Raw genomic sequence first — 115,343 nt, 5'->3', positions numbered from 1 at the left:
AGCTCGCGCACCGCCCAGGTGACGCTCGTGACCAGGTCACTGACGTACATCTGGATGGTCTCGAAGGACGGCCGCCCGCCGGTGTTGGTGAGGGTGACCGTCGCCCGCACCCGGTCCTGTTCGGTCCAGACCAGCAGGTCGTCGTAGGTGACCGGGCTGTAGGACAGGCCCTCGCCGAAGACGAACAGCGGGTCCTGGGTGAGGTCGGCGTAGCGGGTGCCGTGCTGGCCGCGGATCTGGTTGTAGTAGACCGGCTGCTGGCCGACGTGCCGCGGCACCGACAGCGGCATCCGGCCGGTCGGCTCGATCTCGCCCAGGATCAGCTCGGCGATCGCCCGGCCGCCGCGCATGCCCGGGTTGAAGGCCTGGATGACCGCGGCCGCGTTCAACGCCGACTCGGGCAGCACGCACGGCTTCGAGTTCATCAGCACGACGATCATCGGGGTCTTGGTGGCCGCGATCGCGTTGAGCAGGGCGATCTGGCCGCCCTGCAGCTCCAGGGTGGCGGTCGACTTGTGCTCGCCGGTCAGGTTCACCGTGTCGCCGACCACCACGACCGCGTAGTCGGCGCGGATCGCCTCGGCCCGGGCCAGGTCGATCAGATGGTCGTCGACCGGCGCGCCCTGCGAGATCGGCGGCCGCGGCTGGCCGTCCGGGTAGGTGTCGCCCTCCGGGTCGGGCACGAGCCGCTCGATGTCGGCGCCGCGGGCGTGCGTGATGTCCCAGCGGTCCGGGGCGACCGCGCGGAAACCGTCGAGGACCGTCTCGGTCAGCTCGCGGGGGTGGCCGTCGGGCATCCAGTCGACCTGCCCGGAGTTGCCCGCCCAGTCGCCGAGCTGCGCGGAGACGTCGTCGGCGTTCGGGCCGATGATCGCGATGCGCTTGAAGTTCGCCTCGGTCGCCAGCGGCAGCACGTTGTTGCGCAGGAGCACCAGCGACCGCCGGGCCACCTCGAGGTTGAGGCGCTGGTGCTCGTCACTGCCGATTACGGCTTGTTTCTCCTGGTCGGGCCCTCGCGGGTCCTCGAAGAGGCCCATCTGGAACTTGAGCCGCAGGATCCGGCGGACCGCCTCGTCGATGTCCTGTTCGGCGAGCAGCCCGCGCTCGACCGCTTCCTGGGCACCCTCGAAGAAGCCCGGCGTCGTCATGATCAGGTCATTTCCTGCCTTGACCGCCAGCGCCGCCGCCTCCGCGTAGTCCGCGCAGACCTTCTGCTCCCACACCATTCGCCCGACGTTGTCCCAATCGGTGATGAGGGTGCCGGAAAAACCCCATTCCTTTTTCAGTACGTCGTTGAGCAGCCATTTGTTAGCGGTGATCGGCACGCCGTCCATCGACTGGTAGCCCAGCATGAACACCTCACACCCCTCCTTCGCCACCCGCTCGAACGGCGGAAGGAACCAGGAGCGCAGCTTGCGGGGGCTGATGTCGGCCTCGCTCGCGTCCCGGCCACCCTGCGTCTCCGAGTAGCCGGCGAAGTGCTTGGCCGTGGCCAGGATGCCGGTCGGGTCGGCCAGGCCGTCGCCCTGGTAGCCGCGGACCATCGCCGCACCCAGCTCGCCGATCAGGAACGGGTCCTCGCCGAACGTCTCGTCGGTGCGGCCCCAGCGCAGGTCGCGGGCGATGCACAGGACGGGGGAGAAGGTCTGGTGGATGCCGGTCGCGGCCACCTCGACGGCGGTGACCCGGGCAACCCTCTCGACGAGAGAAGCGTCCCAGGTCGCCGCCATCGCGAGCTGCGTCGGGAAGATCGTGGCGCCCGGCCAGAACGAGTGCCCGTGAATGCAGTCCTCCGCCGTGAGCAGCGGAATCTGCAACCGGGTCTTGGCGACCAGGTCGATCGCCTCCAGCATCTTGGCCGGCGACGTGTGCAGGATCGAGCCGGCCAGCTTCTCGCTGACGATCTCCTTCACATCGCCGCGAGCATCCAGCTGGAGCATCTGCCCGACCTTCTCCGGCAAGGTCATCCGGGCGAGCAGATCCGCGACCCGCTCGTTGACGGGCAGGGCTGGATCCCGGTACGGGAGATCAGCGGGCACTCGTGCCTCCGGTCATCACGACCGCGGTGGCACGGTCAGTGGAACGCTAACAACCGGCAGTCTTCCAGGACGGAACCGGTTCCGGCACCCCGGTTTGGTTCCGGAACTGTTCACTCAGTTATCTGGATGGATTTGATCTCAGTTGTCGGGGTCGCTCTCGTCGATGCTCGGGACCTCGAAGCCGGCCGCCTCGATGGCCTCCAGGCGGGCCTGCTCGGCTTCCTTCTCCCGCTCGACCAGGGTGGCGTACTCCACCAGGGCGGAGGGGTCCGCGGAGTCCTCGAGGCGGTCGAAGAAGCGCTGGGTGGTCCGGACGGCCTCGGCGTAGGCGGCCGCGGCTTCCCGAAGGGCGATGATCGTCTTGTCTGCCATACGGACAGTCATACCACCGGGGGATGTGGGGTGATGCCGAGGACGGCGGCTTCCTCGTGGCGCCCGTGCTGAACGTAGGCCGCCTGCAGTCCGGCTACCGCTTGCCGGTATTGCGGCGCGTAGAGCGTGGTGTCGGCGGCGAGGCATGCTTCGTATTGCCTCAGCGAGTCTTGGCGGTGCGCGAACTCACTGTCGTGATCTTCGAGTTCGCATAGGTTCGCCGCCTGATTGTGCAGGGCGCGTGCGAACTCAGACCGGTGGGCTGGGTTTTCGGGGTTGAGTTCTTGCCAGATGGCGATGCTCTCTTCGGAAGCCGCGTGGGCCTGCCGGTGGTCTCCCAACTCTGAAAAACGGCTACTCAGGGCGTTCAGGGCTTGGGCGAGGAGGGGGCGGTGCGCGACGTTGTCGGCGGCCAGGTCTCGCCAGAGGACGACGGCCTCGTTCGTAACCGTGAGCGCTTGTCGATGTTCGCGCAGCCCGGACAGGTCAGTGCCGAGGTTGATCAGGGCGCCGGCGAAGTCGGGCCGATAGGCGGGGTTATCGGGGACGATGGCTCGCCATAGGTCGACTGCCTCGATGGTGGCGGAGATCGCCTGTCGGCGTTCCCCCACCTCTGCCAGATGGCTGCCGACATTGTTCAGGGTGCGGGCAAGGTCTGGTCGATGCGCGGTATTCACGAGAGCGAGCTCCCGCCAGACGGCGACAGCCTCGTTGGTGGTCTGTAGTGCTTGTCGATGTTCGCCCAGCTCTGCCTGACGACTGCCGAGGTTGTTCAAGGTGCTCGCGAGTTCGGCCCGATCGGCAGGTTCGTCGGCGACGAGATGTCGCCAGATGGTGACGGCCTCGTATGTGGCTGCCATGGCCCGGAGGTACTCGCCCAGGCTGGACGAGTGGTTGCCGAGGTCGTTGAGGGCGCGAGCGAGCTCGGAGCGGTAGGCAGGATCGTCGGTAAGAAGGTCTCGCCAGATGGTGACGGCATCGATGCTGGCCAGCTGAGCTCGCTGCCGGTCACCTAAGTTCGCGAGACATTTTCCGAGGCTGTTCAGGGCGCGGGCGAGCTCGGAGCGGTAGGCAGGATCGTCGTTAACGAGTTCCTGCCAGATAAGAACGGCCTCGTTGGCGGCTGTGAGGGATTGTCGGTGTTCACCCAACTCCCTCAGCCGGTTGCTGACGCTGCGCAAAGCGTCTCCGAGGAATGCGCGGTAGGCGGGATTGCCGGCAGCGAGCTCTCGCCAGATGGTGACAGCCTCGGCTGTAGCCGCGCGGGCTTGCCGATGTTTGCCCAACCGGGACAGACACGAGCCGAGGTTGTTCAACGCTCGGCCGAGTTGCTCCACTCCCTCGTCGCTCGTGTCTGCACGCCAAAGGGAAACCAGGCGTCGAGCCACGGAGAGTCTGGTCCGGGGAAGCGAGTAATCATCAAGCTGCCGATCCAATGCCGCGAACGTCGCCGAAGTCGCGTCTATGTCGGAGATGAAGGTCGCGAGGTGTTCGTCGAGCATCGCCGTGTGGTGGATGGACGCGAAGCGGATTGCGAGCTGCGCTACCTCAGCGCCGCCGGCCCGCCAGACACGGGCCAGGATCGGGAGCGCGGCCGGGAAGACGCTGGCTGCCCGGGTCAGGACCGTGAGGACCTGCTGTTCCTCGGTCTGGTCCAGGTCGGCCAGCAGCCGGACGGCCAGGTTGGGGTGCCGGAGGAGTCGGTCGACGATGAACCAGTCGCCCAGCAGGTCCGGCTCGATGCGGTAGCCGGCCGCCGGATACAGGTGCGCCACCCAGCGGGCGGCGTTGCGTACCTGCAGTTCGGAGGCATCCGCCAGGTCCGGCAAGCGTCGCAGCACCAATGCCGCCGCCTGCTCGCCGGTGCCGCCGCGCAGGGCCAGCGCCAGGACGCATCGCTGCCTCACCTCGGCTCCCAGCGATAACACGCCCCACGTCTCGGCAGACGCGGACGACTCCCACCAAGCCTCCTCATGGGCGAACAGCTCGCCGATAACCTCGCCCGCCGACATTCGGCGGACGACGCCGGACGTGTCTCGCTGCGGACCGGACGCGAGCACCGTCAGCAGTGCCCGGGCCAGCAGGATCAGCGTTGTCTCGCCGTCGGTGCCTACGTGGCCGGCCAGCGTTTTGGCGGTGGGTGCCGGCACGCCCAGCCGTACCGCGAAACGGCCGACCGCCTGGGCATACCAGCGCTCCCGGTCGCCGGCGCCGCCGAGCGCGCCGACTTGCAACACCGGGCCTCGGGCCAGGTGCCGGGCCGCGTCGGGCACCAGCGGTCGCAGCATGGCCTGCAACGACGTCCCGTCCCGCACCACCAGCAGGATGCGCAGCCAGGGTGCGCCGGTGTGCTCGGCGGCCGCAGCGAGGAGATCCGGCAGGTCGGCTCGGGTGTCCGCATCGTCCACCAGTACCAGCGTCGGGTCGCCGCCGGCCGCGATCGCACGGACCGCCTCGGCGCCCCGGCCTGGCACCAACCAGCCGGCGACCCATGGCTCCGGCAGGGACAGGCCGAACTCCAGAGCCAGGCGAGTCTTGCCGACGCCGGCGGGCCCCGACAGGACCAGCACGTTGACCAGGGCCTCCTCGTCGGACCAGTCCTGGAGTTGTTCGAACTCCATCCGGCGGCCCTGTGTCGGCATCACCCGGCGGGTCGCCACCAACAGGTCGAACGCGCCGCCCCCGCCACCGCTGTCGGCCGAGTCGACGATGGACAGTACCCGTGCGCGGGCCTCAGCCGCGGCCTCGCGCTGATCCCGGGATCGCAGGCGCATCTCCCAGGCCACCCAGCACCCGGCCGCCACCAGCGCGCCGGCCGCCAGTGCCCAGGACCAGCCCGACGTGGCCAGGTTGGTCAGGGCGCCGACGATCGCGCCCAGAAGCGTCGACACGCCGGCCGGAACCCCGTGTCGCCCCCATCGATCGTGCACCTCCTCAGCGTTCACAGTGCGCAGTGCGGACGGGATCATCCGGGAAGGTAGAAATCGACGGCGGTTGTCCGGTACCGCCTGACCGGATTCGTCAACCGACGCACCCGGCCCGGAGATGGCGTGCCTGCTGAGTACGGATACCCGTGACGGGCGGCCGTTCCGGGACGAGGCTGTACCCCGTGACCACACCACCGCGCCGTGAGCCCGTGATTCTGCTGGCGGTCGGCCTCGTCGCCCTGGTCGTGTCGGCGATCGGGGCCGCCTCGCTCGGCACCTGGTTCATGGAGGTGCTCGCGGCCCTCATCGCCGCACCGATCCTGGTGCTCACCTACCGGCGGTTTCCGCTTACGCCGGTCGTCTACCGGCTGATCCTGGCGCAGGCCCTGATCCTGATGATCGGCGGCCACTGGACCTATGCCGAGGTGCCGGCGGGCGACTGGGTGAGGGACGCCCTCGGGCTTGCCCGCAACCCGTACGACCGGCTCGGGCACCTCGCTCAGGGGTTCGTGCCGGCGATCATCGCCCGGGAGATTCTGCTGCGCCGCACCCCGCTGCGGCCGGGCGGCTGGCTCAGTGCCCTGGTCCTCTGTGTGGTGATGGCGGTCAGTGCCACCTGGGAGCTGTTCGAGTGGGTGGCCGCGCTGATCGGCGGTTCCAGCGCCGATGACTTCCTCGGCACCCAGGGCGACGTCTGGGACACCCAGTGGGACATGGCGATGGCCGCGGTAGGCGCGATCGTCAGCCTATTGCTGCTGAGCCGACTGCACGACCGTCAGCTGCTCGACCTGGGCCGGCGTGACGCGTGGATCCGGGCCAGCAGGTCCGGCACCCAGTGATCGCCGTATCGCCGCTGCAGGTCGGGCCGCGACCAGTCGTTCCCGGTGACCGAGCCGCGGCACAGCGGGCTGCCGCAGCGGCACGGCATGACGAAATCCTCCTCGCCGGTGCTCGTCGCGTAGTCGTTGGTGAGCTCCTCGCCGGCCGCGATGTCCCGCCGGGCGGCGAGTGTGTAGGGCGCTGACCACCATAGGTTCGGGTCGCATCCGTGGTTGCCCTTGCCGTTGGGCCGGCCCGGCGGCAGCACCAGGTGGACGTCGGCCGTCACGGTGATGGTGTCGACGTATCCCGCGCCGGCCCGCAGGAGCCGACGTAACTCGTTGCCCGGCACCAGACGGCCGCCGATGCACGACACCGCGGTGCCCGCCGGAAGGCTGACCCGCGTGAACAGCCCCTCCCCGGCGATGGGGGAGGGCCGAACCTCGACGGCCGGGTGGAGCCGGCAATCGGGCTCCGGAGGCGGCCACATGGGGCAAACCTATGTCAGCTGACCGCGGCGCGAGGACTGGTCGTCAACGGCTGAGCGGGAACCGCGGCGTCACCTCCGCCAAGGCCCGGTCGAGGATCTCCAGGCCCAGGTCGAGCTCGGCGTGGGTCGAGGTCAGCGCCGGGGCGATCCGGAACACCCCGCCCATCGCGGGCAGCTGCACCACGTTCATGTGCAGGCCGAGCTCCAGGCAGCGCCGGGTGACCGCGGTGCCCAACTCGTCGGCGGGCTGTTTCGAGTCGCGGTCGCGCACCAGTTCGAGGCCGATGAGCAGGCCGCGGCCGCGCACGTCGCCGATGACCTCGTGCTTCTCCGCCAGACCCCGAAGACCCTTCCGGAGGTACGCCCCCAGCTCGGCGGCCTGCTCCGCGAGTCGGGAACCCTCCAGCACATCCAGGACGGTGTTCCCGACCGCGGCCACCAGCGGGTCGGAGACGTGGGTGGTGAAGAACAGGAACCCCCGGTCGTGGGCGGTCTGTTCGATCTCGGCCGACGTGATCACGGCGGCGAGCGGCAGGCCGGCGCCGAGCGTCTTGGACAGGGTCAGGATGTCCGGGACCACGCCGTCGCGCTGGAAGGCGTACCAGTCGCCGGTGCGGCACAGGCCGGTCTGGGCCTCGTCGAGGATCAGCAGGCCGCCGCGCTCGTGGCATTTGTCGCGCAGCGCGGCCAGGTAGCCGGGTGGCAGGTCGAGCACCCCGCCCGAGCTGAGGATGGGCTCGATGATGCAGGCCGCCAGGGCGCCCACCGACTGGGCGTCGAACAGCTCGAACGCGAAGTCCAGCTGCCGCCGCCAGTCGAGCGAACCGTCGGCCGCGGTGAAGTCGGGGCGGTACGAGTTCGGCGTCGGGATCGCGAAGTTGCCGGGGGCGGCCGGCCCGTACCCCTTGCGCCCGGAGCTGTAGGTGGCGCTCGCCGCCGCCTGCGTCATGCCGTGCCACGACCGGGCGAAGGAGATCACCTCGTGCCGGCCGGTGACCAGTTTTGCCATCCGGATGGCCGCCTCGTTCGACTCGGCGCCGGTGGTCAGCAGCAGCACCTTCTCCAGCGGGTCGGGCAGCGACTCGGCGAGCCGGCGGGCCAGGTCGACGACCGGGCGGGACAGCATGCCGCTGAACAGGTGGTCGAGGGTGGCGGCCTGCCGCTGGATGGTGGCCACCACGGCCGGGTGGGAGTGGCCGAGGATCGCGCTCATCTGCCCGGACGTGAAGTCGAGGAGCTGACGGCCGTCGGCGGTGTAGACGAAGCTTCCGGAAGCGCGCTCGATGATCTCGGGGACGAAGCGTCCCGCGCCGGAGTAGCGGACCAGGTGACGTTCGGCGTCTTCCCAGAAATCAGCCATGAGACGACGCTAGAAAGTCACCGAGCATCACGTCCAGCGCACATTTGTGCCACTGCTGTTAAGCAGAGCCGTACAGTCCGTTCATGACGCTCAACCCGTGGCGCCTGCGCCTGCTCACCGACCTGGCTACCTACGGCACGGTCCGGGCTGTCGCCCAGCGCGGCAAACTCAGCCCGTCCGCGGTCTCCCAGCAGCTCGCGACGCTGGAACGGGAGACCCGCACGGCACTGCTGGAGCGCACCGGCCGCCGGATCCGGCTCACCGCCGCCGGAGTGCTGCTGGCCGGCCGGGCCCGGGAGATCCTGGCCGCGATGGACGCCGCCGAGGCCGAACTGCGCGGTCTGGCCGACGAGCCGGCCGGCACGGTGACCCTCGCCGCGTTCCAGAGCGCCGTGCACGCCCTGGCCGAACCGGCCGTGGCCGTGCTCGCCGAGCGGCATCCGGACGTCACCGTCGTGCTGCTGGAGTCCGAGCCGCACGAGAGCATGCCCGCCCTGCGCCGCGGCGACGTCGACGTCATCATCACGACCAGCGACTTCGTCGGCGCCGAGCTCGATCCGTCCATCGACCTGGTGCCGATCGCCGAGGACGAGATCGTGCTGGTCCTGCCGGACGACCACCCGATGACCCGAGACGAAGCGATCAGCCTGGACAAATGCCATGGGCAGCGCTGGACCTTCGACGTGACCGGCTCGTACATGTCCGAGCTCGCCACTCGCCTGTGCCGCGCGGCCGGCTTCGAACCGGACGTGATCTGCCGCTTCAACAACTACATGATCGCGTTGCGGCACGTGGAGAAGGGCCGCTCGATCGCCCTGCTGCCCAGCCTCGCCGTCGACCCCCGCTACCGGGTCACCACCCGCCCGCTCACCCCGCCGGTGACCCGCCGGATCACCGCCGCCGTCCGGCGGCCGGCCACCCCGCGCCCCGAGATCACCGCCGTTCTCAGCGCGTTGCGGACCCCACTCAACCTTTCCGGCATCCACGGGCGTTGACCTGTCCGCCCTCGAGAAGACCCACCGGCACTGGAAACGGGTGTCCACGATGGACGCGCCGGTCGCCTACGTGCGCCGGGCCATGGTCAACACGGCGACGTCGTGGCGGCGGCCCGATCAGCGACCCCTACGTCCGAAACGTCGGGGACGTGGTCAACACGCAGGAACCAGCGTCGGCGCGTTGTGCGGCTCATGATCGCGGTCCGGCCACATCCGCCGGGGGCGATCTGCAGGCCCAGGACTTCACCTGTTCGCCGAACGTCGGATCGAGCGAAAGATCCGGGATTATCCTACCGATATCCGGTCATAACAAACCGATATCAGCTTCACAGAAGGGTCACGCCTCGATGAGGCCTTCGTTACCGGCCTTTGATGAGCGAGCGGCATGGCGGTCGCCCTACGTCTTGGTGTCGGTGGCGACGGTGACCCTGCTCGGAGCGATCTCCGCGGCCGCGCCGGCGCGGCTGCTCGTGTTCGGCGTGATGGCGATCGGGGCGCCGCTGGCCGTGGCCGCGGCCAATCCGCCGGCGGTCCTCGCCATCGGCGGCTACGCGCTGCTCGCGGCGTTCGCGATCTCCACCTGGCAGGGTCTGCTGGGCTCGACCGATCAGTTCGTGCGGCTGCTGACGGTGGTGTGCACCACGCTGATCAGCTGGGGCATCGCCGGCCACCTGCGGGCTGCGTTGCAGGCCATCACCAGTGCGGCGCGGGAGCGGGAGATGCTGGCCGCGATTGTGGAACAGTCCTCCGACGCGATCATGGTGAGCCAGCTCGACGGCACTCTTACCGCCTGGAACGGTGGTGCGGAACGGATTTACGGCTACACCGCGGCCCAGGTCATCGGCAGGCCGGTCACCGACGTGATCGGGACCGATGAGCCGGAGCGGCTGCGTCGATCGCTGAGTGATCTGGCCGCCGGCAAGCGGATCCGGTTGGACGAGACTTCGCGGGTACGCGGCGACGGCACGCCCTTCCTCGTTTCCATGGTCGCCTCGCCGATTCGGGACGAGCACGGCACCGTTGTCGCCGCTGCGGCCACCGAACGGGACATCACTGATGAGAAGCTGGCCCGGCAGCGTTCGGCGCGGGCCGCCCGGCTCGAGAGCCTCGGCCAGCTCGCCGGTGGCATCGCCCACGACTTCAACAATCTGCTCGCCATCATCCTCAACTACGCCGACTTCCTCGCCGAGGAGGTCACCGGCGAAGGCACCCGCGACCTGGCCAGGATCCGGGATGCCGCCGACCGAGCCAAGTCCCTCACCGGGCAATTGCTGGTGTTCGCCAAGCGGGAACCGACCAAGGTGGAGGTCGTCGACCTCAATGAAGTGGTCACCGATGCCGGCGAACTGCTCAGCCGCACTATCGGCGCGAACGTCCGGCTCGTCTGTCGGCCCCGCAATCACGCCTTGCCGGTGTGCGCCAACCGCGGACGGCTCGACCAGATCCTGCTCAACCTCGTCATCAACGCGCGCGACGCGATGCCCGACGGCGGCGTGGTGGTGGTCGAGACCGACCTCGCCGAGGTCTGCGCGGGAGACGCCACGCCGTTGCCGCCGGGACCGTATGCCCGCCTGACGGTCAGTGACACCGGCACCGGTATGACGGCAGAGGTGCGAGACCGGCTGTTCGAGCCTTTCTTCACCACCAAACCGGCAGATCAGGGCACCGGTCTCGGCCTGGCCACGGTCTACGGCATCGTGGGTGATGCCGATGGGCACATCGGCGTGGAGTCGACCCCGGGCGTCGGCACGACCTTCCGTATCCTGCTGCCACCGGCGGCAGAGCCGGCCGACCAGCCGGCAGCGCCGGCCGCAAGGCGCTCCCCCGGTCACGGTGAGCTGGTGGCGGTCATCGAGGACGAGGAATACGTACGGGATCTCGTGCTCCGGATCCTCCAGGAGAACGGGTATCACGCCATCGCCCTGAGCGAGGGCTCCGTGGCCGACGCCGACCTGCACGGCGTGGCCCTGCTGATCACCGATATCGTGCTGCCCGACAAATCCGGCCCGGCGCTCGCCGACCAGATCCGGGCCCGGCACCCGGACCTGCGTGTGCTGTTCATGTCCGGCTACAGCGACACCGAGCTGCGCCGCCAGTACAGCCTCGGCGAGACGACCCGCATCGTCCACAAACCGTTCACCGCCGTCGAACTGCTCGCGAACGTCGGTGAGGCCCTCTCCGCTGCGCCTACGACCACCACGCCCATGATGCAGCCGTCGGAGAAATGATCGGCGCGCTCGCGCGCTTGATCATCCGAGCCGTGAAGCCCGCAACAAACCTGTTGTGGGCAACGTTCACTATCGATCGCAAGATCCATTCGCGCGAACCGCGATGATGACGTCATGTCCACCGCAGGGTCGACGACGCAGTGCATTCCAAGATCGATGAGGTGGCCATCACGCGCCCTCTGTCCGTACGCGTCGATGCTGTGTCCGAGGAGGGGGCCGAGCGAGTCGATCGTGACCTTCCAGAGGTTTGCCCACGCACGCCTCGGCCCGACCACGAAAGAAAGCTGGAGGGCGACGCCGCCGTCGGGCAGCGGCCGGATACGTACCCAACAAAGTTGCATGGTCACGTGCCATCCAGGTCAAACGCGCCACGCCCGGTCGCGCGGCCGGGCCGTTCATCCCGGCTGGATGAAGCGGGGGTCCGTGCTTTTCGGCGACTCTTCGGCCGGCAGCTCCCGCGTCTGGTCAGGAGGCACTGAATGACCGGCTACAACGCACCGTCCGATTCCGTCCGCGCCACTGTCAACGCCGGCCGGCTCTGGGCCGGTGGGGCGGCCACCGCAGCAGTGGCCGCCCTGATCGCGATCGTCGGCATCCTGCTGGGACGGGGCCTGTTCGACGTCGACGTGCTGGCACCCAAAGGCGAGGGCGTCTGGGGTGACGCGGACACCGGCTGGTATGCGCTCGGCGCCGCGATCGCGGCTCTGGTCGCCACCGGCGTGGTGCACGTATTGATCCGGACCACGCCGCGACCGATGCGGTTCTTCGGCTGGGTGGTCGGCCTGGCTACCGTGGTGGCGATGCTGGCGCCGTTCCTCACCGACGGGAGCACCGGCGCGCGGCTGTACACGGCCACGCTCAACCTGTTGCTCGGAATCGCGATCGGTTCCCTGGTCGCCGGGACCGCACGGACCGCGACCTCGGTGGCGCGGCCGCGTTCGACTCCTCCGCCTCAGTACGGTTGAGCCACAGGTGCGCTCATTCGAGGGGGATGAGGCCACCGGCCGCACCCAGAACTCATCCTGCCCAGGTGCTCAAGACAGGTGAGAGGTCCTGGCAACTCTGGTCGCCATCGGGTACCCCGACGAGACCACCGCGACGGCGGCATCACTGGAGGCCGGCCGGCTGGCGAAGGATCTGATCATCCAGCCGGACGCGATCGCGGTGATCATCCGCGACCGGGAGGGCAAGTTCCACGTCACGACGAACCACCACCAGGTGGGTGGACGCGCTCAGCCGGTTCGGCGGCACCGTGCTCAAGTCCTCGCTGTCCAAGGAGGCTGAGGCGGAGCTGCAGGACGCGTTGCACGGCCAGGGCGGCCAATAGCCGTCCAGCCTTCGTGGCTGCTCGCGTCCGCCGGACCGGTTTACCGCTCCTCAGGGTGCGGTGGACGCTGGCCGGTGCGGTCCTGCGGTTCGCGTCCGGCTTCCCCCTGGGCACGCTGATGCTGAGGACCGGGGTTGGCCGTCTCGTCGCCGGCCTCGGCGAGGTGGCTCCCGCCTTGCACCTGCGCCGGTCGGTCTGACCGGAGGCCGGCCAGCACTCCGCCGACGACCGCGGAGAGCAGCAGACAGAACGAAAGCACATAGAGCCAGCCGACGAAGGTGAAGGCCAGCCCGATCGTCCCGTACCGGTCGGCGCTCGACTGCAACGCCCGGGGCAGGTACACCGACCCGGCGGCACGTACCGCCAACATGATCAGCCCGAACGCCGCGCCGCCGAACAGCAACGGGGCCCGCGGCGCCCGCTTGCCCAGCAGCAGCCAAGGCACCAGGATCGCCGTCGCACAGTCGGCGAGCAGATAGGCCACGGCCTGCCCGAGCCGGGGCGCGGGAAGCATTCCGGCGAGCCAGCCGAGCAGTCGCGCCGCAAACACGAAGACGACCAGGGCCAGCACCGCGCCGACTTGGCCGGCGGTCGCAGCGGGACCGGCCGGCCGAGTCTTGATCGACCAGACGTCTCGGTAGGCCCGGATCATGGCTCGGCTCAAGCCGGTGGCCGAGAGGACGACGATGAGGCAACCCACCAGGCCGAAGGCGTTGCTGCGGCTGCCGCTGACTGCCTGGTGCAACAGCTGCTCGCTGGCGTCCGGCAGGGTCATCAGGTCGCTGAGCCGGTCGCGATATTCCGTGCCGCCCAACGCGCTCAACATGATCAGCAGGGGAAAGATAGACGTGAACGCCTGCGCGGCCAGAGTCATCGACCGGTCGAAGATCTGTACCCGGAGCAGTTCGCCGACGCCGCGCATCAGCGGGCGGCCCATCCGGCTGCCGACGATCAGTGCCGCCCGAGGGCGCAGCCGCCGGGGGATCGCCGACTCGAACGCGGACGGCTCCATTGGCATCGTCCGCTCACCTCCGTCACCGCGGCCCGCCTGTCGTTGCCGTCGCCGGTAATGGTCGTGCTCCGGCCATGTGACCACGCCATCCGGGACGGGTGAGCGAACCTCTGTCTGCGCCCGTTCAACCGACCGCCGGTATCGCCGCCTTCGGCTTTGGAGCGACGGAAGGTGGCGGCCGAGCCCCGTGCAGACGCCGAGGCTGGGGAGGCTGCTGTCAGGCGTTCCCTTCATCGGGTTGCCGCGGGTGAGCGGCGTTCGGATGGTGGTGCAGCAGACGGCGAACCGGTGGATGCGGGACTGCCGGTGCGTCGGGTGGCGCGGGTGCGGTCCCGGCGGCGTTCTGCGCGTATCTGTTCGCGAGTGGTTTCGCGCTCAGGCCGTGCGCGAACACGCTGATCAGCACGGCCGTGCCGATGACCGCCGCGGCGAATTCGCCGTCGTCGCCGAGTTCCTCGAGACCGATCAGCGCGAAGATGATCGACGCGAGGCCACGTGGGCCGAACCATCCGATGAACGCGACCGTCGGCGGGGACAGCTTGGCGCCGATCAGGACCAGCGCGACCGGCAGCATCCGTACCACGGTGAGGCTCAGTACGGCGTAGCCCACCACCCGCCAGTCGGCCTGTGCGAAGACGATCGGGACGGCCAGCGCCCCGAACAGCAACCAGGTCAGCAGCGACACGAGACCGGCTGTCTGCTCGACGTAGAAGACCTCCTTGGCATCGCCACGGCCTGCGGCGTTGCCGAAGGCGATGCCGGCGACGAAGGCAGCGACGAAACCGTTGCCGTCCAGCCACAGGGCGCCCCCGTAGACGGCGAGTGCCAGCGCCAGCACAGCCGGGCCGGCGAAGTCCTCCGACCCCCATCCGCGGCGCCGGGCGATCCGCATCGCCCATCCGCCGACGAGCGCGGCGACGATGCCGACCGCGAGTCCGATCGCCAGATCGGCCAGGGCGGCACCCGGGCCCTCGCCCTGGACGCTCTCCGCGGCGGCGGCGCCGGCGATGGCGACCATCACCACAGGAGTCGCGATGCCGTCGTTGAGCCCACTCTCCACGTTGATGATCCGCCGGACCCGGTCGGGGACGGCGGGGTCCGTCATCACCGCCGCACCCAGCGCCGCGTCGGTGGGTGCCAGGGCCGCGCCGATCAGCAGCGCCGGCCAGACACCCATGCCGTCGAACAGCCACACCGCCAGCAGCGCTCCCGCGGCGATGGTGAGCGGCAGACCCACCGCGAGCAGCCGGGCGTACATGCCGAGGTCAGCGCGAAGGTCGCGGACCCCCACCCGGGCGGCGTCGGCGAACAGGACCCACACGAGGGTGACCTCGGCGAGCAGTTTGACGATCTCCCGGGACTGTTCCGGGTCGACGACATGCAGGCCGTGGGAGAACAGCAGGCCCGCGGTGACGAAGATGATCGGAGCGCTCAGATCGGCGCGGCCGAGCCGGGCCGAGAACAGGCCCCAGACGAAGACGACCAGGGCGATCATTGCGATCGTCGCCGCACTCATGGGCTGCCTCCCTCAGCGCGAGAATCGATCGGCTCGCGCCAGTTGATTCCGAACGATCGCGTCGCCCCGTCCGCGAGAACGAGGCGAAGCGAGTCGTGTGATTGGGACGGTGCGCCGGTCTCAGCGCCTGCGTCGGCTGGTGCGACGCGCCGTGCGTCGTCCGGTGCGCCGGGCGACCCTGCGAGATCCGAACATCTCATTCCTCCAAATTGTCGGTTATGCCTTCGCCGCGGCGGACGTCTCGAGGTCGTGCAGCTGCTCCGCGTCCTGCGCGGTCACCAGACCGATGTCGACGAGGTCGAGAGGGCTGATGAATCCGTCGCTGATCCGGAAGCCCCCGGCACGCAGGACGGCGTCGCGCAGCGGAATCGCCCACTGGTGTTCCAGCAGGAGCAGCGCGGCCGCGGAGTCGTTCGGGATGTCGTCGATGACGTCCCACGCGTCCTGGTCGGAGAAGGCGTGGACGCCGCCGGTGGCCGCCTGGGCACCGGCGAACGCGCCCTTCTCCAGTCCTTTCTCGCCCTCGATGCCGAGGCCGATCAAGGCGCCGACCTTGCTGCCGACCTCTATCGCCTCGTCCTCGGACAGGTTGCTGAGGTGCTCGACCTCCAGCTCACCGTCCTTGTCCTTGTACACGACCAGGGAGTCGATCACTCGTACGGTTCCCCAGGTACGTAACCGTTCGAGTTCCGCGATGATCTCGCCGTGAAAGTCCGGCTGCTGGAATCCCAGCACGATCAGCTGGACGGGCCCAATCGCCATGTCTGTCGCCCTTCCGTTCGGTTGTCCGTCCCGCTCCGCAATCGTCGGCAGGATCGGTCGGTGTCCGAACATGGCCGTTCCGAGTCGGTTCGGCCATGCCGATTGCCTCAGCAGCGTCACGCCTGCCGTGCCGGGTCCACCTCCCCCGGCGCAGATGAATGCCACGATGTGATCGACTACTCGGCCGCTGCCGGGTGCAGCGGTAGCGCCCGCTCGTGGTCCTTCACGCCGACGGCGACCTCGACGCGTGCGCCGTCGTAGGTCGCCAGGGGCACGATCATCGGGTTGTCACCGGCCCGTTTCACCTCACCGGGCTCGGCGGCTCGGACCGCTCCGGCCAGTCCGTCGATCGCCACCAGGTCATTGCGGAACAGGAACGGCGCTTTCGACCACACCAGCACGTCACGGACCCAGCGGCCGTAGCCGCGGGTCCACTTGGGATGCAGCCCGGGAACCTCGCCGTCGGCAACCCGGATAGCGCCCTTGAACGCGCCCGGCTGATGGCTCACCCAGCGTCGGCGGCTCAGCGTGGCGCCGAGGAGGGCGACGACGACGGCCAGATCGACACCGATGAGGGCGAGCAGCGCGATAATCACGCTGGCGATACTCGGCGCGCCGGTTGGCCGCGGCATCCTCCGGAGCGGATGACGTCACCCGTCGAGGGCGCACCGGAAGCCGACATTGCCCGCGGAACTGTCCGGGGTGCTGGCCATCCGCGCCGAGACCCGGTACCGGTAGCAGTACGAGGCGTGGCAGAGATACGACCCGCCGCGTAGGGCGCGGTGCCGGCCCTCGGCCGGGCCCGCCGGGAACTCGCGGGTTCCGTCGCGAGGCCAGGTGGGGCTGAACCAGTCCGCTGCCCACTCCCACACGTTTCCGGTCATGTTGTGCAGGCCGAAGCCGTTGGGCGGGAACGCGTCCACCGGAGCGGTGCCGAGATAGCCGTCGGCCAGGGTGTTGCGGGCGGGGAAGTCGCCCTGCCACACGTTCATCCGGTGCTCACCGCCGGGGCGCAGGGTGTTGCCCCAGGGGAAGCGCATGCCTTCGAGGGCACCGCGGGCGGCATACTCCCATTCCGCCTCGGTGGGCAGACGAAGGCCCGACCAGCGGCAGTAGGCCGAGGCGTCCAGCCAGGAGACGTGCACCACCGGATGGTTGGCCCTGGCGTCGAGCGTCGAACCGTCCCCCTCGGGATGCCGCCAGCACGCGCCGGGCACCTCACGCCACCAGGGCGCCGCGACCACGCCCTGGGTCGGCGGGAAATCGTCCGGAAGCAGCCCCGCGAAGACGAACGAGGACCCGTAGCGCTCGGCCGAGGTGAGGTATCCCGTGGCATCGGCGAAGACGGCGAACTCGTGGTTGGTGACGGCGTGGGCCGCGATCCGGAACGGCGCGACCCGCACCGACCGGACCGGGCCCTCGCCGTCCTCCTCGTAGGCGTACACGTCGTCGCTGCCCATCCGGAACCAGCCGCCATCCAGCGTGACAAGCTCCGCGGTGACGGGTACGGGAGGAGCCGGCGGTGACTCATCGGGGAACGATCGGGCGACGGTGACCCGCCCCGGAGCGCAACACCCTCGATGCTCCTGCTCAGTCATCTCCGTTCCCTCCCGGATCCGTTACTACTGTCGGGCCATGGCTACGCGGAGCCGTTCCTCGGGATCGATGTGATGGTCGTGGGTGTCCTCACCGAGATCGATCCGCACCGACTTGATCTTTCCGGTGAAGTGGCTCGTGCCGGTGGTGTAGTCGGTGCTGACCGTGGTGCCGGACTCGTAGCCGACGTCGGTGGTCTCGTCGGCGGAGAAGACGATCGGCTGGGTGGCTCCGACCCGGCCGGTGCCGGCCGGATTCCCGTCGTAGAAGAGGGCGACGTCACCACCCTTGGCCAGCCCGCCGCCGTCGTACGCGAACTCCATGCGGACCTGGTGGGCGCCGGCCGGGATCGGGCGGTCGGCCTCGGTCGCGAACTGCTGGATGCCGAGGACGTTGTAGACGAACTTGGCCTTGCCGTCCTTGACGTAGAGTGCCCAGCCGCCGAACCGGCCGCCCTGGGCGATGATCACTCCTTCGGCGGCTTCGTCCGGCACCTCGACCTCGGCGGTGATGGCGAACGACTTGTTCTTGATGCTGACCACGCTGTTCTCCGACAGCCGGCCCATGCCGGCGAAGAGCAGCTGCGAGTTTCCCTGGATCAGGGTCGGGCGCCCCGCGATGTCCGGGTTGGCGCGCTCGATGAGGCGGTCGTCCAGAGGCAGCACGCCGTACTTCGTGGCTTCGATCAGCCAGAGCCGCTGCAGGTGGGCCAGCTTGTCGGGGAACTTCCCGGCGAGGTTCTCGGCCTGGCTGTAGTCCTGGCTGCCGTCGTAGAGCTCCCAGACGTCGTCGTCGAAGGCCGGCAGCGTGCCACCGACCATGACCCACGGCGTGCGGTGCTTGGTGACCGCGCTCCAGCCCTTGAAGTAGATACCGCGGTTGCCGGCCATCTCGAAGTACTGCAGGTCGTGGCGTTCCTGCGCGTCCGCCTCGTTGAAGGTGTAGAGCATGCTGGTGCCCTCCATGGGCGACTGCTGCACACCGTTGACCATGGTCGGCTCCGGCAGGCCGGTCGCCTCCAGGATCGTCGGCGCCACGTCGATCACGTGGGTGAACTGCGACCGCAGCCCGCCGCGCTCGTCGATCCCGTTCGGCCAGTGCACGATGGTCCCGTTGCGGGTACCACCCCAGTGCGACGCGACCTGTTTCGTCCATTGGAACGGGGTGTTCATGGCCCATGCCCAGCCCACCGAGTAATGGTTGTACGAGCTCGGCGACCCGAACTCGTCCATCTTTCCGACCATGAACTCCGGGGTCTCCAGAGCCGCCATCCCGTTGAAGTTCGCCATCTCGTTGAAGGCGCCGTTCATCGTGCCCTCGGCGGACGCGCCGTTGTCGCCGATGATGTAGTACACGATGGTGTTGTCGAGGACGCCGAGCTCCTCGATCGCGTCGATCAGCCGTCCGACGTGATGGTCGGTGTGCTCCAGGAATCCCGCGTACACCTCCATCTCCCGGGCCAGCACCGGCTTGAGCTGATCGGGCATGTCGTCCCACGCCGTGATCTCGGCGTGTCGCGCGGTGAGCTCGGCGTCGGCGGGGATGACACCCAGCTCCTTCTGCCGGGCGAAGGTGCGTTCGCGCAGGGCGTCCCAGCCGTCGTCGAACTGGCCCCGGTACCCGTCGGCCCATTCCTTCGGCACGTGATGCGGAGCGTGGGTGGCTCCGGGAGCGAAATACATGAAGAACGGTTTGTCCGGCATCAGCGCCTTCTGCTGGCGCACCCAGTTCACGGCCCGGTCGGCCAGGTCCTCGGTCAGGTGGTAACCGTCCTCCGCGGACTTCGGCGGCTCGACGGGAATCGTGCCGTCATAGAGCGCCGGGTCATATTGGTTGTTCTCCCCACCGATGAAGCCGTAGAAGGTCTCGAATCCGCCACCACCCGAGGGCCACGCGTCGAACGGTCCCATCGGCGAGGACTGCCATACCGGCACCTCATGGCACTTGCCGAACTGCGCCGTCGAGTACCCGTTCAGCTTCAGGGTCATCGCGAGCGGCGCCTTGGTGTTCGGCCGCAACGAGCTGTTGCCCGGAGCCGAGGTGGCGGTCTCGGTGATGCTGCCCATTCCCACCGAATGGTGGTTACGGCCGGACAGCAGGGCCGCCCGCGTCGGCGCGCACAACGCGGTGGTGTGGAAACGGTTGTATTTCAGGCCGCTCGCGGCCAGCCGCTCGGCGGTCGGCGTCCGGGACGGACCGCCGAACGCGCTGGTCGCCCCGAAACCGACGTCGTCCAGCAGGACGATCAGGACGTTCGGCGCCCCCTCCGGCGGCATCAACGGCTCGATCGGAGGATACGCGGTATCCGGGTCCTTGGCGTCGTAGGTGGTGAGACCAGGCGCCGGCCGGTCCGGAATCGGCAACATCGTGCGAGCGTGACGGTCGGGAACATTGGGCATCGCGGACCTCCCGGAGCGCGGTGGTGTCATGGCAATACCGAGCCTCGTGGCGGGCGTCGTACCGCCGCCTCACCCGTGGCGAGTGGTTCAGTCGCGCGTCGCGAGCCAGTTGTTCGCGGCGTGGTAGGCCTCGAGGCTCGACTCGCCGACCACGTCGTCCGCTTCGAAGATCCGGACGCCGGTCCCGTCCTCGACCGTGCGGTTGCGCCGGATCTGCTCCAGCACCGCGGGGTCGACGCCACTGAGGAAGAGCCGCCCGCCCGCCGCGTCCAGACGTTGCGCGTAATCGGCGAAGACAGCGAACGCGGTGGCGCCCAGCAAGACCCGCCCGCGCAGCCGCAGAACCACCGCAGGGCTCTGCGCATGGCCCGGATCGGGCAGCCGGGCCTGCAGGGTGCGTGCTCCGGCGTAGAACAGGCTGCCGTACACGTCCAGCAGCACGACCTGACGGGACTCCAACTGGCGGCGAGCCGGCTTCTCGACGAACAGGCCGTTCTCGCGCGGAGTCAGCTCCACCACCCGCAGGTCGATCGCCTCCTGGTTCAACTGCATGAGCAGCGACAGGACGAGACCGAACCCGACAGCCGCGGCCACCGGCAGGAACAACGTCGCCAGGAACGTCGCGATCACTGCGATCTGCGAGATGCGGCCGGTCCGCAGGATCGCCCGCACGTCGCCGATCCGGAACGAACCGATCGCCGCGAAGATCAGCACAGCAGCGAGGGTGGCCATCACGACCGTGCCGACCAGCCCGGAGAAGAGCAGCAGCAGCACCGCCATCCACAGGCCGCAGAAGATCGAGGCCCACCGGGTGGACGCGCCGGCGGAGAGATTCAGCGCCGTCTGCCCGACCGAGCCACCGACCGGCTGGCCGCGGAACAGCCCGGCGAGCAGGTTGCCCACCCCCTGCGCCACGAAGTCCTGGTTGGGGTCGGATCGGCTGCGATCCGGGTTGGGTGCCGCCTCGCTGACTCCGGCGCCCTGCACCAGGACGAGGGCCGCGACCGCGAACGCGCCGGCGAGCAGGCTGAGACTGAAGTCGGCCAGATGCGGCAGCACCGGCGCCGGCAGGCCGCTGGGGATCTCACCGACGTCGCTGACTCGGGGGATCGAATCGGCCCCCAGCAGGGCGGCGGCGATGGTGGGCACCAGCATCGCGATCAGCGTCGAGTACACGGCCAGCCTGGTGCGCCCGAGCACGACCAGCAGGACCAGCGCGGACAGCCCGGCGATGGTCGCGCCGGCCTGTATCCGCCCGGGGTGCATCAGCAGGTCCCAGGCCTTGGCGAGGGCGAAGGGGCCGTCGGCTTCGGCGCCCACCAGATCGGGGAGCTGACCGAAGATGATGTTGGCGGAGACCCCGGACAGGAATCCGATCATCACGGAGTGCGGAACGAACCGCGTATACCGGCCCAGCTTCGCGATCCCGGCGAGGACCATCAGCGCCCCGGCGATCATTGTCAGCAGGAACAGAGCGCGGGAGCGTTCTTCGTCGGGGACGGCGGCGACCGCGGAGCCGGCAGCGAGAGCCGCCGCGCTGGTGGTCGTGATGACCATCAGGCGGGTGCTCGCGGTGAGGCCGCCACCGATCGGCCCGAAGATGCTGGCGTAGAGCCCGTGCACCGGATTGACCCCGGCCAGCACACTTGCCGCCATGCCGTCGGGCACGCTGCTGATCGCCCCGGGCAGGCCCGCGATGAGGTCCTTGCGGACATATTTCCGTTCGGGCGCCAGCCGGCGCAGCCATCGTCCCGTCTTCCCAGCGATCACCACGGGACCAGTGTCGAAACGACGCTGCGGGGCGGCATCACCCCGGGTAGATGAAGGCGATGTCGCGGCGTCAGAGCCAGCCGTTGCGGCGCAGCCGCCAGGCCGTGAAGGCCGTCAGCCCGGCGGCGATCACCAGCAGAACGGCGTAGCCGTAGTCGCGGGTGAGGATCACCGGCAGGTGCTCGAAGTTGGTGCCGTACAGGGCGAACAGCGCGTTGGGGATGGCGAACAGCAACGCGTACGCCGAGATCCGCTGGGCCACCGCGGCCTGCCGGGTCGACAGTTCGTTGCTGCGTTGCGAGGTCAGCCCCAGCATCGTGTCGGCCAGCGAGTCGACCGCCTGCTCGGCCCAGGCGACCCGCTGGACGAGGTCCTCAGCCACGGTGCGCAGCCGGGTGATCGCCTGGCGGACCTCGGCGTCAGCAGCCAGCCGGTCGTCTGCGGCGGCTTCGGCGAGCCCGTGCGCGAGCAGACGAATGGCCCGCCCGCCGCGGGTGATCCACTGATCGGCGCGGTGAGTGTCCTGCAGAACGGTGCCGTCCGGTGCCGGGAAGAGCCGGGCGTCGAGGCTTTCCACGGTGTCCTCGATGTTTTGCAGCATCCGGTCGAAGTCGTCGAACTGCACGAACAGCAGCGCGACCAGTGCCGCCCACTCCTTCGGCACGGCATCGCCCAACTCGATGAGCCGTGCCTCGGTCCGGCGGCGCAGGCCCACGCCGCCGTTCCCGGCGCCGCCGCGCCGTAGGACGACGAGACATCCGGGTCCGACCACGACCTGCAGAGTGATCGGTACGAGGTCGCCGCCGCCGTCGTCGTCCACTTCGATCAGCGTCATCTGGTGATGGCCGGGTAGACCGATGAAGCCGGCGTGGCCCCACCTGTGGTCGGCGACCGATCGGACCGGCCGGCCCAATCCGGCAGCCGTGAAGACCGACTCGACCTCGGACTCCGCAGGATCCTGCAGCGTCACCCAGGCCACTCCGGCACCGGCGTGCGCCCGGTTCAGCGCTTCCTCGAGCGAGACGGACAGGTGGAAGTCCGGTTCCAGGACACCGTGCTCGACGATCATGTCTACCTCGTTCCACGCTGCGTCCGCACCCGGCCGTCGTCCGGCCGGTCAGCGCCCCTCGACGTCCGCCGCTTCACCGGCCGGCCTCGTCTCGATGGTCTCGGCCGGTTTGCTCCCGGCCGGGTCGCGGCGCCAGGGCAGCGAACCCTCGAGTTCGATCTCCAGCGAGAAGCTGAGGAAGGTCCGGACCAGGACGATGAGGCCGAGGGTCAGCGCGCTCTCCAGAGTGCGATCGACCGTGATGGTGAGCACGATGTCCGCGATGATCAAAACCTCCAGGCCGAGGAGGATGACCCGGCCGACATCCTGCCGGGCCCGCTTGTAGGCGGTCCGCGGGTCGCTGTGGCGCAGGGTCGCCGCAGCCGACCCGAGGGCCAGCAACGACCCGATCGCCAGGATGGCCACACCGGCGACCTCGAAACCGGTGACGACCCATTCCATCCCCTCGTACGAGTGCATTCTGGCTCCGTCTCCGTCACGCATCGAACTTTCGCGTCAACGGTCGCCACGGACAGCGGCGCAGACATCGCCTGCAGCGAATGAATCGCCTTGGCGGCGGCCCGTCTCATCCGGCACGAGTGATGCCCGGTCCTGTCTCGACTGCGAGCGTTGGCCCACGCACTGAGGACCGCACGACTGAGAACTAGGGGTGAACGCGATGTCAGTGGACAAAGCAGGAAGGACAGTGGTGCCGCCGGCCATTACGACGCCGGCGACGCAGAAGTCCGAGATCGGGACGCTGGAATTCACCGACGGTTACCCGACCCGTGAAACAGCGGCGAAACTGCGCGACCACCTGGACTACCTGCACGGCGTCGATACGTTCCTGAACACCATTCACGGTGTGTCCACCTACGCGCTGCGGGAGGGGTTCCTGGAGGCGGGGATCGCGGACGGCGACGTGGCGGTCTTCTCCGGGCTGATGGATTCCGCGTCGCTGTTCCTGACCGGGAACGCTGACACGGTGTACTTCTGGTCGTTCCTCGACCTGTCGCAGGGTCCGCTGGTGGTGGAGACCCCGGCCGACACCCTGGGCTGCATCGACGACATGTGGTTCGGCTGGATCAGCGACTTCGGTCTTCCCGGCGCCGATCGTGGCCAGGGCGGCACGTACCTGCTGGTCGGCCCCGGCTACGACAAGCCGCTGCCGGAGGGTGGCTGCTATGTCCGACACTCCCGCACCAACCACATCACCCTCATCGGACGCGCGTTCATCAACGCGAACCCCGGCAACGACCCCGCTCCGACCGTCGCACAGATCAAGGACCAGCTGAAGATCTACCCCTACGCCGTCGGAGGCATCGGCAGCAGCATCGGCGCCTATCTGCGGGGCCGCGGCCCGCTGGGAGCGCCGGGCACTCCCGCGTCGCCCCGGTTCGTGGAGGGGACCGGGCGGGTGATGAACACCATCCCGCCCAACGACTTCGGCCATTTCGAGTTCCTTGACCGCTTGGTGCAGCTGGAGCCCGCCGAGGCCCTCGACCCCGAGCTGGCGGGACAGTTCGCCGCCATCGGGATCGTCAAAGGCGAGACGTTCGCACCGGACGAGCGACTGCGGGCGATCCTTGACGAGGCTGTCGCGGTCGGCAACGCGGCCGCACGGACCATCGGCATGGGCGCGCTCCCGAGCGACGGCTTCCGCTACTACGACGGTGACACCGCGTGGTGGAACATGCTCTTCGTCGGCGGGTTCGAATTCACCAACCCGCCGCCCAACATCACCGCGGACGGCGTGCAACTCTTCCCGAACCGGGGGGCACGCCAACTGCACTCACGCACCTCGATGTTCTACACCGCGACGGCCATCACCCCCGCCATGTGCATGCGGCTGACCGGCGTCGGCTCGCAATACCTGCTCGCCAACGTCGACCCCGACGGGAACCCGTTCGACGGTGCACGAACCTACCGGGTGAGACTGCCCAAGGACATTCCCGCCGAACGCTTCTGGTCGCTCACCGTCTACGACAACCAGACCCGCTCCATGCTGCAGACCCCGCAGCGCTACCCACGTGCCGGCAGCCAGATGTACCCCACACCCGCCGCCGAGGCCGAACCGGACGGCTCCACCGTCGTCTACTTCGCACCCACTGCGCCGGACGGCGTCGCAGCCGGCAACTGGATCCAAACCGACCCCGCCAAGGGATGGTTTGTCGTCTTGCGTCTGTACAGCCCGCTCCAGCCGTTCTTCGACAAGACCTGGCGGCCCGGTGAAATCGAACTCGTCGATTGACGGGGAGTTCTGTTCGCGTTGCTCGAACCCATCGTCGTGGCTCGCCCATGTCCCGGTGCAGCGAGAGGAGGCTCGGCGATGACCGAGCAGAGAAGCACGGAGTGCCGGCGGGCTGACGAGAGTCCCCCGAGCGGCTTGACCATCGGACTCACCACGTTCGCCAGCGTATTCGTCAGCTGGGCGCTGGCGGCTCACGGCCGCGATATCACCCGATGAGCTGAGCCGGACGCGGGCACGCGCGAAAGCTGCCCGCGTCCCTGCGGCGGGATACCCCCGCGGCTCGATCCGTGACGGAGGTGGACGTGTGACCCATGCTGATGGCTCTTCCGCACCGGACCCGCGAATTCCGCGTGGCCTGATCTTCGTAGGCGCGGTGACCGGGATGCTCGTGTCGGCGCTGGCCGTCCGGCAGTTCGCCGCGATCGTCGCGCCCGTGCTGCTCGCGCTCGTCCTGGTCATTGCCGTGCATCCGCTGACCGGGTTCCTGCGCCGGCATGGCCTGCCGATGTGGCTGGCAACGACGGTCACGGTCAGCGCGGTTCTCGGGCTGATCCTCGGCCTCGCGGCAGCGCTCGCGCTCTCCATCGCGCGCCTGGCCACCATCCTTCCCACGTACGCGGACCGCTTCGACGAACTCGTCGCGAACGTCCGGACCGGGCTCGCGTCACTCGGCGTCGGGCGTGACGAGATCCAGGCCGTCCTGGAACAGATCTCGCTCAGCAGCATCGCCGAGCTGCTCGTGACGATCCTGGCCGGCGTTGCCGCGACCTTCTCGAACCTGCTGTTCCTGCTCTTCGTCATTGCCTTCATGGCCCTCGACGCCGCCGGCTTCGCCAGCCGGGTGTCGCGAGCCCGGCGGCAGCGGCCGGATGTCATCGGCGCGCTCGACGCGTTCGTCAAGGGCTCTCGCCGGTACCTCGCGGTCGCGACGGTGTTCGGGCTGATCGTGGCAATCGTCGACGTCGGATTTCTCTGGCTGGCCGGGGTCCCGCTGGCGGTGCTCTGGGGGCTGCTCGCCTTCATCACGAACTACATCCCGAACGTCGGCTTCGTCATCGGCCTGATCCCGCCGGCCCTGCTCGCCCTGCTCGAGGGCGGACCCCGCCTGATGATCATCGTGATCGTGACCTACTCATTGATCAACTTTGTCATTCAGTCGATCATCCAACCCAAGTTCGTGGCCGACGCCGTCAACATCTCCCTGACCGTGACATTCCTGTCGCTGGTCTTCTGGACGTTCGTCGTCGGACCCGTCGGCGCGATTCTCGCCGTGCCGCTGACCCTATTGGTGAAGTCATTGCTGTTCGACGTTGATCCGAAAACGAAATGGATGTCCAGTCTGCTCGAAGGCGGTCCGGCACCTCATGAGGACGACATTGCCGACGCAATCCGCGACGATTCCGCAGCCATCACGTCATCCGGCCGGGATGGTTCCTGAGGGCATCCAAACCGAGAAGGTGTGACTGCACCCTGCGCACCACAGTCCTGACCGGAGGTACCCGCAATGCCCGCCAACGACGCGACCCGGACCCCTGTCCCGGCAGCAGTCACGACCCCGTCGAGCGTCAAAGCCGATATCGGCACGCTGGAGTTCCCTGACGGCTACCCCACGGCGGATACAGCCGCAACGCTGCGTGACCACGTGGACTACCTGCACGGCGTTGAAGCGTTCATGAACATGATCCACGGGGTCTCGCTGTTCGCCGTCCGAAAAGGTTTCCAGGACGCCGGGATCAACGACGGCGACGTGGTGATCTTCTCGGAGCTGATGGACTCGAAGTCATTGTTCCTGACCGCCAACGCCGACACGGTCTACTTCTTCGCCTTCCTCGACCTGTCCGACGGTCCGCTGGTCGTGGAGACACCTTCGGAAACCCTTGGCTGCTTCGACGACATCTGGTTCCGCTGGATCACGGATTTCGGCCTGCCCGGCCCCGACCGGGGCCAAGGCGGCACCTACGTGCTGCTGCCCCCGGGCTATGACGGGCCGGTGCCGGAAGGTGGCGCCTACGTCCGGCAGTCGCGTACCAATCATTTCCTGCTGCTCGGCCGGGCGTTCATCAACGAGAACCCCGGGGACGATCCCAAGCCGACCGCTGATCGCATCAAGCAGCAGCTGAAGATCTACCCTTACGCCCCTGGCGGTGTCGGAAGCAGCATCGGGGCCTATCTGGCCGGCAAGGGACCGCTCGGCGGGCCGGCCAGCCCACGGACTCCCCGATTCGTAGAGGGAACCGGGCTGGCGATGCAGACGCTTCCGCCCAACGACTTCGGCCACTACGAGCTGCTCGACGCGCTGGTCCAGTTGGAACCGGCCGAGGCGCTCGACCTGGAGCTGGCTGGTCAGTTCGCCGCGATCGGCATCGTCAAAGGCAAGAGATTCGCGCCCGACACCCGGATGCGGGCGATCCTCGAACAGGCGGTGGCCGTCGGTAACGCCGCCTCACGAACCCTGGGGATGGGCGCCCACCCCGCGGACGGCTTCCGCTTCTACGACGGCGACACGGCCTGGTGGAACATGCTCTTCGCCGGCGGGTTCGACTTCACCAACCCGCCGCCCGAGGTCACCGCGAACGGCATCGAGCTCAGCCCGAACACCGGAGCGCGCCAGCTGCACTCGCGCACGTCGTGGTTCTACACCGCGACCGGCGTGACCCCCGCGATGTGTATGCGGCTGACCGGCATCGGGTCGCAGTACCTGATCGCCAACGTCGACGACAGCGGCGCATCGTTCGACGGCGCGAAGACATATCGGCTGACCTTGCCGAAAGACATTCCGGCCGGAAGGTTCTGGTCGGTCACCGTCTACGACAACCAGACCCGCTCCATGGTGCAGACCCCGCAGCGTTACCCGCGGGCCGGCAGCCAGAGCCGGCCCACACCCGCAGCCGAGGTGGAGCCGGACGGGTCCACCGTCGTCTACTTCGCCCCGGCCCAGCCCGACGGCGTCGCCCCGGGCAACTGGGTCCAGACCGACCCGGACCGGGGCTGGTTCGTCCTGCTTCGCCTGTACAGCCCGCTCAAGCCCTTCTTCGACAAGACCTGGCGTCCAAGTGAAATCGAAGCTGTGCAGACCAAACCGTAACCGGGGTTCCCGGCGAAAGGACAAAAAATGGCCACCCGTAAATCCTCGTGCAATTGCGGAAAACTCAACCTGACGTACGACGGACCCGACCCGGAGCGCGTCTCCATTTGTCAGTGCAACGAGTGTCAGAAGCGGACCGGCAGCGTGTTCAGCGTGCAGTCCCGCCTTCCGGCCGAGCATGTGACCATCGAGGGCCGATCGGCGACGTGGAGCTTCCCCGTCGAGGGCGCGCCCCCGGCGAGTTTCCGCTCCTGCGACAGCGAGGGCGCCACGTACCATTTCTGCCCTGAATGCGGTTCGACCGTGTACTGGGAACTCGGTATCGCACCGGGGTTCGTCGGCGTCGCCGTCGGCAACTTCACCGACCCGACCTTCCCGCCGCCGGTGATCTCCGGCTTCGAGGCGTACGGGCCGGCCTGGGCACTGAACGCCTCTACACTCCCGATCCCGCATCACGACTATGACGGAACGTCGCACGGCGGGCCACGACTGTGACAACGCCGGGCCGCCGGAAGGAATGGCGGATCAACCCGCCCGGTGATTGCAGCCGTTGCCGTCCGCCCGGCTGAGCAAGGATGTCAGCCGCACGTCCAGCAGCGCATCAACGACTGCATGGCGAAGCCGCTGCCAGCGGGTTCGCGGCAAAGGACTGTCGTACCAGGAGGTCGTCGGTGAGCCAGGGGAACGGTGTAACCGGTCTGCCAGGCAAATGGCGAGCACTGCCGTTGACCTGGAGTGAGGCACTGCGAGCGCTGGTGTGCCTGCTGCCGATGTTGGTCGCCACCGCCCTGGATCAGACCAGCTACCTGGTGACCTTGGGCCAAGGCGCGTTCTTCTTCAGCTCCATTTTCCTGCCCAAGAGAATCGGCGCTCGCTTCGTGATGGGGTCCCTCGTTCTCGCCCTGGGACTCGGCTTCTACCTGATCGGCGGCGCGGTCGCCCCCTACCCGTGGACCGCGCTGGTCTTCACGTTCTTCGTCTGCCTGAACCTGAGCTTCATGACCGATTGGCGGGTCGGCGGAGCGCTCGCGTTGACCCTGGTGATGATCTACACCGCGGGGCTCAACACCGGCTCACCGGAAAAGGCGTCCGCCAACTTCCTGGTGTTCGCCTTCGTGATGGGCTGGTCCGCGCTCATCTCGCTGCTCCCGTTCTGGACACCCGTGCCCCCGCCGCCCGTGGACGAGGACCGGCGCCCCGGGAAACTGGCCGAACAGGGCATTCGGATGGGCATCGGCACGTCCCTGGCCCTGGCCATCTCCTACTTTGCCGGATTCGCCAAGATCGGCTGGGCGCCCAGCGCTGTCGGCAATGTCGTGCGTTACGGCGAGGAACTGTCCGAGAAACGCGCCTGGGCTCGGTTCCTCGGCACAGTGGGCGGCGCTGCGATGGCGGCGATCGCCCTGGCATTCGTCACCGATCCCACGATCGTGGTCCTGATAGCCGCCGTGTTCGCCGTGCTGAACGGACTGTTCAAACTGACACCGCTCGGACAGATGCCCCTGTTCTACACCGCGACGATCCTGTTGCTGTACACCGCGAACGATCTGACGACCGGCAGTGAGAACGTGCTGACCCGGGTGTTTTACAACGTAGTCGGCATCACCATCGGCGTCCTCGTCGTCATCTACCCATCCCCACGGATTCTGAGAAGGATCAACCGAAGAGCGCGATTGAGGTCCTCAAACCCATCGTCATCTGTCTCGGCGCCAGAATTGGCGCAGGCGCAGTCCGATACACACGCCAGGCCGGCTCGAACGGGGGAATCCGAAACTGACATGTGACCGGCTGGAAGTCGACAACACCGACAGCGGCGGCCCGCCCGGCGCCACCGAGCGCACCCGGATCGTCGACTGACGCCGCCTCAGAGCCCGAACTGCTGCCTGACGTTCTTGAGGAAGGTGGCGTCGTCGGTCGCGGCGCGGCCGGCGAGCAGCTCGGCGGCGTACGGGCCGGCGGTGTAGCGCAGCTGATCCGTCCCGTCGGTGGCCGCCCGGTAGATGACCTCGGCGACCACCTCGGGCTCGTCGCCGCCGGTGGCCATCTGTTCCTGGCCGGCGGCGAACGCGCCCACGAGTGGCTGGTAACCGGTCAGGTTCTCGTCGTTGGTGAAGTCGAAGGAGCGGCCGCCGAAGTCGGTCCGGACGAAGCCCGGCTCGACGATCTTGACGGCCACGCCGACGGCCGCGAGTTCGTAGTGCAGGGCCTCGCTCAGACCTTCGACGGCGAACTTGGTGCCGTGATAGAGGGTGCCGAGCGGGAAGGTCACCTTGCCGCCGATGGACGAGATGTTGACGACCGTGCCCCGGCCGTTGGCGCGGAAATGCGGCAGGACGGCCTTGGTCGTGTCGAGCAGGCCCAGCACGTTGACGTCGAACTGCCGGCGGATCTTCGCCATCGGGGTGGCCTCGAGCGGGCCGTACGCTCCGTAGCCGGCGTTGTTGAGCAGCACGTCGATCCGGCCGAACCGCTCGAGGCCGGCGCCGACGGCCGCCGCGATCGAGTCGGAATCAGCCACGTCGAGCCGCGTGACCAGCACGTTCTCCAGCTTGGTGAGTTCGGTTCCGTGTTCCGGCCGGCGCATCGTGGCGATGACGTTCCAGCCCCGGTCGTGGAAGTAGTGGGCGGTCGCCTTGCCGATGCCGCTGGAGCTGCCGGTGATGAGGATCGTCTCGTTCATGCCCTCGACGCTAGGGACCTGCGGGCGCCCGGGCACTAGCGGATGACGCCTGGCCACTTGCCGTTCGCGCCAACTACCGTGGAGGGGTGAGGTTCACTGTCGATCCGGGCACCCGCGCCCTCCTGCACGACCTCGGGATCTCGGTGGCCGGTGTGCTGCGCCGGGCCCGGCTGCCGGCCGGTCTGTTCGCGCCGGGGCCGGTCACGCTGACGGTGGAGGAGTACTACCATTTCTGGGCCGCGATCGACGCCGAGGCGGCGGATCCCGACCTGCCCGCGCGGATCGGGCGCACGATCTCGGTCGAGGCCTTCAACCCGCCCCTGTTCGCGGCCCTGTGCAGCGCCGACCTGCGCACCGCGGCCGAGCGTATCGCCGTGTTCAAACCACTCATCGGGCCGGTGGTCCTGGAGGTCACGGCCGGCCGGCGCGGGCTGACGATCGCCTACCGCTGGCCCGAGTGGCCGGTGCCGCCGCGGTTGCTGGTCGCCGCCGAGCTGGCGTTCTGGGTCGCGCTCGCCCGGATCGGCACCCGGCGCGAGATGCACGCGACCCACGCCACCATGCGCGACGCCCCGGCCGAATCGGCCACCATGACGGCGTACCTCGGCACCTCGATCGACGCCGGCGACCTCGACGCCATCACGTTCTCGGCCGAGGACGCCGCGCGGCCGTTCCTGACCGAGGACGAGTCCATGTGGGACTTCTTCGCGCCGGAGCTGCGCCGCCGGCTCGCCGAGATCGAGGCCTCGGCCACCACCGCCGACCGGGTGCGGGCCGCGCTCCACGAGTGCCTGCCGGCCGGCGACAGCTCGATCAATGCCGTCGCCACCCAGCTGATCATGAGTCCGCGCACGCTGCAGCGGCAGCTCCAGGCCGAGGGCACCAGCTATCAGGCCGTGCTCACCGGCACCCGGGAGGAGCTCGCCCGCCGCTACCTCGCCGACCGGTCGCTCACCGTTTCGCAGATCGCCTACCTGCTCGCCTACGACGACACCAACTCGTTCTACCGAGCCTTCCGGAACTGGACCGGGGTCACTCCCGAAACCGCGCGGTGAACGGCGCCCCGACTGGGTAATTAGCAGGCATGGCCTTGCCCCGTACCGCCCGCATGAGCTCTGACCAGCGGCACCTCATCCGTGCGGCTCCCAGCCCCGCCGAGGGCTTCGTCAGCGTGATGGCCACGGTGCGGGACATGCGCCTGCACATCCGGCAACGTGTCGATCCAGGCAGCACAACACCGGCGTGGCTGCTTCTGCACGGGCTGGCGGTCTCGCATCGGTACCTGATGCCGACCGCGGCGGCGCTGCCCGGGTCGGTGTTCGTTCCGGACCTGCCCGGCTTCGGGCTCTCCGGCAAGCCGGACGACGTGCTGACCACGGAACAGCACGCCGAGGTCGTCGCCGACTGGATGGTGGCGAGCGGCCTGAGCGGCGTCAACGTGCTCGGGAACTCGTTCGGCTGCCAGGTCGCCGTCGAGCTGGCGGTCCGGCACCCTGAGCTGGTCGCCTCGCTCGTCCTGGTCGGGCCGACCGCCGATCCCGCCGCGCCGACCGCCGGCGCTCTGCTCCGCCGCTGGTTGCGTGATCTGCTCCGGGAGGATCCGCACCAGATTCCGATGATCCTCACCGACTTCCGGGACGCCGGGCCGCGGCGCATCTGGCGGACGCTCGGGCACTCCGTGGACCATCGCATCGAGTGCCGCATCCCGCTCGTCGATGCGCCGATCCTGGTTCTGCGCGGCCAGTACGACCCGATCGCCCCGGCGAGCTGGACCACGCACGCGGCGTCGCTGGCCACTGCCGGCACCTCCGCCGACGTTCCCGGTGCGGCGCACAACGCGGTGACCACGGCCGGGGCGACCGTCGCCGGATATGGCCGGGCGCACACCGCCCTCCCGGCCGACGACCACCGCATGTCCCTCGACCATGGCACTCCGACGGCCCAGGCCCGGCGGCTCGCCGAGCGGGTGCTGCACGACTGGAACATGACCGACCGGACCGAAGAGGTCCTGCTGGTCACCACCGAGCTGGTCCAGAACGTCGCCAAGCACACCGCCGACGGGGGTGAGCTGCGCCTCCGCCGTCAGGACGACTCGATTCTGATCGAGGTCACCGACAGCGACCCGCAACTGCCGCAGCTGAAGCGCACCCCGCCCACCGTGGCCGGCGGACGCGGGTTGCTCCTCGTCGCCGCCACCGCGCGCCAGTGGGGCAGCCGGCCGGTCCGCTGGGCCGGGCGGGCGGGGAAGATCGTCTGGGCGGAGATCGCCCGGCGGCTGCCGAACTGATCAGGACGTGAAACGGCCGCCGCCCGCGATGCGGGCGGCGGCGGCCGTAGCGGCCGGCGATGACGGCGACCCCGGCGACCCCGGATGCCCGCCGTGCTCACCCGGCCGAGCCCTCTCAGGCGATGACGGCGTCGACCGCTTTCTTCAGCGCCGAGGGCTGCGCCGGGCTGCGCGGGGCCTTCTCCCGCATCTCGTTCATCCGGGCGCCCAGCTCCTGCAGCTGCTTGCGGCCGAGGCCCTCGCGGACCTGCGGGAACCAGTCCTGCTCTTCCTCGTCGATGTGGTGCGTGACATTCTCGATGAGCACCGTCGTCTTGGCGTCGAAGCGCTCGTCGCCGGCGTCCATGGTCGCCAGTTCGGCGCAGAGGATGTCCGCCACGTGGTGTTCCTCGTACGACTCCAGCACGTCGTCCTCGAGGTCCGGCAGCAGCTTGCGGACCTCGGGGTACATCACTTCGTTCTCGAGGTAGGTGTGCACGGTCAGCTCTTCGAGGATCCGCTTGACGATGTCGCCCTTGACCTTCGTGGCGTCCTCACCGGCGTCCTGGAATTCGCGGAACAGCTTCTTGATCTTTTTGTGGTCGTCCTTCAATACAACGATGGCGTCTGTCGACATGTGCTCTCCTAAGATTCGGGAGCGGCATACCCTTGCCATGAGGAAATAAACTGGTTGTCGAATCCAGGAACTGCCGCAGACCTCGTAGTAGCTGATCAGGAGCGGTCTCCTGGGGGTAGTGCCCGGCGCCGTCGATCGCCAGCACGTGCGGATTCGTCAACAATTGCGCCACCGTCCGATGGTGGTGCGGCGGAATGGTCTTGTCGTCGGTACCCCAGGCCAGCAGAACGGGTACGCCGTCGAGTTGCCGGAGATGCTGGGTGGCGCTCACGGTCTGCCCACGCCAGTTGATGACGGTGCGGGCGGTGCGCAGGAACGTACGCCGTTGGCGCCGGTCGGTGAGCCGGCGCATGCTTTCCGCCACCGGCCCGGCGTCGGCCGGGGCCAGCAGGCCGGGCGCGACCGAGGCCACCATCGACAGGAACCATCGGGTGACGCGCTCGGGCAGCATCGCCACCCCGGCGACGAGGGCCGGCGCGCCGGGCACGGTGACGACGCGCAGCGCCGGCGTGAGCTGGGGGCCGAGGCCACCGCTGCTGATCAGGACGAGCCGGTCGGTGCGCTCGGGGAACTGGTACGCGAACTGCAGCGCGACGCCACCGCCCAGGCTGTGGCCGACCACGGTCGCCGACGGGTGGCCGAGGGCGACCAGAACGTCCCGGAGCGAGGCGGCGAGGGCGCCGAGCGAGTAGTCGCCGGCCGGCGCGTCGGAGTCGCCGTGGCCGGGCAGGTCCGGTGCGATGACCGTGTGCGTGGCCGCGAGCTCGCCGAGGACCCGATCCCAGGTGTGCCGGCTCGCGCCGAGCCCGTGCACCAGCAGCAGCGGCTCGCCGGCCCCGGCGATGGTGCAGACGACGTCGCCGTCACCGACGGGTACCCGCCGCTCCGTGGTTGTTGTCATGTCTCCAGCATCGCGGGCGCCCGGCCGCCGGTCAGGAGTGCGGAACCCCCTGTGCTGGTGGTGCTAGCACCCCGCTCGCCCGCCGGGGATGACGTGCCGGTGGGTGGGGCGGCCCATGCTCGGGCAGACGCCGAGGAAAGTGACAGCCGCATGGAAAGCCGACTTCGGGTCGCGGGTAACGCCGTGCAGCCCCTCCTGCTGATGTTTCCGTTGGGTCTGTTCATGCTGGCGATCATTTTCGACGTGGCGACCATGGCCGGGGCGCCACGTCTGCTCGGGACGGTGGCCTACTGGAACATCGTCGCCGGACTTGTCGGGGGAGCTGTGGCGGTGGGGGTCATCAGCGTCGACCTGGTGTCGGCACCGTCGATTCGGGCCGCCCGCCGCTGCACCGTGGGGATTCTGTTCGACCTCGGCGTACTGATCGCCTTCGCGGTCATCGCGTTGATCCGGCTGCGCACCGATTACCGGGCCACGGACTCCGGGCTCTTCCTGGTCGAAGGTTTGGCGCTGGCGGCGGCCGGGATCAGCACGTGGTTCGGCGGGCGACTCGGCCCACCGGCCCGCGAGCGATGATCGATGTCGTGCACCGCCTGGACGGCGTGCAGCGCCGGCACGCGTTTCTGGGGTTTCCGTGGGCGGTGTTCCGTAAGTACCTCGACGACGACGGCGCGCGGCTGGCCGCGCAGCTGACCTACTACGGCTTCCTGAGCCTGTTCCCGCTACTGCTGCTGGCCACGGCCGCGGTCACCGAGTTGTTGCAGCGGCACCCCGAGCTGCAGAGCCGGATGCTGGATCGGCTGGTGAGCACGGCGCTGCGGCCCGATATCGAGCGGGCCATCGCCGACCTGCCGTCCAGCGTCGTCCCGCTCACGGTCGGACTGATCGGTCTTCTGTTCGCCGGCACCGGCGGTGTGCTCGCCGTGTACTCCGCGCTCAACCGGATGTGGGGTGTCCCCTGGCGCGATCGGTTCGGCGTGGCCCGGCGGTACGCCCGGGTGCTGTTCGTGCTGGTCCTGTCGTTCGCCGCGGCGGTGCTGGCGACCGGATCGGCGGTGGTGACCGAGGCCGTCCTGCGCCTTCCCGCCGTTGAGCGCGGAGCCGCCGGGATCGGGTCCGCGGTCGCGGTGTTCGCCGTGATCGTCATCGTGCACAAGGTGCTGGTCTGCCGGCCGGTGCGGTTGCGCGACGTGTGGGTGGGCGGTGCGGTCGCGGCCACCGGGATCACGGTCCTGCTTCATGCCGCCGGGACGGTGCTTCCGGTGCTGGTGACCCGGGCCGGGCCGGTCTACGGCAGCTTCGCCACGGTGGTGGGCGTCTTCGCGCTGTTCTACCTGGTCAGCCAGACCTTCGTGGTGGGCGTGGAGATCTCCACCGTTCTCGAGCAAGAGCTGTCACCGCGTGGCCTGACCGACTCCGACCTCACCGAGCCGGACCGGCGGGCACTCGTCCTGCTGGCCCGCCGCCAGGAGCGGGTAGCCGGCCAGCACATCACCACGACGTTCTCCGCCGGGGGAATGTAGTTGGCGATCACGAGCGGGGCTTGATACGGTTCTCTGCATAGTCATGCGGAGGTTGGTATGGGGATTCGAGTCGCCGTTGCGGGGGCCAGTGGTTATGCGGGAGGCGAGCTTCTGCGCCTGCTCGCCGGGCACCCCGAGTTCGACCTGGTGGCCGCCACCGCGCACACCCGGGCCGGCACGCACGTCACCGCCGTACACCCGCAGCTCGCCGGCCTCGACCTGACGCTCGGGGCGACCGACGCGGCCGGCCTGGCCGACGCTGACCTGGTCTTTCTTGCTCTTCCGCACGGGCAGTCGGCGGCCGTGGCCGCGCAGCTGCCGGCGCATGTCAAGGTCGTCGACCTCGGGGCCGACTTCCGGCTGAAGGACGCCGGGCTCTGGCAGAAATACTACGGCGGCGAGCACGCCGGCACCTGGACCTACGGCCTGCCCGAGCTGCCCGGTCAGCGGGCCGCGATCGCGGCCTCGACCCGGGTGGCCAACACGGGTTGTTATGCGGCGACCATCACACTGGCCCTCGCTCCGCTGATCGCGAGCGGTCTCGCCAGCCCGGCCGATGTCGTCGTGGTGGCCAGCTCCGGCACCTCCGGCGCGGGTCGCGGCGCCAAGGTCAACCTGCTGGCCAGCGAGGTCATGGGCGACCTCTCGCCGTACAAGGTGGGTGCGCACCAGCACGTGCCGGAGATCAAGCAGGCGACCGGCGCAACGTCACTCTCGATGACCCCGGTGCTCGCTCCGATGCCTCGCGGCATCCTCGCGACGGTTACTGCCACGCCCGACAGGCAGGGCGACCCGCAAGAGGTTCTCCGAGAGGCGTACGCGGGGGAGCCGTTCATCCACGTGCTGCCGGCCGGGCAGTGGCCGCACACCGCCGCCACCTCCGGCTCCAACTCCTGTCATCTGCAGGCGACCGTCGACGTCGACTCGGGCCGGATCATCGTGGTCAGTGCCCTCGACAACCTGGGCAAGGGCGCCTCCGGTCAAGCTGTGCAGTGCGCCAACCTCATGTTCGGCCTGCCCGAGACGATGGGCCTGTCCGTGTTCGGAGTCGCACCATGACCGTCACCCATCCCAAGGGCTTCCGGGCCAGCGGCGTCGCCGCCGGTCTCAAGGCCACCGGCAACCCGGACGTCGCCCTCGTCGTCAACGACGGGCCCGACTACACGGCGGCCGCCGTCTTCACCGGCAACCGCGTCAAGGCCGCCCCGGTCCTGTGGAGCCAGCAGGTGCTCAAGGGCGGCATCGTGCGCGCGGTCGTGCTCAACTCGGGCGGCGCCAACGCCTGCACCGGCACCCAGGGCTTCCGCGACACCCACGCCACCGCCGAGCACACCGCGACCGTGCTGCGCGGCGGCCCCAAGCCGCAGATGATCGGGCCGGGCGACGTGGCGGTCTGCTCCACCGGGCTGATCGGTGAGCTGCTGCCGATGGACAAGCTGCTGCCGGGCGTCTCCGCCGCGGCGCGGGCGCTGACCGCGGACGGTGGCGGGAAAGCCGCCGAGGCGATCATGACGACCGACACTGTGGCCAAGAACGCGGTCGTGCAGAAGGAGGGCTGGTCGGTCGGCGGCATCGCCAAGGGCGCCGGCATGCTCGCGCCCGCCCTGGCCACCATGCTCGTGGTAATCACCACCGACGCGTCGGCCGACAACGAGGTGCTCGACGCGGCGCTGCGCGAGTCGACCCGGCTCACCTTCGACCGGATCGACGCGGACGGCTGCATGTCGACCAACGACACCGTGTTGCTGCTGGCCAGCGGCGCCTCCGACGTGCAGCCGACGCCGGAAGAGCTCACCGCGGCCGTCACGGCCGTCTGCCACGACCTCGCCCAGCAGCTCATCTCGGACGCCGAGGGGGCCACCAAGCACGTCGCGATCGTGGTGGAGGGCGCGGACACCGAGGCCGACGCGGTCGAGGTGGGGCGCTCGGTGGCCGGGAACAACCTGGTGAAGACGGCCCTGTTCGGCAACGACCCGAACTGGGGGCGCATCCTCGCCGCGGTCGGCACCACGAAAGCGAAGTTCGAGCCCGACCGGGTCGACGTCGCGATCAACGGCATCTGGATCTGCAAGGGCGGCGCGGCGGCCGAGGACCGGTCGAAGGTCGACCTGACCGGGCGGGACGTCACCATCACGATCAATCTGCGCGAGGGCGCGATGAGCGCCACCATCTGGACGACGGACCTTTCCCACGCGTACGTGCATGAGAACTCGGCGTACTCGTCATGACGTCACCGCTGGAGAAGGCCGGGGTGCTGATCGAGGCGCTGCCCTGGCTGGAGCGTTTCCACGGCACCACCGTGGTGATCAAGTACGGCGGCAACGCCATGATCACGCCGTCGCTGCAGAAGGCGTTCGCCGAAGACATCGTCTTCATGCGATATGTCGGCATCAAGCCGGTCGTGGTGCACGGCGGCGGGCCACAGATCAGCCGGATGCTCGACAAGCTGGGGATCGTCTCCGAATTCCGCGGAGGCCTGCGCGTCACCACCCCCGAAGCGATGGACGTAGTCCGGATGGTTCTGACCGGCCAGGTCGGACGTGAGCTGGTCGGGCTGATCAACCAGCACGGACCGTTCGCGGTCGGACTCTCCGGGGAGGACGCGCGGCTGTTCACCGCGGTGCGTCGGGGGGCCGTGATCGACGGCGAACACGTCGACATCGGCCAGGTCGGCGACGTCTCGCGAGTCGACACGAGCGCCGTCGACGACCTGATCGCGGCCGGCCGCATCCCGGTCATCGCGAGCGTCGCCCCCGATGCCGACGGCGTCGTGCACAACGTCAACGCCGACACCGCCGCCGCGGCCCTGGCCGAGGCGCTCGGCGCCCGCAAGCTGGTCGTGCTCACCGACGTGCCGGGGCTCTACACGAACTGGCCGGACACCGACTCGCTCACCACCCGGATCGACGCCGACGCCCTCGAGAAACTGCTGCCCAGCCTCGAGGCCGGCATGGTCCCCAAGATGGAGGCGTGCCTGCGGGCCGTCCGCGGCGGCGTGCCGGCCGCGCACGTGGTCGACGGCCGCGTCCCGCACTCCACGCTGCTAGAAGTCTTCACTTCCGAAGGGATCGGAACAATGGTGGTGCCGTCATGACCGGGCTGATCGACCGGTGGTCGCAGTCGATGATGAACAACTACGGCACGCCGCAGATCGCCCTGGTCCGAGGCGCGGGCGCGGTGGTCACCGACGAGAACGGCAAGGAATACACCGACTTCCTCGGCGGCATCGCGGTCAACGCGCTCGGGCACGCCCACCCGGCCGTGGTCGAGGCCGTCACCCACCAGATCTCCCAGCTCGGCCACGTCTCCAACTTCTTCGTCGCCGAGCCCTGCGTGGCCCTGGCCGAACTGCTGCTGGCGCTGGCCGGCCGCCCCGGCCGGGTCATCTTCGGCAACTCCGGGGCCGAGGCCAACGAGGCCGCGTTCAAGCTGTCCCGCCTCACCGGCCGCACCCACGTGGTGGCGACCGAGGGCGCGTTCCACGGCCGGACGATGGGCGCGCTCGCGCTGACCGGCCAGCCGTCCAAATCCGACCCGTTCCGGCCGCTGCCCGGCGAGGTCACGCACGTCGCGTTCGGTTCCCTGGAAACGCTGGACAACGCGGTCACCACCGAGACCGCCATGGTCATCCTCGAACCGATCCAGGGCGAGAACGGCGTGGTCGTCCCGCCGCCCGGCTACCTGGCCGGGGCCCGGGAGATCTGCACCCGCAACGGCGCGCTGCTCGTGCTGGACGAGGTGCAGACCGGCATCGGCCGCACCGGCCACTGGTTCCACCACCAGAGCGAGGGCGTCGAGCCCGACATCATCACCCTGGCCAAGGGCCTCGGCGGCGGTCTGCCGCTGGGCGCCTGCATCGCGTTCGGCAAGGCCGCCGGCCTGTTCACCCCCGGCTCGCACGGCACCACGTTCGGCGGCAACCCGGTCGCCTGCGCGGCCGGCCTCGCCGTGGTCCGCACGATCGCCAACGAGGGTCTGCTCGACCACGTGAAGCGGGTGGGGGAGCAACTGCGGCGCGGCCTGGAGAACCACCCGCTCGTCGACCACGTGCGCGGCGCCGGCCTGCTGCTGGGTGTCGTCTTGAAAAACCCGGACTCGAAGCGGCTCGCTGCGGCGCTGCAGGACGCAGGCTTCCTGGTCAACGCCCCCCAACCGGACGTCATCCGCCTCGCCCCGCCGCTGATCATCAGCACCGAGCAGGCCGACGCCCTCATCGCCGCCTTCGGAGCCGCACAGTGACCCGGCATTTTCTTCGTGACGACGACCTGAGCCCGCAGGAGCAGGCGACCGTTCTCGAGCTGGCGGCCGAGATGAAGGCGGCCCGCTTCGCCTACCGGCCACTCGAAGGCCCCCGCTCGGTGGCCGTCTTCTTCGACAAGGTCAGCCTGCGCACCCGGCTGTCCTTCGAAGCCGGCATCGCCGAGCTCGGCGGCCAGCCGATCATCGTGGACACCCAGGCCACCCACTTCGGCCGGGGCGAGTCGCTGTCCGACGCCGGCAAGGTCGTCTCCCGCTACGTGGCCGCCATGGTCTTCCGGACCACCGGCGACGAACGCCTGACCGACCTGGCCTCCGGCGTCAGCGTGCCGGTCGTCAACGCGCTCACCGACGGCTTCCACCCCTGCCAGCTGCTGGCCGACCTGCAAACCATCCGGGAACGCTTCGGATCAACAACAAACCGCAAGCTGGCGTACGTCGGTGACGCGGCCAACAACATGGCGCACTCGTACCTTCTGGCCGGCGCGACCGCGGGCATGCACGTACGCGTGGCCGGTCCTTCCGGTTTTGATCCTTCCCCGGCCGTGGTGTCGCGGGCCGCCGAGATCGCGGCGTGGACCGGCGGCTCGGTCGAGGTGATGCGCGACCCGTTCGAGGCCGCCGACGGGGTGGACGTGCTCGCCACCGACACCTGGACCTCGATGGGGCAGGAGAGTGACGGCAAGGATCGCTTGACGCCTTTCCGCCCGTACCAGATCAATGAAAAGCTCCTGGCCGCCGCCGCGTCGGAAGCGATCGTCCTGCACTGCCTCCCCGCGCATCGCGGGGAGGAGATCACCGACGAGGTGATGGACGGACCGCAGAGCGCCGTGTTCGACCAGGCCGAGAACCGTCTGCACGCGCAGAAGGCGCTGCTGGCCTGGCTGCTGGCGGTGAACGCGGAATGACCGGGCCGGTGACTCGCGCCGGGCGGCATGCCCGGATCGTCGAGCTGATCAGGGAGAAGGCGATCCGGTCGCAGACCGAGCTCGCCGAACTCCTGGCCGCCGACGGCGTGCAGGTCACCCAGGCCACCCTCTCCCGTGACCTCGAGGAGTTGGGTGCCGTGAAGGTCAGCGGCGCCTACCTCATCCCGGAGGACGGCAAACGTCCCCTGCGCGAGGCCGAGAACGCTCCCGCCCGTCTCCTCCGCCTGTTGCGGGAGTTGCTCACCGGAGTGGACGCCAGCGGCAACATCGCGGTCCTGCGCACCCCGCCCGGAGCGGCCCAGTTCCTGGCCAGCGCGCTGGACCGCTCCGGACTCACCGATGTCGTCGGCACCATCGCCGGCGACGACACGATTCTCGTCGTGGCCCGCGACGTCACCGGCGGCAAGGCCTTGGCCGAAAAGCTCGCCGAATGGGCCGGCCATAACTCTGACAATCTGGAAGGGAGCACCCCGTGACCGAGCGGGTCGTTCTTGCGTTCTCCGGCGGACTCGACACCTCCGTCGCCATCCCCTACCTCGCCGAGCAGACCGGCGGGGAGGTCATCGCCGTGGCCCTCGACGTCGGCCAGGGCGGCGAGGACATGGAGGTCATCCGGCAGCGGGCGCTCGACTGCGGTGCCGCCGAGAGCGTCGTGGTGGACGCCCGCGAGGAGTTCGCCGCCGATTTCTGCCTGCCGGCGCTGCGCGCCAACGCGCTCTACATGGACCGTTACCCGCTGGTGTCGGCGCTGTCCCGGCCGCTGATCGTGCGGCACCTGGTCGAGGCGGCCAAGCAGCACGGCGGCACGATCGTCTCGCACGGCTGCACCGGCAAGGGCAACGACCAGGTGCGTTTCGAGGTCGGCATCGGTGCCCTCGACCCGTCGCTCAAGGTGATCGCGCCGGCCCGGGACTTCGCGTGGACCCGGGACAAGGCGATCGCGCTGGCCGAGGAGAAGGGGCTGCCGATCGACGTGACCCACAAGTCGCCGTACTCGATCGACCAGAACCTGTGGGGCCGCGCCGTCGAGACCGGCTTCCTCGAGGACATCTGGAACGCGCCGATCGAGGACATCTACGCGTACACCGCCAACCCGGCTCTCGAAAGGGATGCGGACGAGGTCGTCATCACCTTTGACCAGGGCAACCCGGTCGCCATCGACGGTGAGACGGTCACGCCGTACCAGGCCATCACCGAGCTGAACCGGCGCGCCGGCGCGCAGGGTGTCGGCCGCCTCGACATGGTCGAGGATCGGCTGGTCGGCATCAAGAGCCGCGAGGTGTACGAGGCGCCCGGCGCGATCGCGCTGATCACCGCCCACCAGGAGCTCGAGAACGTCACCGTCGAGCGTGACCTGGCCCGCTTCAAGCGCTCGGTCGACCAGCGCTGGGGCGAGCTCGTCTACGACGGTCTCTGGTTCTCGCCGCTGAAGAACGCGCTCGACACGTTCATCGACGACTCGCAGAAGTACGTCTCCGGCGAGGTGCGGCTCACCCTGCACGGCGGCCGCGCGGTCGTCACCGGCCGGCGCTCCGACGCCAGCCTGTACGACTTCGGGATGGCCACCTACGACACCGGCGACACCTTCGACCAGACCCTGGCCAAGGGTTTCGTGCAGCTCTGGGGCCTCCCGTCGCGCATGGCGGCGGGCCGTGACCGGCGGCTGGCAGACTAGGCAATCGTGACTGAGAAGACTTCGTTGTGGGGCGGCCGGTTCTCCGGCGGCCCCGCCGACGCCCTGGCCCGGCTGTCGGTGAGCGTCCAGTTCGACTGGCGCCTCGCCCCCTACGACATCGCCGGCTCCCGGGCCCACGCCCGGGTCCTCGCCGCGGCCGGCTTGCTCGACCCGGATGAGCTGGGCCAGATGCTGGCCGCCCTCGACGACCTCGAGGCGGCCTGCGCGTCCGGCGAGTTCCGGCCCACGATCGACGACGAGGACGTGCACACCGCGCTCGAACGCGGCCTGCTCGAACGGCTCGGCACGCTGGGCGGCAAGCTGCGCGCCGGCCGGTCCCGCAACGACCAGGTCGCCACCGACCTGCGGCTCTACCTGCGCGACCACGCCCGCGGCCTGGCCGTGTCGCTGGTCGAGCTGGCCGACGCGCTCACCGCACAAGCGGCGTTGAACGTCGACACGGCCGCACCCGGCATGACCCACCTGCAGCACGCCCAGCCGGTGACGTTCGGCCACTGGCTGCTCGCCCACGTGCAGCCGCTGCTGCGGGACCTTTCTCGTCTCAGCGACTGGGATGAACGGGCTGCCGTCTCCCCGCTCGGCAGCGGTGCGCTGGCCGGTTCGTCGCTGCCACTGGACCCGGCCGCGGTCGCTAAGGAGCTGGGCTTCAAGTCGCCCGCCCCGAACTCGATGGACGCGGTCGCCGACCGTGACTTCGTCGCCGAGTTCCTGTTCGTGACGGCGCTGATCGGCGTGCACCTGTCCCGCCTGGGCGAGGAGGTGGTCCTCTGGACCTCCACCGAGTTCGGCTGGGTGGAGCTGGACGACGCCTTCGCCACCGGCTCGTCGATCATGCCGCAGAAGAAGAACGCGGACATCGCCGAACTGGCGCGCGGCAAGAGCGGCCGGCTGATCGGCGGCCTGGTCACGGTGCTGACCATGCTCAAGGGCCTGCCGCTCACCTACGACCGGGACATGCAGGAAGACAAGGAGCCGGCCTTCGACGCGATCGAAACGCTGGGACTCCTGCTGCCGGCTCTGGCCGGCATGATCTCCACCATGACCGTACGGGTGGACCGGCTGGCCGCCGCGACGCCGATCGGCTTCTCGCTGGCCACCGAGGTCGCCGACTGGCTGGTCCGGCGGGGCGTCCCGTTCCGGGAGGCGCACGAGATCACCGGGCAGTTGGTGGCGCTGTGCTCGGTGCGCGGCTGCGAACTCGAGGACCTGACCGACGACGACCTGAAGACGGTCAGCGGCCACCTGGACCCGTCCGTCCGCAACGTCCTGACGGTCGAATCGGCCCTGGCCGGCCGCACCACCCCCGGTTCGACCGGCCCCGGCCCGGTCGCCGACCAGCTGGCGACGGTCCAGCACAAACTGGACAGCTGGCGGCAGTGGGCGGTCGAGAAGGTCGTCCCCCGCTAGTTTTTGGGAAGGGCCGGCGTCTTTTTGGGAAGGGGCGGCGTCCGCCGCCCCTTCGTCAGGACGTCGAGTCGGCCAGAATCTGCCGAGCCTCGGCCTCGTCGGCCGGCGCGACCAGCACGCTCACACCCTCCAGCTGGAACGAGCCGATCTCACCGCCGGCATCATCGGCCGAGACCAGGGCGTCGATGCCGGCACTGCGCAACAGCCCGGCCACGATGTCCGCCTCGGTCCGGCTCGACACACTGGCCACCGGCACCGTCTGATTGCTCATGGCCTATTCCACCACGCGCGCCGAAGCGCCCGGACGGCAGAACGTGGCGAATCATGGATGAAAACGCCACCGGCCTTCGGAGACGACGTCCACCTGGTCGCCTCTGACCCGGACAGCCGTCTCGTCATCGATGAAGTAGATCGGGAAGTCCGCCCGCTCGACGATGTGATCGGCCCAGGCATCGTCGCGCTCGGGGAAATCGGGCGAGTACAGGTGCGGCTTCAGATACCACTCGAAGAGGCGGAACGGCGGCTGCACCGTCGTCGCGCCGAGCACGTGCAGATCCGCGGCATCCCCGATGATGTCGGCGGAGTGTTCCGTGAGGTTCTGACTGAAGATCATCGATCCGGCGCTGACCCCCGTGTAGATCCGGCTCTCCAGCACTTCCCGGAAGCCATCGGCCAGGTTGTTGCCGGTGATGCTGCGCGCCAGGTGATAGTGGCTGCCGCCCTCGACGTAGACGACGTCGGCATGGCGCAGCCGGTCGAGCACCATCGGTTGCGGCAGGCCGTTCAACTCCAGGACGTCGAACTCCCGCCAGCCGAGGCCGTGCAGTCCGCCCATGCCCGCGACCATCCATCCGTGGTCTCCGGGCTCTGCGACGGACGCCGTCGGAACGTACACGACGTTCGCCGACCCGAACGGCTTTCCCAGCATGTCCCGCAGAGCATCCCGCAAGGCCCCGTTGCGCAGACCGCTCGACGTCAGCAGAAGATTCACCCGACGAGCCAACCACGACGCGGCTCCTCGGCGTTCCGCGGCCGGCCCGAAATTGGGCGGCGCCCGGTGGTCGCGGGGATATGGTGCCGCTCCGGCATCATCGCGACGGCGTTATTTCAGGTAGGCGGCCAGGGGGATGTTCTGTTCGCGGAGGGCGGTGGCGATCAGGGCGGCTATCTGCTTCGCGCCGGCTGCCTCGAAGTGGGTGTGGTCGTTGCAGAAGAACGCGCCGACCGCTCCGGTCGTGTAGTCGCCGTTGTTCGGGCACAGCTTGAGTGAGTTGTAGAGCGCCACGCTGCGGGTGTGCAGGTCGATCACGGGTACGCCGTTGGCCGTGGCGGCGTCCTTCGTCTCCGTCACGAAGCCGCGGTTGCCGACGGCCGTGCTGCCGCTGCAGGTGATCGCGGCGACCGGGGTGACGAAGATCGGTTTCACGCCGCGGGCCTTGGCCGCCGACGCCATCACGCCGAGCAGTTCCTTGAAGCGGGTGGTGCCGACGTGCCGTGGGCAGGCGGTGTCGCCGTCGTTGATGCCGAACTGGACGATCAGGTAGTCACCGGACTTGAAACCGGTGGCGGCGTCCAGCATGGCCGTCCATCGTGAGCTGTACGCGGTCGAGCTGAGTGTGCACTCGCCGGCCGAGTTCTTGACCGAGGTCACGTTGCCCTCGTACAGCCAGGTCTGGATGCTGCGGCCGCCGACGGCGCTGTTCTGCACGGTGACGCTGCTGGTGAAGTACGGCGCGAACTGGCTGCCCCAGCCGATCGGGCAGGTGCCGGCGTTCATCATCGTGGAGTCGCCGGCCATCCACACCTTTACCGGAGCGGCGGCGGTCGGTGTCACCGGTGGGGTGCTCGGGCCCGTGCAGGGCGTCGGCGCCGGTGACGTGGTCGCGGCGGCGCCGGTGCAGGTCGTGCCGTTGAACGTGAACGACGACGGTGCCGGGTTGCTGCCGCTCCAGGTGCCGTTGAAGCCGAAGCTCGCCGACGCGCCGGTGCCCACCGCGCCGTTGTAGCCGGCGTTGATGGCGGTGACCGTGGTGCCGGCGACGCTGACGCCGGCGTTCCACGCCTGGGTGATGCCCTGCCCGGCGGCGAGTGCCCAGGTGAGCGTCCAGCCGGTCACCGGGTCACCGAGGTTGGTGACGGTGACGTCGGCGCCGAAACCGCCGGCCCACTGGCTGGTGACCTGGTAGTTGACGCTGCACGCCGGGGTGGCGGCGTCCGCGGTGGCGATGCCGAAACCACCGGCTGCGACGACGACCGCGGTGATCGCCAGGGCCGAGCGGGAGAACTTCATCGGGGTGCTCCTAGGAGGACGTGGCCGTGCACGGGGCGTTGTTGAGGGCGAACCCGGTCGCTCCGCCGAGGGTGCTGTCGGCGATGAGGCCGAAGCTCGCGGTGCCGCCGGCCGGGATCGAGGCGTTCCAGGTGGCGTTCACGGCCCGCGCCGCGGTGCCGGTCTGGCTGGTGGTGGCGTTCCAGGACTGGGTGATCGTCTGGCCGGCGGGGAGGGTCCAGGTCAGCGTCCAGCCGTTGACCGGGGAGGCAGAGCTGACGGTGACATCGAACTGGGCGCCCGTACCCCAATCGCTGGTCTTCTTGTAGTTGACGGCGCAGGCCCCCGAGGTGGCCGGGGTCGTCGGCGCGGTGGTCGGTGCCGTCGTCGTCGGTGTGCTGGTCGTGCCCAGCTTCGCGCTCAGGACCGGGGCGAGTTTGTCGGTGATCGCCTGGTGGCCCTTGTCGTTGGGGTGCACCGAGTCGCTCAGGCCGTCCGACGGCAGCCAGCCGGTGGTGTCCACGTAGAACACTGCGGCATCGCCCGCGCTGTTGCGCGCCTGCACCGCCGCCTGCGTCTCCGCCGCATAACGGCCGATGAACGTACGCATGGCGAAGAGCTTGGCGTTCGGGAACTTGGCCCTGATCCGGGTGAGGAAGGTGATGTACTTCGCCTGGAAGTCCGCGCTGCTCACGCCGTGGCTCTTGTCGTTGGTACCCAGGTTGATCACGACGCCGTCGGCCGTGTACCGGGAGAAGTCCCACAGGTCGGTGCCGGCTTGCCCGCCGCTGGACATCCAGTAGCGGGTCTCCTGCGCCCAGCACGCATCGGTCGTCTCGGACAGGCACATGCCGCCGATCGCGATCTGGGTGTGGTCGTAGCCGAGTTGCTCACCGGTCTTGAAGCCGTAGTCGGTCACGGCCAGCTGGCTGCTCGTGGCGCCCGCCGTGATGGAGTCACCGACGAACTCGAGCAGCTTGGGGCGGGCCGGCGCCTTGAACGTGACCGCGCCGGAGTCGAGGGTGAGGCCCTGGAAGACCGCGTCGCCGGTGTACGAGCCGGCCACCTGCCGATAGCTCACGATCAGCGTGTGGTTGCCCGCGGCCAGCGCGGTCGGCGTCAGGTTGATCGTGCCGGAGCCGCTGAACGCGGTGAAGGCCTTGCCGTCGATGCTGGCCCACAGGTCGATGGTGTTGCGCTGCTTGAGCTTCACGGTCCTGCCGGTGAAGCCGACCCGCAGATAGGCGCCGGCCCAGTAGGGCACGTAGGCCGAGGCGTTCGTCCGGTTCCACCGTCCGACGAAGCTGATGTTCGAGTCACTCGGCGTCCCGTCACCGGCCGCGGCCTGGGCCTGCGGGGCGAGCGACCAGCCCAGTAGCACGGTCGAGGCGACCACCACGGCCCCGAGCAGACGACGTCGCATGACACCCTTCCTTCCCGCCGGGAGCGCTCCCAGGCCAGGTCATCGCATCGTCGTTCACTGATCGACGGATGTCAATTAATGAGCCGGAAACACCGATCTGTCCACCCGGTAGACGCGGCGAGATCCCGCGGACAACAAAAACGCGTGTCATCGTGGACCGGTGGCGCCCGCGTTCGTACTCGTGCACAGTCTGCTGCTGGGCCCGCTGAGTTGGGCTCCGGCCGCAGCCAGGCTGGCCGTCCACGGAGCGGTGGCGATAGTCCCGTCGCTGGTCGACGCGACCGACTCGGACGATCCGCCGTTCTGGCCGCGGGTCACCGACGCGGTCAACGACGCGGTCGAGCACCTGCCGCACGACCAGCCGATCCGCATCGTCGCGCACAGCAACGCCGGTCTGTTCGTTCCGGTCATCGCGCACGCGGCCCGGCGCCCGGTCGCCGGGTGCCTCTTCGTCGACGCGAGCCTGCCCGCCCGCACCGGGCCGTCGCCCGCGGCGTCACCCGAGCGGCTGGATCATCTGCGCACCATGGTGACCGAGGGCCGGCTGCCGCCGTGGACGACCTGGTGGGACGAGGACGACGTAGCCCGGCTCTTCCCCGATCCGCAGACCGCCTCGGCCGTCTCGGCCGAGCAGCCCCGGCTGCCGCTGAGCTTCTACCAGGAGCGGATTCCGGTGCCGGCCGGCTGGAGCGATCGGCCGTGCGGTTACCTGCTCTTCGGCCCGCCGTACGACCGCATGGCGCAGGACGCGCGAGAACGCGGCTGGGACGTCGACCAGGTCCCCGGCGGCCACCTGCATCAACTCGTCGATCCCGATGCGGTGGCCGCACGAACCATCGCCATGACGCGAGGATGGGTCTCCGCCGCACACCTCGGATGACCGATCGTGGTCTGTCGTGGCGTGGACGAGGGCGGTCCGGGTTAGCCTTGCTGCAATGGCTACCTATCGCAGCGCCTCAGTGCTCGTCTCCTCGGACGGCGCCCGGACTCCCGGCACCGCCGCCCTCTTCGCCGAGCCCGCCCGCAAGGGCGGCAACCCGCCGTGGGCCGGTGACTTCCGGCCCGCCAACAGCGCCGGCAACGGCCCGAAGAACGCGGTCGGGAAAACCTTCACGCTGGAGCTGCCCGACGGCAGCACCGGCAAGGTCGTGGTCCAGAGCCTCAAGAGCGGCAAGGGCGGCGTCGTGCTGGCGCTGCTGGGCGAGGACGCACCACCCTTCTGATCCGGGGTCGCGGCCGGGATGGTCGCGCATGAACTGGGCCATCTCAACGGAATAGCGGCCATCACTCGACCGGGTGATGGCGCGGAACCTGGGCTCCCGCCGCGGCGCGCGGGAGCAGAATCCCGGTTCGGAGTCCGGAACGTCCGGTATTCCGGTCGAAGGGAATTCCGCATGGGCAGCACGGTCGTCCGCCGGTACGTCACCGCAGTGCTGGCCGCGGCCTGCGCCTCCGCCGCCGTTGTGACGCCCGCCGAAGCTCGGACGCCGACCACGGCTCGCCTCACCGGCGCCCAGCGCGCGGTGCTGGTGGAGGCCACCGGTCGATTCCGCGACGTCCGGCGGGCGATCGCCGCGGGTTACCGGCCGACCCGGGACTGCGTGCCGGGCATGGGGTTTCACTACACGAAACCCGCGCTGGCCGGGGACCTGAACATCGACCCCACCCAGCCGGAGATCCTGGTCTACGCGCCCGCGGCCGGCGGTGCCGTTCGCCTGGCCGCGCTGGAGTACTTCAAGGCCGACGCCGACGGCAACGCCCGGACCGCCGACGACCGGCCCACCCTGTTCGGCCACCCCTTCGACGGCCCGATGGCCGGCCACCCGCTGCCACCCGGCGTGCCACCGATGCCCGTCCACTACGACCTGCACGTGTGGCTCTACCAGCCCAACCCGGCCGGCGAGCTGGCGTCCGAGAACCCCGACATCGACTGCCGCTAAAGATCTTTCGGTACGCGCCGGCTCACTCCCGTGGCACGCGGCCCCGGCCGGCGCAACTCGCCCTCCGCGCGACCCTGGCCCCGAAAGGTGTCTAGACCTGCCGCCCGGGGTCGTCGGGGCGGCCGCCGCCACCGGGTGGCAGGGCGGAGTCGGGTGCGCTCAGCACGACCAGGGGATCCTTGCCCGCCTTCAGAGCGATCCCCAGATAGGCCGCGACCCCCACGGCCAACCCGATGGCGTAGTAGCCGAACGCCTCGGTGCCCTCCGGGAACAGTGCGGTGACCGCGCCGCCGCCGACCGCGGCGATCACCGCGGCCAGGTCGGAGATGCTGGCCTTGTCGTTGGTGTGGACCAGGGTGCGGTAGGTGATGAAGCCGATCACCAGTCCGAAGCAGACACTGCCGATATTCAGGACGACCACTACCAGCCCCTAGGGAAGTCGCAGGTCGGCGTCGCAGTACGGGGAGTACGCGAGCCCCATCACATTGCCGCGCGCCAGCAACTGCCAGCGCACGTCGCGCATCGCGGAACCCACCCCGCGCCGGTCGGTGTGCCACGCCGTGACGAACGCGCTCATCACGTGTGCGGCCAGCCCGCTCTCCATGACCACCTCGGTGGCCAGCACCCCGGCCGCCCCGGTCGACTGCACGAACGCCGCGGCGAAGTCGGCCAGGGTTTCCGGCAGCCGGGCCCCGGTGAAGCAGCCGTTCAGCACGACCAGCGGCCGGCGCCGCGCCCAGCGGATCCGCGGTGACACGTCGGCCCAGACGGCCAGGTCCTCGGGCAGCAGCACCCCGCCCGGGCCGAAGTCGAGGGCGACACCGCCGCCGGTGACCTCCCGGCCGTGGCAGTACAGGTAGAGCAGGTCGGCCCCCTCGACCAGGGCCGCGCGCAGCGATTTCGTGTCGGTGGTGACGACGCAGGCCCGGTCGATGAGGTCGAGCGCGGCCCGCTGCGCCGCCCAGTCGGTGCCGGGCAGGGTGTCGTTGCGGGCCGCCACCACCACCGGGGGCGGGTTTTCGCCGGTGGCCTCGGCGAGGGTCATCCGGGTGCTGGACGGCGGCACCTCGAGGACGTGGGCGAGACCCCAGAAGCCGTACGGGCAGAGCGTCCCGTTGGGCTGGTCGTGCCGGTCGGCGTGCGGGCAGCGGTCGGGCACGTCGGTGCCGCCGCTGCCGGGGCCGAACTGGTCGACGCTGGGGCACACGTAGGCGCGGTCGGCGATCGGCAGCCCGTAGACGAGCTGCCACGGCACGACCGCGCGGGAGCCTTCGGCCAGCGCCACCTGGATGCGCCCCGGCCCGTCGCCCTGCGCCAGCGCGGAACGCAGGGCGTCCCGGTCGGCGGCGTCCGGAAAAAGGCCGAGGTGTACGGACGCCCCGACCCGCGCCATCGTCCACAGGTCGGTCAGGTAGTCGTCGCGGGACTTGCCGAACTGCCGGTCGTAGAGTGTGCGGTTGCCCGCGAGCTGCCGGTCGAACAGTGTGGAGCGCAGCAGCCGGGCCGCGTTGCCGGCCTGGGCGTCGGACAACACCGAACCCACCCGCTCCCCGTCCGAGCCGTTGACCAGCAGATAGTGTCGCCCATCCCGGAGCGAGCCCTCCTGGATGGACACGTCTCGCCCGCCGAACCGGCCGAGGTCGTCGAACTCCTTGGTCAGCGTGTAGATGGCCCGGGCGACCGGCGCCGGTCCGTCGCCCACCGCCAGGGTGATCTCGAAGATCTGCACGGTGGTCGCGCCGTGGTGCAGGGCGAGCTGCACCTGCTGCGGTTCGGGGCGCCGGGGCGCGACCGCCGCGAGGTCCAGCCAGAACGATCGGTCGTCCGGGGCGCACGTGTGCGGGTCGCCGGGGGTGCAGGTGCAGGCGAATCCCTCGCCGGTGCGGGGGAGGAACAGCGCTCCCTCGGTGATCGTCTCGGCAGCGCGGGACAGCACGGCCCGCAACCACCAGCCGTCGCGATCGGGCGGCAGCAGTGACGCCGGGAACGCCGGCGTATCCCGGGGCAGGATGCTGTCGGGTCGCCAGTCGCCGATTCCCACCCGTACGAGATAGGGCACTCCCGGCGGGAGGCCGCCGGTCACCGCGCGCCCGGCCCCGTCGGCGACCGCGACGCCCGCCACCCGGGTGAGGAACGTCGTCGGCGTGGTCCGCCGCCCGGTCCCGCCCCAGGTTTGCTCCCAGGGATCGAGGGCTTCGAGACCGTCTTCGTCGAGCGGGGAGCCCTGGACCGGCTCGGCCAGGGGAGGCGGCAGGCGGACCGGGCCCACCACGACGGTGGTGGTCGGCCACTCGCGGAACCGGCTCAGCACCTCGCCCGGGTCGAACTCGGTGACGATCAGGACCCGCTGAGCGGAGGACAGGAGAAGGTCGATCGCGGCGTAATCGCGTGCGAGGTCCACGCTCAGTTCGACGATCACCGGCGAACCGGCGGGCGTGCTCAGCCGGCGGATCGCCGCGTCGCGCGCATCGCCGGGCGGACCCGCGACCACCGCGAGTTGCCACGCGTCCTCCACATCGACCTCCCCAGCCGGTGACCCAGTATCGCGGAGATCCCGCGACACCGGGAACCGAAAACCTTTCGGGGCACATCGCCTCTATCGAAGCCGCTGGATGCGCTGTTACCGTCCTGAAAAGGTTTTCGCCGGTGACTCCCCGCCCGGCTTCCCGTCCTGAAGCGAGGGGATCCCCCATGCTCCGAAACCGGAAAAGAAAGGGCGCGGCCGTCCTCGCCGCGGCTCTTCTCGTCAGCCTCCTGGCCCCGGCCCGCGCCGAGGCCGCGACCACCTTCAGCAGCACCATCGCCAGCACCTCGACCGGCAACTGCGTGACCGTCCCGGGTGGCGCGTCCACCGCCGGCCTCCAGCTCACCCAGGCCACCTGCGGGGCGGCGTTCACCCTCACACCGATCTCGTCCACCTCGGACATCTACACGATCAACACCCCGGGCAACACCAACTGCATCGACGTGTACGGCGTGAGCACGGCCGACAACGCGCAGATCATCCAGTGGCCCTGCAATACGCAGGACAACCAGCGTTTCCAGCTCCGCGTGGTGAGCACCGGAACGTTCCAGCTGGCGGCCGTCCACTCGAGCAAGTGCATCGCCACCGCCGCCACCGGCAGTGGCCTGGTGCAGCTGCCGTGCACCACCGACGCGGGCCGGGTCTGGCGGCTGGCCGGTTACCCCACCGGCGGCGGCACCACCAAGACCTTCACCAACCCGCTGAAGGTGCAGGGCCCGGACCCGTGGCTGACCTACTACAACGGCTTCTACTACCTGGCCACCACCACCTGGACCAACAAGATCACGATGCGGAAGTCGGCCACCCTGGGCGGGCTCGCCTCCGCCACCGAGCAGACCATCTTCACGCTGACCAGGCCGAACGGCGCCGGCACCATGTGGGCACCGGAGTTCTTCCTGATCAACGGGAAGTGGTACTTCTACTACGTGGCCGGCCAGGAGCCGTACAACCTGGGCACCCAGCGCATCCACGTGCTCGAGTCGTCCGGCACCGACCCCATGGGGCCTTACTCGTTCAAGGCCGACCTGCTCGACCCGACCGCCGACAACACCTGGGAGCTCGACCCGAGCATCCTGCAGCTGAACGGCAAGCTCTACCTGCTCGGCACGTTCTACAACGGGTCGCAGCCGAACTTCATCCGCGAACTGTCCAACCCGTGGACCGCGGCCGGCACCCGCCACCTGCTGTCCACGCCCACCTACAGCTGGGAGACGGTCGGCGGTGCCGTGAACGAGGGCGCCGAGGTGCTCCAGCACGGCGGCAAGACGTTCATCGTCTTCTCCGCGTCGCACTGCTCGACCCCCGACTACAAGCTGGGCATCCTCACCTGGAACGGCGGTGACCCGCTCAACGCGTCATCGTGGGTGAAGTCGTCCACCCCGGTGTTCCAGCGCAACAACGCGGCCGGCGTCTACGGCCCCGGCCACAACGGCTTCTTCAAGTCACCGGACGGCACCGAGGACTGGATCGTCTACCACGCCACCACGAACTCGGGCGGCAACTGCGATCTCAACCGTTCCACGCGGGCGCAGAAGTTCACCTGGAACGCGGACGGCACCCCCAATTTCGGCACCCCGGTCGGTCTCGGCGTGACACTCACTGCACCGTCTGGCGAATAGCGCCTAAGTTGTCAGTGGCATGCACCGACACCGATCGAGCCTGGGCGCGCTGCTCCACCACGTACACGTGGCGGGGCCGCTCTCCCGTGCCGCCCTCGCCGAGCGGATGGGCGTCAATCGCAGCACCATCCTGGCGCTGACCGCTGAGCTGGCCGGCGCCGGGTTGGTGCGCGAGGAGCTCCCGGCCGGCACGACGGGCGCGGGCCGGCCATCCCTGATGGTCCGGCCCTCGCCCGGGTTCTTCGTGCTCGCCTTCGACGTGGCGGTGGACCGGCTGTCCGCCGCCCGGGTGGGCCTGGGCGGCCCGATCCTGGACCGCCGGTCGGCGCCCCGCTCACGGGCCGGCGTCGACCTGGACACCGTCGTGGCCCGGCTCGCCGCGATGGGCCGCGACCTGCTCGACGCGGCGCCGCCCGGCACGGTCTGCGCCGGCCTCGGCGCCTCCTACTGCGGCATGGTCCGCCCCGGCGACGGCACCGTTCGGTACGGTCCGCAGATGGGCTGGGTGGACCAGGCCTTCGGCACCGAGCTGGCGAAGGCGCTGGGCATCGGCCTGCCGGTGGCGGTCGGCAACGAGGCCCACCTGGGCGCGCTGGCCGAGCACGAACGCGGCGCCGGTGTCGGCGTCGACGACCTGATCTACCTGCACGGCGACGTCGGCGTGGGCGGCGGCATCCTGGTCGGCGGCAAGCTGCTGGGCGGCGAGAGCGGCTACGGCTGCGAGGTCGGGCACATGCTGGTCAACCCGGTCGACGGCCGCCCGTGCCTGTGCGGTTCACGCGGCTGCCTGGAGGCCGAGACCGGCGAATACGCCCTGCTGGCCGCGGCCGGCCGGCCACCCGGGGAGGCCGGCCGGGACGCCGTCCGGGCGGTGCTGACCGACCCGTCGGCCGGCGCCGCGGTGGCCGAGATCGGCGACTGGCTGGGCATCGGCGTGGCCAACCTGATCAATCTCTTCAACCCCGGCGCGGTCATCTTCGGCGGCATGCTCCGCGATGTGTACGCCGTGGCCGCGCCCCAGGTCGCCGCCCGGATAGCCCAGCACGCCGTGCCGGTCTCCCGCGAGCGGGCGTCCCTGCGCCTGTCCGCCCTGGCCGACGACGCGACCCTGCTCGGCGCCGCCGACCTGGGGTTCGCCACCCTGCTGGCCGACCCGCTGGCCGCCTAGGTGGGCACTCTCTGGCGGTTGCTGGCCGGGATCGCTCTGTTCGGCGCCGGTGCGCTCGGCCTGCTGTCGCTGCACCAGCGGGCCGACGACATCCGGGCCGCGCACACCACGGTCGACGCCTACGTCGACGGCTCGCACGGCCGGCACTTCCGGATGCTGCGGGTCGAATACGTCTTCCACGCCCGTCTGTACCGCACCGAGTTGCTCGACATCGGCTGGGGCCTGCCGCCCGGCGCCGGCGAGCAGGTCACCCTGTGGATCGATCCGGCCCGGCCGACCGTGGCCGCCGGCCCCGGCCTGGTGTCCGGTGCGGCCTGGCGCTACTGGTACCAGCCCGTCGGCTTCGCCGGAATCGTCATCGTGCTGGTCACCGCATGGAACTGGGCCCGGCACCGGAACGACGAGCCGCTCCGGCCGGCGACCGGCCGCACCCTGGTCCACCCGGCTCCGGCCTGGCCGGACCGGGCCGACGCCACGGTCCGGACCCTGATCCTGGTGCCCGGACAGTCACCGTGGGACGAGGAACTGGCGGTCCGCCGCATCGACGCGGCCACCGCCGAGATCTGCTGCGTGCCGTTCCTGCAGATGCGGCTGGCTCTGGGCGACATCGTCAAAATCGACGGCCTCGGCGGGTACGTCGGTGAAGTGCTCAGCCCTTCGGGCCGGGTCACCTTCGCGGTGCGGCCCGGCGTACCCGATCTGACCGATTTTCCGGAGGCCATCGTCGAGGACCTCGGCAACGGCCGGTTCGCGATCGCCGCGTCCTCCGCCGAGGAAGCCGAGAAGATCCACAGGCGGTTGCGGTCCTGGGAGCAGGACGGCGGCGGCGAGTACCGGTCGATCCTCCGCTACGACCGGCACGACACCCCACTGCTCTGACATCAACCTCCTACTTCGCCTTCGAGGAAGCCACCGGCGCCTGGAGTTCCCGTCCCGACAACCGGCTCGGCCCGCCCGCCCCCGCCTTCGACGCTTGGTCCGGGTGCGAAAATCGGCCGCCTCCCCGGTGGGGAAGCGGCCGATTCGTCGCTGCTTACTTGGTGAACTTGGCGTACTTCGCCCGGAACTTCTCGATGCGGCCGGCGGTGTCGAGCACGCGGCTGCGGCCGGTCCAGAACGGGTGACTCGCGTCCGAGATCTGGACGTCGATGACCGGGTACGTGTTGCCGTCCGTCCACTCGATCGTCCTGGTGCTCGCGGCGGTCGAGCGGGTCAGGAACGCGTAGTCGGCGTTCCGGTCGCGGTAGACGACGGTGTGGTAATCGGGGTGGATTCCGCTCTTCATGGCTGACCTCCAGGGTGATCGCCTGCCACAACCGAGCGGTCGGTCTCGATATTTCGACCCCGAATGTGTCCTGCGAGACAGGATGAATTGTGGGGTTCTTGTCAGATTCCTGGGCATCCGCAACGCCCCGCCCGGCCGCACCCGTCAGGAAGAACAAGATCCACCGACGGGGAGGACGTACGCGATGAGAGCAGCACCTGTCATAGCCGCGCTGGTGGCCATCCTGGGAGCGGCCGCCGCATGCGCCGATCGCAGCATGCCCCGGACCGCCGCCGAGCAGTCCAGCCCCGTACGGAGTGCGCCGGATGCGCTCAGCGACCTACCGGCGTCGCTCCGCCCGCGCGTGCCGAAGTTCCCGGCGCCGCCCGCACCGATCCCGGTGACGCTGCCGACGGACGGCCGAGCCGGCTGGTTCAACCGCATCCCCACCACCCAGAAGGTCGCGTTCATCACCATCGACGACGGCTGGTCGAAGGACCCGCTGGCGCTGAAGCTCTTCCGGGCCGCACATGTGCCGATCACCCTGTTCCTGGAGATCAACGCCATCAAGTCCGACCCCGGCTACTTCAAGCCCCTGCAGGAGTCCGGCGCGGTGATCGAGAACCACACGATCAGCCACCCCAACCTCAAGGGCCGCTCGTACGCCTTCCAGAAACACGAGATCTGCGGCGGCGCCGACCGCCTGGCCCAGTACTACGGCCGCCGCCCGGTGCTCTTCCGCCCACCGGGCGGCACGCACGACGCGACCACGCTGCGGGTGGCCCACGACTGCGGCATGAGGGCGGCCTTCTTCTGGAAGGAGACCACCGACCACGGCAAGGTCTTCTTCCAGGAGGGCCACCAGGTGCAGCCCGGCGACATCATCCTGATGCACTTCCGCCCACGCTTCGTGGACGACTTCCTGGCCGTACTCAAGGCGATCCACGACGCCGGCCTCACTCCGGCCCGGCTGCAGGACTACATCCCCTGACTCAGCCTCGCCCGGCTCAGTCTTCCCTGGCTCACCCGAACTGGATCTCCACCAGCGGGCTTCCGGCGAGCCAGCTCTCCAAACTTCCGGCCCAGCCGAGCCCCGGCACGATCTCGCCGAACACCCGAGCCCGCTCGTCCGGATCGGTCACCGCCCGCCCGCGCACCCGCAGATCCCGATCCGTCAGATGCAGCGTGAACTCGGGATGAGCCAGCACGTTGGCATACCAGTCCCGCCGCCCCGGGCTGCCGGTCAACCAGTAGCGCCCGGCCGCCCGATAGCGCCACGTCTCGATCCGCTGCGCCCGCCCGCTCCGCCGCCCCGTCGTAGTGATCTCCACGGTCTGCTGTCGCTCCAGCGCCCGCCGCGCCTCGTCCGTAATCGTCACCGGACCATCCTGCGACCTCAACCGAACTTCAGGTCAACGGGATTGTCCAGGGTGACGTGCTGCGACGACACTCGCAGGCATGCCAGTGCCGTACGAGCAACTGTCGAGCCCGGCCCGCACGGCGTTCGTGGTCGCCGCCGCCGCCTTCGCGGCCGGCGAGCTGGTGCAGGCGTTCCGCCTGCGCCGCGGCGCGGCTAGCGCCGACCTGCCGGCCGAGATCGCGTTCCGGCTGCTGTTCTTCGCCGCCATCCTGATGCTGCCCATCGGCCGGGCGGTGTCCCCCGGCGCGGTAATCGGCGGCGGCGGGCCGGTGTTCACCCTCGGGCTGACGGTCGGGTTGCTGGGCCTGCTGCTGCGCTGGTGGTCGTTCGCGACCCTGGGCAGCTACTTCACCGTGGTGGTGAAGACCAGCGAAGACCAGACCGTGGTGGACCGGGGCCCCTACCGGGTCCTGCGCCACCCGAGCTACACCGGCCTGCTGCTCGCCCTGGCCGGCGCCGGCGTGATGTGGGGAAATTGGCTCAGCGCGGCCGGCGCGGTGACCCTGACCCTGGTAGCTCTGCTCTACCGCCTGCGGATAGAGGAGCGAGCCCTGACCGCAGCCCTGGGCGACCGTTACCGAGAGTTCGCCGCGACCCGAGCCCGGCTAATCCCCTATATCTGGTAGGCCCGGTTTCCGTAACGCCCGACAGGTCCCCGACACCACCGGCATGGCGGGAGCACCAGCCTATTTGCGTAATTGAGCACGACGAACTGAATGCACCCGGCGTGCTGCGTTTCTTCCTGCTTCGATGAGCCTGCTCGACCCCGAACCTGGGCGCTGCGGCGACGGTGTCAGGTGGCGAGGTGGCCGGTGGCGTGCAGTAGCGCCCGGGTGAACCGATTGAGATCAACATCGGGGAGCTGCGAGGGGGTGAACCAGCCCAGCTCGCTGATCTCTTCTTGGTCGGGAGCCGGGTTCCCGTCGGCGATGCCTGCCTGGTAGACGGCGGTGACGTAGGCGACCTGGTCACCGTTGGGGTAAGTCACCTCGTAGTCGGTGCCGCCGAGTACATCCAGCAGCCGCACCTGGCCGATCTGGAGGCCGGTCTCCTCGCGGATCTCACGCACAGCCGCCTGAGCTGGGGATTCGCCGATGTCGACCGCGCCACCCGGCACCGCCCACGCGTCCCGGTCACCGGTATGACGTACCAGCAGGAGCCGCCCGTGATCGTCGACGACGATGACCGAGACCGACGGCAGCAGGACCAATTCGTGGCCGATCACAGCCCGCAGCCGAGCCAGGTGCGAGGAAATACCCACCAGGGAAGAGTAACCGCGTCCGGTTTTGCCCCGACACGCCGACAGCGACTTCCGGTTCGTGACCTGCCCGACCGACTGGCCCGTTTGGACGCCGCGCGGTGAGCGCAATGAGGCATGCGAGTTGCTTCGTCTCCTGGTAGTGAATTGTTTCTTTGATTGGTCATGCAACTGATTTGTTGGTCTGGATGGCATCCGAGATTGGCATGATCGTTTCTTAGCGAGCGCGGTTAGGGGCGCGGGAGAATATGTGCATGCGGTACCAGCAGCTTCAGCTATTCACCCGGCCGGCGACTGCCGCTATGCGGGACCGTACGAAAGCGCGTAATTATTCGCCGGGGAAAGACGAATTTCGCCGTGAGCATGCCCGTCACCGGCGATGGGGACTCGCTCGCCGGCACGCGCTCAAGCAGTCCGCATGCACGGCTGTAGCCGTGAGTGTGCCGAGTTGGGCCTGCACGATGAGGCGGAGCCGGTGCCGCCGCTGATCTGGCCGCAGGAGGCGACCTTGGTCCAGCGGCCGGCGCTGGGCAGCGACGTCCCGACCGAGGGCGGCCTGCCGCCACAGGGCACGCAGCCACCCGGCCTCGCCAGCCGGTCGGCCTCCGCATGCCGGGCCGAAGCCGCGACGCACGCCGAGCCCAGACACCCGGCAGATGCCGCCGCCCCGGTCGAGTCCGCGCGGCCGACCGCAGCAGTGACGCAGGCACATCCTGCGCACCGGGCGCATCCCACCGACCGCGGGGATGGTGCGGGCCGCGGGGATGGTGCGGGCCGCGGGGATGGTGCGGGGGACGGTGCGGGCGGCGGGGACGGTGCGGGCCGCGGGGATGGTGCAGGCCATCGCGAGTCGACGCTCCGGACTGGGTCCCAGCAGTGATGGACCTGCAGGGTGCGACGAACAAAGCCGACATCCCCCTGCCGGGACACCACCCAGATCCGGCTGCCGCGCTACGCATGCCCGGGCGGTGAGACCAGTTGGCCGCACCGCTTTCGGCGAGTCTTGCCGGGTCACCGGCAACGGCCGGTCCACCACGAGAGCGCCGCCGTGGCCGACATCGGGCGATGAGACTCATCACCAGAGCGTCAGAGTCCGCTGTTGGGCACTGCTCGGTGCCATCCGCTCGGGAAGGGGAGGGAGGAATTCGGCTTCGGGCCGGCATCGTCGGGAGTGTGGGCGAACGATGTCGGCAGCGGCGACAATGTCCGGCCGGGCAGGCTCGCTTTGCGGACGCGGACACCGTAGGTTCGGCCGGCTGTCTCGGTTGGCGGATGCGGACACCGTGGGTTCGGGCCGGCTGTCTCGGTCAGCGTCCGGTCAGGCCGATCTTGTTGGCGTGGCTGGGTGACAGGATTACCGGGCCGGGCCAGCCTCTGACTACTGCGGCTATCTGCGCGCGTAGTGGCTGGGCGGGATGGAGGTCGTGGCCGGCCGCCCAGCTCTGCAGTAATGCGCGGGTGGTGTCCACGGCGGTGGTGACCATGGTGTGGGCGCGGGCCTTCTCGTCCCAGGTGTACCAGAGTGCCCACCCCTCCTCTCGGGCTTCGACGCCTAGTCGGTCGCAGCCGGCCAGATAGTTGGCTTGCTGGGCTGGGTCGGTGCTCGGCGCGATCAGGGCGGCGCCGCCCAGATGCTGGAGGGGGCGGTCCTCTACGCAGCCGTCGCCGTCGAAGTGCATGCGTCGTATGTGGCGTGCCAGCTCGTTCACCGCTCGGTGCAGGGACGTAGCCTCGTCCGGGTCTGGCCCGTAGGTCTGCCAGCCTTCGTCCTGCGCTGCGTGCACGACATCGCGGGCGGCCAGCTCCAGCTGTCGCAGGTAGTCCGATTCGCTCGGCTCCGGTTCGATCACCGAACAAGTGTGATCAGCATTTTCCGTTCTGTCGCAGGACTTTTGCTCTTCGCTAGCCTGGGCTGATGGGGCGTGCGGACGGTGGCGGGCCCGCACCGGTTGCTGTCGTCGTCCCGCAGTCGTTTCGGGACATGCCGCGCTGGTGGCGCGAAGGCACGGGATGGCTGGAGGCGCTACCCCGGCTCGTCCGCGCCTATTGCGACCGCTGGCAGCTCGCGGTCACCGGTGGCATGGCCCATGGTTCCAACGCCGCGGTCGTTCCGGTTGTCCGTGCCGGTGAATTCCTCGTGCTCAGGCTGACGCCGCCGGGGGCCGCGGTCGCCGCGCAGGTGGAAGCCTTGCGGTTCTGGGACGGCCGGGGGACGGTTCGGCTGATCGATGCCGACGTCGAGGGCGGCGTCATGTTGCTCGAGCGGCTCGCCATGGATGCTTCGCTGGAGGGTCTGCCGGTTGCGGAGGCGATGCCCCTTCTCGGCCGGATGATGCGTCGCCTGGCTGTTCCGGCTCCGGAGCATGTGCCGCGCACCGTCGATGTCGTTGCGGCCAGGATGCCGGCGTTGCCGGGGGAGTGGGAACGCTGCGGCCGGCCCTTCCCCGAGAGCACGTTGGTCCGGGCGTTCGAGGCCGGGGAACGCCTGTCGCGTACCGAATCTCGGCTTGCGGTGAACGGCGACCTGCACTCCGGCCAGGTTCTTCGGGGTGAGCGGGAGCCCTGGCTGACGGTCGATCCGGTGTTGATGCGCGGCGACATCGCCTACGATCTCGCGCGGATTCTCTGGACGCGGATCGACGAGATGGACGACGAGGGCGACATACTCCGACATTTTCGGTCGATGGCGGATGCGGCCGGGGTCGACCGCGATCACGGCCGGGACTGGGTCGTGTTCCGCGCCGTCGACTACTGGCTCTGGGGGCTTACCGCCGGTCTCACCGAGGACCCGCAACGTTGCCGGCGGCTGTTGGCACCTCTCGCCCGGCGATGAGTGGCCGACCCGATTGACACTGTGGATCACCATGTGGACGTGTTGGTGCCGGTCCGGTCGGAGTCCGGGCAGTGGGTCTGGTGGCGGGTCGGGCGGAGACGGCTTGCCTGGCGTCCCGGTGTGAAGGTCCTCGAGCTCCTCGAGTTCACGGATGGGCCGCGGGCGATCGCGGTCGGGGTTCCGGTGCTGGCCTGGTGGCTCTGAAGTGGGTTGTGGCTCCGCTGGCCACCGCGGTGATCTGGCCCGCGCGGATGATCCACGGCCGGTGGCTGGTGGTGGCCTACATGCCGGACGGCCCGCACGGCTCCAACATGCATCGCCAATGGGTCGAGGGCCGGGCGGCGGCCGACGCGGCCGCCCGCCAGTGGGCCGCCGAGATCAATCGAGACGGCAGCCCGGCGGCCGCGATGGAGCCGGAGGGCGGCCCGGTCGAACGGTGATCAAGCGGGACGCCAGGCCGGCGGCCGCGATCGAGCCGGACGGCGGCTCGGTCGAAGGATGATCACGTCGTGGTGAGTGCGTGCAGCTCGACCAGCAGCTCCGACAGGGCGGTCGCGTCGCAGGCCCCGAGCGGGATGCGCCGGGCGACCTGCCAATGGTCGGACCACGTCTCGTCGACCCAGATCTCGATGATCTGCTGCTTGTCGGCCGTTTGGTAGCCCGACGCCGACACGCCCGGGTCCAGCTCGATCAGCAGCGTCAGGCCGCCGGGTAACCCGTGCGCCAGCTGGGTGTGCACCCGGCTCGCCGAGAGGAAGCCGTTCCCGTACCACTGCCGGTTCTCCAGCGCGGCGACCCGGTCGGTCGGCAGCGGGCCGAAACCGGGCAGGCTCGTCGCCGCGCGCTGGGCCCCGGTCAGCACCACGATCGGCCGGTTCACCTGGGCGAACGGCTGCAGGATCTCGTAGTCGGCGATGATCTGCGCCCAGTCGGCCAGATCATCGCCCAGCTCGGCGGGGTGCACGATGCCGAGCTGCGCGCCGGGATCGACGGTCGCGGTGCTGTCGTGGATGTCCGCGAAGCTGCCGTCCTCGGCGATCCGCAGTGTCCGGACCAGGCGTTTCTCCCGGTCGTACTCGCCCCACAGCAGCCGCCGCACGAGCGGCCCGAGGATCGGGTGCGGGTGCAGGACCGCGCGGAGGTCGCTCGCCGGGCGGAGCCGATGCGCGAGCATGTCCCGTTCCAGCCGCGCGATCTGGGCCACCGCGGTCGACCGCAGATCCTTTTTCAACCGCAGAAAACGTTGGTACGCCTCGGGATCGGTGTCTTTGACGCCCGGCTTCGGTGGGCGCGCCAGGCGGCGCCCTCCGGCATCTATGGCGTACGGCGTGAGCTGATCGTCAGTCACCACGGTGAACGTGCGCGGGCCGTAATCGAGCGTGATCCCGGCGTCCAGGCCGTGGGTGACGGTCAGCCGGTCGGCGAGCTGGGTGACGGTCAGCCCACGCGTGGCGGCGGCCTGCGTGAGGTAGACGATCGCCCGTTCGTTGTTGGGCCCGCCCGACATGCCTTCCTCGATCGCCAGCAGGTGCCGCAGCGCGACGTCGGTACCGCCCGTGGCCAGCACCGCGTACCCGTCGATGGCCCGCGCCCACCGGCTGCGGGCCGGCCACGACCGGACCTGCGGCGCGAGCCGGTCCATCGTGGCGTCGTCGCCGACGTGCGCCTGGGCCGGCACCACCCACGCCTCCGACGCCGGCATCTCGTCGGTGAGCCACTCGTCGAACAGCGCCCGCCCGAACTCGGCCAGGCTCGCCGGGTCGCAGCCCGCGATCAGCTCCGCCGCCTCCGGCTCGGCCGCGGCCACCATCGGCTGCGCGGCCGCCGAAGACTCGACGACCACCGGCCGGCCGCCGTCATCGGGAGAGCCGGGTGCCGGTTCCGGCGCGTCCGCGAGGCGCGACCGACTCAGCGCACCGATCAGCCGTTCGACGTCACCCGCCGGCATGGTCCCACCCCGGCACAGCCGAATCTCCGGCAGCCGCCCCGCCCGAGCCCAGCCAGGCAGCTTCCCTTTCCGCCCAGGAAGCGAAGCACCAACCGCAGCGCCGCCCGCCGCAGCGCCGCCCGCCGCAGCGCCGCCCGCCGCAGCACCGGCAGATGCGGAGCCGGCCAGGTAGCGGAGCGCGTCCTCGGCATTTTGCCGTGCCCGGCTCGGGCGCCCGTCCGCCGCCGGGGTAAGCACACGAACCGCCTCCTCGGCGTGCCGGTCCAGCCAGAGCCGCGCCCACAGCCGCGCCGACCCGAGATGCCGCAGCCATCCCGCGACCAGAACCGCCGCCTCCGGCCCGCGAAACGGCAGCATCAGCACCCCGAGACGGTCGGCGCTCTCGCCGGCTTCGCTGAGTGCGAGCGGGAGGGCGTCCAACCCGAACCGCGCGACCGCCACCTGCCCCAGATCGATCCGCTGCCGATGCCGCGACACCAGCGAGGTGGCGAGAAGTGCCCGCGCCGACGCTTCGGGCCCTTTGCCGATCAGCCAGGAGATCTGCGCCGGCGTCAGGTCGGAGAACTTGTCCGCCCCGGTGGCCGCCGTGACCCAGTGCGGTTCGTCCCGGCCGTGGTCGAGTGCCGCGGCCCGCGACAGCCACCGTTCCCGCTCGCCGTCCTGCCAGACCAGAACGGTCACGGCACGATGACCGCGAGGTCCGACGCCGACGCTTCCTCGAAGTCCATCTGCAGCGGCCCGGGCGTGAGGTTGAGTGCGTGCAGGATGCTGTGGTGCTGCTGTTCGGCCATGGACTCCGGGCCGGTGAGGGCGGCCGCGAGCCCCGCCCGGTCGACCGGTTCGACGCCGAGCGGCGCGAAGGCCCCGGGGTCGGCGCCGGCCGGTCCGGTCGGCAGTTCCTCGCCGGCCGCAAACGAGCGACCCAGCAGGTTGGTGAGGATCTCGTTGCCGTCGTCGTCCCAGTTCTCCACCACGAAGCCCTGGTCCGAAACGTACTCATGGGTTTCCGTGCCCCTCCGGAAGACGGTCACCGAGAGCACGTCGGAGTCGAACACCTCGAACGCGGCCGCATATCCCGAGCAGGCCGCGCTGAGCAGCCGGGCCAGCTCCCCGGCGTCGTCCTGCGGAATCACCGCCCACCGCCGCTCGGCCACCGGAAGAAGGACGGCCGAAATCGCCACCGGAACAAGTGCGGCCGAAAGCGCCACCGCGTCGAGATCCCCGGCCACGAGCACGGTCTGATAGCTGCTCCCCATGGCGGAGCATCCTAGATCCCCTCAGGGCAGGCGTCGCCGCCCGGCGAACCCAAGGTCGAGGCGGTGGTACCAATCAAGGGCGGTCTCACCCTCCAACCAGCACAGCAGCACGGGTACGCCGTCCAGGTCGGCCGGGAAATCGACCAGTAGCGGAGCGACGCCCTTGAGCTCGGCGCCGGTCTCCTGGACCGTGGTCATCAGCTCGTTGAGCCGGGCCTCGGCCGCCTTGCGTTCCGGCAGCCCGCCGAGCCTCGTGGGTGGCCCGCCGCCGGTCAGTGCGGCGGAGAGTTCCACCATGTCCGCCCGCACCACCACGATCTCGTCGAGCACCGGCCGGAGCCGGGCCAGTTCGTCCCGAGCCTCCGCCACCGTGAACAGACCCATGGTGATCAGTGTGGCAGGTCGGTACCGGCCGAACCGGTTAAGACCGGGCCGGGGCGAAAAAGTCGATGGGCGTTCGTGCAATTCCTGAAAGAACTTGCGAACACATTGTTCAGGCCGGGGCCAGCTCGCGACGGCTCGGTGCAATCGCTGTCGACTCGCGAACGACCAGCTCGGGACGGAAAAGGTACTCCGAGCGCGGTGCTCCGTGGCCGTTGATCTCGTCGATCAGCGCGCGGCACGCGGCCACCGCCATCGAGGCGACCGGCTGGCGCAGCGTGGTCAGCGGCGGGTCGGTGAACGCGATCAGCGGCGAGTCGTCGAAACCGATCACCGAGACGTCCTTCGGTACGTGCAGTCCACGGCGCCGGGCGGCCCGGATCGCGCCCAGCGCCATCAGGTCGGAACCGCAGATCAGGCCGGTGACACCCTGCGCGAGCAGGCGATCCGCGGCCACCTCGCCACCCTCGACGCCGAACAGGGTGAGGGCGACGTCCGGGTCGCTGACACCTAGCTCACGCTCCATCGCGGTGCGGTAGCCGGCCAGTTTGCGCTGGGTGTTGATGAACCGGTTCGGGCCGGAGATCATGCCGATCCGGCGGTGCCCGAGGGCGACCAGGTGGCTGACCGCGAGGTCGCCGGCGAGCCGGTCGTCGCACGACACGAACGGCGCGTCGATCGTCTCCGTATAGCCGTTGACCAGCACGATCGGAAGCGGACGGTCGAGCAGCCGCTGGTAGCGGGAGGGGTCGGCGGCGGTGTCGGCGGACAGGCTGGAGACGAAGACGATCCCGCTGACCTGACGGTCGAGCAGCATTTCCACGTACTCGTCCTCGGTGACCCCGCCCGGCGACTGGGTGCAGAGCACCGGGGTGTACCCCTGCTGGGCCAGCGTCGACTCGATGACCTGCGCGAACGCCGGGAAGATCGGGTTCTCCAGCTCGGGTACGACCAGGCCGACGAGACCGGCGGAACGCTTGCGTAAGCGTTCCGGCCGTTCGTAGCCGAGGACGTCGAGTGCCGTCAGCACTGCCATCCGGGTTTCATGGGAGACGCCGGGGCGGCCGTTGATGACCCGCGACACCGTCGCCTCGCTGACCTGGGCCTGACGGGCAATGTCGGCCATCCGTGCACGCATGGCGCACACCGTAGCAACGCGGACCGGGTCTGCAAGCTCTTCCATTCTCTGCAAGTGCTTGCTAACGTCCCCGCAACACGGCCGACACATGATGATCAATTGCTGTCGCCGTTTGCAAGCTCTTTCTGGAAATCACGACAGGAGACTCATATGCGCCTCCGTGCCCTGGGCGTGGTCGCCGCCATGACCATTCCCCTGCTGGCCGCCGGTTGCGGCGGCAGCGACGACAGCCCCAGTGCCACCAGCCCGTCCGCCGACAAGAAAGCCGGCGAGCTCCTGATCTGGGCCGACGACAAGCGAGCCGCCGCGCTCAAGCCGTTCGCCGACAAGTTCGGCTCGGAGAACGGCGTGACCGTCAAGATCCAGGCCATCTCGAAGGACCAGCAGACCACCTTCGTCACCGCGTCCCAGCAGGGCAGCGGCCCGGACGTGATGGTCGGCGCGCACGACTGGATCGGCAACCTGGTGCAGAACGGCGCGATCGACCCGGTCCAGCTCTCCGGCGAGCAGAAGTCCGGCATCGCGGAGAACGCCCTGAAGGCCGTCACCTTCAACGGCCAGACCTACGGCGTCCCGTACGCCACCGAGAACCTCGCCCTGATCCGCAACACCGACCTCGCCCCCGAGGCCCCGGCCACGATCGAGGACCTGGTCAGCACCGGCCAGAAGCTCAAGACCGCGAAGAAGGCGTCCGAGATCCTCGCCCTCCAGGTGGGTCAGACCGGCGACGCCTACCACCTGTACCCGCTGTACGCGTCGGCCGGCGGCTACCTGTTCGGCACCAACGCGTCCGGCGACTACGACGCCAAGGACCTCGGCGTCGGCAAGCCGGAATCGGTCGCCGCGTTCAAGAAGATCGCCGCCCTCGGCGAAAAGGGATCGGGTGCGCTCAAGCGCTCGATCACCTCGGACAACTCGATCTCCACGTTCACCGGCAAGAAGAGCGCGTTCCTGATCTCGGGCCCGTGGGCGATCACCGACGTCAAGAAGGCCGGCATCAAGTACGACATCACGCCGGTCCCGGCGTTCGCCGGTGGCAAGCCCGCCACCCCGTTCCTCGGCGTGCAGACCTTCTACGTCGCCTCCAAGGGCAAGAACAAGGCCCTGGCCCAGGAGTTCGTCACCAACTACGTGACCACCCCGGAGCTGGCCGTCGCGCTGTACAACGCCGAACCCCGCCCGCCGGCCCTGACCGCCGCCTTCGATCAGGTCAAGGGCAGCGACCCGGACCTGGCCAAGTGGCAGGACGCCGGTAAGAACGCGATCCCGCTGCCGGCGATCCCGGAGATGGCCGCCATCTGGGACCCGTTCGGCAAGGCCGAGGCCGCGATCATCGGTGGGGCCGACCCGGCCAAGACCATCGAGGCCGCCGGCAAGACCATCTCGAGCTCGATCAAGTAAATGGTCACGCAGCTTGGAGGGCCCGCCACGCGGGCCCTCCCCGCCCCCGGCAAGAGCGAGCCGCCGGAAAGGGGAACCAGCCTGACCGGCCGGATCGTCAAGATCGTCCTGCTCGGACTGGTCGTGGCGATCGCGATCTGGGCCGCGTTCCCGCTGGTTGCCAACGAGGCCTGGATCGGGCTCGGTCTGCTCGTGGCGACCACCGCCGTGCTGCTCCGGCTCTACCTCACCCCGCGGCACATCCCGGCCAAGTACCTGGCGCCGGGGACCGTGCTGCTCATCGCGTTCCAGATCTTCCCGGTCCTCTACACCGCGAGCACCGCGTTCACGAACTACGGCGACGGCCATCGCGGCAACAAGGACGAGGCCGTCGTGGCCATCGAGAGCGCGTCGGTCACCCAGGTGCCGGGTTCCCTTCAGTACGCCCTGAGCGTCGCGACCACCGGCGATCCCGCCACCGGGCCCCTGGTCTTCCTGATCACCGACCCGGTCACCAAACAGGTCTCGGCCGGTGACGCCGACGGGCTGAAGAAGATCGACGACGCCACCGTCACCGGCTCGGGCAAGGTGACCGCGGCCGACGGCTACACGATCCTCAACGCCGGCCAGGCCAGCCTGCGCAGCGGGGAGATCACCGCCCTGGCCGTGCCGGTCGACGGTGGCGCGATCCGCTCGTCCGGGCTCTCCCGCGCGTACGAGGGCAAGGCCGGCCGGGCCTACGACGAGTCCTGCGACTGCATCAGGGACACCGCCACCGGCAATACCTGGACCGCCGACGAGACCGTGGGCGCGTTCGTCGCGGCCGACGGCGAGCGGCTGGCCCAGGGCTGGAAGGTCGGCGTCGGGTTCAGCAACTTCACCCGGGTGATCACCGACCGGTCCATCTCCGGCCCGTTCCTGGCCACGCTGGTGTGGAACTTCGCGTTCGCGCTCGGCTCCACCGGCGGCACGTTCGTCCTCGGCATGCTGGTCGCGCTCGCCCTGCACTCGAAGAGGGTGCGCGGGCGCAACGTCTACCGGCTGCTGCTGGTGCTGCCGTACGCGATGCCGGCCTTCGCCATGCTGCTGGTCTGGCGGGACATGTTCAACACCGACTTCGGCCTGATCAACAACCTGTTCGGGCTGCACGTCAACTGGATGGGCGAGGCCGGCACGGCCAGGCTCGCGGTGCTGCTGGTCCAACTGTGGCTGGGTTACCCGTACATGTTCCTGGTGACCACCGGCGCGTTGCAGGCCATCCCGGCCGAGCTGTCCGAGGCCTCCCGGATCGACGGTGCGGGCGCCTGGCAGAGCTTCCGGCGGATCGTGCTGCCGCTGCTCATGGTGGCGCTGACCCCGCTGCTGATCTCGTCGTTCGCGTTCAACTTCAACAACTTCAACGCGATCTACCTGACCAGCGAGGGTGGCCCGTTCCCGGCCGACAACCCGATGAACGGCGCCACCGACCTGCTGATCACGTACACCTACCGGCTCGCGTTCGGCGGGTCGGGTGCGCAGTACGGCTACGCGGCCGCCATCTCGATCTTCATCTTCCTGATCGTCGGACTCGTCTCGGCGATCGCGTTCAAAAGGACCAGGGCACAGGAGGAGGTGTACGCGTGAAGCGGTGGATGAAACAGGTCGGGTGGCGGCACGCCGTCGGACTGCTGGCCGTGGCGTTCTCGCTCGGGCCGATCCTGTTCGTGCTGTCGGCGGCGTTCAATCCGCTCGGCACGCTCTCCTCGAGCCAGCTGATGCCCACCGGCCTGTCGTTCGGCAACTTCCAGAAGCTGCTGACCGACACCGACTTCCCCCGGTGGTTCCTCAACTCGGTGATCATCGCCGGGGTGGCGTCGGTGGTGTCGGTCTTCCTGTCGGCGCTCGCCGCGTACGCCTTCAGTCGCCGCCGTTTCCGCGGCCGGCGCGTGGGTCTCCTCTCCCTGCTGTTGATCCAGATGTTTCCGCAGTTCCTGGCGGTGGTGGCGATCTTCCTCATCTTCGGGACGATCACCGACTACTGGCCGGCGATCGGCTTCAACACCTGGTGGGGCATCATCCTGCTGTATCTGGGCGGGGCGCTGGGCGTGAGCACCTGGCTGATGAAGGGTTTCTTCGACACCGTTCCGCGCGAGCTGGACGAGTCGGCCACCGTGGACGGTGCGTCGCACGTCGAGATCTTCTTCCGGATCCTGCTGCCACTGGTGGCGCCGGTGCTCGCGGTGACCGGGCTGCTCGCGTTCATCAGCACCATCAACGAGTTCGTGCTGGCCAACATCTTCCTCACCGATTCCGGTTCGAAGACCCTGTCGGTCGGCCTGTGGGGCCTGGTCGCGGCCGAGCAGCGCAACACGAACTTCGGCATCTTCTGCGCCGGAACGCTGCTCACCGCCATCCCGACCGTGCTGGTCTTCCAGCTGTTGCAGCGCTACATCGTCGAGGGGCTGACGGCGGGGGCGGTCAAGGGATGATTCCGCACCACGACGGCTCCGAGCTGTACGTCTCGAACCCGGCGCCGGCGCTCGGCGAGACGGTCGACGTCTTCGTCCGGGTGCCGGCCCGGATCCGGGCCGGCCGGATCCATCTTCGCTGGCTGAGTGACGGGGAACCGGTGTTCACGTCGGCCGTGGTGGACCGGACGGACAGCACGGGGGACGTGTGGTGGCGGGCCGCGATGCCGGTGCGCAATCCGGTTACGCCGTACCGCTTCCTGATCCGCACCACGCAGGGGGTGCGCTGGCTGACCGGGCTCGGCCTCACCCACTACGACGTGCCCGACAGCACCGACTTCCGGCTGGTCACCCACCCGGCGCCGCCGGCCTGGGCACGGGACGCGGTCGTCTACCAGATCTTCCCGGACCGGTTCGCGCGCTCCGGCGCGGCGATCGACCGGGAAACCCCGGAGTGGGCGACCCCGGCATCCTGGGACACTCCGGCGCGGAACGGGTCCACGACGGTCCTCTACGGCGGTGACCTGGACGGCATCGCGCGCCGGCTCGACCACGTCGCCGCGCTCGGTGCCGACACCCTCTATCTCACGCCGTTCTTCCCGTCCCGCTCGGCGCACCGCTACGACGCGTCCAGCTTCGACCAGGTCGACCCGCTGCTCGGCGGCGACGCGGCCCTGACCCGGCTGGCCGAGGCGGTGCACGGGCGGGGGATGCGCATTCTCGGCGACCTGACCACCAACCACACCGGGCGCGCGCATTCCTGGTTCACCGAGCAGCCCGATCTCTATTACCCGAACGAGTTCTGGCTCGGCCATCGCGAACTGCCCAAGCTGAACTGGGGCTCGGCCGAGCTGCGCCGACGTTTCGTCGAGATCGTCCGGCGCTTCTCCCACGAGCTCGACGGCTGGCGCATCGACGTGGCCAACATGACCGGCCGCCGGGGCGCGGACGACTGGACCTACGAGGTGGCCCGGTTGCTGCGCGCGGCCGAACCGGACGGGCTGCTGATCGCCGAGCACGCCCACGACGCCACCGGCGACCTGGACCGCAACGGCTGGCACGGCACGATGAACTACGCCGGCTTCACCCGCCCGATCTGGGGCTGGCTGCGCGCCGAGGAGTTGCCGTTCGACGACTTCCTCGGGGTGCCGGGGGAGGTGCCGGCCCGGGACGCGGCGGCGACCACGGCCACCATGATGGCGTTCCAGGCGCAGATGTCCTGGCGGTCCTGGACCACCTCGTGGTCGATCCTCGGCTCGCACGACACCGCCCGGATCCGCACCGTGGTGGGCAGCGCCGAGCGGCAGGAGATCGCGGCCGGGCTGCTGATGACCCTGCCCGGCACACCGATGATCTTCGCGGGTGACGAGATCGGGGTGACCGGCGACAACAACGACACCGCCCGGCAGCCGATGCCGTGGGACCGGCCCGATTCGTGGGACGGTGCCACTTTCGACCGCTACCGCGAGTTGATCGCCCTCCGCAGGGCTCACCCGGCGCTCACCCGGGGCGGTCTGCGCTGGGTGGCCGGGGACGCGGACACCCTGCTCTTCCTGCGGGAAAGCACCGACGAGACGCTGCTGGTGCTGGCGCGCAGAAAAATGAGTGAACCGCTGCGGATCACCGACCTGCCGGCCGGGACCCGCTGGGAGAACCTTTACGGCGGCGCCAAGTCGCTGTACACCGAACCCGATGGTGCCACCGCCATCGATGTCTACGGCCCGGCCTTCCAGGTCTGGGCAGCACATAGCTAAGGGGACAGTGTGGTCGCGAAACGGCTTTTGGCTGCCTTACTGAGTTTGTCTCTTCCGTTCCTGGTGGCCCTGCCCGCGCAGGCCGCCGATAACCAAAAGGTTCCGAGCGACGCGACGGTCGCCTCCTGGGGGAGCGATCGGCTCACCACGGCGGAGCAGTACTACTTCGTCCTGCCCGACCGGTTCGCCAACGGCAACCAGGCCAACGACACCGGTGGGCTGAAAGGCGACCGCCTGCAGACCGGCTACGACCCCACCGACAAGGGCTTCTACCACGGTGGTGACCTGCAGGGCGTGATCGACAAGCTGGACTACATCCAGGGGCTCGGCACGACCGCGATCTGGCTCGCCCCGGTCTTCAAGAACCGTCCCGTGCAGGGCAGCGGCACCGACATCTCGGCCGGCTACCACGGGTACTGGATCACCGACTTCACCCAGGTCGACCCGCACTTCGGCACCAACGCCGATCTGAAGCGCCTGGTCCGGCTCGCTCACCAGCGCGGCCTGAAGATCTATCTGGACATCATCGTCAACCACACGGCCGACGTGATCCAGTACGCCGAGAACAAGTACGACTACATCGACAAGGCGACCGCCCCTTATCAGGACGCCTCCGGGCAGCCATTCGAGGACCGCAACTATTCGGACGGCCGGAACGGCTTCCCGAAGGTGAGCACGGCGTCCTTCCCCTATACGCCGATTTTTCCGTCCCAAAAAGATAAAACTGTCAAAGTGCCAAGCTGGCTCAACGACCCGACGATGTACCACAACCGCGGCAACTCCACCTTCGCCGGGGAGAACAGCGAGTACGGCGACTTCTACGGCCTCGACGACCTGTGGACCGAGCGTCCCGAAGTCGTGAAAGGCATGACGAAGATCTACGCCGACTGGATCACCAGCACCGGCATCGACGGCTACCGCCTCGACACCGTCAAGCACACCGACCTGGACTTCTGGCCGCAGTTCGCGGCGGGCATCAAAAAGGCGGCGGGCAAGGACTACTTCATGTTCGGCGAGGTCTACAGCGCCGAGCCGGAGATCGAGTCGACCTACGTCCGCGAGGGCGGCCTGCCGGCCACCCTCGACTTCTCCTTCCAGGCCGCCGCGAACGGCTTCGTCACCGGCAACGGCTCGGCGCAATCCCTGGCCGACGTGTACGCCAAGGACGCGCTCTACACCGCCCGCGACACCGACGCGAACCGGCTGCCCACCTTCCTCGGCAACCACGACATGGGCCGGATCGGCTCGTTCATCGAGTCGAGCAGCGTCGACGCTGCTTCGTACTTGAGAAGGGACGAACTCGCCCACGAGCTGATGTTCCTGACCCGTGGCCAGCCGGTCGTCTACTCCGGCGACGAGCAAGGCTTCACCGGCCCCGGCGGCGACAAGGACGCCCGGCAGGATCTGTTCGCCAGCAGGTCGGCCGACTACCTCGACGACGACCTGATCGGCACCGACCGCACGCACGCCGTCGACAACTACAACACCGCGCACCCGATCTACCGGACCATCGCGTCCCTCGCCGCCCTGCGCAAGGCCAACCCGACCCTGGTCAGCGGCGAGCAGATCACGCGGTACTCGGCCGGCAGCGTCTTCGCCGTCTCCCGCATCGCGCCGAGCAAACGCAACGAGTACGTGGTGGCCGCCAACAACGCCACCACCGCGCAGACCGTCACCCTCGACACCTCGAGCGCCGGCGCGAACTTCCGCACGATCTACGGCGGCAGCACCGCGATCAAGGCCGGCCCCGACGGCAAGCTGACCGTCACCGTTCCGGCCCTGTCCACCCTGGTGCTGCGGGCCGACACGCCACTCGGAATCCCCGGCGCCGCCCCCACCGTGAGCATCGTGAGCCCGGCCACCGGCGCTCTCGTGCCCACCCAGGCCGCGATCACGGCCCAGGTCACCGGCGACCCGCTCGCCACCGTGACCCTCGCCGCGCAGGTCGGCAACGGACCGTGGCAGCTCGTCGGCACCGCCACCAGGGCGCCCTACACGATCTACCACGACCTGGACGGCCTGGCCGGCGGCACCACCGTGCGGTACAAAGCGGTGGTGCGCGACAGCCGAGGCCGGCTCGCGTCGGCCACCAGCGCCATCACCGTCGGCACGCCGGTCGTCTCGACCAGCCCCGACTACGCCGTCGTGCACTACCAGCGGCCGGCCGGCGACTACGACGACTGGAACCTCTACGTCTGGGGTGACGTCGACGACTCGATGGCCACCACCTGGCCCACCGGGCAGAAGTTCGTCGGCCGCGACGCGTACGGCGCGTTCGCCTACGTGAAGCTCAAGCCCGGCGCCAAGAACGTCGGCCTCATCGTGGTGAACAAGGACGGGGTCAAGGACACCGAGGCCGACCGGTCGCTCGACCCGAGCAAGAATGCCGAGGTCTGGCTGAAGCAGGGCGACACCGGCGTCAGCACCAGCCACGACTACCCGGCCCAGGACCAGAACACGGCGATCATCCACTACCGCCGGGCCGGCGGTGACTACACCGGCTGGGGCCTGCACGTGTGGGACGGCGCTGCCACCGGCACCGACTGGAGCACCCCGCTCCAACCGGCCGAGACCGACTCCTACGGCGTCACCTTCAAGGTGCCGCTCGCGGCCGGCGCCACCGGCCTGAGCTACATCATCCACAACGGTGACGCCAAGGATCTGCCCACCGACCAGCGGCTCGACTTCGCGTCCGCGGGCCGGGAGGTGTGGCTGCTGGGCGGGGTCACCGACCGGCTGCTGCCGATCGTGAAGAAGGCCGGCGCCGGCGGCGTGATCGACCTGGCCAAGGAGAGCGCGGTCTGGATCGACCGCTCCACCATCGCCTGGAAGCCGGGCGACAGCACCGACGGAAAGAAATACGAGCTGGTGTACGCCGCCAACGGCGGCATCGGAGTGGCCGACGGTGAGCTGACCGGGGCGTACTCGTCAATTGCCCTGTCGGCCCGACGGGACGGTCTCACCGAGGCCCAGCGCACGAAGTTCCCGCATCTCTGGGACCAGGACGCCTTCGTCACAAAAGCCGCCGACGTCAAGGACATCCTGCGCGGCCAGGTCGTCGTCACCGAGCGGGACGCGGCCGGCAAGCTGCTCTCCGCCACCGGGGTGCAGACCGCCGGGGTGCTCGACGACGTCTACGAAGCGGCAGCGAACGCCCGGCTCGGCCCGGTCGGCACCACGCTGTCGGTCTGGGCGCCCACCGCCCGCACGGTCGACCTGCAGCTCTACGACACGACCACCGCGTCGCCGCAGACCGTGGCGATGAAGCGCGACGACCGCACCGGCGTGTGGAGCGTCCGCGGGCCGGCGAACTGGAGGGGCAAGTACTACAAGTACCGGGTCACCGCCTGGCAGCCGGCCGTCCACAAGATCGTCACGGCGGCGGTCACCGACCCGTACTCCATCGCCCTGTCGACCGACTCGACGCTGAGCCGGATCGCCGACCTGAATGACCCGGCGCTCGCGCCGGCCGGCTGGTCGTCGCTGCGGAAACCGGCCGCGACCAGCCCCGCGAAGATCCAGATCTCGGAGCTTTCGGTCCGGGACTTCTCGATCGCCGACAGCACGGTTCCGGCCGCCGAGCGTGGCACCTACGAGGCCTTCACCGACCCGAACACGGCCGGGATGAAGCACCTCGCCGCCCTCGCCAAGGCCGGCACCACGCACCTGCACCTGCTTCCGGTGTTCGATTTCGCGACAATTCCGGAAAGCCGGTCAGCTCAGGCCACGCCGGCCTGTGACCTCGCGTCGCTGCCGCCGGACTCGGAAGAGCAGCAGAAGTGCGTGGGCGCGGTGGCCGCGACCGATGGCTACAACTGGGGTTACGACCCGCTGCACTACACGACGCCGGAAGGTGGATATGCGGTAGATCCGGATAAGCGGACCGTCGAGTTCCGGCAGATGGTCCAGGGAGTCAACCAGGCCGGGCTGCGCGTGGTGATGGACGTCGTCTACAACCACACCTCGGCGGCCGGCGTCGACCCGCACTCGGTGCTCGACCAGATCGTGCCCGGTTACTACCAGCGGCTGCTCGCCGACGGCACGGTCGCCAACTCCACCTGCTGCGCCAACACGGCCACCGAGAACACGATGATGGGCAAGCTCGTCGTCGACTCCATCGTGACCTGGGCCAAGGCGTACAAGGTGGACGGTTTCCGGTTCGACCTGATGGGCCACCACCCGAAGGCCAACATCCTGGCGGTCCGCAATGCCCTCGACCGGCTCACCCTCGCGAAGGACGGCGTCGACGGCAAGAACATCTATGTGTACGGCGAGGGCTGGGACTTCGGCGAGGTGACCGGCAACGCCCGTTTCGTGCAGGCCACCCAGGCCAACATGGCGGGCACCGGGATCGGCACGTTCAACGACCGGCTCCGCGACGCCGTCCGTGGTGGCGGCCCGTTCGACACCAACCCGCGGGCGCAGGGCTTCGCGTCCGGCCTCTACACCGACCCGAACGGCGATGCCGTCAACGGGACCGCGGCCGAGCAGAAGGCCCGCCTGCTGCACGACCAGGACCTGATCAAGGTCGGTCTCAGCGGCAACCTCGCGGCGTACCGGTTCGTCGACTCCTCCGGGGCCACCGTGACCGGGTCGCAGGTCGACTACAACGGCTCGCCGGCGGGTTACACCGCTCAGCCGTCGGACGCGATCACCTATGTGGACGCGCACGACAACGAGATCCTCTACGACGCCTTCGCCTACAAACTGCCGCAGTCCACGACCGCGGCCGCCCGCGCCCGGGCGCAGACCGTCGCGCTGGCGACGACCGTACTCGGGCAGGGCATCGGTTTTGTGGCGAGCGGTAGCGAGCGTTTGCGGTCGAAGTCGCTCGATCGGAACTCGTTCAACTCGGGGGACTGGTTCAACCAGATCATCTGGAACTGCGCGGACGGCAACGGCTTCGGCCGTGGCCTGCCGCCCGCCGCTGACAATGCGGACAAGTGGTCCTTCGCGCGGCCGCTTCTCGCGGATGGCGCGCTGGTGCCGGATTGCGCGGCGATCAACCAGGCCGACTCGACCTTCCAGGAGCTGCAGAAGATCCGCGCCTCCTCGCCGGTCTTCGGCCTGCCGACCGCCGCCGAGGTGCAGAAGCGACTGTCGTTCCCGCTCAGCGGTTCCGCCGAGACCCCGGGGGTCATCACCATGACTCTGGACGGACGGGGACTCGACCGGAACCACCGATCGGTGACGGTCGTCTTCAACGGCACCTCGGCGGCTACCACCCAGACCGTGGCCGCGCTGGCCGGGAAGCAGATCAGCCTGCACCCGGTCCAGCAGGCCTCGGCCGACCCGGTCGTGCGCACGGCGTCCTTCGCCAAGGCGACCGGCACGTTCACCGTCCCGGCCCGTACGGTCGCGGTGTTCGTCGAGGGTTGATCTAGCGGACGGCGGAGCCGGTCGTCATGCGTTCGATGAGCGCGGCGACCGGCTCCGGCCGGCCCAGGTGATAGCCCTGGGCGTAACGGCAGCCCATCCGGGTGAGCAGGTTCAGCTGGTCCTCGGTCTCGATGCCCTCGACCACCACCTTGAGGCCGAGCGTGTGCCCGAGCTGCAGGACCGCGCTGACCAGCTCCTGCTGCCGCTGATTGCCGACCAGGCCGGTGATGAACGAGCGGTCCACCTTCAGCACGTCCACCGGGATGTCCCGCAGGTAGCCGAGCGACGAGTAGCCGGTGCCGAAGTCGTCGATGGCGATCTTCACGCCGAGCTCGCGCAGCTCCTCGAGCCGGGCCGCGGTGACCGCGAGATCGCGCATCAGGATCGTCTCGGTCAGCTCCAGCACCAGGCAGTGCGGCGACAGGCCGGTGGTGGCCAAGGCGTACGCGACCCGGTCGGTCAGGTCCGGGATCTCCAGCTCGACCGCGGACAGGTTCACGCTCACCCAGGCCGGCGACGCCTCCGGGGCAAGATCCTGCCAGTTCTTGACGGCCAGGCACGCCTCGAACAGCACCCACCGGTCGATCTCGGCGATCAGACCGGTCTCCTCGGCCAGCGGGATGAACGAGCCCGGCTGCTGCAGCCCGCGCTCCGGGTCCTGCCAGCGCACCAGCGCCTCCACCCCGCCGACCCGCCGGCCGGGCAACGCCACCACCGGTTGCAGGTGCAGGCGCAGCTCGCCGCGGTGCACGGCGTCGCGCAGCCGGGCCTCACTGTCCAGCTTGTCGATCAACTGCTCGTGCATCCGGCTCTCGAAGATCTCGAAGCAGCCCTTGCCACGGGCCTTCGCCGCGTACATCGCCACGTCCGCGTTGCGCAGCACCTCCTCGGCGTCGGTGTGCGCGGCGACGCTCGGCACCACGCCGATGCTCACCGACACGACCGCCTTGCGTCCGTGCACCATGAACGGCTGGTTCAGCGCGTCCAGGCAGGACTGCGCGTAGACCTCGGCGGCCTCCTGGCCGACGCCCTCCAGCAGCACGGCGAACTCGTCGCCGCCGAGCCGGGCCACCGTGTCGTGCGCGCGCAGCGCCCCGGTCAGCCGCTCGGCGGTGGTGCGCAGCAGCGCGTCGCCGGCGTTGTGGCCGAGACTGTCGTTGACCTTCTTGAAGCCGTCCAGGTCGAGGTAGAGCACGGCGGCGGAGTCGGCGGAGGCCCGGGCCCGGGTCATCGCGTGGTCCAGCCGATCGAGGAACAGTTTCCGGTTCGGCAGGCTGGTGAGACCGTCGTGCAGGGCCTGGTGGCGCAGGTCGTGCTCGAGGTCGCGCTGGCGGGTGACGTCACGCAGCACGACGACCGCACCGCCGTCCCGGGCGATGCCGGTGAGGGAGTAGGCGACCCGCACGGTCGTACCATCCGGGCGCGGCAGCGTGACCTCGCGCTCGTTGCTCTCGCCGGCCGGCAGGAACTCCAGCGTGTCCATCCCGAGCAGGCCGTCCACGCCGAGCCCGGTGATCCGGCCGGCCGCTTCGTTGGCGAAGGTGACCCGGCCGCCCGCGTCGACCCCCAGAATGCCCTCGCCGGCGTTGGCCAGGATGCTGTCGGTGTACTCCTTGGCGAGGATCTCCCGGGCCGAGCGTTCCAGGCGTTCGGTCATGTCGTCGAAGGCGTGCCCGAGCCGGCTGATCTCGTCGGTGCCGCGCATCCCGACCCGGCGGGTGTAGTCGCCGTCCCGGATGACCTCCACCGCCCGGGTCAGCGAGTTGATCCGCCGGGTGATCGACCGGGAGATGATCAGACCGAGCAGCATCACCAGCAGGATGCAGGCCAGCCCGGCCGCCACGATGATCTTCCGAGCGGTGGCGGTGGCCGCCATCATCTGATGGTAGAGCTGGGTGTACTCGAGGATGACCGCGCCCTTGGTGACGTTGCCCGCCCCGCCCAGCGGCACCACGACCTGCAACATGTCCTCGGGGCTGTCGTCGCCGTACTCGACGAAGACCCGGGCCTCGCCGTCGGCCATGGTGGCGTCGATCTCGCCGCCCCGGTCCCCGTCGAACGTCTCGCCGACCTCGCCGGGCACCACGTCGGCCAGGATCGTCTTGAACTTGTCCACCACCACGATGTCGCGCTGATGCAGGTCGTGCTGGCGTTTCAGGTAGGCGGCGAGCGCCTGCGGGTCGTAGAAGAGCGGGGTGGTGGACTCGCCGATCCGCTTCGGCGGTAGCCCGAACGCGATGTCCTGGGCGATGCCGCGAGCGAGCTGGTCCGCCTCGGAGGCGGCGGCACGGCGCACCGAGCCGGCGTCGGCCCGCAGCACGACGCCGCCGGTCGCGGCCACCAGAGCGGCTGCTGCCAGGAACGCGCCCAGCAACTTACGCCGTACGTCCATCCCCGCCCGTCCGTCCGGTTGGTCCCCCTGTTCCTGATCGGCGGTTGTTCGAGCGGCCTTACGCTTGCCGGACTTTCCGGTCGGCCGGCACGGTCAGCAGCAGTTCGATGTCCGAGCCGGCCATCGGGCGGGCGAAGTGGAAGCCCTGGGCCAGCCGGTAGCCCATCTTGTGCAGCCGGTAGGCCTGGTCGGCGGTCTCCACGCCCTCGGCCACCGCCTCGATCTTCAGGCCCTCGGTGATGCCGATCAGCCCGTTCACGATCACCGCCTGGGTGCTCGAACCGGTCACCCCGTCGACGAACGACTTGTCCACCTTCAGGACCTTCACCGGGCAGTCCACCAGCAGGCTCAGCGACGACTGGCCGGTACCGAAGTCGTCCAGGGCGATCCGCAGGCCGAGCGCGTGCAGGTCCCGTACGGCCTCGAGGGCTTCCCCGGTGCCCAGCACCGCGGTCTCGGTGACCTCCGCGACCAGCCGATGGGGGTCGATGCCGGAGCTGCGCAGCAGCTCGGCCACCTCCGCGACGAAACCGGGCTCCCGCAGCTGGCGCGCCGAGATGTTGACGCTGACCTTCTCCGGCGCGTTGTCGCCGTAGGCCCGCTCCCACTCGGCGGCCTGCCGCACTGCCTCGCGCAGGATCCACCGGCCCAGCTCGACGATGTGGCCGTTGCGCTCGGCGAGCGGGATGAACACCGCCGGGGAGACCAGGCCGTGCTCGGGGTGCCGCCAGCGGACCAGGGCCTCCACCCCGGCCAGCCGGCCGTGCGGCAGCTCGACGATCGGCTGGTAGAGCAGGAACAACTCGTCGCGGGTGAGGGCCTGGCGCAGGTCGGCGGCGAGCTTCGCGTCGGCGTCGGCGAGCTGGTCCATGATCGGGTCGAACCAGGTGCACCGGCCGCCGCCGGTGTTCTTGGCCGCGTACATCGCCACGTCGGCCCGGCGGACCAACTCCTCCGGGGTGTCTCCGGGGCGGGACGCGGTCACGCCGATGCTGACCCGCGGCTCCAGGTCGCTGCCGTTCAGCGACAGCGTCTCCTGCACCCGGTCGAGCACCTCGTTCAGCAGCCGGGCCGCGGCCTCGTCGTCCAGATCGGGCAGCAGCAGGGTGAACTCGTCGCCACCCTGCCGGGCCACCACGTCCTGCGGGCGCAGGCCCTCGCGCAGTCGCCGGCTGACCGTGCGCAGCAGGGCGTCGCCGGTGCCGTGCCCCATCCGGTCGTTGATCACCTTGAAGTCGTCCAGGTCGAGCATCGCCACGTGGAACGGCCCGCCGGTCGCGAGTCGGGCGGTGACCTGCTCGGCGAACCGCTCCCGGTTCGCGACGCCGGTCAGCGCGTCGTGGCTGATCTGGTGGTCCAGCTCGGTCTGGTACTCCCGCAGCTGGGAGAGGTTGGCGTCGACGGTGGCCAGCAGCCGGGTGTTGTCGCGCAGCGCGCTGATCTGCCGGATCACCACGAGCGCGGTGATCGCGGCCACGCACAGCGCGACGGTCACCTGCTCCGGGCCGTCGTCGAACTCGCCCGCCACCAGCAACGCGGTCATCGCCGCCACCGCGATGTAGGGCAGCACGCTGAACCGCTGATCCGGCCGGCATTCGGTGGCCGGTCCGGCCGAGCGGATCTGCAGGCCGGCCGCGATGACCGTGGCCAGGCCGGAGACCGGCCCGGCGAGGAACGACGTGGTCAGGTACGGGTGCTCGGCGAAGAGCGGGCTGAGGGCCCCGCTCATCGCGGCCAGCGCCACCCCGCCCGCCAGCACGTGCAGGGACCGCCGATTCAGCCCGCCGGTGCCCGCGAAGGTCACCTTCACCAGCGCGATGACGGCGACCAGGGCGAGCGCGCAGACCGCGAGCATCGCCAGGTTCTGCCGGCTCCACGCGCCGCCCGCGTGCAGCCACAGGCGCCACAGCAGCCCGCCGCAGGTGATCAGCAGCACCCCCGCGTCCAGCCCGAACCGGGTCCAGTCGCCGCGGGTGCGCTGCCAGACCGGCAGCCGCAACATCGCCCAGATCATGATCAGTACGACGACGACCAGGATGCCCAGCGTCAACGGGCTGATGTACTGCGTCGGTTCCGGGCCACCGAGCGCGTCACGCATGTTGCTGACCTCGCCCACTGTCAGCACGGCACAGGCCAGCGCGAGCGTCCGCCAGAACCGGCGGGTTGCCGCGGCGAGATCCAGGCGGACCGAGGCCTTCCAGCAGGCGTACGCGGCCAGAGCCGCGATAGCCACCACGGGCAACCAGCCGAACCCGGGGTGGGGCCACTCGTGCCGGAGCCCGACGAGCACCCAGCCGACCTCGAACGCGACGAGCGCCAGGGTCAGCGCGGTCACGCCGTCGACGCGGCGAAGCAGGGGTGCGGTGGACACGGTTGCCAATTCGGTAGCAAACGCTGTCGACATGAGGAATTTGCCCATCCGATGCCTGACCCGGCGTCCGGACCGACCGTGCTCACGGCGTACGCAAGCGGCCTTTTGGTCTGAGGTTTTGAAAGGCGTCCGCCCTCGGCGGGCGCCTTTGCCGTTGGCTGGGTCACACTTGGCTCCGGAGATCGCCTTCGGGAGGCAGGAGCGCTAGTGTACGAAACAGTTTCGTTTCGCTTGATCGATAGGACGGGGGGTTGTCATGGCGGGCCGACTCGATGAGGAGCGCGAGCAGGCGATCCTGCGGGCTACCTACGAACTGATCGGTGAGACGGGCTACCAGGGTCTGCGGGTCGACGCCGTCGCGGCGCGGGCCCAGGCCAGCAAGGCCACGCTCTACCGGCACTGGCCCACCAAGGCCGGTCTGGTCGTCGACGCTGTCCGGTGCTGCAAGGCGGAGGCACCCCCGCCGCCCGACACCGGAAGCCTGCGCGGCGACCTGACAGCGTGGTTCGCCGAGATCGGCGGCTTCATCACCGGCGATGAGGGTCCGATCCTGGCCGGCCTGTTCATGGCCATGCACACCGATTCGGCCCTGGCCACCGAGCTGCGGTCGATGCAGGAATCCAAAGTGCCGTTCGCGGAAGCCATCTGTGAGCGGGCCGAGCGCCGGGGCGAACTGCGCCCGGGTTACGACGCCCGGCTGATCGACGAGATCGTGCCGCCCCTGCTGTTCATGCACTGTTTCGCCTTCGGGCGGCCACTCGACGACGCGTATGTCGCGCACGTCGTCGACGACATCATCCTTCCGCTCCTGACCCGCGACTGACCGTTTTTCCTGCCGACCCCGCGGCTCCTGCGCCGCGTGGGTGATCTCCGCGTGCCCTAATAGGGGGATTCTCCATGTCCATCACGACCTCTGCGGCTCAATCTGCGCCGGATATATCCGGTAAGTCGCCATCTAAGTGGCTTGCGCTGGCCGTCATCGCGGTGTCGCAGCTGCTTATCGTGCTCGACGCCACGATCGTCAACATCGCCATGCCCACCGCCCAGGTCGCGCTCGACATCAGCGACGCCAACCGGCAGTGGATCATCACGGCGTACACCCTGGCCTTCGGTGGTCTTCTGCTGCTCGGCGGTCGCATCGCCGACTTCACCGGCCGCAAGCGCGCCTTCATCATCGGCCTGCTCGGCTTCGCCGTGGCGTCCGCCCTCGGCGGCCTCGCCCAGAACGCCGAGACCCTGTTCGCGGCGCGCGCCCTCCAGGGTGCGTTCGGCGCGCTCATGGCGCCGGCCGCGTTGTCGCTGCTGACCGTCACCTTCACCGAGGCCAAGGAGCGGGCCCGCGCGTTCGGCGTCTACGGCGCCATCGCCGGTGGCGGCGGCGCGATCGGCCTGCTCATGGGCGGCGTCCTGACCGAGTACGCGTCGTGGCGATGGACCCTGCTGGTCAGCGCGCCGATCGCGATCATCGCGGCGGTGGCCGCCGTGCGCTTCGTCGGCGAGAGCAAGGCCGAGGGCAACACCCGCTACGACCTCCCCGGCGCGCTGACCTCGACCCTCGGCCTGGTGTCCCTGGTGTACGGCTTCACCAAGGCGGCCAGCGACGGCTGGGACTCCGCCACCACGATCGCCTACCTGGTCGCGGCGGCCGTTCTCCTGGTCGGCTTCGTGGTGATCGAGCTGCGCTCCTCGCACCCGCTGCTGCCGATGCGCGTCATCCTCGACCGCAACCGCGGCGGTTCCTACCTCTCCGCGCTGCTGGTCGGGGCCGGCATGTTCGGTGTCTTCCTCTTCCTCACCTACTACCTGCAGCTGACCCTGGGCTACTCGGCGCTGAAGACCGGCGTCGCGTTCCTGCCCTTCACGCTCGGCATCATCCTCGGCGCCGGCTTCTCGGCCCAGATGCTCACCCGGGTGGGTCCGCGCATCCTGATGTTCGCCGGCATGCTGCTGTCCGCGGCCGGCATGGTGATGCTCACCCGCATCGGCCTGGACACCGGCTTCCTCTCGCACGTCCTCCCGGCCGAGCTGATCATCAGCTTCGGCATGGGCGTGACCTTCGGCCCGATGTCCAACACGGCCCTGGTCGGCGTGGCCGACCACGACGCCGGCGTGGCCAGCGCGCTGATCAACACCACCCAGCAGATCGGTGGCTCGCTCGGCACCGCCCTGCTGAACACCATCTTCACCTCGGCGGTCGCCGGCTACATCGCCGACAACCTGACCGACCCGTCCCAGGCCCAGGCGTTGCAGGGGGTCGCCACGGTGCACGGTTACACGGTCGCCTTCTGGGTGAGCGCAGCCGTGATCGGGGCGGCCGCGCTGACCGCGCTGTTCCTGGTCAAGGCGAGCCGGGAAGAGGTCGCCTCGACCGGCGCCACGGCCGTAGCGGTCTGACACCCGCCGACCCCGGCCGCAGCGTCGCGGCCGGGGTCAGTGCGGCAGCAGCGCGTTCACCACGTCGGTCAGCGGGCCTACCAGGTCCAGCTCGTCGGCGGCGGCGATCGGGGCCAGGCGCAGCGACGTGCGCAGCAGCGTGATGCCGATCGCGGTGGCCAGCACGATCTGGGCCCGGAGCAGGGTTTCCTCATCCGCGGGCCGGCCCGCGGCGGCGGCCAGTTTCTCGCTGACGGCGTGCAGGATCTCGCGCCGCATGACGTTGACGCGCTCCTCGCCCGAGGTGCGCAGCAGCATCATCAACGAGTCCTGCAGGCGGCCCTCGTCGGTACCGGTGGCGATCTTGTTGGCCATCCGCGCGGTGATCTGGTCGAGGGTGATGTTGTCGACGTTGCGGTTGATGTCGCTGGCGGCCATGCCCAGGCAGGCCTCGAACAGGCCCTCTTTCGAGGTGAAGTAGCGGTTGATGAGCGCCACGTTGACGCCGGCGTCGTCCGCTATGTCGCGCACGGTGGTCGCCGCGTAGCCGTCCCGGATGAACCGGATGCGGGCCACGTGCAGCAGCAGTTGCCGGGTCTCGGCCGCGTTCCGCCGACGACGCGGCGTCTGCACGACCTGCTCACTTGACATGCCGCCAGCGTATCCGATCCTTTCCGACTAAGTAAACAAACATTTACATGTGTGGTCACGCGCCGCACGTGATCAACCACTCATCCGCATGTAAACAACTGTTGATGTACCGTGCGCAAGTCAGCGCACGTTTACTACGAGCGGATCGTGATCGAAATGGGCCGAGTACTCGACCGGCCGCCGGCCGGAAGCCTGCCGCCCGCCGAGGGCCGGCCCCCGGCCGAGGGTCGCCTACCAGCGCAAAGTCGGCTGCCCGCCGAAGATCGGCCCCCAGCGGAAGGCCGGTTGCCCGCCGAGGGCCGGTTGCCCGCCGAGGGCCGGTTGCCCGCCGAAGGTCGGCTCCGCGCTGTGGACCGGTTGCCCGCCGAGGGTCGGCTGCTCGGCGAAGATCGGCCGACAGCGAACGGCCAGTTGCTCGCCGAGCGCGGGTCGACTGTTGTCGGCTGGACGGCGACGGCGACGGCGGCGGCCGGGGCTCGGTCGCGGTTCGCGGTGACGGTCGCTGTGGCTCGGCGTCGGGTGCTGGCCGCGTCTCGGCTCTGGTGGGTGCGGGCGGCGGCCGCGCTGGTGGCCGCTGTCGTCGTGGTGGCGAGCCTGCGTGGCCGGCTGCCCGAGCCGGCGGAGATCGTCGGGGCGTTGCGCGACGCCGACCCCCGGTGGTTCGCCGTTGCGCTGGTCCTTCAGCAGTTGTCCCAGGCGGCGTTCGGCTGGCAGCAGCGGGTCATGCTGTCGGCGTTCGGCGTCGGCATGTCCCGCCGGGACGCGATGGCGGTGGCCTACACCCGCTCGGCGATCAGCCTGGCGTTCCCGGCCGGCTCCGCGGTGTCGGCCGCCTACGCGGTCACCCAGTATCGCCGGCTCGGCGCGACCTCGGCCGCCGCGGCGACCACGATGCTGCTGTCCGGCGTCGCGTCGGTCGGCGGGCTGTTGCTGACCTATGCCGGGGTGGCCGGCCCGATGACCGTGCTGCGGCAGCCCGCCATCGCCGTCGCGGTGCTGCTCGGTCTGCTGGCCGTCGCGCCGGTGGTGGTCCAGGTAGTGCGCATGCGGTCCCGGCGCTCGCCTCTCGACGCGGCCCGGCCGCCTGGTGCCGTCCGCCGGTTGCTGGGCGAGATCCGGAGCGTGCGCCCGCGGCATCTCGGCGCGACCGTCGGATTCGCCGTACTCAATTGGCTTCTTGATCTTGCTTGTCTGGTTGCGGCCGCGCGCGGCAGTGGCCTTTCGCTGTCGGTGGCGCACCTGGCCACGGTCTATCTCGCGGTTCAGGTGGTGCGGCAGATTCCGATCACGCCCGGTGGTTTCGGGGTGATCGAGGCGAGCCTGCTCGCCGGGCTGGTTGCCGCCGGGGCCCCGCATGCCGCCGCGGTCGCCGCCGTGCTGGTCTATCGCCTGGCGTCCTGCTGGTTCGTGCTGCCGCTGGGCCTCGGATCGCACCTGCTCCTGCGCCTGAGAGGTCCGCGTCCCGCGGTGGTGTGACGTAAGCAATTGTTGACTTAGCCTCGGCCGCGGTCGATAGTTAGTCAGCAAGCGTTTACATCAAGCCTGAGGGACGTCATGACGCAAACACTCGAGGCGCGCGAGCCAGCGGGCGTCGACCGCCCCGGCCGCGGCGGCACCCTGCTCGTGCTCTACCTGTCGCTGGGTGGTCTGGCCTTCGCCGTGCTCCAGTCCCTGGTCGCCCCGGCGCTCGGCACGATCGGCCGGGACCTGGGCGCGGACACCAGCGACGCCAGCTGGGTGATCACCGCCTATCTGCTGTCGGCCTCGGTGCTGACGCCCGTCCTCGGCCGCCTCGGTGACATGGTCGGCAAGCGCAAGGTCCTCATCGCCGTGCTGGCCGTGCTGGCCATCGGCACCCTGGTCGCCGCGCTCGCGCCCAGCTTGCCGGTGCTGATCGTGGCCCGCGCGCTGCAGGGCGCCGCCGGTGCGATCCTGCCGCTGTCGATCGGCATCGTCCGCGACGAGCTGCCCCGCGACCGGGTCAGCGTCATCGTCGGCCTGCTCTCCGCGATCTTCGGCATCGGTGCCGGCATCGGCATCGTGGCGGCCGGCCCGATCGTCGAGCACCTGTCCTGGCACTGGCTGTTCTGGCTGCCGCTGGCCCTGGTCGTGATCGCCCTGCTCGGCGCGGTCTTCGGGATGAAGGAGTCGCCGGTCCGCACCCCGGGTCGTCTCGACTTCCTCGGCACCGGCATTCTCTCGGTCGGGCTCGTGGCGCTGCTGCTGGCGATCAGCAAGGGCCAGTCCTGGGGCTGGGGTGAGGCCAAGACGATCGTCCTGCTCGCGATCGGTGTGGTCGCGCTGGTCGTCTTCGTCCTGGTCGAGCGGCGGGTCAAGGAGCCGCTGGTCGACATGCGCCTGATGAAGGTGCGCGGCGTGTGGGCCACCGACCTGGTCTCGCTGGTCCTCGGCTTCGCGATGTTCGGCACGTTCCTGCTGGTCCCGACGCTGCTGCAGCTGCCCGCGGCGACCGGCTACGGCTTCGGCAAGTCGGTGTCGCAGTCCGGCCTGTTCCTGCTGCCCACCGTCGTGACCATGGTGATCTTCGGTCCGCTGGCCGGCATCCTGAACCGCAAGTTCGGCCCGAAGCTGCCGATGTTCCTGGGCGCGTTGTTCGTCGTGGCCGCCTTCGGAGTGCCCGCCCTCGCGCACGGCGAGCTGTGGCAGGTCGTGCTCTCCGGGGTGCTGTCCGGGGCCGGCATCGGCCTGTCCTTCGCGGCCATGTCGAACGCCATCATCGAGAGCGTCCCGGCCACCCAGACCGGCGAGGCGACCAGCGTCAACACCATCGCCCGAACGATCGGCAGCAGCATCGGCACGGCGGTGGTCGCCGCGGTCATCACCTCCCACACCACGGCGCAGGGCCTGCCCACCGACGACGCCTTCACGTACGGCTTCGGTGTCTGTGGGGTCGTCGCGGTCCTGGCCGTGGCCGCCGCGCTCGCCCTGCCCCGGGCCCGCCGCCGGCACGAGGAGGCCGTCCAGGCCGGCGTCGGTGACCTCCCGCCCGAGCCGGAGGAGATCCACCTGCCGCACCTGAACAACCGCTGACCTCTTCGGAGATCCGGCCGTGACCGCCTGACCGGTGGTCACGGCCGCTGCCGGGCCGTCAGGTCAGTTTCTCGCCGGGACGGACCAGCCCCCGCTGGTACGCGAGGACGACGAGCTGGGCGCGATCGCGGATACCGAGCTTGGTCATGGCCCGGTTGACGTGGGTCTTGGCGGTGAGTGGGGAGACGTGCAGGCGTACGGCGATCTCCTCGTTGGACAACCCGTGCGCGACCAGGATCAGGATCTCCCGCTCACGTTCGGTGAGTGTGTCCAGTCGGCCGAACTCCGGTTCGGGCAGCGGTTCCAGCTCGGGCCGGCTCAGGAACTGGCAGATCAGCGACCGGGTGGCGGCCGCCGAGAGCAGGGCCTCGCCGGCGGCGACCGTACGCACCGCGTGGACCAGCTCGTCCGGCTCCATATTCTTGCCGAGGAAGCCGCTCGCACCGGCGCGCAGCGCGCGAACCACGTTGTCGTCGTTCTCGAACGTGGTGAGCACGAGGATACGAACGCCGTCGAGATCCTCGTCGGCGGTGATCCGCCGGGTGGCCTCCAGCCCGTCCATCTCCGGCATGCGGATGTCCATCAGGACGACGTCGGCCCGGGTGGTGCGGGCCAGGCGCACCGCGTCGGCGCCGTGGCCGGCCTCGCCCACCACCTCGATGCCCGGCTTGCCGTCCAGGATGAGCTTGTAGCCGGCGCGGATGAGTGCCTGGTCGTCGGCGAGCAGGACCCGGATCGTCATGGCTGGGCCTTCGGCGTGGGGGCGGGCAGCACGGCGCGGACCCGGAAGGTGCCGTCCGGGCGTTGCTCGGCCTTGAGGGTGCCGCCGGTCGCGGTGGCGCGTTCCCGCATGCCGACCAGTCCATAGCCCTCGGCGGGGCCGTTCGCGCCGACCCGGTTGGTCACCTCCAGGATGACGTGACCGGCGGTGTATTTGATCGCCAGAGACGCCGTCCCGGTGCCGTGCTTGTGCGCGTTGGTGAGGGACTCCTGCAGGATCCGGTAGGCGGCCAGGTCGACCAGGGCCGGCAGCTCCCGCGCGGCGCCGTGTCGGCGGTGTTCGACAGCGAGACCGGCCGCGGCCGCGGTGCTCAGCAGTTCGGCGAAACGGGCCAGACCGCGGGTGGGTTCGGTGGTGCTGTCCAGGTCGTCGGCCTGGCGCAGCACGCCGACGACGGAGCCGAGCTCGCGCAGCACGGTGTCGGAGGCGCGGCGGATGTGCACGAGCGCGGAGTCGGCCGCCTCCGGCTGGTGGGACAGCACGTGGCGGGCCGCGCCGGCCTGGACACTGATCATGGCGATGTGGTGGCTGACGACGTCGTGCAGTTCACGGGCGATGCGGATACGTTCCTCGACGACCCGGCGCCGCGCTTCGCCGTCACGGGTCTCTTCGGCGCGGCGGGCGCGCTCCTCGACCTCGGCGACGTAGGCCTGCCGGGTCCGGCTGGCGTCGCCGACCGCGGTGGCCAGGCCGACCCAGGCGAGTACGCCGAGGTTCTGCGGGGCCCACCAGCTGCTGTCCGACGTGTAGACCGCGGCAACGTAGAGCGGCAGGGCGACGGCGGCGGCCATGAACCACATCCGGTGCCGGTCGAGGCCGCTCGCCACGGTGTAGACCGCGACCACCAGGGCGATCATCAACACCGGCTGCTGCGAGTCGGTGCGGAGCGTGGTCGCGACCGTGGCGCCGCCGATGATCATCAACACCGGCAGTGGCCAGATGCGCCGGCAACCGACCGCCGCCCAGGCGAGAACACCGACTCCGACACCGCCCGGGTGCGGACCGCCCGCCGTGCCTTCGGCGTTCGCCGCGGCCAGCAGCGCCGGCAGGGCCAGTGCGCCGCCGAGCGCCGCGTCGATCAGCAGCGGATGCCGCATGACGTTTCGGCGGATCCGCTCGACGACCGTGGTGAACACGGTGACGACGGTAGGCGGTCGGTTGGCGTCACGCGTCCTCTTGGAGTGGTAGCGGGCGGGAATCCGCCCTACCGCGACGGTGGTACGGGGCACCTCACCGTAGCGACCGTTCCTGTGCGCAGCTTATGGATACTGCGTCCGCAGTATCCGCGAACCGGTCATTTGTCTACGGATGGACGACGCCGGCGGTCGGCCGTTCGGACATCGTTATGCCGTGTTCGGTACATCCGCCGTTCAGGCTCTGTTCATCCACAGATTGGCTTGGCATGCGATCTCTGTTCCGCCGTGGCCCCGCACCGCCGGAACCCGATACCCCTCCGCTCGATCCGGGGACCGACCATCGCAGTAACGACCATGTCGGTCACGCCCTGCGGGCTCCCACCGCGCTGCACGCGTTCAACCGGTACGAGATCAAGTACCTGCTACCGAGCGCTCAGATTCCCGAGTTGCGGGCGGAACTGGTCGGCCGGCTCGATGTCGACAGCCATGGCACCGACGGTGGGTACGGGGTGTGGAGCACCTATTACGACACCCGTGACCTGCGGTTCTACTGGGAGAAGATCGAGGGGCTGAAGTTCCGCCGCAAATTGCGGATCCGGCACTACGGCGACCGGTACACCGTCGGTGACGACACCACCGTGCACGTGGAGATCAAGCAGCGGGTCAACCGGGTCACCCAGAAACGCCGGATCGCTCTGCCCTACCGGCTGGCCCGCGATCTGTGCGACCGGCGAATCATGATCGAGCACGAGCCGTCCCAGCGTGCCTTCGTCGAGGAGGTCCTGGAACTGGCCGGGCTGCTCGACCTGCGGCCGGTCGCGATGACCGGTTACCAGCGCGAGGCGTACGTCGGGCACGGCGCCGACCTGGGCCTGCGGGTCACCATGGACCATCGGATCCGTGGCCGGGACCGAGATTTCGATTTCGCCGCCGACGCGGAGAACCGGCTGATCGTGCCGGCCCGGCTCTCGGTGGTCGAGTTCAAGGCCGACGAGCGGGTGCCGTACTGGCTCACCGATCTGGCCGCCCGGATGAACATGTCAATTGTCCGGGTCTCCAAGTACTGCCAGAGCGTCGAGGCCTACGGGCACGCTCCGCGCTCGATCTTCCATGTCCCCGATCACGATTCCAGCGAGGTCTGAGCAGCATGCCCTTCGACGTTCAAGATCTGTCCGGCACGTTCAGCGTCGGGGACATCGCGATCGCCCTGTCACTGTCCTTCGTGCTCAGCGCCATGATCGCCTGGGTCTACCGGTTCACCCACCGCAACGTGTCCTACAGCCAGTCCTACGTACAGACCCTCGTCATCCTCGGCATGCTCATCTCCCTGATCATGCTGGTCGTCGGATCCAACATCGCCCGCGCCTTCGCCCTGGTCGGCGCCCTGTCGGTGGTCCGGTTCCGCAACGCCATCAAAGAAACCCGCGACGTCGGATTCATCTTCCTGGTGATGGGCGTCGGCATGGCCACCGGCACCCGCTTCTACACCCTCGCCATCGTCGCCGCCATCGTGATCAGCCTGATCATCGTCGTGATGTTCCGGTTCAACTGGTTCGCCGCCAGCGTCCAACGGCAGGTCGTCAAGGTCCAGATCCCGCCCGACGGCAACTACACCGAGAACATCCAGGACGTCCTGATCGCGCATACCAGCGAGTTCGAACTGGTCAGCCTGGAATCGATTCGCGGGGGCGCGCTCACCGAGCTGACCTACACGGTCCGGCTCAAGAAGGGCACCGAGCCCGGCGCCCTGATCGCGGCGCTGGGTGAACGCACCGGCGGGCAGCGGGTCACCGTCCTGACCGGCTACGACCAGGCCGACCTATGACCACCCTCAAACACCGCATCCCCGTCCGGATCCGGCACTACTGGAAACTCCTGGCCACCTGCGCCGCCGTCCTGCTGGCGTTGACCGTGGTGTTCACCACCGTGCGGGTCGCGCCGCTGGTCACCAGTGCGAGTGACGACTCCGGGGACCAGATCACCCAGAACATCGAGGGTACGAAGGACCTGTTCGACTCCAGCGTCGGGCACAGCCTCGAGCTGACCTTCCGTGACGCCGACTACCAGCGCCTGCTCGATTCCTACTTCAAGGACGGCGAGAAGGACTGGCTCGAGGCCGACCTGACCGTCGACGGCGTCACCGTCCCGAGCGTCGGCATCCGGCTCAAGGGCAATTCCACCCTCGGCCAGCTCACCCGCGACGGCAAGGCGCGGGAGGGCGGCTTCGGCGGTCGCCCCCGCGGCGGCGCTGCTCCGGGCGGTGCTCCGGGCGGCGCTGCTCCCGCCGGCGGGGATCAGATGCCGGGTGGCTTCGGTGGCTTCGGTGGCTTTGGTGGCGGCGGACTCAAGGCCGAGGAACCGGAAACCCTGCCGTGGCTGATCCGCTTCGACGAGTTCGTCGACGGCCGCCGCTACGAGGGCCACCGGGAGGTCACCATGCGGGTGGCCGGCATGGGCGGCGGCAAGACCGTGCTCAACGAGGCGGTCTCGCTCAACGTCCTGGCCGCGGCGGGTGAGACCGCCCAGCGGTACGCCTACACCAGCTTCACCGTCAACGACCGGCCCACCACCGCCCGGCTCGTCGTCGAGCACCCCGACGAGAACTTCGCCGACCGGATCGGCACTTCCGGTGTGCTCTACAAGAGCCTGGCCACCAGTCAGTTCACCGACCAGGGCGACGACCAGACCGACTACGCCGACGACTTCAAGCAGATCAACCTGAAGGGCAGCCAGGATCTCCAGCCGGTCATCGACCTCGTCCGGTGGGTGAACAAGAGCAGCGACACCGAGTTCGACGAACACCTCGGCGACTACGTCGACGTGCAGTCGTTCGCCCGCTACGTGGCCGAACAGAACCTGTTGCTCAACTCCGACGACATGGCCGGGCCGGGTCGCAACTACTACCTGTACTACGACCTGACGACCAGGAGGTTCAAGGTCGTCGGCTGGGACTACAACCTCACCCTGAACGGCAACGCGGAACAGGACCCGACCGCGTCGGTCAGCATGGGTGGCGGTCTGCCGGACGGCATGAAGTTACCGGAAGGAATGCAACTGCCGGAGGAGATGCAACCGCCCGGGGGCGGCGGCCGGGGCTTCGGCGGCAACAAGCTCAAGGAGCGCTTCCTGGCGAGCACCGCCTTCAAGAAGGTCTACCAGGAGGCATATCAGGAGCTTTACCAGAAGGTGTACGCCGGTGGCGCCGCGACCGAAGCCCTCGACTCGGCACTGAAGGTGCTCGCCACCGTCGACGGCTACGACCGGGCAGGAACCGCGACCGAGGCGGACCAGCTGCGCACCTTGATCCAGCAGCGCACCAAGTTCCTCGCGGGCACCGCGACCGTCAAAGGCTCATGACGGACGTCCCCCGGGTCCTGCTGGTCGGCGGTGATCGGGACGGCATGCGACACCTGGAGACGGCGATGGTGGCCGAAGGCTGGGATGCCTGGAGCGTCGGCTCCGGGGAGGCCGCCTTCGCCGCCGCCCGGTTCCAGCCGCACCTGGCCGTGATCGAGATGGCGCTGCCGGACCTCGACGGCCTGCAGGTGATGCGGCGGCTGCGGGCCGATCGGCCGGACCTGCCGGTGCTGTTCCTGACGACGGCCGCCGGCGTCGAGGCTCGGGTACGGGCCTTGACCGCCGGCGGCGACGACTGCGTGACCAGGCCGTTCTTCATGCCGGAGGTGGTCAGCCGACTCCGGGCGCTGCTCCGGCGGACCCGGGTCGCGGTGAACCCGGCGGCCTCGCTCACCGTCGCCGACCTGACCCTGCACGAACCCACCCACCAGGTGTGGCGCGCCGGTCGGCCACTGGCCTTGACCGTGACGGAGTTCGAACTGCTGCGCTACCTGATGGCCAACGCCGGTCGGGCGTTGCCGCGCGAACAGATCGTCGAACGGGTCTGGCAGTTCGACCCGAACAGCAGCGCCCGGATGGTCGACTTCCACATCGCGCACCTGCGGAAGAAGGTCGACGCGAACGGCCGGCCGCTGATCCACACCATCCGCGGGATCGGTTACATCCTCGAGGAGCGGTAGGCCGGTGACCGCCCGGCGAAACGAACGTCCGGAAATGGCTCAGGTGTGGCGATCGGCGGCCGAAAGGCGCCAGCATGATCACTGTTCCGGCAGGAAGCACGCTCACCCTGCGCTGTTACGACCAAGGCGCCGGCGTGGAATCGCTCGCGCTCATCAGTCTGGCCGAGATCCGGGCCGAATTCGTGGCCGAGCTGCCGCCGATCCCGGTGCTCAGCCTCGACGAGCCCGGTGTTCGCCGGGCCGGGGTGCTCGAGCTGGTCAGCAGCATCGGGGTCACCTGGGTCGAGGCCGAGCTGCGCGGCAGCCTGCTCACCGTCCTCGGCGACACTCCGACCGACATCGTCCAGCGGCGCTCCGCGGCCCGGCATCCCGGCGGCTACACCGCGACCGGCACCGCCCAGGCCGGCTCCGGGCTCGTCGCGATCGCCGCCGAGGTCGAGGACATCTCCACCGAAGGCGTGTTGCTGCGCGTCACCGACCGGCCGCGGCTGCCCGACGGGATCTCCCGGACGCTGCTGCACGTGGCGATGCCGTGGGGCCTGCTGACGGCCTCCGTCACCACCGTCGACCAGCGGGCCGATCAGCTGCGCGGCACCTTCGAGTGGATCGACCCGGCCGGGGCCGCCGCCCTGCACGACTTCTGCGCGGCCCGCTGAGGCTGAGCCCGCGTATCGACGAAGGCGGCCTCTCCCGCGTACGGGAGAGGCCGCTTTTCTTGAAATGGAGTCGCCGGTGAGCCTCACATGTGGGCGGTCGGGGCGGCGTCCGGGTCGACCTGCAGCGGGCCGGAGCGCAGCAGCAGGGCGGCGATGATCGCGCCGACGGTGAAGAAGGCGGCCACCCAGGCGAACGTCGTGGTGTAGCTGTCGACCGCGGCCGCCGCCAGGAGCTCCTGGCTCGGGGTCCGGCCGACCAGGTAGTCGGTGGCGGCCGAGGCCGCGATCGTGCTCAGCACCGCCGTGCCGACCGATCCGCCGACCTGCTGGGCGGTGTTGACCAGGGCGGACGCGACCCCGGCGTCGTGTGCGGCCACGCCGGAGGTGCCGGCCGTCATGGACGGCGCCATGGCCAGGCCGATGCCCACGCCGATGACGATCAGCGGGCCGAGGATGTTCGCGGCGTAGGTCGAGTCCACGGCCAGGCCGGTGAGCCACAGCATGCCGGCCGCGGCGATTGCGAAGCCGGCCGGCACGAGCGGCCGCGGCCCGACCCGGGGCACGACGAGGCTGGTGGCCGTGGTCGCGGTGACGGCCAGGGCGCCGATCATCGGCAGGAAGGCGACGCCGGAGCGGATCGGTGAGAAGCCGAGGTTCTGCTGCAGGTAGTAGGTAAGGAACAGGAAGACGGCGAACATGCCGACGCCGAGCACCAGCACCGACACCAGCGCGCCGCCCCGGGTGCGGTCGAGCAGCACCCGCAGCGGGACGAGCGGGTGCGCCACCCGGGTTTCGACGGCCACGAACGCGGCCAGCAGGACCACGGCCGCGACCAGCCAGCCCCACACCATGACATCGCCCCAGGCGTGGGTCTCGGCGTTGGCGAAGCCGTAGACCAGGGCGAACAGTCCGCCCGAGACGGTCAGCGCGCCCGGGACGTCAAGGCGGTCGCGTTCCGCGTCGCGCTGGTTGTGCAGCAGGGCCAGGCCGCCGACGACGGCGAGCACCGCGAAGAGCACGTTGACGTACATGCACCAGCGCCAGTCGAGATACTCGGTGAGCACGCCGCCGAGCAGCAGCCCGATGGCGCCACCGGCCCCGGCGATCGCGCCGTAGATGCCGAACGCCTTGGCGCGCTCGCGAGCATCGGTGAACGTCGTGGTCAGCAGCGACAGCACGGCCGGGGCGAGCAGCGCACCGAAGACACCCTGCGCGGCCCGCGCCGTGACCAGCATGCCGAAGCCCTCGGCCGCGCCACCGGCCGCCGACGCCACCGCGAACCCGACCAGTCCGACGAGCAGAGCGGTCTTGCGGCCGAGGAGGTCGCCGATGCGGCCACCGAGGGGCAGCAGGGCACCGAACGCCAGGGCGTAGGCGGTGACGATCCACTGCCGGTTCTCGTTGGAGAAGCCCAGTGCCTGCTGCGCCGAGGGCAGCGCGATGTTCACAATCGTGGCGTCCAGGACCACCATCAACTGCGCCAATCCGAGTACGCCGAGGATCAGCCACCGCTGCGCGTGGTGGGCCGGCGCCTTTTCTGCCACCAAAGTCATGCGTATCTCCGATTAGTTGAGGATGTTCCTCCACTTATTTCGGCGAGCGTACCGGGTAAGTTGAGGAACTTCCTCCAGATTGAGGCGCGCATTACGCTGACCTCGTGACCAAACCCCTGCGCCGGGACGCCGAGATCAACCGGCAGCGCATCCTCAAGGCTGCTCAGGAGGTGTTCGCCGCCCGCGGGGTCGACGTGATGCTCGACGACATCGCCCACCACGCCGGCCTCGGCGTCGGCACGGTCTACCGCCGTTTCCCGACCCGCGAAGACCTGGTCGAGGCGCTGTTCGACACCCGGCTCGAGGAGATCGTCGGCTGGGCCGAGGACGGCCTGCGGCACGCCGACCCGTGGACCGGCCTGACCGAGTTCGTCGAACGGGCCACCGCCGCGATGGCCGCCGACCGCGGCCTGCGGGACATCGCCTTCAGCCGCGCCTACGGCCGTCGCCGCGTCGCCGAGATCCGGGAGATGCTGGCGCCCCGGGTCGAAGCGCTGGTCACCCGCTGCCAGGAGGCCGGGGTGGTGCGCGCCGACGCCGCCGGCGTCGACCTGGTGCTGACCCAGTTCATGGTCGCGGCCCTGCTGGAGTACGCCGAGCCGATCGCCCCCGGCCTCTGGCGCCGGTACCTGACGCTCCTCCTGGACGGCCTGCGCTTCGGCACCACGCCACTCCCGGTCCCGCCGCCCGAGGTCGAGAACATGGACCGCATCGCCGAGAACTGGCGCCCACCACGCCGCCCGTCGGCCGACTGAACAGTGCCCGGTCGGAGGTGGCCGGCCTGGTCGAGGCCGACGCCCGGGGTTTCGGCTGGCCGACGTCGCTGGGCGCGTACTCGGGGCAGACCGTGGTGGTGCTGCTGACCGCCGGAGTAGCCCTGCTGGCGGTGGCGCTGCTCGGAACCGTGGCGTCCGGCCTGCGGCCGCGGCGACTGTGGCCGGCCGTGCCGGCCGGCCTCGCGGTGGTGGCCGTCGTAGCCGTCGATCTCCACTCCAGCGACGTCGGCTACCTGCGGGAACGGGTGTCGCCGGCCGTCGGTGGCGCGTCGCCGGCGTCGGAACGCTTGCGGTACTGGCACTGGCCGCTCCGGCGGTGAAGGCCGCCATCGAGCTGACCACCGTGCGCGAGCACGTCACGAGCTGCGCCGACCTGGCCGAGTTCATGCCGGAGAACACCCTCTGGACCCTGCGCGGAAACCGCATCGTCGTCCTGGGGAGGAGTCGGTCTCCGGGACTGGTCGCCCGGCGACCTGTCGGCCCTCCAGAACGTTCGGGAGTCGTACCTCACGGCCGGGAAGCCGCCCGATGGGGACGAGACGCGGATTCCAACTCGTGGTCCGACCCATGCCAGGCGGCCGTAGCGCCGCTGATGATGTCGGTGCGCCGACGGTCCCGTAAACCTTGCCGCGGCCGCCGCTGTCGGCGACGGAGGGTCTTCCAGGTCAGGTCGACACCTTGAGCCGCGGTGGCGCGGCACGCTATCGTCTTCTTTGAACACGTTCAAAGAAGTGGGGAGTCATGGACCGGCTGACCGGACCCGGATGGGTGGGGCTGCACCTGGTGGTGGCGGTCTGCGTGCTGTCGTTCGTGCCGCTCGGGCTGGGTGCGCTCGGCCGCGGCGGCCGCCTGGTGCGGTGGTGGCCGGTTGTGGCGGTGCCGGCGGTGGTGGCGCTCCTGCTGCCGCGCGGGGTGGTCGCCGGCCTGCTCTGCGTGCCCTATCTGGTGGGTTGCCTGGCGGTGCCGGTGGTGGTGCGGCGCGATCGGCTCGTGGCCTTCGCCGCCGCCTGCCTGCCGGTGGCCGCGGCGGGCCTGCTGGCCGAGCGGGCCGGGGTCGCGCTGCTCGGCTTCCCGCTGGGGGTGCTCGGTCTCACCGCCGCGCACTTCCACGTCGCCGGGTTCGGCGCCCTTCTGCTGGTCTCCCTGGTCGACCACCGGCACCGCGCCGCCCGGCTCCTGGTACCGGCCGGGGTGGCGGTCGTGGGCCTCGGTTTCCTGGCCGGCCGGACGCCCCTCGGGCAGGACGTGGGCGACCTGATCGAGCTCGTCGGGGCCGGCCTGCTGAGCTCGGGTCTCTGGCTGGCGATCGCCACCCGCGCCGGCCGGGCGGCCCGGCTGCTGCTGGCGCTGAGCGTCGTCACCCTGGCCCTGGCCCTGCTCTACGCGGCCGGTCAACTGATCGCCGTGCCGCACCTGAACCTGACCTGGATGGTGCTGACCCACGGCGTCCTGAACACGGCCGCCGTGCTGACCGCCCTGGTGCTGGCAAGAGCTCTCGGGTCGGGGACGGACAGCGTGTACGTCATCGCCCGTGAAACTGCGTGAGGCTGACGGTCGGTCCACCGGTCGAGACCCGAGCCGACCCCGAAGTCAACGGGAGCATGGAGGCAACGTGCCTGGTCGACGCTTTGGCCATGGCTTATGGCGGGCGCCTTCTGCCGCCGCCATGACAGCGGCCGCGCTGGCATTGGCCGCCTGCGGTGCGCCTGAAACCTCTCCGGAGCAGACTCCGGTGGTGACCACGCCCTCCGTGGCAGGGGCGAGCGCTGAGGAGGCGACCTCCACGGTCACGACCCAGGCACCGAAGGCCGCCAAGATCAAAGTGCCGCCCGGGGTCGGCCTGGACTATCAGTCAGCACAGGATCTCTGGCGCTCCGCAGGCCTGCATGTGGCTCCGGCGGAAGACGCCACAGGCGCGAACCGGATACCGGTGATCGACTCGAATTGGGTTGTCGTGTCACAGGACCCGAAGGCCGGCTCGATGGTGGAAGCGGGTTCCTTCATCACCGCGACCGTCAAGAAAGACAGCGACGACTGACGTCTACGGTCCGGCCGCGTGACCATTGCGGCGCGTCGAGTCATCATGCAAACGCGTCGCGGATCGTCTCCAGGTCGTCGATGCGCGCGGGCGGCTGACCACGGCCGGTGCCATGCCACAGCTGCGCCGACCGGGTCGCCAGCAGAACCGCGCGCAGCGCCTCGTGGCGGCTGAACTTGGCATGCATCGCGTCGCGCATCACCGCGTTCTTGCACCCGTCCCACTGGCGCAGCCGCACGTCGTCCAACAGCACGATCTTGCGGTGTTTGCGCGCCGCCGCCCCGTCGCCGCGCGCCAGCTCGGTGTCGCTCTCCAGCGCGAACCGCTCGGCCAGCGCCGGGTCCACGAGTGCGATCTTCGACGCCTGGAACGCGTGCTCGACCGTGCGGCAGGTGCGCCCGTCCAGCGTGAACTCGGCGGGCCAGAAGTTCGACAGCATGCGCCGCCAGTGCCGTACGCCAGCCAGCGCGGCGTAGGTGGCTGGGTCGGCGACCCGCTCGTGCACCCCACGCCCAGGCGGCAGATCGGCCGAGCCGGAGTAGAAGTACAACCGATCCTCGACCGTCGTCACGCCCAGCACACTATGGCCCGGGTACGACAAAATCCGTTGCCGCCCGAGCGCGGCGAGGTCGGTCGCGCGGGACCTGTCGGATCCGGGTCTGTTCGATCGTAGGGAGGGTAGGCAGGAGGTCGCACCGGGCGGCCCGCCGAGAAGGAGCCTCGCGATGTCCACCACCCGCCAGGGTCTCGCCCGTCGTATGTTCGAACTTCTGGAGCCGATCTGCCTGGTCACCTTCTTTGCCGACGAGTGCAACCAGGAGTTGGCCGCGCTCGGCCACCGCACCTACTGGGACGGCTACTTCGCCAGTCGCGCCGCGCCGCTGGGGCGGGTGCCGGCTCAGGTCGTGCACGCGGCCTTCTACAACTTTGCCGAGGGGGAGGCCGCGCGGCACATCCCGAGTGCGTGGGAGAAGATTCCGCCCGAGGCGTCGGTCGCCGCGCGGGAGCGGGGCAGTGCGGCCTCCCTGCGGCGGATTCTCGGCGACGAGCTGGGTCGCTCCGCGGGCCTGGTGCGGGCCGCCGATCTGATCACCAAGGCCGCGACGAGCGCGCCCACCGCGGGCCGGGTGATGTACGCCGGGATGCGCACCCTCGCCGTGCCGGGTGACCCGATCGCCCGGCTGTGGCATTCCGCGACCATGCTGCGCGAGCACCGCGGTGACGGGCATATCGCCGCTCTCGTCGGTGCCGGCATCGGTGGCACGGAGGCGCACGTGATCAGCGCGCTGGCCATGGGCATCTACCCGGCGGAGTCCTTCGGGCGCATCCACCACCTGCCGAAGCGGCGTCTGGCCGCGGTCATGGACGGGTTGCGGGAGCGCGGGCTGGTGGACGCCGACGGGCGGTTCACCGACGCGGGCCGGGAGACCCGGCAGCGCATCGAAGCCCTGACCGATGAACTTGCCGCCCCGCCGTACGACGCCCTCAGCCCGGCCGAGCTCGACGAGCTGATCGCCGTACTCGAACCCATCACCGCGAAGCTGGTGGCGGCGGGGTAGCCGCCCGGTGGGATATGCAGGATCATGCCGCGGTGCGCGTTTCGCGATGGGTATGGCTTTTCCTGGCCAGCACGGCCGTGCTGGCGGTGCAGGTGACGCTCCAGCGTGAGCTGTTGTTGTTCGCCGGCACGCTGGCGACGGCGGCTCTGCTCGGGCTGGCCGTGGAGCGCGAGGCGGGTGGCTGGCCGCAACGGGCGGGCCTGGCCGGGCTCGCCGCGCTGACGCTGGCGGCCGCGGCGATCGACATCGACGCCAAGGGATTCGGCTGGCCGATCGCGGTGGGTGAGCATGCGGGTGTGGTTGCCGTGCTGCTGCTGACGGCGGGTGCCGCACTTCTCGCGGTGGCGGTGCTCGGGACCGCGGCGCCGGGGCTTCGGCGACGGCATCTCTGGCCGGCGGCGCTGGCCGGGGCCGTGGTGGTCGCGGTCTTCGCGGAGTTCGCGATCACGGATCGGCCGGGCCGGGCCGGGATCGCCCTGCTCGGGCTGTCGGTGGTGGCCCTGGTGTTGGTGCTGGTCGCGGCGAACGCGGCGCTGGTGACGCACCGGTTGGGCCGGGCCGGAGTCGGTCTGCTGGCCGTCCTCGCGTTCGCCGGTGGTGCGGTGGGTGCGGCCGCGGAGTTCGGTGCGCCGGACCGCATGGTCAGCTGTGGTCAGCCGACGCTGGGGCCGGACGACACGGCGGTGTGGGAGTTGTGCAGTGCGGCCACCCTCCGGGACGTCACGCAGGATCGGGCCGAGCAGCGCTTCCTGCACCCGGGAGAGAAGCACGCGGGGGAGCGGAACGCGGCCGTCGTGATGGTCGCGGTCGTGCCGGTCGAGAGGTCGGCGGGGGGCGAGGGCTGGGGGTCCGTCTTCGTGGCGGGTGACGCCACCCTGCGCCTGCTGGGACTGGCGGCGTTGGTGGTGGCGCTGTTCCCGCCCCGCCGAGCAGTAGTGCTGTTGTGACCATGCGGCTACTCTGAGTGCATGCTCCCGCTCCTGGCGGACGGGAGACATGGTGCGAAACCGGTTGAGTTTCGTCGCGGAGAGTGGCGGTGCCACCATGGTGCCTCAGTGGGTCATCGATCTGGTCGGGGAGTCGCGGTCGGCCGCGCTGCCCATCATCGCCGTGTATTTCACCTACCGGCTGGGCTGTCGCGTGCTCGCACCGCTCAGCATCGCCTCGTTCGTGGTGCTCGTCGGCAGCAAGGAGCGGTCGGAGCGGGCGTTGAAGCTGGTCGCGCTGCTCAGTTCTGCAGAGGAGCCGGAGCCGGAGCCGGAGCGATCGACTGATCGGCCGAGCGTGGAATCAGCACCGCCAGCGCGGCGATCACCACGGCCACGATGACCAGGCCGATGAAGATGCGGTGCACCGCGGTGGTCAGCGCGGCCGGATCCACCGGGCCGGAACCGACCGTCGCATTGGCCACCGCGCCGAAGACGGCCACCCCGACCGCGCTGCCCAGCGAGCGCAGGAAGATGTTGCTGGCGGTCACCACGCCCCGCTCCGACCAGCCCACACTGGACTGCGCGGCGATCAATGTGGGCGATGCGGTCAGCCCCATACCCAGGCCGATGACCAGGCAGAACAACGCCACTTCCCAGACCGGCGAAGTGCCGCCGAGGAGCAGCAGCAGGGCGCAGCCGACGACGACCAGGCTGGTGCCGATCAGGGCGCAGGCCCGGAAGCCGAGCCGCAGATAGATCCGGCCGGCCTGGCTGCCGGTGATCGGCCAGCCGAGGGTGAGGGTGGCCAGGGCGAAACCGGCGATGAGCGGGCCGGCGCCGAGCACGTCCTGCACGTAGGTCGGTACGTAGGAGCTCAGGCCGTACAGGATGGCGCCGATGCCGACCGAGATCAGGCCGCTGGAGACCAGCAGGCGCCGCCGGAAGATCCAGAGCGGCAGCACCGGCGAAGCCGCCCGCCGCTCCACCAGGACGAAGGCGGTCAGCGACGCGAGCCCGGTGCCCAGGATGAGCAGACTGGCCGGGGAGTTCCAGGCCCATGCCTGACCGCCCTCCAACGCGCCCAGGATGACCAGGGCCAGGCCGAGCGCGAGCAGGCCGGCGCCACGGTAGTCGATCACCGGATGACCGCGTTCTACCCGCTCGTGGAAGAAGCGTACGAAGACGCCGGCGGCCAGCAGGCAGAGCGGGATGTTGACGAAGAAGATCCAGCGCCAGGAGACGTACTCGCTGAAGACGCCGCCCAGGGTGGGTCCGACGACCGAGGCGACACCCCACACGCTGGCGACGTACCCCTGCACCTTGGCTCGTTCGCGGACGGAGTAGAGGTCGCCGACGATGGTGATGGTGGTCGGCAGGATCGCGCCGGCGCCGAGGCCCTGGACGATCCGGAAGGCGATGAGCGGTCCCATCGCCCAGGCCACCCCGCACAGGATCGAGCCGACCAGGAACAGCCCGATGCCCCACAGGATGACCGGTTTCCGGCCGAACAGGTCGTTCAGCTTGCCGTAGATCGGCACCGAGACGGCCTGGGCCAGCAGGAAGATCGAGAAGAGCCAGGGGAATTCGGTGAAACCGCCGATGTCCTTGACGATCGAGGGCACCGCGGTGGCGATGATCGTGCCCTCGATGGCGACCAGAGCGGTGGTGAGCATTACGGCGGCGAGGACCGGTCCTCGCTCGGAGCGCAGCCCGACATTGTTTCCCGGCACTCCGATCAAGCTACCCGGAAACCCGCCGCCGGGCGTTTTGTCTGATTTATCCTGCGAGAGTGGCACTCGTCGTCGTAGCCGAGGACAACCTCGATCACCAGCGGGTCATCGCTGAAGTCGTCCGGCGGCTCGGCCATGACGTCGTGGTCGCGAACGACGGGCGCTCGGGCCTGGAAGCGGTCGGCAAGCACCGGCCCGACCTGCTCATCGCCGACGTCGACATGCCGCACATGAGCGGGCTCGAACTCTGCGCGGCGATCCGGGCCGACCCGCAGCTGGCGCCGACCCCGGTCGTACTGATCACCGCGTACCTCCTGCCGGGAGATCCGCGGCTGAGCGCGACCGGTGCGCTCGGGGTGATCGGCAAGCCCTTCGGTGTTCCCGAGCTGAGCGAGGCGTTGCGCGGCCACCTCAACGCGCTCAAGACGCCGCTCATCGGCCATTCCATGCTCGATGCCGTGCTCGACTGCATCGACACCGGCGTGCTGGTGTTCGACATGCATGGCCGGCAGTTGCTGGTCAACCGCGCGCTCGGCGACGTCCTCGGCGTCGACGAGCCGGGTACGCCGGTCGACGAGGTCGCCCGCCGGCACCGGATGTGCCGCCCGGACGGGACCGAGGTGCCGGCCGACGAGTGGCCGATCTGGCGGGCCATGCGCGGCGAGGACGTCAACCATGTCGAGCTGCTGGCCTACGATCCGCACGGCCGCCCGCACTGGTACCTGGTCAACGCCCGGCCGGTCCGCGGCGCCGACGGCACGGTGATCGCCGCCGTCTCGGCCGCGCACGACGTCACCACCCGGCACCGCACCCGGCAGTACGAGGTGTGCAAGAACAAGGTCCTCAGCGTGCTGGCCAGCGACCCGGACGCGCCGGACGCCGGTGACCGCATCCTGGCCGCGATCGGCACCACCCTGAGTTGGCCGTACCTGCGGCTGTGGCTGGCCGATGAGGACGCCGACGTGCTGCGCCCGGCCGCGCTGTACAGCGCGCCGGATGAGCCGGCGCTGCCGCTGCCCGCCACCATCGGCCGGGGGCTCGGCCTGGCCGGGCTGTGCTGGCAGACCGGCGAGCTGATCTGGGTGCCGGACCTGCACGCGCCGGAGGCGCCGATCCTGCCGGAGGTCGCCGAGAGTTCCGCCTACCGCTCGGCCGGCGCGGTCCCGGTGCGCAGCGGCGAGCGGGTGGTGGGCGCGATCTCGTTCTTCTCCCGGAACCGGCAGGAGTCCGACCCGGCGCTCGGCATGCTGCTCACCGGCATCGCCGCGGTGATCGGCGCGTTCCTGGAGCACCGCCGGGCCGAGGGTCTCGCGTTGCACCTGGCCGCCGCGACCGACGAGTACATGGCGCTGGCCGGGCACGAGCTGCGCACCCCGCTCACCTCGATCGGCTCGTACGTCGATCTGATCGCCGAGTCGCCGGACGACACCCCGTTCGTCGAGCTGCGCGACCTGTTCGAGGTGGTGCACCGCAACAGCACCCGGCTGCGGAACCTGGTGGACCGGCTGCTGGACGTGGCGGGCCTGGAATCGGGGCACCTCGCGCTCGCGTCCGAAGCGGTGAACCTGACCGAGGTGGTGGCCGAGGGAATCGCCGCGGCCGCCACCGACCGGGGCGTCGTGGTCAACACCGACCGCCTCGACGAGGTGACCGTGCCGGGGGACCGCGCCCGGCTCCGGCAGGTGGTCGACGCGCTGGTCGGCAACGCGGTCAAGTTCAGCCCGTCGGACTCGGCGGTCGGGGTCACCCTGGTCGACCAGGGCGATCTCGTGGTGCTCACGGTCAGCGACACCGGCGTCGGCATCCCGGCGTCGGAGCAGGCGAAACTGTTCCAGCGGCTGTACCGGGGCGGCAACGCCCGGCACACCGGCATCCCGGGCTCGGGGCTGGGCCTGGCACTGTGCCGGGTGGTGGTGGAACGACACCGCGGCACGATCGCGCTGGCCTCGCACGAGTCCACCGGCACCACCGTGACGGTGCGTCTACCGAAGTAGGTCGGCGGCGGCCAGGGCCAGCCACAGTTGGACGCGGTCGGCGGTGCGGGCCAGTGAGCGGCCGGTCAGCTTCTCGATCTGCTCGAGGCGGTAGCGCACGGTGTTGCGGTGCACGATCAGCCGGGCCGCCACCGCGGCCACCGAGCCGTCCGCGTCGAGGTACGCCCGCAGCGTCGCGACCAGCGAGCCGGCGTGCGCGGCGTCGAAGTCGTGCAGCGGCCGCAGCACCTCACTGGCCAGGTCGCGCAGCGGCACGTCCTCGCTCGCCACGATCAGGCCGGACAGGCTCATCTGCTCGCGGTCGTTGATGCCGGGGCCACGGTTCATCGCCTCGTGCGCCTCGTAATAACTCCAGCGCAGGCCGGTCGTCCCCGCGTACCAGCCGCCGATGCCGACCCGGACGTCCGAGCCGTACCGACTCAGGTAGTCCTGCAGCAGCAGGGCGGCCTCCCGCGCCGACTGCCCCGGGTCCAGGACGACCAGCAGACAATCCTCCAGCACCGCGGTCGTCGCGCCGGTCATCGGCGGACTGCTCACCAGGCGCTTCCGGAGATCGCCGCCGCCCGGCGAGAGGGTGGCCACCAGCAGGGCGTGCTCGTCCTCGGCCCGGATGCCGAACGGGGAGAGGCGGCGTTCGGCCTCGGCGCCACCGATGGTGCCGCGCACGAGGTCTTCGAGGACCTGCCCGGCCAGGCGGCGCTTGCCGGCCAGCTCCGCCTGACGGCGGGCAAGTTCCAGACCGACGAGCGAGACGGCGTACGGGAGGACGTCCGCGGACCTACGGGGCCGGCGACAGCACAGGTACGCCACCACGGTGTCCTCCACTGTGACCGGCACGGAGAGCGGGGTGTCGCCGGAGGTGCCGGACCGGGCCGCGTAGAGGATCTGCTCGACCGGCCAGGCCGCGCTGGCCGGGGCGGTGGCGAGCACCCGCCCGTACACGTCGACGACCATGCAGGGTGCGCCGAGGATCTGGTGCAGGGACCCGACCAGCGCGCCCAGCCCACGGCCGGAGAGCAGGGCCCGGGCCAGGGTGTCGTGCTCGTCGAGCAGGTCGGCGAAGCGGCCGTACTGCTCCTCGAGGACCCGGTCGGCGACGAACCGGTCGACCGCGATGAACGGTGTCGAGTAGGGAATCTCCAGCACCGGCAGCCGATGGTCGCGAGCCTCGGCGAGGGTGGCGGCCGGGATCCGGTCGTGGGTGAGCCCGATGCCGAAGCCGAGCCCGACCGCCCGCCGGTCGGCCACCCGGGACACGAACTGCCGCTGGGCCGCCTCGTCGAGCTGGCTGAGCCCGGTGGTCAGCACCAGCTCGCCGCCGGAGAGGAACGGGCGCGGGTCGGCCAGCTCGGTGACCGCGCACCAGCGCACCGGCTGGTTGAGCGCCGTCGGGTCGCCGTCGGCCAGCCGCAGGCTCAGGTCGGGGTCGGCGAGCACGTCGCCCAAGCGCAGGGTCACCGCGCGACTGTACGGCCGCACAACGCGGCCGCGTAAGTACTGTTCCCGCGTCCATTTACGGTCGTGACTGCCGCCAAATACGGTGTCCTGCAACACAGCCGCCCACCCGGGAGGTCCTCTTGATGCAGGTGCCGGCCCGGATCGGCGGTCGCCCGGTGAGCGCCGACGACTGGATCGAGGTGCTCAGCCCGTTCGACGGGTCGCCGGTCGCCCGCGTGCCGGCCCTGGGTGCCGAGCACGTCGCCGAGGCGGTGGCGGCCGCTTCGGCGGCGCTGGCCCGGGGTGACTTCCCGCAGTACCGCCGGGCCGAGGTGCTGGAACGCGCGGCCGAACTGCTGGCCGAGCGCACCGAGGAGTTCGCCGTCACCATCGCCCGCGAGGCCGGCAAGCCGATCCGCGACGCCCGCGCCGAGACCCTCCGATGTGTCGACACGCTGCGGTTCTCCGCGGTGGAGGGCCGCCGGCTCGGCGGCGAGGTGATCCCGATGGACGCCTCGGCGAGCGGGGTGGGCCGGCTCGGGTTCGCGCTGCGGCACCCGGTCGGTGTGGTCGCCGCGATCTCGCCGTTCAACTTCCCGCTCAACCTGGTCGCGCACAAGCTGGGCCCGGCGATCGCGGCCGGCTGCCCGGTGGTGCTCAAGCCGGCCGAGCTGACCCCGGTCTCCGCGATCCGCCTGGTCGACCTGCTGGTCGAGGCGGGCCTGCCGGCCGACTGGATCTCGGTGGTCACCGGCACCGGCCCGGACGCCGGCACCCCGCTGGTCGCCCACCCGGTGCCGGCGCTCATCACGTTCACCGGCAGCGTCGCGGTCGGCCGCCGGATCCAGGACACCGCGCCGCGCAAACGGGTGCTGCTCGAGCTCGGCTCGAACGCCCCGGTGATCGTCGAGCCGGACGCCGACCTGGACCGGGTGGTCGCCCAGGTGCGGCAGGGCGGTTTCTCGTACGCCGGGCAGAGCTGTATCTCGACCCAGCGGGTGCTGGCCCATGTGGACATCTACGACAAGCTGCGGCACGAGCTGAAGAACGCGATCGGCACGCTACGGGTCGGTGACCCGCTCGACAAGGACACCGAGGTCGGGCCGCTGATCTCGGCGGCCGCGGCGGATCGCGTCGAGACGTGGCTCGCGCAGGCCCGCGCGGCCGGGGCGGAGGTGACCGGGGGCCGGCGGGACGGCACCACGATCACCCCGGCCATCGTCGCCGATCCGCCGCGTGACCTGGACGTCTATCGCCAGGAGGTGTTCGGTCCGGTGGTCACCGTCACGCCGTACACAAATCTGGCGGAAGCGATCGGCCTGGCCAACGACAGCGATTTCGGCCTTCAGGCCGGGGTTTTCACGGCGGACATCGGCGTCGCGCTGCGCGCGGCGCGCGAGCTGGAATTCGGCGGGGTGCTGATCAACCAGGTCCCGACCTTCCGGGCCGACCAGCAGCCGTACGGCGGACTTCGCGACGCCGGGAACACGCGCGAGGGTCCGGCCTACGCGGTGCACGAGATGACTGAACTTCGATTCGTGATGGTGAGCGCATGAGTACTCCGGCAATCAAGCTGACCGGGCTGCGGAAGTCGTTCGGGGCGGTGGACGCCGTCGCGGGGATCGACCTCGCCATCGCCGACGGCGAGTTCTTCTCGATGCTCGGTCCGTCCGGCTCCGGGAAGACCACGGTACTGCGGATGATCGCCGGCTTCGAGCTGCCGACCGGCGGCACGGTGGAATTGGGCGGCCGCGACGTCACCAAGCTGGCGCCGTTCGAGCGGGACGTGAACACGGTCTTCCAGGACTACGCGCTCTTCCCGCACATGACCGTCCTGGAGAACGTCGAGTACGGACTCAAGGTCCGCAAGGTGCCTCGTAAGGAGCGGCGTTCCAGGGCCGAGGAAGCTTTGTCCGCCGTACGCCTGGAGGGGTTCGGGTCTCGGAAGCCGGCGGCGATGTCGGGTGGTCAGCGGCAGCGGGTTGCTCTGGCCCGGGCCCTGGTCAACCGGCCCAAGGTGCTGTTGCTGGACGAGCCGCTCGGCGCCCTGGACCTGAAGCTGCGTGAGCAGATGCAGGTCGAGCTGAAGCAGATCCAGCGGGACGTCGGCATCACGTTCGTCTTCGTCACGCACGACCAGGACGAGGCGCTGACCATGAGCGACCGGGTGGCGGTGTTCGACGCCGGCCGGATCGCGCAGGTGGGGACGCCGTCGGACGTCTACGAGAGCCCGGCCACTCCCTTTGTTGCCGGATTTGTCGGCACATCGAATCTGTTAGCGGGGCCGGTCGCTGAGGCGCTTGTCGGTCGAAAAGGGACATTCTCCATCCGGCCGGAGAAGATCTCGTTAGCTGAAGCGGGCAATCCGGGCACGGTCGCCGAGGTTATCTACGCCGGGCCGGTGACCCGCTACGTCGTCGACCTGGACGCCGGAGTGCGGGTCACGGTCGTCGAGCAGAACCAGCGCACCGGGACCGCCGCGCTGGCCGAGCTGCGGGGGAAGCCGGTCCATCTGAGCTGGCACGCGGAGCACGTGATCGAAATCCCCAGTGAGAAGGAGAATGCGGATGCGGCATAGATTCGTTTTGGCAGCCCTGTCGGCCGGCGTGCTCGTGCTGGCCGGGTGTGGCGGCGGCGATTCCGGCACCACCGGCTCCGGGCCCGGCGGCCTGTCCGTCCCGAAGATCGACAAGCTGGCCGCACTCGGTGCGGGCGAGGGCGAGGTCAACATCGTCTCGTGGGCCGGTTACGTCGAGGACGGCTCCACCGACAAGGCCGTCGACTGGGTCTCCGACTTCACCTCCGAGACCGGCTGCAAGGTCAACAACAAGGTGGCGGCGACCTCCGACGAGATGGTCACCCTGATGAAGACCGGCGAGTACGACGTGGTCTCCGCCTCCGGTGACGCGTCGCTGCGGCTCATCTACGGCGGCGACGTCGCGCCGGTCAACACTTCGCTTATTCAGAACTATGCCCAAGTCTTCGACGGGCTGAAGAACAAGCAGTGGAACTCGGTCGACGGGGCCGCCTACGGCATCCCGCACGGCCGCGGCGCCAACCTGCTGATGTACCGGACCGACGTGGTCAAGCCCGCCCCGACCTCGTGGAGCGCGGTCTTCGACGCCAACTCGCCGTACCAGGGCAAGATCACCGCGTACGACTCGCCGATCTACATCGCCGACGCGGCCCTCTACCTCATGAAGACCAAGCCGGAACTGAACATCAAGAACCCGTACGCGCTGGACGACACCCAGTTCAAGGCGGCCACCGACCTGCTCACCGAGCAGAACAAGCTGATCGGCGAGTACTGGTCGGACTACACCAAGGAGGTGCAGTCCTTCAAGGCCGGCAACTCGGTGCTCGGCACCACCTGGCAGATCATCGCCAACCTCGCCCAGGCCGACAAGGCGCCGGTCGAGGCCGTGCTGCCGACCGAGGGCGCGACCGGCTGGTCCGACACCTGGATGATCTCGGCCAAGGCCAAGCACCCGAACTGCGGCTACCTCTGGATGAACCACATCATCTCGCCGAAGGCCAACGCGGCCGTCGCCGAGTGGTTCGGTGAGGCGCCCGCCAACAAGCTGGCCTGCCAGCAGACGTCGGACAAGAACTTCTGCACCACGTTCCACGCCGACGACGAGGCCTACTTCCAGAACATCTGGTACTGGACCACCCCGATCGCGCAGTGCCTGGACGGCCGTACCGACGTGACCTGCAAGGACTACTCGGCCTGGACCCAGGCCTGGACGACCATCAAGGGATGACGTGTCGACTCTTGGGTCCTTTCTGCACCGCCACCCACGGCTGAGGCTCGCCGGGCTGCTCTCGGCGCCTCTGCTGTGGTTGGTGGTGGCCTACCTCGGCGCGCTCGCCGTGCTGCTGGTCTCCGCGTTCTGGTCGGTGAACAGCTTCACCGGGGTATTGACCAAGCAATTCACGGTCGCCAACTTCCGGACGATCCTGACCGAGGAGGTCTACCGCAACGTCACCCTGCGCAGCCTCTGGGTGGCCTTGTCCGTGACGATCATCTGCGTCGTCCTGGCCGTGCCGATGGCGTTCTACATGGCCAAGGTGGCGTCCCCGCGCACCCGCAAGTGGCTGGTCATCGCGATCCTCACGCCACTGTGGGCGTCGTACCTGGTCAAGGCGTACGCGTGGCGGATCCTGCTGGCCAACGACGGGCCGATGGACTCGATCTTCGGCGGTCCCGGCTACGGCCTGTTCGCGGTGGTCCTGGTGCTGTCGTACATGTGGTTGCCGTACATGATCCTGCCGATCTACGCCGGTCTCGAACGCCTGCCCGACTCGATGCTGGAAGCCAGCGCCGACCTGGGTGCCCGGGCGGGCCGCACGTTCCGCCGGATCGTGCTGCCCGTCCTGATCCCATCGGTCTTCGCCGGCTCGATCTTCACGTTCTCGCTGTCGCTCGGCGACTACATCACCGTGCAGATCGTCGGCGGCAAGTCCCAGCTGATCGGCAACCTGGTCTACGCGAACATCGGCGCCGCCAACAACCTGCCGTTCGCCGCCGCGATCGCCACCGTCCCGGTCGTGATCATGGTCATCTACCTGGTCGCGGTCCGCCGCTCGGGCGCCCTGGAGGAGCTGTGACGCTCTCGCCGTTTGCCAAGATCGCGCTGCGCGTCTTCATGGGGCTCGGGCTGCTGTTCATCTACGTGCCGCTGATGCTGGTGCTGATCAACTCGTTCAACGGCGACCGCACGTTCGGCTGGCCGCCGCACGACTTCACCACCCGCTGGTGGTCGGCGGCCTGGGACAACACCGGCGCCCGTTCCGCGTTGCTGACCTCGGTGAAAGCGGGCCTGGGCGCAACCGCGATCGCGCTGGTCCTGGGCACGATGGTGGCGTTCGCCGTGCAGCGCTTCAAGTTCTTCGGCCGGGACACCCTGTCGCTGCTGATCGTGCTGCCGATCGCCCTGCCCGGCATCGTCACCGGCATCGCCCTGGACAGCGCGTGGCGCTCGGTGATCGAGCCGCTCGGCATCGGCAAGGGCCTGTTCTCGGTGATCGTCGGCCACGCCACGTTCTGCGTGGTGACCATCTACAACAACGTGCTGGCCCGGCTGCGCCGGACCGGCGTCAACCTGGAGGACGCGTCGGCCGACCTGGGCGCCTCACCCGGCCAGACCTTCCGGTACGTGACCTTCCCGATGATCCGCTCCGCCCTGCTGGCCGGTGGCCTGCTGGCGTTCGCCCTCTCATTCGACGAGATCATCGTGACCACGTTCACCGCCGGCCCCGGTGTCACCACCCTGCCCATCTGGATCTTCAACAACCTGTTCCGCCCCAACCAGGCCCCGATCGTCAACGTGGTCGCGGCCGTCCTGGTCGTCCTCTCGGTGGTGCCGGTCTGGCTGGCCCAGCGGGTCGCCGGCCCCGAAGCCGGCGCAAGCCGCACCTGAGCCCCGCAGAAATGCCAGACTTGTCGCATGAGCGTCAGCTGGCGCTTCGACGGCGATGACCGGCTCAGCGGTGTGGGCGCGGACTGGGACGACTTCGCCCTGGCCAACGGTGGCGGTGGCTGCGTGCCGCCGCCGATCGGCCGCACCCTGGCCGAATTCATCAGCGGCCCCGACCTGTGCGTGGTGTGGCGGGCGATCCTCGGGCTGTCCCGCCGTGAACCCGGCCGGGCCCTGAGCCTGACCTACCGCTGCGACTCACCCGACGAGCGCCGCATCATGACGGCCACCGTCACCTGCCAGGACCGGGCCGAGGTCAGCATCGTCAGCGCGATCGGGCAACGGCAGCCCCGCCCGGCCGTGCCCCTGCTCGACCCCACGGTCCCCGACCACACCGGCGAGATGATCCGGATGTGCGGCTGGTGCGCCCGGGTCAAGGTCGACGGCTGGGTCGACGTGGAGGAGGGCTGCCGCCGCCTCGACCTGCTGGAACTCGAGTCCGGCCCGCTGCCCCGGATCACCCACGGCATCTGCGACAGCTGCCGCGCCGCCGTCACCGGCGGCCTGGACCTGGTCGGTGGTAAATCGCTGGCGGCGGGTCTCCGCTCTGCGTGAGGATCCCGCCATGGTTGACGTGCGGGTGACGAGTGGGGCATTGAGCGGCACCTGGAAGTCCGGGGTCGCCGTGTTCCGCGGCATCCCCTATGCGGCGGCACCCGTCGGCGCGAACCGGTTCGCCGCCCCGCAGCCCGCGAAGAGCTGGGACGGCGTACGCCCGGCGGTCTCTTTCGGCCCGCCGCCACCGCAATCCGACGCGCTCGGCCGCGGCCCGTCCGGGGTTTCCGGTGACGACTGGCTGACCGTCAACGTCTGGTCACCCGCCCCCGGCCCGGCGGCGAAACTCCCGGTCCTGGTGTGGATCTACGGCGGCGCCTACACGCTGGGCTCCGCCGCCTGGCCCGAGTACGACGGCGGCCACCTGGCCCGCGCCGGCGTGGTCCTGGTGACCCTCAACTACCGCCTGGGGATCGAAGGCTTCGCCCACCTGGCCGGCGCCCCCGCCAACCGCGGCCTGCTCGACCAGGTCGCCGCCCTGGAGTGGGTGCACGAGAACATCGCGGCGTTCGGCGGCGACCCCGGCCGGGTGACCATCTTCGGCGAGTCCGCCGGGGGTGGCGCGGTGGCCGCCCTGCTGGCCATGCCCCGCGCGACCGGCCTGTTCCGCGGCGCGGTGGCGCAGAGCATGCCCGGCACGTTCCTCACCCCCGAACTGGCCGCCGACATCGCCGAGGCCTGCGCGGCCGAGCTGGACCTGCCCCCGACCGCCGACGCCCTGGCCACGATCGACCCGGCCCGGCTGGCCGCCGCCGGCGACGCGGTCACCGCCACGGCCCCCGCGCGAACGGACCGATGGGGTCCGGCCGCCTCCCGGTCGATCCTGTTCGCCCCCATCGTCGACGGCGACACCCTGCCCACCACCCCGTGGCAGGCCCTGGCGTCCGGCGCCGCCCGCGACGTCACCCTGCTGGCGGGCCACACCCGCGACGAACATCGGCTGTTCACCGCCATGTTCGGCCCGGCGACCCCCGACCAGACCGAAACCGCCCTGCGCCTGCTGGCCCCCACCCCCGACAGCTACCGGGAGTTCGACCCCGCCCAGCGCCACGAGCTGGTCCAATCCGACTGGCTGTTCCGCATGCCCACCCTGCACCTGGCCGACGCGCAGCTGGCCGGCGGCGGCCGGGCCTACTTCTACGAGCTGACCTGGCCCGCGCCCGGCCTGGGCGGCATCCTCGGCGCATGCCACGGCCTGGACGTCCCCCTGGTCTTCGGCAACTTGACCAGCGGCGGCCCGGCCGCACTGCTGGGCGAGACCCCCGGCCCGGAGGCCATCGAGCTGTCCGCCCGGATGCGCTCCGCCTGGACCGCTTTCGCCACCAACGGCGACCCGGGCTGGCCCGCCTACCGACCCGACGAGTTCCTGACCCAGATCCTCGACGTTCCCGGCGCGGTAACCCCGTACCCGGAGCAGCCCTCCCGCAAGATCTGGCAGAACCACAAATTCGCCCCGCTCACCCTGCGTCCTTAGTTCTTTCCGGTACGCGCCGGGCCGGGCCGCCTGGCTCCCGGTCCCGCCAGGCGAAAATCACCCTCCGCGCGCCCGCTACGGGCGGGCCCGGCCCAAGACCCGAACCGGCGCCGCACCGTCACCCTGCCCACCTAGAGATCTTCTCGGGTCGGGGTCTCGCCGTCCAGAAGGAACAGAACCCCGGCCCAGACTTCCGCGAAACGGAGGGCGGGACACTTTCGCGCGGAAGATCAAACCTTTGCCGTACGCGCCGCCGCACTCTCGTGGAACTCGGTCCCGGCAGGTGCCACTCACCCTCCGCGCGCCCGCTGCGGGCGGGCCCGGCCCAACCCCACCCCACCCCGCCTACCGGCCAGGACCAACAATCCCGGTCGACGGCCACGACCTCCCGCAGAGTGGTCGTTGCTCTCGAATACTGCGTAGTCGTCCCTGTGTCCCGGACATAGTCCCGCGTGATGAGCAACGCTCCCACAGCTCGGACCACCCAGCGGTCAGAAGAACACGACATACCGCCTATGTCCGATACCGACAGCCGGCCCGACGCGACCTAGGGGACTTAGCGTGCGGACAGAGCAGCAACTCCACAAGATCTGTGAGGGCGGGGCGCCACGACGGGCGTTGCCGCGCGGGGGTTTGAGTGCGTGTGTCGTTTACGCGAGAGTCGCGGCACGTGCCGG

At 69.8% G+C, this 115,343-nt stretch carries 101 protein-coding genes (1 of these 101 running past the window's edge); 61 read left to right on the top strand and 40 right to left on the bottom strand.

Annotated elements, in window-relative coordinates:
• From Ato02nite_RS02475 to Ato02nite_RS02465, 3 genes are all read right to left on the bottom strand, one after another.
• Positions 1-2,039, bottom strand: the 5' portion of a protein-coding gene (locus tag Ato02nite_RS02475) for an exo-beta-d-1,3/1,6-glucosidase (RefSeq protein WP_213004674.1). 190 nt of this gene lie to the left of the window's left edge; 2,039 of the gene's 2,229 nt are visible here — the first part of the coding sequence; it begins with the start codon at positions 2,037-2,039; its stop codon lies off the left edge, out of view.
• Between the two features lie 138 nt (positions 2,040-2,177).
• Positions 2,178-2,411: a hypothetical protein gene (locus tag Ato02nite_RS02470; RefSeq protein ID WP_246606009.1), complete on the bottom strand. Its 234-nt coding sequence runs from the start codon at positions 2,409-2,411 to the stop codon at positions 2,178-2,180.
• 8 nt (positions 2,412-2,419) lie between these two features.
• Positions 2,420-5,302, bottom strand: coding sequence for a tetratricopeptide repeat protein (locus tag Ato02nite_RS02465; RefSeq protein WP_213004672.1), 2,883 nt, complete (start codon positions 5,300-5,302; stop codon positions 2,420-2,422).
• A gap of 218 nt (positions 5,303-5,520) precedes the next feature.
• On the opposite strand from Ato02nite_RS02465, the gene Ato02nite_RS02460 reads away from it, so the two are divergent.
• Positions 5,521-6,177, top strand: coding sequence for a DUF2238 domain-containing protein (locus Ato02nite_RS02460; protein WP_246606008.1), 657 nt, complete (start codon positions 5,521-5,523; stop codon positions 6,175-6,177).
• On the opposite strand, the gene Ato02nite_RS02455 is transcribed toward Ato02nite_RS02460, so the two are convergent.
• Both Ato02nite_RS02455 and Ato02nite_RS02450 read right to left on the bottom strand, forming a co-directional pair.
• Positions 6,114-6,647 carry an SET domain-containing protein gene (locus Ato02nite_RS02455; protein WP_213004671.1) on the bottom strand — a complete coding sequence of 178 codons (534 nt, stop codon included), beginning with the start codon at positions 6,645-6,647 and terminating at the stop codon, positions 6,114-6,116. The two genes, Ato02nite_RS02460 and Ato02nite_RS02455, sit on opposite strands and share 64 nt — an antisense overlap.
• Before the next feature lie 43 nt (positions 6,648-6,690).
• The gene (locus tag Ato02nite_RS02450) at positions 6,691-8,007 is read right to left on the bottom strand and encodes an aspartate aminotransferase family protein (protein WP_213004670.1); all 1,317 of its coding nucleotides are present in this window, start codon (positions 8,005-8,007) and stop codon (positions 6,691-6,693) included.
• An 83-nt stretch (positions 8,008-8,090) separates the two neighbouring features.
• On the opposite strand from Ato02nite_RS02450, the gene Ato02nite_RS02445 reads away from it, so the two are divergent.
• The 4 genes from Ato02nite_RS02445 to Ato02nite_RS51300 all read left to right on the top strand — a co-directional run bounded on the left by Ato02nite_RS02445 (position 8,091) and on the right by Ato02nite_RS51300 (position 12,557).
• On the top strand, positions 8,091-9,002 hold the full coding sequence (locus tag Ato02nite_RS02445) for a LysR family transcriptional regulator (RefSeq protein WP_213004669.1): 912 nt from the start codon (positions 8,091-8,093) through the stop codon (positions 9,000-9,002).
• A gap of 149 nt (positions 9,003-9,151) precedes the next feature.
• A complete protein-coding gene (locus tag Ato02nite_RS02440; RefSeq protein WP_246606006.1) occupies positions 9,152-11,230 on the top strand; it encodes a hybrid sensor histidine kinase/response regulator in 2,079 nt (692 codons plus the stop codon).
• A 479-nt stretch (positions 11,231-11,709) separates the two neighbouring features.
• Entirely contained in the window at positions 11,710-12,195 is a 486-nt protein-coding gene (locus Ato02nite_RS02435) for a DUF6069 family protein (RefSeq protein ID WP_213004668.1), read from the top strand.
• A 257-nt stretch (positions 12,196-12,452) separates the two neighbouring features.
• Positions 12,453-12,557: a DUF1269 domain-containing protein gene (locus tag Ato02nite_RS51300; protein ID WP_246606004.1), complete on the top strand. Its 105-nt coding sequence runs from the start codon at positions 12,453-12,455 to the stop codon at positions 12,555-12,557.
• A 40-nt stretch (positions 12,558-12,597) separates the two neighbouring features.
• Here Ato02nite_RS51300 and Ato02nite_RS02425 read toward each other — a convergent pair whose 3' ends face one another.
• The 9 genes from Ato02nite_RS02425 to Ato02nite_RS02385 form a co-directional block, all read right to left on the bottom strand.
• The gene (locus tag Ato02nite_RS02425; protein ID WP_246606002.1) at positions 12,598-13,494 is read right to left on the bottom strand and encodes a YihY/virulence factor BrkB family protein; all 897 of its coding nucleotides are present in this window, start codon (positions 13,492-13,494) and stop codon (positions 12,598-12,600) included.
• A 292-nt stretch (positions 13,495-13,786) separates the two neighbouring features.
• Positions 13,787-15,085 (bottom strand): cation:proton antiporter, encoded by a 1,299-nt coding sequence (locus Ato02nite_RS02420; RefSeq protein WP_213004667.1) that lies wholly within the window; start codon positions 15,083-15,085, stop codon positions 13,787-13,789.
• Between the two features lie 216 nt (positions 15,086-15,301).
• The gene (locus tag Ato02nite_RS02415; protein ID WP_213004666.1) at positions 15,302-15,847 is read right to left on the bottom strand and encodes a hypothetical protein; all 546 of its coding nucleotides are present in this window, start codon (positions 15,845-15,847) and stop codon (positions 15,302-15,304) included.
• Between the two features lie 176 nt (positions 15,848-16,023).
• Entirely contained in the window at positions 16,024-16,443 is a 420-nt protein-coding gene (locus Ato02nite_RS02410; RefSeq protein WP_213004665.1) for a DUF2550 family protein, read from the bottom strand.
• Positions 16,444-16,497: 54 nt separating this feature from the next.
• Positions 16,498-17,445 carry a formylglycine-generating enzyme family protein gene (locus tag Ato02nite_RS02405; protein ID WP_213004664.1) on the bottom strand — a complete coding sequence of 316 codons (948 nt, stop codon included), beginning with the start codon at positions 17,443-17,445 and terminating at the stop codon, positions 16,498-16,500.
• 24 nt (positions 17,446-17,469) lie between these two features.
• Positions 17,470-19,809 (bottom strand): arylsulfatase, encoded by a 2,340-nt coding sequence (locus Ato02nite_RS02400; protein ID WP_281419683.1) that lies wholly within the window; start codon positions 19,807-19,809, stop codon positions 17,470-17,472.
• 120 nt (positions 19,810-19,929) lie between these two features.
• A complete protein-coding gene (locus tag Ato02nite_RS02395; RefSeq protein WP_213004662.1) occupies positions 19,930-21,615 on the bottom strand; it encodes a SulP family inorganic anion transporter in 1,686 nt (561 codons plus the stop codon).
• A 67-nt stretch (positions 21,616-21,682) separates the two neighbouring features.
• Positions 21,683-22,681 (bottom strand): CorA family divalent cation transporter, encoded by a 999-nt coding sequence (locus Ato02nite_RS02390; protein ID WP_213004661.1) that lies wholly within the window; start codon positions 22,679-22,681, stop codon positions 21,683-21,685.
• Positions 22,682-22,729: 48 nt separating this feature from the next.
• A complete protein-coding gene (locus tag Ato02nite_RS02385; protein ID WP_213004660.1) occupies positions 22,730-23,140 on the bottom strand; it encodes a DUF1622 domain-containing protein in 411 nt (136 codons plus the stop codon).
• Positions 23,141-23,369: 229 nt separating this feature from the next.
• On the opposite strand from Ato02nite_RS02385, the gene Ato02nite_RS02380 reads away from it, so the two are divergent.
• The 5 genes from Ato02nite_RS02380 to Ato02nite_RS02360 all read left to right on the top strand — a co-directional run bounded on the left by Ato02nite_RS02380 (position 23,370) and on the right by Ato02nite_RS02360 (position 29,780).
• Positions 23,370-24,911: a DUF1254 domain-containing protein gene (locus tag Ato02nite_RS02380; RefSeq protein ID WP_213004659.1), complete on the top strand. Its 1,542-nt coding sequence runs from the start codon at positions 23,370-23,372 to the stop codon at positions 24,909-24,911.
• A 382-nt stretch (positions 24,912-25,293) separates the two neighbouring features.
• Positions 25,294-26,349 (top strand): AI-2E family transporter, encoded by a 1,056-nt coding sequence (locus Ato02nite_RS02375; RefSeq protein WP_213004699.1) that lies wholly within the window; start codon positions 25,294-25,296, stop codon positions 26,347-26,349.
• A gap of 66 nt (positions 26,350-26,415) precedes the next feature.
• Positions 26,416-27,996, top strand: coding sequence for a DUF1254 domain-containing protein (locus Ato02nite_RS02370; protein WP_213004658.1), 1,581 nt, complete (start codon positions 26,416-26,418; stop codon positions 27,994-27,996).
• A 27-nt stretch (positions 27,997-28,023) separates the two neighbouring features.
• Positions 28,024-28,491 (top strand): GFA family protein, encoded by a 468-nt coding sequence (locus Ato02nite_RS02365; RefSeq protein WP_213004657.1) that lies wholly within the window; start codon positions 28,024-28,026, stop codon positions 28,489-28,491.
• A gap of 176 nt (positions 28,492-28,667) precedes the next feature.
• A complete protein-coding gene (locus Ato02nite_RS02360) occupies positions 28,668-29,780 on the top strand; it encodes an FUSC family protein (protein ID WP_213004656.1) in 1,113 nt (370 codons plus the stop codon).
• An 80-nt stretch (positions 29,781-29,860) separates the two neighbouring features.
• Here Ato02nite_RS02360 and Ato02nite_RS02355 read toward each other — a convergent pair whose 3' ends face one another.
• The gene (locus tag Ato02nite_RS02355) at positions 29,861-30,676 is read right to left on the bottom strand and encodes an SDR family oxidoreductase (RefSeq protein ID WP_213004655.1); all 816 of its coding nucleotides are present in this window, start codon (positions 30,674-30,676) and stop codon (positions 29,861-29,863) included.
• Between the two features lie 86 nt (positions 30,677-30,762).
• Between Ato02nite_RS02355 and Ato02nite_RS02350 the strand changes: the two genes are divergently transcribed.
• The gene (locus Ato02nite_RS02350; protein ID WP_213004654.1) at positions 30,763-31,731 is read left to right on the top strand and encodes an AraC family transcriptional regulator; all 969 of its coding nucleotides are present in this window, start codon (positions 30,763-30,765) and stop codon (positions 31,729-31,731) included.
• 53 nt (positions 31,732-31,784) lie between these two features.
• Entirely contained in the window at positions 31,785-32,963 is a 1,179-nt protein-coding gene (locus Ato02nite_RS02345; RefSeq protein ID WP_213004653.1) for an alpha/beta fold hydrolase, read from the top strand.
• A 115-nt stretch (positions 32,964-33,078) separates the two neighbouring features.
• On the opposite strand, the gene Ato02nite_RS02340 is transcribed toward Ato02nite_RS02345, so the two are convergent.
• Together Ato02nite_RS02340 and Ato02nite_RS02335 are read right to left on the bottom strand one after the other, a co-directional pair.
• Positions 33,079-33,579 (bottom strand): hemerythrin domain-containing protein, encoded by a 501-nt coding sequence (locus Ato02nite_RS02340; RefSeq protein ID WP_213004652.1) that lies wholly within the window; start codon positions 33,577-33,579, stop codon positions 33,079-33,081.
• A complete protein-coding gene (locus tag Ato02nite_RS02335; RefSeq protein ID WP_213004651.1) occupies positions 33,497-34,480 on the bottom strand; it encodes an alpha/beta fold hydrolase in 984 nt (327 codons plus the stop codon). Before Ato02nite_RS02335 ends, Ato02nite_RS02340 begins: the two co-directional genes overlap by 83 nt.
• 150 nt (positions 34,481-34,630) lie before the next feature.
• Between Ato02nite_RS02335 and Ato02nite_RS02330 the strand changes: the two genes are divergently transcribed.
• The 10 genes from Ato02nite_RS02330 to argH are packed head-to-tail and all read left to right on the top strand — an operon-like array spanning position 34,631 to position 44,292.
• Positions 34,631-35,056 carry a DUF2231 domain-containing protein gene (locus tag Ato02nite_RS02330; protein WP_213004650.1) on the top strand — a complete coding sequence of 142 codons (426 nt, stop codon included), beginning with the start codon at positions 34,631-34,633 and terminating at the stop codon, positions 35,054-35,056.
• Positions 35,057-35,064: 8 nt separating this feature from the next.
• Positions 35,065-36,003: a YihY/virulence factor BrkB family protein gene (locus tag Ato02nite_RS02325; RefSeq protein ID WP_213004649.1), complete on the top strand. Its 939-nt coding sequence runs from the start codon at positions 35,065-35,067 to the stop codon at positions 36,001-36,003.
• Between the two features lie 57 nt (positions 36,004-36,060).
• Positions 36,061-37,062: an N-acetyl-gamma-glutamyl-phosphate reductase gene (gene argC / locus Ato02nite_RS02320; protein WP_213004648.1), complete on the top strand. Its 1,002-nt coding sequence runs from the start codon at positions 36,061-36,063 to the stop codon at positions 37,060-37,062.
• Positions 37,059-38,231 (top strand): bifunctional glutamate N-acetyltransferase/amino-acid acetyltransferase ArgJ, encoded by a 1,173-nt coding sequence (gene argJ, locus Ato02nite_RS02315; protein WP_213004647.1) that lies wholly within the window; start codon positions 37,059-37,061, stop codon positions 38,229-38,231. Before argC ends, argJ begins: the two co-directional genes overlap by 4 nt.
• Positions 38,228-39,097 (top strand): acetylglutamate kinase, encoded by an 870-nt coding sequence (gene argB, locus Ato02nite_RS02310; protein ID WP_213004646.1) that lies wholly within the window; start codon positions 38,228-38,230, stop codon positions 39,095-39,097. Before argJ ends, argB begins: the two co-directional genes overlap by 4 nt.
• Positions 39,094-40,242 (top strand): acetylornithine transaminase, encoded by a 1,149-nt coding sequence (locus tag Ato02nite_RS02305; RefSeq protein WP_213004645.1) that lies wholly within the window; start codon positions 39,094-39,096, stop codon positions 40,240-40,242. The genes argB and Ato02nite_RS02305 overlap by 4 nt, the downstream gene beginning before the upstream one ends.
• Entirely contained in the window at positions 40,239-41,168 is a 930-nt protein-coding gene (gene argF / locus Ato02nite_RS02300) for an ornithine carbamoyltransferase (protein ID WP_213004644.1), read from the top strand. Before Ato02nite_RS02305 ends, argF begins: the two co-directional genes overlap by 4 nt.
• The gene (locus Ato02nite_RS02295) at positions 41,165-41,665 is read left to right on the top strand and encodes an arginine repressor (protein ID WP_213004643.1); all 501 of its coding nucleotides are present in this window, start codon (positions 41,165-41,167) and stop codon (positions 41,663-41,665) included. The genes argF and Ato02nite_RS02295 overlap by 4 nt, the downstream gene beginning before the upstream one ends.
• Positions 41,662-42,864, top strand: a complete 1,203-nt coding sequence (locus Ato02nite_RS02290; protein WP_213004642.1) for an argininosuccinate synthase — start codon at positions 41,662-41,664, stop codon at positions 42,862-42,864. The genes Ato02nite_RS02295 and Ato02nite_RS02290 overlap by 4 nt, the downstream gene beginning before the upstream one ends.
• A gap of 6 nt (positions 42,865-42,870) precedes the next feature.
• Positions 42,871-44,292 carry an argininosuccinate lyase gene (gene argH, locus Ato02nite_RS02285; protein ID WP_246605996.1) on the top strand — a complete coding sequence of 474 codons (1,422 nt, stop codon included), beginning with the start codon at positions 42,871-42,873 and terminating at the stop codon, positions 44,290-44,292.
• A 55-nt stretch (positions 44,293-44,347) separates the two neighbouring features.
• On the opposite strand, the gene Ato02nite_RS02280 is transcribed toward argH, so the two are convergent.
• The 4 genes from Ato02nite_RS02280 to Ato02nite_RS02265 form a co-directional block, all read right to left on the bottom strand.
• Positions 44,348-44,563 carry a putative signal transducing protein gene (locus tag Ato02nite_RS02280; RefSeq protein ID WP_213004641.1) on the bottom strand — a complete coding sequence of 72 codons (216 nt, stop codon included), beginning with the start codon at positions 44,561-44,563 and terminating at the stop codon, positions 44,348-44,350.
• Between the two features lie 51 nt (positions 44,564-44,614).
• Positions 44,615-45,295: a Type 1 glutamine amidotransferase-like domain-containing protein gene (locus Ato02nite_RS02275; protein WP_246605995.1), complete on the bottom strand. Its 681-nt coding sequence runs from the start codon at positions 45,293-45,295 to the stop codon at positions 44,615-44,617.
• A gap of 99 nt (positions 45,296-45,394) precedes the next feature.
• A complete protein-coding gene (locus tag Ato02nite_RS02270) occupies positions 45,395-46,582 on the bottom strand; it encodes a cellulose binding domain-containing protein (protein ID WP_213004640.1) in 1,188 nt (395 codons plus the stop codon).
• A gap of 10 nt (positions 46,583-46,592) precedes the next feature.
• Positions 46,593-47,984, bottom strand: a complete 1,392-nt coding sequence (locus Ato02nite_RS02265; protein WP_213004639.1) for a cellulose binding domain-containing protein — start codon at positions 47,982-47,984, stop codon at positions 46,593-46,595.
• Between the two features lie 160 nt (positions 47,985-48,144).
• Between Ato02nite_RS02265 and Ato02nite_RS02260 the strand changes: the two genes are divergently transcribed.
• The 3 genes from Ato02nite_RS02260 (at position 48,145) to Ato02nite_RS02250 (ending at position 49,924) form a co-directional block, all read left to right on the top strand.
• A complete protein-coding gene (locus Ato02nite_RS02260) occupies positions 48,145-48,864 on the top strand; it encodes an alpha/beta hydrolase family protein (RefSeq protein ID WP_213004638.1) in 720 nt (239 codons plus the stop codon).
• Between the two features lie 55 nt (positions 48,865-48,919).
• Positions 48,920-49,207 carry a hypothetical protein gene (locus tag Ato02nite_RS02255; protein ID WP_246605994.1) on the top strand — a complete coding sequence of 96 codons (288 nt, stop codon included), beginning with the start codon at positions 48,920-48,922 and terminating at the stop codon, positions 49,205-49,207.
• A 171-nt stretch (positions 49,208-49,378) separates the two neighbouring features.
• Positions 49,379-49,924 (top strand): hypothetical protein, encoded by a 546-nt coding sequence (locus tag Ato02nite_RS02250; protein ID WP_213004637.1) that lies wholly within the window; start codon positions 49,379-49,381, stop codon positions 49,922-49,924.
• A 91-nt stretch (positions 49,925-50,015) separates the two neighbouring features.
• On the opposite strand, the gene Ato02nite_RS02245 is transcribed toward Ato02nite_RS02250, so the two are convergent.
• A complete protein-coding gene (locus tag Ato02nite_RS02245) occupies positions 50,016-50,345 on the bottom strand; it encodes a hypothetical protein (RefSeq protein WP_213004636.1) in 330 nt (109 codons plus the stop codon).
• A gap of 9 nt (positions 50,346-50,354) precedes the next feature.
• Positions 50,355-52,439, bottom strand: coding sequence for a CHAT domain-containing protein (locus Ato02nite_RS02240; RefSeq protein ID WP_213004635.1), 2,085 nt, complete (start codon positions 52,437-52,439; stop codon positions 50,355-50,357).
• Positions 52,440-52,615: 176 nt separating this feature from the next.
• Here Ato02nite_RS02240 and Ato02nite_RS02235 point away from each other — a divergent pair, with 176 nt between their 5' ends.
• The 3 genes from Ato02nite_RS02235 to Ato02nite_RS02225 are packed head-to-tail and all read left to right on the top strand — an operon-like array spanning position 52,616 to position 56,114.
• Positions 52,616-54,067, top strand: coding sequence for a family 43 glycosylhydrolase (locus Ato02nite_RS02235; RefSeq protein WP_213004634.1), 1,452 nt, complete (start codon positions 52,616-52,618; stop codon positions 54,065-54,067).
• Positions 54,068-54,086: 19 nt separating this feature from the next.
• Positions 54,087-55,235 carry an ROK family transcriptional regulator gene (locus Ato02nite_RS02230; RefSeq protein WP_213004633.1) on the top strand — a complete coding sequence of 383 codons (1,149 nt, stop codon included), beginning with the start codon at positions 54,087-54,089 and terminating at the stop codon, positions 55,233-55,235.
• A complete protein-coding gene (locus Ato02nite_RS02225) occupies positions 55,236-56,114 on the top strand; it encodes a DUF4265 domain-containing protein (protein ID WP_213004632.1) in 879 nt (292 codons plus the stop codon).
• Between the two features lie 154 nt (positions 56,115-56,268).
• Here Ato02nite_RS02225 and Ato02nite_RS02220 read toward each other — a convergent pair whose 3' ends face one another.
• Complete coding sequence (locus tag Ato02nite_RS02220; RefSeq protein WP_213004631.1) at positions 56,269-56,520, bottom strand: type B 50S ribosomal protein L31; 252 nt, start codon at positions 56,518-56,520, stop codon at positions 56,269-56,271.
• Positions 56,521-56,704: 184 nt separating this feature from the next.
• On the opposite strand from Ato02nite_RS02220, the gene Ato02nite_RS02215 reads away from it, so the two are divergent.
• A complete protein-coding gene (locus Ato02nite_RS02215) occupies positions 56,705-57,490 on the top strand; it encodes a polysaccharide deacetylase family protein (RefSeq protein WP_213004630.1) in 786 nt (261 codons plus the stop codon).
• Between the two features lie 31 nt (positions 57,491-57,521).
• On the opposite strand, the gene Ato02nite_RS02210 is transcribed toward Ato02nite_RS02215, so the two are convergent.
• Positions 57,522-57,878 (bottom strand): nitroreductase/quinone reductase family protein, encoded by a 357-nt coding sequence (locus Ato02nite_RS02210; RefSeq protein WP_213004629.1) that lies wholly within the window; start codon positions 57,876-57,878, stop codon positions 57,522-57,524.
• A 79-nt stretch (positions 57,879-57,957) separates the two neighbouring features.
• Here Ato02nite_RS02210 and Ato02nite_RS02205 point away from each other — a divergent pair, with 79 nt between their 5' ends.
• Positions 57,958-58,545, top strand: a complete 588-nt coding sequence (locus Ato02nite_RS02205) for a methyltransferase family protein (RefSeq protein ID WP_213004628.1) — start codon at positions 57,958-57,960, stop codon at positions 58,543-58,545.
• Positions 58,546-58,712: 167 nt separating this feature from the next.
• Here the strand turns inward: Ato02nite_RS02205 and Ato02nite_RS02200 are convergent, their stop codons facing one another.
• Positions 58,713-59,180 (bottom strand): NUDIX domain-containing protein, encoded by a 468-nt coding sequence (locus Ato02nite_RS02200; protein ID WP_213004627.1) that lies wholly within the window; start codon positions 59,178-59,180, stop codon positions 58,713-58,715.
• A 1,304-nt stretch (positions 59,181-60,484) separates the two neighbouring features.
• On the bottom strand, positions 60,485-61,027 hold the full coding sequence (locus Ato02nite_RS02195) for a hypothetical protein (protein WP_213004626.1): 543 nt from the start codon (positions 61,025-61,027) through the stop codon (positions 60,485-60,487).
• A gap of 65 nt (positions 61,028-61,092) precedes the next feature.
• On the opposite strand from Ato02nite_RS02195, the gene Ato02nite_RS02190 reads away from it, so the two are divergent.
• The 3 genes from Ato02nite_RS02190 to Ato02nite_RS02180 are packed head-to-tail and all read left to right on the top strand — an operon-like array spanning position 61,093 to position 62,450.
• The gene (locus Ato02nite_RS02190) at positions 61,093-62,010 is read left to right on the top strand and encodes an aminoglycoside phosphotransferase family protein (protein WP_213004625.1); all 918 of its coding nucleotides are present in this window, start codon (positions 61,093-61,095) and stop codon (positions 62,008-62,010) included.
• Positions 62,011-62,049: 39 nt separating this feature from the next.
• Positions 62,050-62,214 (top strand): hypothetical protein, encoded by a 165-nt coding sequence (locus Ato02nite_RS02185; RefSeq protein ID WP_213004624.1) that lies wholly within the window; start codon positions 62,050-62,052, stop codon positions 62,212-62,214.
• Entirely contained in the window at positions 62,205-62,450 is a 246-nt protein-coding gene (locus Ato02nite_RS02180; protein WP_213004623.1) for a hypothetical protein, read from the top strand. The genes Ato02nite_RS02185 and Ato02nite_RS02180 overlap by 10 nt, the downstream gene beginning before the upstream one ends.
• A gap of 62 nt (positions 62,451-62,512) precedes the next feature.
• On the opposite strand, the gene Ato02nite_RS02175 is transcribed toward Ato02nite_RS02180, so the two are convergent.
• The 4 genes from Ato02nite_RS02175 to Ato02nite_RS02160 form a co-directional block, all read right to left on the bottom strand.
• Positions 62,513-64,639: a DUF4132 domain-containing protein gene (locus tag Ato02nite_RS02175; protein ID WP_213004622.1), complete on the bottom strand. Its 2,127-nt coding sequence runs from the start codon at positions 64,637-64,639 to the stop codon at positions 62,513-62,515.
• Positions 64,636-65,214, bottom strand: coding sequence for a hypothetical protein (locus Ato02nite_RS02170; protein WP_213004621.1), 579 nt, complete (start codon positions 65,212-65,214; stop codon positions 64,636-64,638). Before Ato02nite_RS02170 ends, Ato02nite_RS02175 begins: the two co-directional genes overlap by 4 nt.
• A gap of 21 nt (positions 65,215-65,235) precedes the next feature.
• Complete coding sequence (locus tag Ato02nite_RS02165; protein ID WP_213004620.1) at positions 65,236-65,598, bottom strand: DUF2203 domain-containing protein; 363 nt, start codon at positions 65,596-65,598, stop codon at positions 65,236-65,238.
• A gap of 109 nt (positions 65,599-65,707) precedes the next feature.
• Positions 65,708-66,733 (bottom strand): LacI family DNA-binding transcriptional regulator, encoded by a 1,026-nt coding sequence (locus Ato02nite_RS02160; RefSeq protein WP_213004619.1) that lies wholly within the window; start codon positions 66,731-66,733, stop codon positions 65,708-65,710.
• A gap of 150 nt (positions 66,734-66,883) precedes the next feature.
• Here Ato02nite_RS02160 and Ato02nite_RS02155 point away from each other — a divergent pair, with 150 nt between their 5' ends.
• From Ato02nite_RS02155 to pulA, 5 genes are read left to right on the top strand one after another with little or no spacing between them, the layout of a single operon-like run.
• On the top strand, positions 66,884-68,134 hold the full coding sequence (locus Ato02nite_RS02155) for a sugar ABC transporter substrate-binding protein (protein WP_213004618.1): 1,251 nt from the start codon (positions 66,884-66,886) through the stop codon (positions 68,132-68,134).
• Positions 68,135-69,736, top strand: coding sequence for an ABC transporter permease subunit (locus tag Ato02nite_RS02150; RefSeq protein ID WP_213004617.1), 1,602 nt, complete (start codon positions 68,135-68,137; stop codon positions 69,734-69,736). It abuts the gene before it with no gap.
• An 8-nt stretch (positions 69,737-69,744) separates the two neighbouring features.
• Positions 69,745-70,581 (top strand): sugar ABC transporter permease, encoded by an 837-nt coding sequence (locus Ato02nite_RS02145; RefSeq protein WP_213004695.1) that lies wholly within the window; start codon positions 69,745-69,747, stop codon positions 70,579-70,581.
• Positions 70,578-72,314 carry a glycoside hydrolase family 13 protein gene (locus tag Ato02nite_RS02140; protein ID WP_213004616.1) on the top strand — a complete coding sequence of 579 codons (1,737 nt, stop codon included), beginning with the start codon at positions 70,578-70,580 and terminating at the stop codon, positions 72,312-72,314. Before Ato02nite_RS02145 ends, Ato02nite_RS02140 begins: the two co-directional genes overlap by 4 nt.
• A gap of 45 nt (positions 72,315-72,359) precedes the next feature.
• Positions 72,360-77,693 (top strand): pullulanase-type alpha-1,6-glucosidase, encoded by a 5,334-nt coding sequence (gene pulA, locus Ato02nite_RS02135; protein WP_246605993.1) that lies wholly within the window; start codon positions 72,360-72,362, stop codon positions 77,691-77,693.
• 1 nt (position 77,694) lies between these two features.
• On the opposite strand, the gene Ato02nite_RS02130 is transcribed toward pulA, so the two are convergent.
• The gene (locus Ato02nite_RS02130; protein ID WP_213004614.1) at positions 77,695-80,085 is read right to left on the bottom strand and encodes a putative bifunctional diguanylate cyclase/phosphodiesterase; all 2,391 of its coding nucleotides are present in this window, start codon (positions 80,083-80,085) and stop codon (positions 77,695-77,697) included.
• A 58-nt stretch (positions 80,086-80,143) separates the two neighbouring features.
• On the bottom strand, positions 80,144-82,456 hold the full coding sequence (locus tag Ato02nite_RS02125) for a putative bifunctional diguanylate cyclase/phosphodiesterase (RefSeq protein ID WP_213004613.1): 2,313 nt from the start codon (positions 82,454-82,456) through the stop codon (positions 80,144-80,146).
• A 256-nt stretch (positions 82,457-82,712) separates the two neighbouring features.
• Between Ato02nite_RS02125 and Ato02nite_RS02120 the strand changes: the two genes are divergently transcribed.
• Complete coding sequence (locus Ato02nite_RS02120) at positions 82,713-83,279, top strand: TetR/AcrR family transcriptional regulator (RefSeq protein ID WP_213004612.1); 567 nt, start codon at positions 82,713-82,715, stop codon at positions 83,277-83,279.
• A 74-nt stretch (positions 83,280-83,353) separates the two neighbouring features.
• Entirely contained in the window at positions 83,354-84,850 is a 1,497-nt protein-coding gene (locus tag Ato02nite_RS02115; protein WP_213004611.1) for an MFS transporter, read from the top strand.
• Between the two features lie 36 nt (positions 84,851-84,886).
• On the opposite strand, the gene Ato02nite_RS02110 is transcribed toward Ato02nite_RS02115, so the two are convergent.
• The gene (locus Ato02nite_RS02110; protein WP_213004610.1) at positions 84,887-85,480 is read right to left on the bottom strand and encodes a TetR/AcrR family transcriptional regulator; all 594 of its coding nucleotides are present in this window, start codon (positions 85,478-85,480) and stop codon (positions 84,887-84,889) included.
• 156 nt (positions 85,481-85,636) lie between these two features.
• Here Ato02nite_RS02110 and Ato02nite_RS02105 point away from each other — a divergent pair, with 156 nt between their 5' ends.
• Together Ato02nite_RS02105 and Ato02nite_RS02100 are read left to right on the top strand one after the other, a co-directional pair.
• Complete coding sequence (locus Ato02nite_RS02105; RefSeq protein ID WP_213004609.1) at positions 85,637-86,956, top strand: lysylphosphatidylglycerol synthase transmembrane domain-containing protein; 1,320 nt, start codon at positions 85,637-85,639, stop codon at positions 86,954-86,956.
• Between the two features lie 78 nt (positions 86,957-87,034).
• On the top strand, positions 87,035-88,531 hold the full coding sequence (locus tag Ato02nite_RS02100; RefSeq protein WP_213004607.1) for an MFS transporter: 1,497 nt from the start codon (positions 87,035-87,037) through the stop codon (positions 88,529-88,531).
• 58 nt (positions 88,532-88,589) lie between these two features.
• On the opposite strand, the gene Ato02nite_RS02095 is transcribed toward Ato02nite_RS02100, so the two are convergent.
• Both Ato02nite_RS02095 and Ato02nite_RS02090 read right to left on the bottom strand, forming a co-directional pair.
• Positions 88,590-89,273 (bottom strand): response regulator, encoded by a 684-nt coding sequence (locus Ato02nite_RS02095; protein WP_213004606.1) that lies wholly within the window; start codon positions 89,271-89,273, stop codon positions 88,590-88,592.
• Positions 89,270-90,448, bottom strand: a complete 1,179-nt coding sequence (locus Ato02nite_RS02090; protein ID WP_213004605.1) for a sensor histidine kinase — start codon at positions 90,446-90,448, stop codon at positions 89,270-89,272. The genes Ato02nite_RS02095 and Ato02nite_RS02090 overlap by 4 nt, the downstream gene beginning before the upstream one ends.
• Before the next feature lie 266 nt (positions 90,449-90,714).
• On the opposite strand from Ato02nite_RS02090, the gene Ato02nite_RS02085 reads away from it, so the two are divergent.
• The 5 genes from Ato02nite_RS02085 to Ato02nite_RS02065 all read left to right on the top strand — a co-directional run bounded on the left by Ato02nite_RS02085 (position 90,715) and on the right by Ato02nite_RS02065 (position 95,141).
• Positions 90,715-91,590 (top strand): polyphosphate polymerase domain-containing protein, encoded by an 876-nt coding sequence (locus Ato02nite_RS02085; protein WP_213004604.1) that lies wholly within the window; start codon positions 90,715-90,717, stop codon positions 91,588-91,590.
• Positions 91,591-91,595: 5 nt separating this feature from the next.
• Positions 91,596-92,273 (top strand): DUF4956 domain-containing protein, encoded by a 678-nt coding sequence (locus tag Ato02nite_RS02080; protein WP_213004603.1) that lies wholly within the window; start codon positions 91,596-91,598, stop codon positions 92,271-92,273.
• On the top strand, positions 92,270-93,805 hold the full coding sequence (locus Ato02nite_RS02075; protein WP_213004602.1) for a CotH kinase family protein: 1,536 nt from the start codon (positions 92,270-92,272) through the stop codon (positions 93,803-93,805). The genes Ato02nite_RS02080 and Ato02nite_RS02075 overlap by 4 nt, the downstream gene beginning before the upstream one ends.
• On the top strand, positions 93,802-94,485 hold the full coding sequence (locus tag Ato02nite_RS02070; protein ID WP_213004601.1) for a response regulator transcription factor: 684 nt from the start codon (positions 93,802-93,804) through the stop codon (positions 94,483-94,485). The genes Ato02nite_RS02075 and Ato02nite_RS02070 overlap by 4 nt, the downstream gene beginning before the upstream one ends.
• A gap of 74 nt (positions 94,486-94,559) precedes the next feature.
• Positions 94,560-95,141 carry a hypothetical protein gene (locus tag Ato02nite_RS02065; protein ID WP_213004600.1) on the top strand — a complete coding sequence of 194 codons (582 nt, stop codon included), beginning with the start codon at positions 94,560-94,562 and terminating at the stop codon, positions 95,139-95,141.
• Positions 95,142-95,224: 83 nt separating this feature from the next.
• On the opposite strand, the gene Ato02nite_RS02060 is transcribed toward Ato02nite_RS02065, so the two are convergent.
• Entirely contained in the window at positions 95,225-96,694 is a 1,470-nt protein-coding gene (locus Ato02nite_RS02060; RefSeq protein ID WP_213004599.1) for an MFS transporter, read from the bottom strand.
• A gap of 104 nt (positions 96,695-96,798) precedes the next feature.
• Between Ato02nite_RS02060 and Ato02nite_RS02055 the strand changes: the two genes are divergently transcribed.
• The 4 genes from Ato02nite_RS02055 to Ato02nite_RS02040 all read left to right on the top strand — a co-directional run bounded on the left by Ato02nite_RS02055 (position 96,799) and on the right by Ato02nite_RS02040 (position 99,508).
• Entirely contained in the window at positions 96,799-97,449 is a 651-nt protein-coding gene (locus tag Ato02nite_RS02055; protein ID WP_213004598.1) for a TetR/AcrR family transcriptional regulator, read from the top strand.
• Positions 97,450-97,466: 17 nt separating this feature from the next.
• The gene (locus tag Ato02nite_RS02050) at positions 97,467-97,790 is read left to right on the top strand and encodes a hypothetical protein (protein WP_213004597.1); all 324 of its coding nucleotides are present in this window, start codon (positions 97,467-97,469) and stop codon (positions 97,788-97,790) included.
• Positions 97,791-98,211: 421 nt separating this feature from the next.
• Complete coding sequence (locus tag Ato02nite_RS02045) at positions 98,212-99,015, top strand: YndJ family transporter (protein ID WP_213004596.1); 804 nt, start codon at positions 98,212-98,214, stop codon at positions 99,013-99,015.
• A 190-nt stretch (positions 99,016-99,205) separates the two neighbouring features.
• Entirely contained in the window at positions 99,206-99,508 is a 303-nt protein-coding gene (locus Ato02nite_RS02040) for a PASTA domain-containing protein (protein ID WP_213004595.1), read from the top strand.
• 43 nt (positions 99,509-99,551) lie between these two features.
• Here the strand turns inward: Ato02nite_RS02040 and Ato02nite_RS02035 are convergent, their stop codons facing one another.
• Positions 99,552-100,079 (bottom strand): NADAR family protein, encoded by a 528-nt coding sequence (locus Ato02nite_RS02035; protein ID WP_213004594.1) that lies wholly within the window; start codon positions 100,077-100,079, stop codon positions 99,552-99,554.
• Between the two features lie 154 nt (positions 100,080-100,233).
• On the opposite strand from Ato02nite_RS02035, the gene Ato02nite_RS02030 reads away from it, so the two are divergent.
• Together Ato02nite_RS02030 and Ato02nite_RS02025 are read left to right on the top strand one after the other, a co-directional pair.
• Positions 100,234-101,067: an SCO6745 family protein gene (locus Ato02nite_RS02030; RefSeq protein ID WP_246605989.1), complete on the top strand. Its 834-nt coding sequence runs from the start codon at positions 100,234-100,236 to the stop codon at positions 101,065-101,067.
• A 32-nt stretch (positions 101,068-101,099) separates the two neighbouring features.
• Positions 101,100-102,014: a hypothetical protein gene (locus tag Ato02nite_RS02025; RefSeq protein WP_213004593.1), complete on the top strand. Its 915-nt coding sequence runs from the start codon at positions 101,100-101,102 to the stop codon at positions 102,012-102,014.
• 281 nt (positions 102,015-102,295) lie between these two features.
• On the opposite strand, the gene Ato02nite_RS02020 is transcribed toward Ato02nite_RS02025, so the two are convergent.
• Positions 102,296-103,726, bottom strand: a complete 1,431-nt coding sequence (locus Ato02nite_RS02020; RefSeq protein ID WP_213004592.1) for an MFS transporter — start codon at positions 103,724-103,726, stop codon at positions 102,296-102,298.
• A 59-nt stretch (positions 103,727-103,785) separates the two neighbouring features.
• Between Ato02nite_RS02020 and Ato02nite_RS02015 the strand changes: the two genes are divergently transcribed.
• Positions 103,786-105,720 carry an ATP-binding protein gene (locus Ato02nite_RS02015; RefSeq protein WP_213004591.1) on the top strand — a complete coding sequence of 645 codons (1,935 nt, stop codon included), beginning with the start codon at positions 103,786-103,788 and terminating at the stop codon, positions 105,718-105,720.
• Here the strand turns inward: Ato02nite_RS02015 and Ato02nite_RS02010 are convergent.
• Positions 105,709-107,178 (bottom strand): PucR family transcriptional regulator, encoded by a 1,470-nt coding sequence (locus tag Ato02nite_RS02010; RefSeq protein ID WP_213004590.1) that lies wholly within the window; start codon positions 107,176-107,178, stop codon positions 105,709-105,711. The genes Ato02nite_RS02015 and Ato02nite_RS02010 overlap by 12 nt on opposite strands.
• Before the next feature lie 122 nt (positions 107,179-107,300).
• Here Ato02nite_RS02010 and Ato02nite_RS02005 point away from each other — a divergent pair, with 122 nt between their 5' ends.
• The 7 genes from Ato02nite_RS02005 to Ato02nite_RS01975 are packed head-to-tail and all read left to right on the top strand — an operon-like array spanning position 107,301 to position 114,666.
• Positions 107,301-108,713 (top strand): aldehyde dehydrogenase family protein, encoded by a 1,413-nt coding sequence (locus Ato02nite_RS02005; protein ID WP_246605987.1) that lies wholly within the window; start codon positions 107,301-107,303, stop codon positions 108,711-108,713.
• Complete coding sequence (locus Ato02nite_RS02000) at positions 108,710-109,735, top strand: ABC transporter ATP-binding protein (RefSeq protein ID WP_213004589.1); 1,026 nt, start codon at positions 108,710-108,712, stop codon at positions 109,733-109,735. The genes Ato02nite_RS02005 and Ato02nite_RS02000 overlap by 4 nt, the downstream gene beginning before the upstream one ends.
• The gene (locus Ato02nite_RS01995) at positions 109,725-110,921 is read left to right on the top strand and encodes an ABC transporter substrate-binding protein (RefSeq protein WP_246605985.1); all 1,197 of its coding nucleotides are present in this window, start codon (positions 109,725-109,727) and stop codon (positions 110,919-110,921) included. The genes Ato02nite_RS02000 and Ato02nite_RS01995 overlap by 11 nt, the downstream gene beginning before the upstream one ends.
• 1 nt (position 110,922) lies before the next feature.
• Positions 110,923-111,768 (top strand): ABC transporter permease, encoded by an 846-nt coding sequence (locus tag Ato02nite_RS01990; RefSeq protein WP_213004588.1) that lies wholly within the window; start codon positions 110,923-110,925, stop codon positions 111,766-111,768.
• Positions 111,765-112,580 carry an ABC transporter permease gene (locus tag Ato02nite_RS01985; protein WP_213004587.1) on the top strand — a complete coding sequence of 272 codons (816 nt, stop codon included), beginning with the start codon at positions 111,765-111,767 and terminating at the stop codon, positions 112,578-112,580. The genes Ato02nite_RS01990 and Ato02nite_RS01985 overlap by 4 nt, the downstream gene beginning before the upstream one ends.
• Before the next feature lie 27 nt (positions 112,581-112,607).
• A complete protein-coding gene (locus Ato02nite_RS01980) occupies positions 112,608-113,192 on the top strand; it encodes a hypothetical protein (protein ID WP_213004586.1) in 585 nt (194 codons plus the stop codon).
• A 10-nt stretch (positions 113,193-113,202) separates the two neighbouring features.
• Positions 113,203-114,666, top strand: a complete 1,464-nt coding sequence (locus Ato02nite_RS01975; RefSeq protein WP_213004585.1) for a carboxylesterase/lipase family protein — start codon at positions 113,203-113,205, stop codon at positions 114,664-114,666.
• Positions 114,667-115,343 lie beyond the last annotated feature (677 nt).

The organism is Paractinoplanes toevensis (assembly GCF_018332695.1).
Lineage (GTDB): Bacteria > Actinomycetota > Actinomycetes > Mycobacteriales > Micromonosporaceae > Actinoplanes > Actinoplanes toevensis.
Note: the sequence above shows the minus strand (reverse complement) of the source record. Positions and strands in the feature narration are given on the sequence as shown.

Excerpts from the sequence above, each read along its gene's own strand:
- Ato02nite_RS02060 (WP_213004599.1), bottom strand. The coding sequence starts at position 96,694 with ATGACTTTGGTGGCAGAAAAGGCGCCGGCCCACCACGCGCAGCGGTGG.
- Ato02nite_RS02075 (WP_213004602.1), top strand. The coding sequence starts at position 92,270 with ATGACCACCCTCAAACACCGCATCCCCGTCCGGATCCGGCACTACTGG.
- Ato02nite_RS02345 (WP_213004653.1), top strand. The coding sequence starts at position 31,785 with ATGAGCTCTGACCAGCGGCACCTCATCCGTGCGGCTCCCAGCCCCGCC.
- Ato02nite_RS02295 (WP_213004643.1), top strand. The coding sequence starts at position 41,165 with ATGACCGGGCCGGTGACTCGCGCCGGGCGGCATGCCCGGATCGTCGAG.
- argB (WP_213004646.1), top strand. The coding sequence starts at position 38,228 with ATGACGTCACCGCTGGAGAAGGCCGGGGTGCTGATCGAGGCGCTGCCC.
- Ato02nite_RS02385 (WP_213004660.1), bottom strand. The coding sequence starts at position 23,140 with ATGCACTCGTACGAGGGGATGGAATGGGTCGTCACCGGTTTCGAGGTC.
- Ato02nite_RS02425 (WP_246606002.1), bottom strand. The coding sequence starts at position 13,494 with ATGGGCCGCCCGCTGATGCGCGGCGTCGGCGAACTGCTCCGGGTACAG.
- Ato02nite_RS02120 (WP_213004612.1), top strand. The coding sequence starts at position 82,713 with ATGGCGGGCCGACTCGATGAGGAGCGCGAGCAGGCGATCCTGCGGGCT.
- Ato02nite_RS02005 (WP_246605987.1), top strand. The coding sequence starts at position 107,301 with ATGCAGGTGCCGGCCCGGATCGGCGGTCGCCCGGTGAGCGCCGACGAC.
- Ato02nite_RS02330 (WP_213004650.1), top strand. The coding sequence starts at position 34,631 with ATGGAAAGCCGACTTCGGGTCGCGGGTAACGCCGTGCAGCCCCTCCTG.
- Ato02nite_RS01995 (WP_246605985.1), top strand. The coding sequence starts at position 109,725 with ATGCGGCATAGATTCGTTTTGGCAGCCCTGTCGGCCGGCGTGCTCGTG.
- Ato02nite_RS02420 (WP_213004667.1), bottom strand. The coding sequence starts at position 15,085 with ATGAGTGCGGCGACGATCGCAATGATCGCCCTGGTCGTCTTCGTCTGG.
- Ato02nite_RS02215 (WP_213004630.1), top strand. The coding sequence starts at position 56,705 with ATGAGAGCAGCACCTGTCATAGCCGCGCTGGTGGCCATCCTGGGAGCG.
- Ato02nite_RS02220 (WP_213004631.1), bottom strand. The coding sequence starts at position 56,520 with ATGAAGAGCGGAATCCACCCCGATTACCACACCGTCGTCTACCGCGAC.
- Ato02nite_RS02400 (WP_281419683.1), bottom strand. The coding sequence starts at position 19,809 with ATGTTGCCGATTCCGGACCGGCCGGCGCCTGGTCTCACCACCTACGAC.
- Ato02nite_RS02165 (WP_213004620.1), bottom strand. The coding sequence starts at position 65,598 with ATGGGTCTGTTCACGGTGGCGGAGGCTCGGGACGAACTGGCCCGGCTC.
- Ato02nite_RS02150 (WP_213004617.1), top strand. The coding sequence starts at position 68,135 with ATGGTCACGCAGCTTGGAGGGCCCGCCACGCGGGCCCTCCCCGCCCCC.
- Ato02nite_RS02000 (WP_213004589.1), top strand. The coding sequence starts at position 108,710 with ATGAGTACTCCGGCAATCAAGCTGACCGGGCTGCGGAAGTCGTTCGGG.
- Ato02nite_RS02305 (WP_213004645.1), top strand. The coding sequence starts at position 39,094 with ATGACCGGGCTGATCGACCGGTGGTCGCAGTCGATGATGAACAACTAC.
- Ato02nite_RS02335 (WP_213004651.1), bottom strand. The coding sequence starts at position 34,480 with ATGACAACAACCACGGAGCGGCGGGTACCCGTCGGTGACGGCGACGTC.
- Ato02nite_RS02030 (WP_246605989.1), top strand. The coding sequence starts at position 100,234 with ATGTCCACCACCCGCCAGGGTCTCGCCCGTCGTATGTTCGAACTTCTG.
- Ato02nite_RS02455 (WP_213004671.1), bottom strand. The coding sequence starts at position 6,647 with ATGTGGCCGCCTCCGGAGCCCGATTGCCGGCTCCACCCGGCCGTCGAG.
- Ato02nite_RS02065 (WP_213004600.1), top strand. The coding sequence starts at position 94,560 with ATGATCACTGTTCCGGCAGGAAGCACGCTCACCCTGCGCTGTTACGAC.
- argC (WP_213004648.1), top strand. The coding sequence starts at position 36,061 with ATGGGGATTCGAGTCGCCGTTGCGGGGGCCAGTGGTTATGCGGGAGGC.
- Ato02nite_RS02100 (WP_213004607.1), top strand. The coding sequence starts at position 87,035 with ATGACGCAAACACTCGAGGCGCGCGAGCCAGCGGGCGTCGACCGCCCC.
- Ato02nite_RS02270 (WP_213004640.1), bottom strand. The coding sequence starts at position 46,582 with ATGAAGTTCTCCCGCTCGGCCCTGGCGATCACCGCGGTCGTCGTCGCA.
- Ato02nite_RS02205 (WP_213004628.1), top strand. The coding sequence starts at position 57,958 with ATGCCAGTGCCGTACGAGCAACTGTCGAGCCCGGCCCGCACGGCGTTC.
- Ato02nite_RS02155 (WP_213004618.1), top strand. The coding sequence starts at position 66,884 with ATGCGCCTCCGTGCCCTGGGCGTGGTCGCCGCCATGACCATTCCCCTG.
- Ato02nite_RS02085 (WP_213004604.1), top strand. The coding sequence starts at position 90,715 with ATGCGATCTCTGTTCCGCCGTGGCCCCGCACCGCCGGAACCCGATACC.
- Ato02nite_RS02190 (WP_213004625.1), top strand. The coding sequence starts at position 61,093 with ATGGGGCGTGCGGACGGTGGCGGGCCCGCACCGGTTGCTGTCGTCGTC.
- Ato02nite_RS01975 (WP_213004585.1), top strand. The coding sequence starts at position 113,203 with ATGGTTGACGTGCGGGTGACGAGTGGGGCATTGAGCGGCACCTGGAAG.
- Ato02nite_RS02110 (WP_213004610.1), bottom strand. The coding sequence starts at position 85,480 with ATGTCAAGTGAGCAGGTCGTGCAGACGCCGCGTCGTCGGCGGAACGCG.
- Ato02nite_RS02095 (WP_213004606.1), bottom strand. The coding sequence starts at position 89,273 with ATGACGATCCGGGTCCTGCTCGCCGACGACCAGGCACTCATCCGCGCC.
- Ato02nite_RS02450 (WP_213004670.1), bottom strand. The coding sequence starts at position 8,007 with ATGGCTGATTTCTGGGAAGACGCCGAACGTCACCTGGTCCGCTACTCC.
- Ato02nite_RS02470 (WP_246606009.1), bottom strand. The coding sequence starts at position 2,411 with ATGGCAGACAAGACGATCATCGCCCTTCGGGAAGCCGCGGCCGCCTAC.
- Ato02nite_RS02230 (WP_213004633.1), top strand. The coding sequence starts at position 54,087 with ATGCACCGACACCGATCGAGCCTGGGCGCGCTGCTCCACCACGTACAC.
- Ato02nite_RS02390 (WP_213004661.1), bottom strand. The coding sequence starts at position 22,681 with ATGATCGTCGAGCACGGTGTCCTGGAACCGGACTTCCACCTGTCCGTC.
- Ato02nite_RS02375 (WP_213004699.1), top strand. The coding sequence starts at position 25,294 with ATGCTCGTGTCGGCGCTGGCCGTCCGGCAGTTCGCCGCGATCGTCGCG.
- Ato02nite_RS02145 (WP_213004695.1), top strand. The coding sequence starts at position 69,745 with ATGAAACAGGTCGGGTGGCGGCACGCCGTCGGACTGCTGGCCGTGGCG.
- Ato02nite_RS02170 (WP_213004621.1), bottom strand. The coding sequence starts at position 65,214 with ATGGGGAGCAGCTATCAGACCGTGCTCGTGGCCGGGGATCTCGACGCG.
- Ato02nite_RS02445 (WP_213004669.1), top strand. The coding sequence starts at position 8,091 with ATGACGCTCAACCCGTGGCGCCTGCGCCTGCTCACCGACCTGGCTACC.
- Ato02nite_RS02250 (WP_213004637.1), top strand. The coding sequence starts at position 49,379 with ATGGGCAGCACGGTCGTCCGCCGGTACGTCACCGCAGTGCTGGCCGCG.
- Ato02nite_RS02160 (WP_213004619.1), bottom strand. The coding sequence starts at position 66,733 with ATGCGTGCACGGATGGCCGACATTGCCCGTCAGGCCCAGGTCAGCGAG.
- Ato02nite_RS02105 (WP_213004609.1), top strand. The coding sequence starts at position 85,637 with ATGGGCCGAGTACTCGACCGGCCGCCGGCCGGAAGCCTGCCGCCCGCC.
- argJ (WP_213004647.1), top strand. The coding sequence starts at position 37,059 with ATGACCGTCACCCATCCCAAGGGCTTCCGGGCCAGCGGCGTCGCCGCC.
- Ato02nite_RS02435 (WP_213004668.1), top strand. The coding sequence starts at position 11,710 with ATGACCGGCTACAACGCACCGTCCGATTCCGTCCGCGCCACTGTCAAC.
- Ato02nite_RS02405 (WP_213004664.1), bottom strand. The coding sequence starts at position 17,445 with ATGACTGAGCAGGAGCATCGAGGGTGTTGCGCTCCGGGGCGGGTCACC.
- Ato02nite_RS02415 (WP_213004666.1), bottom strand. The coding sequence starts at position 15,847 with ATGGCGATTGGGCCCGTCCAGCTGATCGTGCTGGGATTCCAGCAGCCG.
- Ato02nite_RS02070 (WP_213004601.1), top strand. The coding sequence starts at position 93,802 with ATGACGGACGTCCCCCGGGTCCTGCTGGTCGGCGGTGATCGGGACGGC.
- Ato02nite_RS02080 (WP_213004603.1), top strand. The coding sequence starts at position 91,596 with ATGCCCTTCGACGTTCAAGATCTGTCCGGCACGTTCAGCGTCGGGGAC.
- Ato02nite_RS02255 (WP_246605994.1), top strand. The coding sequence starts at position 48,920 with ATGGCTACCTATCGCAGCGCCTCAGTGCTCGTCTCCTCGGACGGCGCC.
- Ato02nite_RS02370 (WP_213004658.1), top strand. The coding sequence starts at position 26,416 with ATGCCCGCCAACGACGCGACCCGGACCCCTGTCCCGGCAGCAGTCACG.
- Ato02nite_RS02280 (WP_213004641.1), bottom strand. The coding sequence starts at position 44,563 with ATGAGCAATCAGACGGTGCCGGTGGCCAGTGTGTCGAGCCGGACCGAG.
- Ato02nite_RS02130 (WP_213004614.1), bottom strand. The coding sequence starts at position 80,085 with ATGGACGTACGGCGTAAGTTGCTGGGCGCGTTCCTGGCAGCAGCCGCT.
- Ato02nite_RS02265 (WP_213004639.1), bottom strand. The coding sequence starts at position 47,984 with ATGCGACGTCGTCTGCTCGGGGCCGTGGTGGTCGCCTCGACCGTGCTA.
- Ato02nite_RS02355 (WP_213004655.1), bottom strand. The coding sequence starts at position 30,676 with ATGAACGAGACGATCCTCATCACCGGCAGCTCCAGCGGCATCGGCAAG.
- Ato02nite_RS02235 (WP_213004634.1), top strand. The coding sequence starts at position 52,616 with ATGCTCCGAAACCGGAAAAGAAAGGGCGCGGCCGTCCTCGCCGCGGCT.
- Ato02nite_RS02365 (WP_213004657.1), top strand. The coding sequence starts at position 28,024 with ATGGCCACCCGTAAATCCTCGTGCAATTGCGGAAAACTCAACCTGACG.
- Ato02nite_RS02340 (WP_213004652.1), bottom strand. The coding sequence starts at position 33,579 with ATGTCGACAGACGCCATCGTTGTATTGAAGGACGACCACAAAAAGATC.
- Ato02nite_RS02140 (WP_213004616.1), top strand. The coding sequence starts at position 70,578 with ATGATTCCGCACCACGACGGCTCCGAGCTGTACGTCTCGAACCCGGCG.
- Ato02nite_RS02115 (WP_213004611.1), top strand. The coding sequence starts at position 83,354 with ATGTCCATCACGACCTCTGCGGCTCAATCTGCGCCGGATATATCCGGT.
- Ato02nite_RS01980 (WP_213004586.1), top strand. The coding sequence starts at position 112,608 with ATGAGCGTCAGCTGGCGCTTCGACGGCGATGACCGGCTCAGCGGTGTG.
- Ato02nite_RS02045 (WP_213004596.1), top strand. The coding sequence starts at position 98,212 with ATGGACCGGCTGACCGGACCCGGATGGGTGGGGCTGCACCTGGTGGTG.